This is a genomic window from Luteolibacter arcticus (genome assembly GCF_025950235.1).
Taxonomy (GTDB): Bacteria; Verrucomicrobiota; Verrucomicrobiia; order Verrucomicrobiales; family Akkermansiaceae; genus Haloferula; species Haloferula arctica.
In genome coordinates this window covers 115343-230685 of sequence record NZ_JAPDDT010000008.1, presented here as the reverse complement: position 1 = coordinate 230685, position 115343 = coordinate 115343, and the positions used below count along the sequence as shown (strand labels likewise).

The following is a 115343-nucleotide window of genomic DNA, read 5'->3' as shown; positions in this document are numbered from 1 at the left end:
GCCCGCCTTGCGGAAGGCCGCCACCGGCTCCCGCAGCATGCCCAGCTCTTCCATCGAGCCCCGGGCAATGCTCTCGAGAAGGTCGGCCGCCTCGCGCGAGGCGACCTGCCGGTCCTCCAGCGCAACGATGCGGCGGATGAGCACCGTGCTGTTCCTCGAATTACCATATCCATAGTAGGTCAGTCCGGACGATCGACCACCCCAGCGCGTCGCCGGGCGAGAGGCTGCGGGCTGCCTTTGCCCGAACATCTGGGCCAACTCCTGCGCGTAGGGGCGGTCGGACTCATTGGAAGCCATCACCCGCTTCGCCATGACTTCGAGACGCCGCCGGTCTTCAGGTGAAGGGCCATCCCCCGCTTGCACCCCCGGACGAGTGGACATGAGTTGGGCAAACGCTTCCAACGCCAGCCGCGGGTCCGATTCAACGTCGGCCGCGGCTTGCAGCATTTTCTCAAATCCTTGCGGGTCGGTCTTGCGGTCCTGGTACTGCCACCGCAAGCGGATCAGTTCGCGCCGGACCTCGCGAGGCGAGTCCGCAGGGAGAGCGGCGAGTTCTTTCTCGACCCGATGCCGGACCGTCTCCTTCTCGTCCCGCCCGGCGAGTCCCGCAAGGCATCGCAGGACAGGCGACGGAAGGCGATCTACCAGCGACTCGAATGCGGCCTCGCCCTTGGAGGTCTTCCAGCGCGTGAGCGCCGGCGTGAGATTCATGGACATCTCCTGGCCTCTCCGCATCTCCATCGGTTCCGGAGCAGCGGCAGCAGTCGCATCCAGCGCCTGCTGCACGGCAGCGAGGAATGCTTCCGCATCCCCCGCGAGCAGTGCCTGCCGGGCTCGCAAGAGGTGAAGCTGCCGCGCCATCCGCTCTCCTAGGTCCGCCTTCGCCAGCACCGCCATCAGGCGCTCGAGCTTCGCCCGCGTTTCCGGATTGTCCTCCGCCGCTTGCTCCACTGTCGTGAGCAGCCGCTGGGTGCATGCCAACAATTGCCTTGCCGCGAAGTCATCCCGCCATGCTCCTGGATCCACCTTCTGCAACCACTCCAGCGTCTGCGGCGCAATCTCCCGCTTCACCAGTTGCAACGAAAGCGCAAGCCGCAGCGGCACCGGCGGGGTGCGCTTCAGCAGCTCGGCCACTTGCTCGGGCGTGCAGGCGCTATACTGCTGGCTCTCGAAAAGCAGCTCCGGGCCCAAGGGATTTTCCGGGAAGCGACGGATGAAGTCCCACCACTGGATCTGATGCGCACCGTTCCCTAGGCCGGCGAAGTCCTTCAGCTCACGCCATTGCTCCGGGGTGGTGGATTTCAGCTCCGGCAGCACGGCGGCCGCCCGTTTCCAGGCATCGCCTCCGGCGAGCATCGCCAGTTGCAGGATCCGCGCCGGCAGCATCATCTTTGCCTCCTGCAGGCTGCCGGGCACCGGGATCTGCTGGAATGGTGACGACGAGGAATCGTCACGACTTGAGAGCAGCATCATGAGATTCCGGCCCTCTCGTCCGGATCCATAGCGCCGACCCTCCGCCGGGTCGTCCGGTTCCGTCATCACCTTGAGGTAGTGATCGAGCGCCTTCGCTTCCGAGCCATCGGCCTCTAACAACCTCCCCAGCATGAAGTGGAGCCGGGCATCGACCAGTGCGGGATCCAGCGAGCTGAGCAGTTCGATCCCCTCCTCGACATAACCGCGGGCGGCCATCTCGAATACGCTCTGCTCCAGCGCCCGGATGTCGATCCCTTGATCACCGGCCAGCGCCTGCAAGTCGCGCATGCCCCCGGCGATGTCACCGCAGCGGAGCTTCGCCTGGGCAAGCTGGCGGGCCGATTCCGCTCCCGGCACCAGTCGTGCCAGCTCGGCAAAGCGTTCCAGCGCGCGGTCGCGCCGGCCCATCTGTTCCTCCAGCGCGGCGAGACGGGACACCACGGCCACATCCCGCGGCGCGGAGGTCGCCGCTTTCGTCACGAGCTGGAGTTCTTCATCGGTGTTGCCCTTTGCCTTCGCCAGATCTGCCAGCGCCAGCAGCGGCCCCGGCGAAGCCGGATCGCGGCGGACCCGTTCCTCGAGGCGTTCGCGCAGATCTTCCAAGCGTCCGCCGTCCTTCGAAATGCGCAGGATGTCCCGCAGCCAGCCGGCCTTTCCCGAAGCATCCGCCGCCTCGTCGTGGCACTGCCACGCGAAGGCAAGCGCCGCCGCGGCATCGCGGTTCTTTTCCAGCACCGCAAACAAGGCCCGCGCCACATTCTCGTCCGACTCGAAGCGCGCGGCGGCTCGCCGCAATAGCGCTTCCGCCGCCGCGAGCTCGCCGCCGTCTGCCAAAAGATCCGCCTCCTTCAACCACGGCCCCGGCTGGTCCGGAGTCCGCTCCCGCCATGCCCGCGCCGCGACGAGCGAGCCTGCCGTGTCGCCGGCCAGGAATTTCGCATCGCAGAGTTCACTGAGAAACAGCGGCCCGCTCCCTCCCGATGCTTCTAACATCTCCACCACCTCCGGCCACTTGCCGTGCTCACGCAGCAAGCCTAGCCGCACCCCTCGCTCCAATTCATCTCCCGCGGCCAGCGCCGGCAATGGCTTGCCCGACTCCGCCAGCAGCGCCGCACGCAGGCATCGATCCCCCGTGCCCTCGCCCAGATCCTTCGCCGCCGCTTCCAGTTCGCCTTCCGCCGCACGGAGCCAGCCTTTCACGGCGATCTGCATCTCGTCCGGCCGCTTGGCCCGTGCCGCCAGCTCGCGGAAGATCGCCCGCGCGTCCAGCCGCCGCTCTTGCATGATGGCCAGCTCCGCTCTCGCCTCTTCATAGGCGGCCTCGGCGGAAAACCGTGCGCGCCCCTCTTCTAACAGCTTGCTCGCCGCCTCCTTCTCGCCCGCCGCAGCCAGCGCATGGGCAGCGTCGATCCGGTCTTGGAAAAGATCTCGCCGGCCGATCTCCTTCCACACTTCCAGCGCCTCCTTGTCGCGGCCTTCCGTCCGCAGATACTTCGCGAGATCCCGCAAGGCCTGCCCGCCCGACTCACCACCGGCCAGCGCACGCCATTGCTTCTCCGACTCCGCCGGCAAGCCGTAGCGCGCATAGAGCCCGGCAAGGCCGACTCGCTTGGCGGGATCGGCCGCCGCGATCACCGCGTCGAGCGCCTTCCTCACCTCGTCCTTCTTCTCCAGCCGGAACGCGAGCTCCGCCAGTCGCAGCCCGGCCTCCTCCGACTTCTCTTCCGCCACCAGCGCCGCGCATTCGTCGAAGGCCTGCTGCACCTTCAAGTCCCGCTCTAACAACGCAATCCTCTGCCACCGCGCCTCGCGATCCCCCGGCGTTCGCTTCAACACATCGCCTAACACCTCAAGCGCCTCGCCCGGCTTGCCCGCCGTGGCGAGCGCCTGGGCCTGGGCACGACGAAAGTTCAGCCGCACCGGATTCGCATTCGCCCACGTCGTGATTTGCTTCACCCAGCCGGTTGCGTCGCTGCGCCGCTGATACGTCTGCTCTGCCCGGGCCAGCGCCTCGCGCTCCAGCCAGGAGCCATCGCCGGCCACCTTCAATACCTCGCCAAGTTCAGTCATCGCTTCCTCGACCCTCTGCGAAGCGAGCAGCAGCTCGGAGCGCTTCAAGGTCGCCATCGCCTTGCCGTACGCATCCTCGGTCGCGTCCCGCCACTTCACACAGAAATCCAGCGCCAGATCATGCCGGCCCTCGCGACGGGTCAACTCGGTGAGATCTTCCAGCAGTCCCTTGTCGCCCGGTGCGGTATCGACCGCCTTTTTCCAATGCGCGAGTGCCTCCTCCACCCGCTCACCTCGCAGGAAGGCGAGACCGGCCAGCTTGAGCGCCTCCGGCCGCAGCTTGTCGCCCTCCGGCACCGCTAGCGCGTCCTTCTCCGCCGCCGCAAAGTCCTTCTTTGCCAGGAGCATCTTCGCCCGCGCCAGCCGCAGCCACGCCGCCGCCGGCTCCGCCTCGATCGCCTTGCCGAAAGCCACCAGCGCCTCGTCATCCTTCCCCGCCGCCAGCCGCTCGCGGCCGAGGATCCCCCACGCCCCCGGCTCGCCGGCCTCAGCACGCGACAGCAACTCGGCCTCCAGGTCCGCGGACGGCTTTTCCTCCAACCACGCGTCGCGGAAACGCTGGAACAGCGTCTCGCTCTCCGGCCGCTTGCGCAGCGCCTCATGATAGCCCTCCGCCTTTTCCGGCATCTCACCGGCCATCGCCGGCATCAGTCCGCAAAGCAGGAAAGCCCATGTCCGAGTCATGATCCCTTCATACGTCTGACCCGCGGTGCCCACACGTGAATTTCCTGTAAAGCGAAGAAGAAGATTGGGTCCGTCAAAGCCCGTCTGGCAACGATCCTTGCCTCCAAGCCCAAAGGAGCCGCCATCCCTCTCTTCGCCTCCAACCCCGATGGGACGCCATCCCTCTCCTTGCCTCCAAGCCCCAACGGGGCGCAATCCCTCAGCCCCGCCCAACGGGCGGGGTTCGCCGTGGGCGATGATTGGGAGGGCTGAAGGCCCGATATATTGGGAGAGGATAGAAGCAGCACAAAGGCCCCACCTCATGCCACCGGCTCGCCGAAGTGCCCCGCCCGTTGGGCGAGCTTGAGGAATTGCCCCCTTCGGAGTTCCCAAAGGCTGCCCTACTCCCTCCCGAAAATCTCCACCTCGCCGATCCGCCCCGTGCTATCCGCACCCGCATCGTCGATCGTCACCTTGAAATAGCGCGCCCTCACCGGCGTCAAATCGACATCATTCACGTTATGCCGGTTGCCGGTCACCTTGTGGACTCGTTTCCACGTTTTCCCATCAAGACTCGCCTGCACCGTAAAGCCCGCGGTGTTCTGGCTACGATCCGCCCCACCGTCACCCGCATGGCGGATCACATAGCGCCGGACCTCCTTCGGCGCACCGAAGTCAAAACCCAGCCAGCGCTTGCCCTCCGCCGCCGAGGACCACTGCGTCGATGGCGTTCCGTCCATCGCCGCCTCGGCCGCGCCATCGCCCGCCTTCACCGTCGTCGCCGGTGCCATGCACAAGTTGTAAGGCACCCCGCTCGCCTCGTTCTGCAGGTTGAAATAGTGATCCGCCCGCACGAAGCTCACCTTGCCCGGGAAGTCCTTCGCGAGCTGCTCTTGCAGGGCCAGGATCCGGTCCGGCCGCATCTTCCAAGCCTCCACCTGATAGCTCAGGAACAGCGGCGACTTCCCGTCCCAATCGCGGATCTTCTCCGTCATCGACCCATGCAGATGCTCGAACGTGCCGCCATACGGGATGACCAGCTTGTCGAAGCGCAGCCGCCCGTTCGTCACGCCGCCCGCTACCGCCGGCACGTCCTTGAAGTTCTGCACGGTCGCCCCGTAGAGGTTCCGGCAATGCTTTTCATAAGACGCGCGCTGCATCGGTGTCATGTCGTCCCAAATCGTCGCCACCCGCAGCCCGGAGCGCTGGAGATACGTCTCCGTCATCCGCGAATAGCCATCCATCCGCACGGGATCGGTCAGCTTGTCCCCCACCGGCGCTCCCGGCTCGGTAAGCGTGTTGTAAGGCATCAGGTAGCCCATGCCCGATGGCCCCGTCACGAAGCAGTCCTGCGCCGTGGCACTAGAGTAGTAGTAGTTCATCATCCCCGGTGCGATGTCCACCAGCCCCGGCGCGATGGTCCAGTTCAGCGGCACCTTCCCACGCACGTTCGCCGAGCCTTCCCAGGCCTGGCGCATCGCGTGTTGGACGTACTGGATGTTGTCGCCATCGCTGATCATCACCGCGACATAGACCTTGTTTTCCAGCGAGGGCATCTTCGGGACCGGCGGCACTTGGATCTTCGGGCTGGTGCCCGCGAAAACACTGCCACTGACGAAGAAATCCGCCGGCAAGGTGCCGATGCCAAACTCCGAAGCCAGAGGAATGCCCGTGCGCTCCGTGGCATACCAGCCCAGCGCAATCGCGTCCCCCGCCTTCATGTCGCGGAAGAAGGATCTCAGCATCTCCCGCTGCCGGTCATTCCGCGTGTCCAGCCACACCACTGCGGCTCCGGCCGCCGCCGCGATGTCGCGGGTGTGGTGGTAGTCGCCACCACCGCGATCATCGTGCGGCTTGGCACTCACGATCACGCGCTTGTCGCACTTCGGCCAATAGCGCTCCCGCAGGTGCCCGTAAATTTCCAGCGGATCCGTGAAGGCGAGCCCGGTCAAATCTTCCACCACCTTCAGCTCGATCCCCTGGGCCTTCATGTCGGCCATCACCTGCGGCGTCACCGGCAGCGCACGCTGAATTCCCGCCGCGGTCCCCGCGACGTTCCGGTAGTGCGGGCTCTTCACTGTATCGTAGAGAACCACGCCCGATACCTCGCCCGCATACTTCTTCAGCAGCTCCCACTTCGTCTCGCGGGTGAACGGCTCGGCGACACCGAGCTTCAAAGTCCGCGCCCAAGTATCCCGCCCCTCGCCCGCCCGCGCATCCACGAGCAATATCCGCGGCTGCTTGCGGTTCACCTGCCCCTGCAATGCCGAAAACGTCAGCTGCTCGTCCTTCGACAAATCCTGCACCGCGATGGAATCCAGCATCGCCGCCGGAGCCGCAAAAATCGGCAGCGCCTGCCCCTTCGGCCACGAAATCCCCTCCGCAGGCTGCTCCGCGGCTGGATACGCCACATAGCGATCCACCTGCGCGCTCCCCCCTCCCGGCAGCAGCGCCAGGCTTCCCATCAGTAGTCGTCCGATTGTTCGCATGTCGAGAGGCAAGGCGGCACCGGAGCACCCGGATGCTGCGGGGTGGGCGGGCCACCATGGCCCACCAACTACCGCCTGCCTTGCCAAATTGTTTCACTGGCGGCCCCCGTTTGTAAAATTACCCTGCTGCGGCGTGGCTGCGGGCCGCTCCGGGAATCTCCGGCCCGACACAAAGAAAATCCGGCCGGCGAGCCAAGCTCACCGGCCGGGACGAATGACCGTTTCTTTCGGGCTCCTTATTCCACTTCCACCACGCGGTAGAACATTCGCGGTTCGGTTATCGGAAGACGCACCCCGATCTGGCCGGCCACCGGGTCGTGGAAGCTCTGGGTCGTCCATGATTCCGGAGTGAGGTCCGGCGAGGACTCAAGCTCGTAATTCACCTCGCCGTCGGCATTCCACACAATGTCGAGGACCGGCACGCCGGCCGGACCTGCGGAGTAGTCACGGCGGTAATTCACCTTCACCAATCCGAAGGGTGGCAGGGCCGAGAAGTCGCCGTACGCCATCTTCCAGTCGGTGATGTCATTGTTTTGGACATAGCCACCGGTGCGGGCCGAAAAGCCCACGAAGGCATCGCCGTTCGCATCCACCGCACCGATCTCCGCCAGGTCCACGTCAAGGTTCTGCACGATCGCGATCCCATTGAAGTAAATGTCCAGGTGTCCCGGGGTACCGGCTATATAGACAATGCGAATCTGATACGGAGCCTTGCCCGCTGGGCTGCCCAGCGTGTAGGGGTACGGATCGCCCTCCACTCCCGCAGGCAAGCCATGAAGCATGGTCCCGGGGGTCAGGTCGATCGAGCGGGTCTGCAGGATCGTGGTTCCCGCGAGTACCTGAAGCTGCGACGCTTCAAAGGGATCAAACCCGAAGCTCTTGAACTTGATGTTCAGCGCATTCGTGGCCACGCCATTTTCCCCGTTGCTACTCGAGTCGCTGCCGGCCGGAGAGTTCTGGATGACGAAGGCAAGTCCATCCGCACTCACGTTTCCATCCGGCGCATCCTGGTTCATGCTCATGCCGAAGGTGGCCTCGAAGCCATCCGCCACCGGCTGGCGCAGGCGGAACCAGGCCTCGCCCATCTGACCGCCCTCGTCGGGGGTAAGCCGCAGGACATCGCCAGAGATGCTGGTGCTGCCGCGCAAGCTGAGCTCGTCGCCTGCGCTAATAAAGTCATCGTAGGCGATGGTGGTGGTCGCCGGCATGGGGATCACATTGACCGTGAAAGTCTCAGTGACGGTGCCGCCCAGGGAAGAGGCGGTGAGGGTATAGGTTGTGTCCCCGAGCGCGGGGGCAGGTGTCACCACGATCGAACCCTCCCCAGGGCTCACCGGACCCACGCCCTGGTCAATCTCGATGGTCGCTGCCGCATCGACCGACCACGAGAGCACCAGCGGCTCGCCCTGAAGCAAGGTCTGGCTGCTGCCTGTAAAGGAATTCAGCCGTGCGACCAGCGAGGGACCCGGCAGGGGAATGTCCCTCGTGCTGACATTCCGCGGAGGCGTGGGGTAGTCGAAGTTGACATCCTCGATCCGGGTCCAGTTCGTTTCGTCATTGCTGCCCTCGAGGGTCCATTGGATCGGATCGCGATCCGGCAGGTCATTGGCCGTGTAGAAGGAGTAACCGTCGAAGGTCTTCGCTTCGCCGAAATCAAAGATCACCGGGGCATTCTCGAAATCGAGCCACTTGTTTGCAACGCCGTCACCGTCGATGAGGTTCTCCACTCCTTCACCGTCATTCGAGTCTCCCCCGGGATTCGACACCGAGGAAACCGACACCGGCGACCCATCGTTTACGAAGCTGAATTCGGCAAGCTGGACAAAGCCGTCCGGGGTGCCGTTACCGAGTTTCGTCGCCGTGAAGCGCACGAACTGGTAGGTCGCCTCACCGCCGACTACGGTCCGCACATTCACGGTGGAGTTGGCCGTTTCCGTCACACCGGTGCGACCCGCGGTCAGCGTATACTCCACGGTGGAGTTTGCGGGCGGGTTGACCGTCACACCAAGGCTGGACGTATCGACATTACCGGGTGCCGGAGAGATTGAAACCTCATCCGAGGAAACAGTCTCCCATTCCAGACCGACCGGGCTCCCGTTGAGGACGATTCCCGCGCTGGTGTCGGTGTCGATACGAAAGTGGAGAATCGCCGGATCAAACTCATCCCGGACGTTGAATCCAGCCTGGTAGGTCAGATCGGCGTTCTGGATCGGGTAATCGAAGCGAACATCGAGCACATCCCAAGTGAGCCCGTCGCTGCTGCCTTCGAACCGCCAGGAAACCGGGCTGCGCGAATAGTCAACGCTGTCGTTCCCGGAGCCCCAGTTGTATGAATCGATGGTCACCGGCGACTCAAACTCGAAGGTCAGGGCCTCCGCTTCCCCGAAAGGCAAATATTTCAGCCACTTCGTCTCGAGATCCCCGTCACTCACCTCCGCAGGGCCCTCGAATCCCTCGGGGTCCTGTTCTCCCGAGGTGATGGTTACGGGCACGACATTGACGTTGTTTGCGTTGCGGTCGTTCGTGTTCAACACGGTCCCGTTCAAGGAGAAGGTAAACTCCCCCAGTTGAATCGTGTCGTTGTCATTCTTCATCCCGATGGTCACAAAACGGTAGAAGCGGTAGGTCTTCTCCAGCGCCTCGGCGGAGGTGGCCGCAAGGCAGAGGGTGATGGTGGCGATCGCGGTCAAACGACCGAATCCATAACGAGGTATAGGGAATTTCTTTCGGTTCATGAGGTCTGGTCCTGGTTGGAGCCTTCAGGCATGAGAGGCCCGCTTCAAAAGCCCGCGGGTACGACCCGTGATCAACTTAAGCCACGTTCGGCAGGAGGTGCTGCGTTTAGTCGGCGTGGAAAGTTCGCCCGACTTTTATGCGTTGCCTTGGGAATCACTCGAACCGGGCAAAATCCAACAGCGTGTGCCCGCGAAGGCGAAAGTTCAGAAGCCCTACATCGGAGAGGCTTGCCCCGAGCAGGAACGGCCCGTGCCCGGTCGCCCATGCGGGCTCTGCATGCTCAGGCTTCGCAGAGGCTATTTCCCGCCCTGCCGGATTTCTGTCACGCTCCGTCCCGTTATCCCAAAATCAAGACCGTCATGACCAAGCTCCTCGTCCTCTACTACTCCACCTACGGCCACATCGAAACCATGGCGAATGCCGTCGCCGAAGGCGCGCGCTCCGTCGATGGCCTGGAAGTCACGCTCAAGCGCGTGCCGGAAACCATGCCGCCCGAAGTCGCCGCCGCCTACGGCGCAAAGCTCGACCAAGCCGCCCCGGTCGCCGATCACAAGGAACTCGCCAACTACGACGCGATCATCTTCGGCACGCCCACCCGCTTCGGCAACATGGCCGCGCAGATGCGCAACTTCCTCGACCAGACCGGCAAGCTCTGGATGGAAGGCGCGCTCATCGGCAAGGTCAGCAGCGTCTTCACCAGCACCGGCACCGGCGGCGGCAATGAATCCACCATCCTCACCTTCATCCCTACCCTGCTGCACCACGGCATGATCTACGTCGGCCTGCCCTACTCGGCCCCGGAACTCACCGACATCAGCGAAGTCCGCGGCGGCAGCCCCTACGGCGCGGCCACCATCGCAGGAGCCGACGGCTCGCGGCAGCCGAGCGAGAAGGAACTCTCGCTCGCCCGCTTCCAAGGCAAGCACGTCGCCGGCATCGCCGCGAAAATGAAATCCTAAGGGGTGTCGACGTTCCGTCGACACGGGTAGACGGAACGTCCAACCTCATTAACAGGCATGCAACTCCTCCCCGTCATCCTCTTCGCCCTCGCCGTGGCCGCCTGTGCCCCGGCGAGGTTGGAGCGCATTTCGGAGAGACCACGCCGTGCCGCCGCTTCCACCAGCAACGATCTGCATCGGGCCTTCGATGGGGCCAGCGATCCCGCCGCCACGCGCGCGCTCGGCCGCTGGCTGGAAAGCGCGCCCGGATCGGAAAGCGCGATCGACGGCTACCTCATCCGCTTCCATCCCGGCGGTGTGGGCATCTTCCCACGGAACTATTTCGACAAGCTTGAACCCGCCTCGCGCTACGAGGTCACGGGACTGAATCACCACCGCGTCGAGGGCATCGGCGTCCCGCTCATCGGCCACCGGGAAAACCGTCACCTGCAACCGGTCGAGAAATGGTATCCGCCCGAAGGCATCACCCGGACGGTCACTGCCGTGGCCGTGCCGGGGCCAGTGAAAAACGGCCAGCGCAGCGTCGAAATCCGGCTCTACGACCGGCTGAAAACCCAAACCGCGACGATCGCCGGCAAGCCTCATGCGCTCGCCGGCGACTTCACCGTGCCGTGGGCCGCACTGCTGGAGAATGCCCGGCCGCTCGCCCGATCCGGAATCACGGCGGTGCTTCGCAAGCAGTCGTCACGCGAGCCCGGCTTCGCGCTGGTGGAGGAGTACGATCCGCGTCGTACTCCGCTCATCTGCATCCACGGGCTCTTTTCCACCCCGCTCGCCTGGGCCGAACTCACCAACGAACTGTGGGCCGATCCCGCCGTCCGCAAGCGCTACCAGATCTGGCACTATCTCTACCCGACCAATGCCCCGGCCCTCTACTCGGCCCGCGTGATGCGCGGCCAACTCGATGAGCTGAGGAAATTCCTCGATCCCGGGGGCGACGATCCCGCGATGCAGCGCAGCGTGGTGATCGCCCATAGCAATGGCGGCCTGCTCGCCAAATCGCTGGCCGTCGACCCGCGCGAAGCCTTCTGGGATGCCGTCTTCACCCGGCCGCTGTCGTCACTCGACGTCACCCGCCAGGAACGCCGGACGCTGGACGAGGCCTTCTACTGGAAACCTCGTACTCACGTGGACCGCATCATTTTCTGCTCCGTCCCTTTCCGCGGCAGCAATTGGGCGAACTCGTGGCTCGGCCGCTTCGGCCAGCGGCTGGCCGCGCAGGACGACCGCTTCCAGGACTTCTTCCGCGGGATCGAGAAGAAGAACCCCGGCATGCTCCAGCCCGACTACCAACAGCTCACCCGCGGCAAGATCACCAGCATCGGCGCGCTTTCCCCGAAGCAGCGTTCGATGGAGATCTTCGATGCGCTCCCTCTCGTTCGCGGCACCGCCGGCCACGTCATCAGCGGATCGCGCGACCTGTTCGTGGCCCCATCCAGCTCCAGCCTGCCCGGTGCCGAATCCTCCCTCGAAGTCCCGGCCGGCCACGGTTCCTTCCATCACCCGCAGGCCATCGCAGAGATCAAGCGCATCCTCGCGCTGCCGCCAGCGAAGTGAGCGGCTTTTTTCCCCCACGTAGCTGAACGGATGCGCCGTTCAGGCTGGGCGAGCGTCTCCGGAAATGGCCGCGTCGCAGCCCATGCGGTCCGCCCCCCGCCGGAACGACGAAGTCGTTCCGCTACTCCGCAAAACTCACCCCACCATTTACACGAGCCACAAAGCGTGCTCGTATGTTAGTGGTGAAAAGCGATCTCCCGCCAACCCCGATGCGCCGCTCCGGCGCGTTGGTCATTTTGGCGGGGATCTTCGTGCTGCTCGGCACCTCGTGGCTGGTGATGGGGAAGGGAGACCTGAATACCCGGATCGCGGCGAGTGCCGTGGTGCTGCTGGCCACCGGCCTGCTGATCGGCCGCCTGCGCACCATCCCGGAAGCGACCAGCGCCTCCGACCGGCTCGCCGGGATCAACCTCCGGCTTGAGGAAGAACTCGACCGGACCCGCGAACAGCACCGCCAGCTCGACCACTACTTCGAGATGCTGATGGCGAATGTGCCGGCCAATATCTACTTCAAGGACCGCGAGTCCCGCTTCCTGCGCGTGAACCAAAGCATGGCGGCCTACGTAAAGAAGGGCCACCCGCGCGACCTCATCGGCAAGACCGACCACGACCTCTTCGGCCGCGAGCACGCCGATCCGGCCCGCGCTGACGAAGTCCGGATCATCGACACCGGAATCGCCATCACCGGCCTCCTGGAACGCGAGGTATTTCCCGACGGCAAGACCGGCTGGGTCCTCACCAACAAGATGCCTTTCCGCGACAACGAGGGAAACATCATCGGCACCTTCGGCATGTCCAGCGACGTCAGCGAACTCGTCAATGCCAAGCAAGAACTGGAACGCGAGCGCTACCTGCTGCGATCCCTCATCGACGCCTTCCCCGACAAGATCTTCGCCCGCGATTTGGAGCGCCGCTATCTGGTCGTGAACCGCTCGATGGCGGAGTGGGTCGGCGTGGACTCCCCCGAGGAAATGATCGGCAAGACTCCGGCCGACTATTTCCCGGAAGTGGTCGTGAAGGCGGGGAAAGCGGAAGACCTCCGCATCATCGAAAACCGCGCGGGTGTGATCAACCGCGAGTGGGACCTCGAATGGAAGCCCGGCGACCTCCATCACTTCATCACCACCAAGGTCCCGCTCTTCGACGCGGACGGCAAGATGTGGGGCATCGTCGGCATGGACCGTGACGTGACCGAGCAGCGCCGTGCCCAGGATCTGGTGCTGCAAGCCGAGCAGCGGATGCAGGCGATGATCGACAACAGCCCGGCCGTCATCTCGATGAAGGACGTCAGTGGCCGCTACCTCATGGTCAACCGCGGCTTCGAGGATCTCTTCGGCCTGCCGCGCAAGGACGTGCTCGGCTTCACCGACCACCAGCTCATCGCCGACAAGGCCGCTGCCGACAAATTCCGCAAGCATGACCTGCTCGTGGCCGAGCAAGGCGACGCGCTCCAAATGGATGAAGAGCTCTACGTCGATAACGAGCCGCGCACCTACGTTTCGGTGAAATTCCCGCTGCGCGACCTCAATGGCAAGATCCAGTCGATCGGCACGATTTCCACCGACATCACCGACCGCAAGGCCGCGGAGCAATCGATGCATATCCTCAACCAAGACCTGCTCCAGGCCAACGAAGACCTCAAGCGCGCCCAGGAACAGCTCATCCAGGCGGAAAAGATGGAATCGATCGGACGCCTCGCCGCGGGCGTCGCGCACGAGGTGAAGAACCCGCTCGCCATGATCGGCATGGGCATCGAATTGCTCGCCCGCCGCGTGCCAACCGAAGACGCCCAAGGCCAGGAAACCATCGAGCGGATGAAACGCGGCATCGACCGCGCGAAGAAGATCGTGAAGGGCTTGGTCGATTACTCCTCGGCACGCCAGCTCTCGATGGAGCCGAAGGACATCTCCGAAGTCATTGGCGACTCGCTGGCCTTGGTCGAATATCCGCTGCGCCAAGCCCGGGTGAAACTCTTCAAGGAAGTCGAGGCCGATCTCCCCCACGTGAGCGTGGATTCCACCAAGATGGAGCAGGTGCTGGTCAACCTCATGATCAATGCCATGCACGCCATGCCGGGAGGCGGCTCCCTCACGGTGCGGGCCTTTGCCCGCGTGCTCAGCGGCGTGCGGCGGGACGAAGGCGTGCGCACCGCCAGCCACCTGCGCGAAGGCGATCATGTCCTCCGCATCGAGGTCGATGACACTGGCACCGGCATCGACGAAGCGATCATGTCGAAGATCTTCGATCCGTTTTTCACCACCAAGGCCACCGGCCAAGGCACCGGCCTGGGTCTCGCGGTGTGCCGCAAGATTGTCGAGCTGCACAATGGAATCCTCGAACTCGAAAACCGCCCCGAGGGCGGCGTCCGCGCCTCGGTAACCCTTAAGGTCGGATGAATTGGCACCGGGATTGCGTCAGCATCTCGCCAGTTCTTGATCCTCTCTGAACTTTACGATACCACTGCAATCATGGAGACCACCAAAATTTTGATCATCGACGACGAGCCTGATTTCACCGCGCTGCTGCGCGCAAATCTGGAGGAAGTTGGGAATTTCGAGGTCCAAGACATCAATGACTCCTCGCGCGCGCTAAGGACCGCGAAGGAGTTCATGCCCGACCTGTGCATCATCGACGTGGTCATGCCCGGGCTCGATGGCGGCGACGTGGTCGCGCAATTCCGCGCCGATCCCGAATTGCGGAGTATCCCCGTGCTGATGCTAACTGCACTGGTTGAGGAGAATCCCGACACGCCCGATGGCGAGACCCAGACCGGCGGCCTGCCCTTTGTCAGCAAGACCTCCGAGTTCGGCACCATCCTCAGTTGCATCGAAAAGCATCTGGAGGAAGCCCGCGCCGGCACCCCCGCCGAGGAGCCCCCCCTGGCCGAACCTTGGGAACTCGGCTGAGCCGGGAATTCCTTTGCGAAGGGGGCGGGTCTGCTAGAACCGGCGTCCATGACCCCCGACGTCGAGCAGTTTCTGGATCTGGCGACGCGACCGCTCGAAGCCACTCCCGGCGAGCGGGAGGAGGCGAAGGGCGAACTGATGTCGCGCATCGCCCACGCTGGCGTGCCGTATGAAATGCTCGATCTGGCGGAGCCGCTGGAGCGCTTGCAGAAGGCAAAGCCGGCCAAGCACGGGCTGCGGCGCGCGGCATTGATCGCGGGCGCGCTTTTGATCACCGGGGGAGCGGCAGTCGCTTCGAGGACGCTGGCGCACGAGCTACTCATGATGAGCCAGGCGGGCATGATGTCGGTCCAAATACGCTTTGGGGGATTCGGCAGTGAAGCGGTTCCTCCCGAGCCTCTCTTGCATCACGTCCGCTCGCGTGCGCCGGGTCTGCCGCTCGGGCTCCATCCGCAGGCAGGCGCGGCAGAGGAAACCGCGTCGGCGCTTCAGAAAAATCCGGACGACCTGCCGATGTGGCAGGAGCATGTGACACGCCAGGTTCGCGAGTCGTCATGGAGCGGACTGGCCCAGGAGGAAAGCGATGCAATTGCCCGGCTCGATGCCGACAATGCACTGTGGCCGCTAATCCAAGTGACACCCCACATGGAGAAGGTGAAGCAGACGAGCACCTTCTCTCTGCCAGGCGGGGTCGCAATCATGGAACCGGAGTTTCAGAGCGCCCTGCAACGCTTCTCCGAAGCCGCTGCCAAGTCGGTGTATCGCGATCACTCGCGTGCCTTGAAACGACGCCAACTCGATGCCTTTCCGCCCGACCAGTCGCTTTCCGACAGTGTCGTTTCGACCGGGTTCGCTGATTTGGCATCATCACCAACCGGAACGATTTCCGACGGCTTCGAATCACTTGCAAAAACCCACTGCGAACGCCTGGTAGCGGCGGGAGACAAGGCGGGACTGTTGAAATTCTTCGAGGAGTGGAAACTGGTGCTTCATCTGATCCTGCGTTCCGAGGCTCCCGGCGCACTCGACTACTCGGGCGTCCTTTCCCAAGTGACCAGGATGGAGACCACGATTTCCGGCGCTTTCGTTGAACTGGGCATGACGGCCGAAGCAGGCGAAGCGGAGCACCTCGTCAAGGGCATCTCAAATGTGATTTATTCGGGAGGATCCGGCGCCATCCCCCCGGAGCTTGAAGGCGTGGCGGGAGCCCGGATCGATGCCGAGTCCTTGATCCCGCTCGGACTTACAGCCGAGGAACTGCGGCCATCCCGCTCGGCAGAACTTTGCTATTTCGATCGCATCCTCGGTACGATACTCGTCGTACTTTCCCTGGTGTTTACCGGCTTGGTCGCACTCGAAACTTGCCGGCGGTCGAAGGTCGTGAAGGCGATGGCACGCGGCCTGACGCCCCTCCTCCACCCGCGGGACCAGTGGTGGATCGGCGGACTCGGCCTGGCTCTGCCTTGGCTGTGGTGGTGGGCGATCGTCAGGATGAGCCCGCTGGGCATGCGCGACGCCAAGTTCGAGGAATGGACGGCTCTGGTATGGCTATTGCAACCCGTGGCGGGAGTCGCCTTCGGCATGGTAATGCTGCTGCAAGCGACGCGCTGGCGCTGGGGCGTGCGTGGAGGCTTCATCGGTCTCGGCGTCTCACTCCCCTGGACCGGCTGGGGAGCGGCCGCCCTGACAGGTTCGGCGATACCCTCCGCCGGAGCGATCCGCTACCTTCCTCTCAATGACGACGAAACCGCCGCCTGGTTGCTTGGAGTGGCAGGCATGGCGGCGTGCGGTGTGTTGTGGTTTCTCTGGCAGGGCATTATGAATCTCTTCACCCCGCGCTCCGGCGCTCTGAGGCCGAACTTGACGATGCGCGCGGCGTTGCCGTGGGCGATCGCTGGTGTGGCCACCTTGCTGGCGAGCGTGGCGGTCGTGACCGCCATGGAGCGCTACTGGTTTGCGAAGGACCCGCTCTTCCCCTCGTGGACCAGCAAAACCCACATAAACGCGATCGAGGAACGCGCGGACCGGGAAATTCAAGAGGCGTTGCGTGGCTTGTAAACGACTCACCGCACCGGCACGTCCAACATCTGCCTCAGGGCTGAGAGAAGCGCCGCCGTCGTGTAAGGCTTCGGCAGGAATCGCACCGCCTCGTTTTCCTCATCCAAGGGCGGAGTCGCTGATACCCCGCTGACACCGATGACCGGCACGGCGGGATCGATCCGGTGCAGCTCGCGGATCAACGCGTGACCATCCAGACGTGGCATCGCCATATCCGTCAGCACCACATCGATCTCGAAGCGCCGGGCGATGAACAGGGCGATTCCCTCCGCCCCATCAGCGGCATCCAGGACCTCATACCCATAGGCCTCCAGGGTCTGGCGGGTGATATGGCGAATCGACGCCTCGTCATCGACGACCAGCACCGTCTCGCCGCGGCCGCGCGGCAGTCCGGGACTTACCTTGGCGACCGGCCGTGCACCGGCATGTCCCAGTGCCGGGAGGTGCATCGTGAAGACGGTCCCTTTTCCAAGCTCGCTGGCGACTTCCAGCGCCCCCCCGTGGCCACGGACGATCGCAAGCGCAGTGGAGAGGCCAAGGCCGGTGCCCTTGCCCGGTTCCTTGCTCGTGAAAAACGGGTCGAAGATCTTTCCTAACAAACCCGCGGGAATCCCCGTGCCGGTGTCTTCCACCTCGATGCGGACGCGCGGCTCGCCATGGTTGGAATTGGAGGAGCGCAGACAGAGCAGACCGCCCTCCGGCATCGCGTCGCGGGCATTCACGCAGAGGTTGAGAAGCACCTGGTGTAGTTGGGTCGGGTCGGCATGCACCGGGTGCAGACCAGCCTCCATCTCCAGCTCGACGCGGATCGACTTGGGAAACGTATCGCCGATGATGCGCACGATCTCCTGGAGGATGCGGCAGACCTCCACCTCCACCCGGCGGCCTTCCATGCCGCGGGCAAACGAGAGGATCTGTTGCACCATGTCGGCACCCCGGCGGGCGCTCGCGCCGACGATCTCGAGGATCTCGCGATCGGAGGGATCCGCCAGGCGGTGCTTCAGCAAGTCCACGGCCATGATGACCGGGGCGAGGACATTGTTCAGGTCGTGGGCGATGCCTCCGGCCAATGTCCCGATGCTCTCCATCCGCTGGGCCCGCAGGAACTGTTGTTCGAGCTGCTTGCGACCGGTGATGTCGGTGTTGATCGAAAGAATCGACCGCGGCTTGCCATCGGGGTCGAGCAACAAGGTCCAGCGGCCGTCCACGGTCACGGCCTGGCCGGTCCGGGTGAACTGGCCGATCTCGCCGGCCCATTCGCCTTGCTCAAGCACCGTCTGGGTGGCGGAGAGAAAGGCCGCGTCGTCCTGATAGAGAAGCTCGCGCACCGAGCGCCCGGAGACCTCAGCGCCGGTCCAGCCAAAGAGCAGTTCCGCCCCATGGTTCCAGTAGAGCACCTGGTGATCCAAGCCGAGAACGATGATCGCATCGCGAGCCTTCTCAAGCAGGGCCGCCTGCTCGGCGAGCTGCCCTTCGGCGAGCTTCGCCGCGGTGATGTCACGCATGGTCCCCACGATCCGCTCCACCCCTCCCGCACCATCGAGGATGGGCACCGCTTGCTCGCTGAGCCAGCGGACCTCGCCATCCGGCCTCCGGATGCGGAAGTCCACCTGCGTCTTCTCGCCGGCGAGCTGGCGACGGAATGCCTCTTCCGCAGCGGGCAGATCTTCCGGCATGACGTCCTTCAGGTAGGAAGTCGGCTCGGCATAGACACCATCACGGCGGCGACCCCAGATGCCTTCATACGCCGGGCTCGCATAGAGGAGGCGATCCTGAATGGGATCGTAGCTGAAGAAGATCTCGCCGATGTTCTCCGCCATCTCCCGGAAGCGGGTCTCGCTTTCGCGCAGTGCCTGCTCGGCGGCTTGGCGGGCGGTGACATCCCGGCAGGTGCCTAACAGGCGCAACGGCTTGCCCGCATCATCCCGGAAAATCTTCCAGCGCATTTCCACGTGCTTCACCCGGCCATCCGTCAGCAGGATCGGGTGATCGATGGCATCGGGCGCATGGCCCGCCAGCGATTCCGCGAAGATCCGCTCCACCCGGCCACGCTCGTCATCTGGCAGCCGCTGGAGGACCCTCTCGAAACTTGGGACGAAGCTCGCCGGATCGGTCTCGAAGATCCGGTGCATCTCATCCGACCACACCAGTTCCTCGGTGCCCAGGTCGGCCTCCCACCAGCCGATCGCCGCAACCCGTTGCGCTTCTACCAGACGGGACCGCTCCACGTCCAGTTGGCCGGCCGATGCGCGTTGCTCGCTTTCACTCGCACTCAGCGATTGGTACCCGGCTGCAATCTTCGCGTAGGACCGATGCACCAGGAACCACAGCAGCAGCGAGGTCAGCGCCACAAAGGTCAGTCCCTTCGCCACGCTCCATTGCAGGATCAACTCCGGCCGGGGCAGCAGCGGCGTCAACGCGCGATCCGAAAGCAAGATCCACAGGGTCGCGAAGGTCCAATAGACCGCGACGGTTCTCCAAGCGCGATGGCGCGCCATGTCCTTTGGAAGGCTGGGGAGTGGTGGATTCATCACCCTGACTCGGGAACCGGCGGCGATGGCGCTCGAATCATCTCGATGAGATGAAACAGGTATTCGGAACCATGAATCACGGATTCAAGCAAGCAACCATTGGTGACGGGGCACGAGTTATTTCAGCGGAGTATTTCAGCAATCGCCCTTCCGCGATGGCGTGATACCATGCTGCCAGCCTTCCCTCAGACTGTCGGCAAATGGCTATCACTCAGCTCGCAAAGGAAACCGCCCGAATCCTCCTGGTGGACGATGAGCCCGCAGTTTTGCAAGTCCTCCGGCAAGCCTTGCTGGCGGAAGGCTTCGAGGTGGAAATCGCGGCAAATGGCCGCGAGGCGGTGGAGCGCGTGAAGGAGCGGCTCTTCGATCTGGTGCTCACCGATCTGATCATGCCGGAGATGGATGGCATCCAGACCATCCTGGCACTCCGCGCCGTCGATCCCTTCCTCCGGGTCATCGCAATGTCCGGCGGGATCATGTCGGGCGAGGGCGACTTTCTCCCGCTTGCCCGGCAACTCGGAGCTCAGGCGGTACTCAGCAAACCCTTCGAATACGGGACTTTCATGGAGTCCGTGCGAGGTGCCCTCTGCGTGGCGGCGTGAGCCGTGTTCCGTTCGTGACACCCGCCGCGATCCGTCGATGCTCGCGGGGTGCCGTTTTTCACGATTTCTGCCTTGAAGGAACAAGCCGGCGAGCAGCCCCTCGCTGCGGCGGTGGACTGCGAGTTGCAGTCGCGCAGCCAGCGTCAGACCAAGGGCGGCAAGCCCTACCTCGTTCTCGTTTTCGCCGACGCCACCGGCAGCTTCAATCTCAACGCCTGGTCGGACGCGCCGCTCTTCGAAGCCGCGCAAGGCATGCCGGATGGCACCGTGGTGCGCCTCGACGCCGAGTGGACGCAGAACCAGTATGGCCTCAACGCCTCCAGCATTGCCTGGGAGCGCCTCACCGGTGACGCGCTCGAGGCCTTCTACGCCGGCGACGCCGCCACCGCGGAGAAGCAACGCCGCGACTGGGACACCATCACGACCTTCGCAGCTTCGCTGAAGGACCCGCGCCTGCACGCCTTGGCCAAGCGCTTCATCGATGACTTGGGCGCGAAATTCCGTCGCGCCGCCGCCGCGCGCAAAAACCACCACGCCCGCCGCGGCGGCCTCGTCGAGCACGTCGCCCAGATGATGCGCACCGCCGATCTGGTCTGCTCCGCCTACCCGCAACTCAATCGCGATCTGCTACTTACCGGCGTGATATTTCACGACTGCGGGAAGTTGTGGGAAAACCAATACGCCGAGAAAGGCTTCGCCCAGGGCTACTCGCTGCACGGGGAAATGTTAGGCCACATCCCGCTGGGCATCGAACTGGTCAACAAGCTGTGGCGCGACGTGGCAGAAAGCCCGGCCGCCAAGGGCTGGCTTGCCTTGGAACCGGCGACCGAGAGCGTGCGCCTGCACCTGCTCCACCTGATCGCCAGCCATCACGGCGAATATCAATTCGGCTCGCCCACCCTGCCACGGACCCCGGAGGCGATCGCGCTCCATCACGTCGACAACCTCGATGCCAAGCTCGAGATGATGAAAGACGCCTATGCACAGGCAAGCGAACTGGCCGACGGCATTTACGAGAAGCAGTTCCCACTGCCCGCCAACCTGGTCGCGCCGCTACCGGCCTTCGATGTGCCGCCATTGATCGCCGGCCAAGGGCAGAAAGCAGATCTCTTCTAAGAATCCCCACCCCTACCCTGCCCATGGAGCAAGAAATGATCCTCTGTATTCCCGGGCCCTGGGCTAGCCGCTCGGAGTTCTTGGGAGCCATCATCACGACCGAACCTTCCGGCGAGTTCATCTTCGCAGGCGGCATCCTCACCCACGCCCGGGAGAAAGATTTCGTCCTTCTCACCTATGAGGATTCCGATCCGAGGATGTCCGAGGCGTTTCGCGTGGCAGGGCAGGGCAAGATTTCTGAAGCCACGCTCCAAGAAATCGATTCACACGCCGGCGTCGCGTATCTTCATTTTCCAATCGATCTTCCCGGGCAACGGGAACGAGTCATCAAGTTCACGGACGTGGTGCGGCGTGCCGGCGGGATCGCGATCAAGGTCGAGTCCTCAGGCGTCGCCCACCAGTGGGATCGCTGGTCCTACCTGCTCACGGGTGAGGAGTTTGATCTCTACTGCAGCGTGTGCCTCCTGGTCGGGGATGAAACGCATTTCTATTCCTGCGGGATGCACCACTTCGGCGCTCCCGAGTGCAGCGTACCGAGTCAAATGGATGTCCACAGCGCTGCCGATCTGATCAATCAATTCAACCTTTTCCAGATCGTCGATCGGCCACGGTTGGCAACAGGTCACACCTTCAGCACTGACAGCGATTCGCCCAGCTTCCGTCTGGCGCTGGAAGAGGATCAACGACATGAGCCGGACGACCTTTTCCACAACCCGCACGGGCTCTGGGTTTTGACCCCACGCGAATGAATTTCCTAACGATCACGACCTCCCGATTCCGCCGCGAATGCGGTTCCCGTGAAACGAATGCCGGATTCCGGGGTTAAGTGATAGCGACCATGGAGCACTGCCACGGCACCCTGATCCGGCTGACCAAGCTCACCGACACGAGCTGGATCGTCCATTGGTTCACGGCCGGCCACGGGCTGATCAAGACCGTGGCCAAGGGTGCCCGCAGCCCGAAAAGCCCCTTTGCCGGCAAGCTCGACCTCTTCTTCGACGCCGAAATCAGTTGGGCCAGAGCGCGTTCCGGCGAATTGCACGGATTGAGGGAAGTTTCGGTAACCTGCACCCGCGAGCCGATCCGATGTGATTACAATGCAATGCTTTTGTCAGGCTACTGGTGCCGCCTGCTGGAACTCCTGATCGAGCGCGACCACCCGGAGCCGGAATTGGCGGCTCTGCTAGGGCGGGGTCTCGACCACGTCGCCGAGCGCGGGGCGTCGGTGCGGGCGATGCAGCATTTCGAGCAGGAACTTGCGCGAAATCTGGGCATTATGCGCGAGCGAAAACAGGCCGCCGGAGCGCTCCGGGATGCCCTCGGCAGCCTCCCCCCCCAACGGGCCCAATTGTTGGAACGACTTTCGCCCGGACGGGATTTCCCCGTTGCGGAAACCGAAACCGGTGATTTAAAGTAAATACAAGCCATGGACTCACCAACAGCTACCCTCATTCAAATCCTCCGCGGTCGTGTCGACGAGCTCGTCGCCGTGGGCGACCTCGACGAAGCCGTCCACGCCGCCACCGCTGCCGTCCTCAAGGCGCAGCAGATGCTCAGCAGCGACCCCGAGAGCGTCGACGAATTCGCCAGTTCGCTGGAAGTCCGCGGCGATGTCTATCGCCAGCTCGGCCGGCTTGAGGAAGCACGCGACGATTACAAGCAGGCGATCGACCAGCTCGACAACCGGCCCGACCGTGCGGATCAGCTCGGCCGCCTCTACGCAGGCTACGGCGCGGTGCACGACCAGCTCGGCAACAGCGACCGCGCCTCCGAACTGTGGCAGCAGGCCATTCACCACTTCGAGAACGCCGAACCACCGGCGCTCCTGGACATCGCCTCGATGGCCAACAACATCGCCTACCTCAAGAAGGCTGGCGGCGACGTCGAAGGAGCGGAGGCGCACTTCCTCCGTGCCTTGGAAATCCTTCACCGGGAGCTCGGCCCCGATCACGAGGAAACGGCTTCCGTCTCCAACAACATCGGCGCGCTCTATCAGTCCGCCGGTTATTTCGAGCAGGCCCGCGAGATGCACCTGATGGCGCTCGACGCCCGACGCAAGCTCTTCGGCGAGACCCATCACGATACTGCCCAGTCGCACAACAACCTGGCGCTGGCGCTGCTCGCGACCGGTGACAAGGCGTGGGCGCAGCGGCACTTCGAGAAATCCATCGCCGGCTTCAAGGATCTGGGCATCGAGTATGTCGACGATCTCGCCGCCGTGGCCGAGAACTACTGTGCCTTCCTGCGTGAAGAAGGACTCTTCACCCGTGCCGACGAAATCGCTGCCGAACTCAACGGCTCGGTCGCTGGCGTGGCCTGAAGAGTAAGGAGCAGCGACCTTAATGTCGCTTTGGACAGACCGGCCTCTTCGTCTCATCCTGTCCGAACCAGACGACACGGCGGCAGCAAGCCCGACAGAGAGCCAAAAAATCAGTTTATCTGGCAATGCAAAGGGCGCCGGTGAGTCATCACCGGCGCTTTGCCGATGCCGTCGCGGTGGGGCTTTCCTTCACCGCGATTTTTTCTGCCCGCAGCCAGCGTAGTAATACGGCGCGGTCACCCGTGAGCAGGCCATGCACGCGGTAGTTCGAGCGGCGTAGTACTTCCGCGTCCTCGCGTCCTTCATCGACCACGCACCACGGCTTGGAGCCGGAGGAATGGATGAAGCGGAATCCGTCCGGCTTAGTCACCAGAAAGGCGACGTGGCTGTCCAATCCGATGATCCGCACGCCGGGTTCGGCACCGGCGACCTCACCGGCGAAGTTCTCGTAGGGGACTCCCACACGCAGGTTCAACGACTCCGCCGGCAGGAAGCTGCGGATGATGTTCTGCGATGGCTGGCGCGCCAGCTTGTAGCGGTCCACCCGGAAACCGGCGTCGCGCAACACCGTGGAGACGAAGTAGCCGCAGGCGATCTTGCCCTTGCCCGGCGTCTCGGCCGTGCCGTGGAAATCCCATGAGGTGCCGAGCCAACAGCGCATCATTTCCGGCAGCAGCGTCTCGAGGAAGCTCCGGGTTTCGGCGAGCACCTTGTCCTTCTCCTCCTTGGTACGGGCCTTGGCGTACTTGGCGGACAGATCCTTGCGCCAGCGTTCCGCCTCATCCTTCAGCCCCGCGTAGCGCTCCGCATCGGGGGCAGGTTTCGTCACCAGCGGCTCGGCCACCGAGCGCCACACGGGCGACAGACGGTCGCGGAAATGCCAGCAGACAGCGCAAACAATTCCTGCCGTGGCTAAGATTGTTAGGAGGATCCTCTTCAACTTGGTGCCGTGAATTCAATCGGTTACGCGGCCACTTGCGAAGGAATTTCCGGGAGAGTTGCAGTCGCTCCGGGAAATCCCACGCTTTCGCCCGTGAGCCCCAAGCAGTCCGAGCTGTCCGCGCTGTCCGAAGACCAATCGCAGGTGATGACCCTGTCGCTGGTCGTGGCCGTGGTACTGCTGGTCGCGAAGGTCGTGGCAGCCGCCATCACCGGATCGTCGGCCATTTACTCCGACGCCGCGGAATCGGTGACCCACGTGCTGGCCGTCGCCTTCGCCGCCTGGGCCCTGCGGCTGGCCTACAAGCCGTCCGATGAAACCCACCACTTCGGCCACGACAAGGTGGCGTTCATCTCGTCCGGCTTCGAGGGCGCGATGATCAGCGCAGCCGCCCTGCTTATCGTCTATGATGCGGGTCGTCAGGCGCTGGCCAGCACCGCCATCGAAAGCATGGGCATCGGCATGATCCTGACCGGTGCCGCCGCCGCCGTGAATCTGGTGCTCGGCACCTCACTCCTGCGAGTGGGCAAGAAGCGCAACTCCCCCGTCCTGCGCGCGAACGGCCAGCACGTCCTCGCCGATGTCTGGACCAGCATCGCCGTGCTGGTCGCCCTGGCGCTGGTGCATTTCACCGGCTGGCGAGGCTGGGATCCGGTCTGCGCGGTGCTGGCCGGTGGCAAGCTGCTGTGGACCGGCTGGCGACTCATGCGAGAGAGCTTCGGCGGCCTGATGGACGAGGCCGACCTCACGGTGGAAAAGGAGCTGCGCGACCTTCTCGACGCCGGCTGCGCCCCCCACGGCCTCTCCTACCACAATCTCCGCCACCGCCACTCCGGCCGGACGCATTGGGTCGAATTCCACCTCGTCTTTCCCGACGAAACCGACCTCGGCGAAGCCCACGAAATCGCCACCGCCCTGGAAGGCCGCGTCGCCAACCTGCTCGGCAACGACGTGCGGGTCATCTCCCACCTCGAACCCCGCTCCGCCGAACACCGCGAGGAGCCATGGGAGCTCCGGTAGTCTCAATGTAGCGCGGTGGTGACACCGCGGAAGCGATCGGAAACGCCGGCCTCTGAGAGCGCGGGCGTTTTCGCCCCTACCAAGGAAAAAGCGGCCGCTCTCCTATAAGCCGGATTCTGTCCCTCCCACCTGCGTGGGGCTGGACGGTCATTTCTCTGTCCGCCGGAGCGGGCTCCCGCTTGCGCGGGATGCGACTAATACCCGGGGATACGACGGGCGGGCAACCCTTCCCCTGTTCTGTCTTGCACCACGCGGGGTTTACCGTGCCGCGCCGGTTGCCCGGACACGCGGTGGGCTCTTACCCCACCCTTTCACCCTTACCTGATCCCTTGCGGGCCATCGGCGGTTTACTCTCTGCTGCACTGTCCGTCCAAGCGCCTTGAAGCGCCCGTCCCCCTCTTTCGAGAGGCGCGTTGCCCTGCGGTGTCCGGACTTTCCTCGACCCTGCAAGCAGGACCGCGACCGTCCGGAGAGCGGCGGGGGACCCTAGGCGTGGCCAAACGGCGAAGAAAGCGCTAAATTCCAGCTTGGAGACCGCCGACATAAAGCGTTCACTGCGCGGCATCTTCCCCCCCGGAGTTCTTGTTTGTTCCTACCATGACAGCGCCTTGCCATGACCATGGCAAACGGCCCGCGCTTTGGTCATTGCGGATGCCCGCGGCTTGCCTCGGCGCCATCCTCGGCGGCTTGCTGACCGGTCGTTCGGCGGCCGATGGCCCCGGTCTCGGGAATGTCGCCTTCGCACCGCAGGAACATTTGTCCACGCTAGCCCGCTTCGAGAGCACCACCGGCGCTCCGCACGGCCACGGCTTCGTGGCGATGCACAAGGGCTATCTGGTGGTCCCCTTCTCCCTCGATGGCGGCGGCGGCCTCGACGAAAGCGGCTTCGCGTTCTACAACGTGTCCGATCCGCGGGCGGTGCAGCTCACCTTCACCACGGAGGGAAATCCCGCCTACGCCCTCGGCAGCCCGAACAATCCCGGCGATCTGGGCGAACCGCATGGCTACTCCTTCACGCGCTTCGGCGGCAGGGACTACGTCTGTTTCACCCAGAATATCCGTCAGCCGAATCGATCTGGCCTCCAGGTCTGGGATTTCACGGAGATGGATGTGCCCGCGCCGGCGAAGGTCAGCCAGATCGGCCTGCCCGGCCTGAATGGCGGCGACTACGCGCCGCGGGCGTGGTGGGTCTTCTGGCAAGGCGGCCGCTACGCCTACGTGGCGGGCACCAGCTCCGGCCTGTTCGTCGTGGACCTGACCGATCCCGCGAATCCGACCTTGGTGAGCCAACGCACGACCACCCAGCTCGGCTTTGGGAATCATGCGACCAACGTGGTATTCGCCGTGGGCAACTTGCTCGTCCTCACCGGCTCCCAGCCGCTGAACTCGGAAACCAAGACCGGCCTCGCCACCTACGACATCAGCGATCCCGCCAACCCGGTGCTGCTCGACCACGTGACTGAACTGGCCGGTTACAGCAGCATGGTGAATGGAAACCGGATCTACGGCGCGCGCGCCAAGGCCTACGTCTGGGACATTTCCAATCCCGCCGATATCGTGCTTGAAGACACCGGCCCCGCCAATCCCTCCAAGGGCGGCTACGGCACCGTGCAGGACGACTTCTTCCTCTACGGCTCGTCCACCCGCTACATGAAGCTGGATGTGGGCACCCTTCCCTTCACCTCGGTCCACACCCACGCGCCCACCGGCTTCATCCAAGCCGATTGGGACTTCGCGGTGGCGCTCGGAAACCTTGCGTTCCTCGGCAACGACCACTCCGGCAGCGCCATGGTCGTCCATCAAACGGAGCCCGACACCACGGGGCCCGTGGTAAACATGGTCAATCCCGCGCCGGACTCGCTGAACCTCGCACTGACCAGCCGCGTCGGCCTGACCTTCACCGATGCCATCGACCTGCGCAGCGTGGATGCCAGCACCGTGACCATCCGCCCGGTCGGTGGCGCGCCCTTGGCCGGACGCTACAGCCACCAGACGGGCATCGTGAATTTCTGGCCGGACCAACCGCTGCAGCCGGACACCAGCTATCAAATCCACCTGCCCGCGGGCGGGGTGAAAGACTACGCCGGGAACGGCCTCGCCACCGCCCACACCAGCCTCTTTTCCACCGGGAGCTCCCTGGAAACCTTGCTCGTCGCAGCGGAAGCGTCCGGCCCAGTGACGACCGGCCAACCGGCGAGCTTCAGCGCCACCGCCGTGGGAGTCGGCACGATTGAGTATTCCTGGAACTTCGGCGACGGCTCGCCGCCCACGCCTTTCTCCACCGAGTCGTCCATCAGCCACAGCTACAGCGCGCCGGGCCACTACGCGGTCACGGTGCAGATCACGAATGGCTCGCTGAACAAAGCCGCCTCGCTGGTGCAGACCGTCCACCGCCCGCTGGCCACCACGGCACCGGTCGCTTCATCGACCATCCTCCATGCCGCCGACACCCAGCGAGTATGGTGCGTGAATCCGGACGCCGACTCGGTCACGGCCATCGATGCCGTCACCTTGACGAAGCTTTTCGAAACGCCCGTCGGCCGTCACCCGCGCACTCTCGCGCGCGCTCCGGACGGCGGGATCTGGGTGGTGAATCAGGAAGACGCCACGGTTTCCGTGGTGGATCCGTCCGGTGCAGTGAGCCGGGAAATCCCCCTGCCACGCGCATGCCGTCCCTACGGAATCGCCTTCAGCCCCGATGGCTCCGCCGTCTGGGTGACCACCGAAGGCACCGGCCAACTCCTCAAGCTCGACCCCACCAGCGGCGCGATGCTCGGCGCGGCAACTCCCGGCGGCCCCCTGCGCGGCATCGCCATCGGCGGCGATCCGGCGCGACTGTTCGTCACCCGCTTTCTTTCCGCGGATGCGGGTGGCGAGGTGCATGAAATCGACCCCGCGACCTTGACGCTGGTGCGCACCGTCCCACTCGCACCAGATGCCGGACCCGACACCGAAGCCAGCGGACGCGGCATCCCGAATTACCTCAGCGCCGCCACCATCTCGCCGGACGGCCATTCGCTGTGGCTGCCCTCGAAGAAGGACAACATCGCCCGCGGTCTCGCGCGCGATGGCTTGCCGCTGACCTTCGAGAACACCGTCCGCACCATCGTCTCGCGCATCGATCTCGCGACCAACACCGAAGCCCCCTCCGCACGGATCGATTTCAACGACCGCGACATGGCCAACGCCATCGCCTTCAGCCCGCGCGGCGACTACGCCTTCGTCGCACTGCAAGGGTCGAACTCGGTCGACGTCATCGACGCCTACTCGGGCGACCTGATCTCCGCCATCGAGAATGTCGGCCGCGCTCCGCAGGGCGTGGTGATCGATCCGGCCGGAGGAAAGCTCTTCGTCCAGAACTTCATGGACCGCACCGTCGCCGTGCATGATGTGTCCGCTCTAACAACCTCGGTTTCCAATGCCGCGCCGCTGCTTGCGATCATCCCCACCGTGACCGCCGAGCCACTGTCGCCCCAGGTCTTGCTAGGGAAGCGAATCTTCTACGATGCCACCGACCGCCGGATGAATCACGACGGCTACATCAGTTGCGCAGGCTGTCACTTGGACGGCGGCCACGACGGTCGCACCTGGGACTTCACCGACCGCGGCGAGGGCTTGCGAAATACCACCACTCTGCATGGCCGCGCCGGCACCGCTCACGGGCGGGTGCACTGGACCGCGAATTTCGACGAGATCCAGGACTTCGAGCACGACATCCGCAATGCCTTCGGCGGCTCGGGATTCCTGACCGCCGCCCAGTTTCAAGCCGGCACCGTGTCGCAGCCACTCGGCGATCCGAAGGCAGGCTTGAGCCCGGATCTGGACGCTCTCGCGGCATACGTCACCTCCCTCGATACGATTCACCCAAGCCCCCATCGCTCGACGGATGGAGCCCTGACGAATGCGGCGGTCGCCGGCAAAAAGCACTTCGACGAAATCGGCTGCTACGCCTGCCACACCGGCGGACTCTTCACCGACAGCCCCGCCGGACTGCTCCACAAGACAGCCACCGCCAGCAGCCGCGACACCCCCACGCTAAAGGGCATCTGGGAAACGCCGCCCTACCTCCACGACGGCTCGGCGCACTCACTCACCGATGTCTTCTCCGGCAGCGGCATCCACGGCGCGGTCCAACAGCTCTCCGCACAGCAGCGCCAGGAACTCATGGCCTACCTGCTACAGCTCGATGACTCGGACAGCAGCCATGACTTCGGCCCGCTAACAGCAATGACCGAGCCGGTGTCCGGCGCGCTCTACACGGTCGGCGGATCCATCCCGCTGGCGGTGCACACGGCGGACTTCCTCGGACCAGTCGATCGGGTCGAGTTCTTCCGCGGTGCCGAAAAGATCGGCGAGGATGAGGCCGCCCCGTTCGCCTGGACCCGCGATGGGACCGAGGCCGGCGAGCATGAATTCCACGCCATCGTCCACTTCACCACGGGGCTGAAAACGACGACCGCGCCGGTGCGGGTGAAGGCCACCGCCCTGACTCCGCTGCCGAGCATCCACGTGAATTTCCAGCCGGCGGATTCAGCGGTTCCGGAGGGCTATCTGGTCGATTCGGGCGAGGTCTTCGGCGATCGCGGCAATGGCCGGTCCTATGGTTGGAACGCACTCACGCCGACCGCTCGCGAACGCAACGTCGCGCCGGACCAACGCTACGACACCCTCAACCACTTGCAAAACAGCGCCAACCCGGACGCGATCTGGGAGATGGCCCTGCCCAACGGCACCTATCAGGTCCACATCGTCTCCGGCGATGCCATCAACACCTCCGGCAACTTCTTCACCAAGGCCGAGAGCGTGCTGGTGGTAAACGGCGTTGCCACCTCAGCCCAACGCTGGGTCGAGGGCACCCAAACCGTGACCGTGGCAGACGGCCGCCTGACCGTGCGCAGCGCACCCGGTGCCTCGAACAACAAGATCTGCTTCATCGACATCGAGCCGGCCGACCCATCGTCGTCGATCATTTCTTCCGTCGCGCTCGAAGCCCTCGTTCCCGCCACCGCCGAAGGCTCGGAAAGCCCGGGAGTGATCCGGCTCTCCCGCGAGGGAAGCCTCACCGAGGGTCTAACGGTCCACCTCGCCACGAGCGGCACCGCGCACGCCGGCACCGACTTCCCCGCCGTGCCAACCGAGGCCACCATCCCGGTCGGCTCCGCCTATCTCGATCTAACAGTCACCGCCTCGGCCGATTCCATCGCGGAGGGAGAGGAAAGCGTCACCCTCTCGTTGCTCGGTGGCTCCGGCTACATCGCGGGCGAAAGCTCGACCGCCACCGTCACCATCACCGACCCGCCCTTCGACGCCTGGCGCTTCTCGCAATTCCGGGCCTTGGACCGGGCCGACGACTTCGTCAGTGGCTTCGAGTCCGTCCCCTTCCCCGGCGGCATCCCGAATGGCATGGCCTACGCCCTCGGCCTCGATCCGGAAGCTCCCTTTGCCGGAATGCCACACGGAACCGAGAGTGACGGCCGCTTCGCGCTCACCTTCACCCGCCCCAGCGGCCTCGGCGGTGTCGCCTATCAGATCGAGTCGAGCACCACCCTCTCCCCCCCGTGGGGCATCATTCCACAGGAGGATTGGATCATTCAACCGAACGACGACGGCACCGAAACGATCATCGCCCGCGACCCGCTGCCACCGGGGGAAAACCCCAGTCTGTTCCTACGCCTGAAAGTCACACCCGAATAGCGACTGGAGGGAAACAGGGAACGCGGAATTCATTCCGCCCGAGTCGTCCACTCTGCGACTCCGCATCCAACTCCACCAGTTCCGGAAAAGATCTTCCCTGCCTTTGGATTTCGCGTTTTTTCGCGTTTTTTCGCGGTTCACTTCAAACCTCGATCACTCCTTCGCAAACGGCTTCCCGAGAATCGCCGAACCCCGATCCCTCACCCCGATCTTCCGGTAAAGATTCCCCACATGCGTCTCCACCGTCCGCGGCGCACAACCGAGAATCACCGCGATCTCCGGCGTCGTCTTGCCGCGGCGGATCCACTCCCACACTTCCGACTCACGCTTCGTCAGAGGAACGGCCAGCGTCCCCATCGAAGTAGCAGCTTCTCTATCAGACCACAGGCAGACGGACTCCCCGCTCAAATCCACACGAGTGCCCGGCACCCGGCCTAACAGCTCAACCAAGGCGGGCCACTGATCCGGCACCTCGCCCAAGCGTTCCAGGAATCCCTTCGCGTGCTCACCAAGCCACAAGGAGCCATCGCCTCGTGCGATGGCGACGTACCATCCGGCCGCATCCAGCAGGCCGGCCCATGCCATCACCCGTTGCTGCCGGCGGTGATTGCCGGCCGCCAGCTTCCGATCGAGCAGGCGCTGGAATTCCTCCATTCCCTCCGCTCCAGCCCCGCCTCCATGCGTCGGGCCCCGGCTCATCGATCCATCCCGCGGGATCGCTTGAGTTCAGCCAGGGCGCTCAGCAGTTGACGATGATTCTCCAGCCCCAGTCGTTCGCGGATCACCCCGAGCTGCTTGTCTACGGAGTCCCGCCGGATGCCGCTCTCGCGGGCGATCACTCCCACCGTGCGACCTTTCATGAGTTTCGCCAGCAGGCCGGCATCGCGCGCTCCAAGCGACCGCACCGTATTCGTGTGCAGGCGCGAATCCACGAGCCCGCACAGCACCTGCCAGGCCCGGTCGAGCCGCTGCCGCTCCTCGACGCGGCGACTGACCATGCCCAGCCGCAGTCCCATGAAGTGGAAGATCTGGCGGTCGCGCTCGGAGAAATCCAAGGCCCGCCGGTTCCAAGTCAGCAGGATCTTCCGGTCGCTGAGAGAACTGGCCGTGAAACAGACTTGGAAGTGGGAATCCAAATGCCGGTATATGTCACGATACAATGGGTTGTCTCGGAAGCTTGCCGCGCTTTGGAAATCCGACATCCGCAGGACCTCTTCGGCGCTCCGCTGAAAGTGCCCCGCCGCGATCACCGGATGGTGGCCCACGACTTGGCCGAAGAGCTCCAGGCGTCCGGTGAGCCAGTCGGCATAGCCGTCGTTGGTTCGGAACGAGATCACCCCGCTCCAGTCTGGCCGCCAGTTGTTCCAGCACAGGCAGTCCGCCGGCAAAAGCTTGCCTGCCTCCGCGAGGAACCGTCCTTCCAACTCCTCGATCGACTCGCACTCCGCCAGCCCGAGCATCACCCGGTCAATCCGGTTCGCCGTCCCCTCGCTGATGTCCCCATAGCCTTGCATGAGTCATTGCAAGCAATCGGCTCCTTCCGCCGCAGGATCGCGGCCACATCCTTCATGGGGGGAAACCATCAGTGTGTCTCTAACAAAGGCGACCGCCTTCTGTTGGTCAAGCTTCCCACCTAACAGCCCATCGAGCAATTTGCCCTGTCTGCCGCAGTCCTCTGCGTAGTTTCGGGGCTACCATGAAAACCACGGATTCGTGAAGTATCCCTGCGAAACCGCCGGTTTCCGAGGGTGTCCGAGCCCCCACTCCTTTTAATCCTTAACGACTCCACGGCAGCGTGGATGCAGCCGTCGCGGCATCCTTTTCCTCCCCCGTCCCCCGCAGCGGAATCGGGCTCACCCCTCGCCACCCACGCCGGGTGGCTGCCATGACCCGAGGGGACAGCCCGTTTCGCCTGCGGGCGGTCGCGGCAGGGAAATGACTCTCCGTTCGCATCGACACCTTCCGCCCTTTTCCCCACCCCACCCCACCCAAAGTTGAAATCCGCCCCCATTTCCTCGCGCTCGGTGCGGCATGACCCTCCGGTCGATGCCACGACCGCGCAGGTGGAGGTCACAGTCCCGATCACCGCAGCAAGGGCTTCGTCCGCTGAAGGCGCGCGGCTGATTCCAGACCCACTCTCTCCTCCCATCCCACTCTCCCATCCCAAGCCATGATCCCGCCCTCCCAGCTCTCCCGCTCTCAAAAAACGCACCGTGTCTCAATCCTCAGGCACCATACGAAGCCATCCCTCCGTCCCGGCCCGCTTCTCCAACTGTTGTTGATGACGATGATCGCGTGCGGCTTCCCGGCCGCGAACGCGCAGAGCGACTACACCACACCCTACGCCATCACCACCTTCGCGGGATCCGGAACCCAAGCACAGGGTAGCGCGGATGGCACCGGCGGAACCGCCACTTTCAACCGGCCGAAAGGAATCGCCTTGGACTCCAGCGGCAACCTTTTTGTTGCGGACCGTTACAACCACAAGATCCGCAAGATCACCCCCGCGGGAGTGGTCACCACCTTCGCCGGGTCCGGCAGCATCGGAAGCGCGAATGGCACGGGCGCCGCCGCGAGCTTCAGGGAGCCACACGCGATCGCCGTGGACCCCAACGACAACCTTTTCGTCGCGGACACGTGGAATAGCAAGATCCGCAAGATCACCCCGGCGGGCGTAGTCACGACCTTCGCCGGATCGGGCAGCCAGGGAACCACGAATGGAACAGGCACGGCGGCGACCTTTGGAAACCCCGAAGGCATCGCCGTGGATGGTAGCGGGAATGTCTTCGTGGCTGACACCCAGCATCATCTCATCCGGAAGATCACCCCCGCAGGAGTGGTCACCACCTTCGCCGGCAGTTCAGGAGCCACGGGCAGCGGGGACGGCACCGGCACGGCGGCGCGCTTCTCCTACCCCAGGGGCCTTGCGGTGGACTCCGCTGGCAACCTCATCGTCGCGGACTCTAACAACTATAAGATCCGCAAGATCACCCCGGCGGGCGTCGTCACGACCGTGGCAGGATCTGCTTTCCCCTACGGTGGCGGGCCTGATGGACCCGCCGATGCGGCAGGCTTCCAAGGTCCTACAGCCCTCGCCGTGGATACTGCAGGAAATGTATTTGTCACCGACTACTCCTTCGCCAGGCACCACGCGATCCGGAAGATCACCCCGGAAGGTATGGTGAGTACGGTCGCCGGGTCGGATGACTGGGGCTCGACAAATGGCAATGGCTCGGCGGCATCCTTCTGGGCGCCGGACGGCTTGGCGGTGGACGCGACCGGCAATCTCCTCGTCGCGGACACAGCGAACAACATGATCCGCAAGGGTGTGCCCAGCGGCCTCTGGCACCAGCGGATCGACTTCGCCCCCCTTCTGGCCAGATCCTCGTCCGACGCTCCCTTTGCGATCCATGCCAGCGCGAGCAGCGGCTTGCCCGTGATCTTCGATATCCTGAGCGGACCTGCCACCGTCAGCGGGGAAACCGTCACCCTGACCGGGCAGGGCACCGTGGTCAGCCGCGCGACCCAGCCCGGCAACCCGTCGTTCGATGCGGCCGCTCCGGTTTACCAGAGCTTCGATGTCTCGGCCGGCACCCGACCGTCCTATCACCTCCACGACTTCACCACCCTGGTGGACCCGCTCGGAAGCCCCATGATCACGCTGGATGCCAGCGGCAATCTGTACGTCGGCGGATCCAACACGGTCCCGATCCAGAAAATCACTCCCGCCGGAGCGACCAGCACCTTCGCAAGCACGACGGGAATCAACTCCCGCCGCAATCTGGCAGTGGACTCCGCCGGCAATGTCTATCTTGCCGCGATGGTCAGGATCTACAAGATCACACCAGCGGGAGTGGCGTCGGTGCTCGCAGGGTCCGGCTCTCAAGGAACATCCAACGGCACCGGCACTGCGGCAAGTTTCTGGGATGCCACGGATGTCGCCGTGGACTCCGCCGGCAACGTCTTCGTGGTGGATCGATACAACTGCAACATCCGAAAGATCACCCCGGAAGGCGTGGTCTCCACTTTCGCCGGCTCCGGCAATCAGGGAAGCGCGGACGGCACCGGCCTCGCTGCGAGTTTCAGGAATCCTCTGGGACTGGCGATCGACAGTGCAAACACCCTTTACGTCGGGGACAACGGCAACCACAAGATCCGCAAGATCTCCCCGGCGGGGGTCGTCACCACGCTCGCAGGCTCCCGGACCCAAGGCAGCGCGGATGGGACCGGAGCCGCCGCCACCTTCTACGGGCCTAGCGGTCTGGCGGTGGATTCAAACGGCAACGTATTCGTCGCGGATTCGGGTAACCACATGATCCGCAAGATCACCCCCTGGGGTGAGGTCTCAACCGTGGCCGGCCTGCTCACTGCCGGAAGCACCAACGGAATGGGTCGGGTCGTGAGCTTCCATAACCCCACCGGGGTGGAAGTGGACGCAAATGGCATCCTCTACGTTGCCGAGTCAGGCAACACCGGCAAGATCCGGAAAGGAGTTCCTGTCACTGGCGACATCCTTGCCCAGACAATCACCTTCAATCCCCTGCAGGACAAGACCACGGATGATGTCTTCATTGCCCTCAATGCCAGTGTTCCCAGCGGCCTGCCGGTGGAATTTTCCGTGGTAAGTGGTCCCGTCACCGTCTCGGGCAATGTGATCACCACCAACGGCCCGGGCAGTGTGACGATCCGCGCCAACCAAGCGGGCAATGAATTCTACTCCGCCGCTCCACCGGTCGAACGCAGCTTCAACATCTCCGAGGGAACGACCCAGCCAGCGCCGTCGATCTACACGGTTTCCTCGATGGCAGGTTCAGGGGTCGAGCTTGCCGGCTACGCGGAGGGCATCGGCGATGCAGCCCGCTTCAGTTCTCCCTACGGCGTCGCTGTGGACGCGAGCGGCAATCTCTTCGTCGCAGACCGGGACAACCATAGGATCCGCAAGATCACCCCGCAAGGCGTGGTCACCACCTTGGCGGGTTCCGGGACTCAGGGCACTGCGGATGGCACCGGCAGCGCGGCGGGTTTCCGCTATCCCATCGCCCTGGCTCTGGACCCGGGTGGCAATCTGTTCGTCTCGGATTGGGGCAACCATACGATCCGCAAGATCACGCCCGCCGGTGTGGTCACCACCTTTGCCGGTTCCGGATTGATTGGCAATTTGGACGGTGCCGGAACGGCAGCCAGGTTCAATGCACCGACCGGTTTGGCAGTGGACGCAAGTGGCAATGTTTACGTGGCCGATAGCACCAACAACAAGATCCGGAAGATCACCCCGGCGGGCGTGGTTTCATCGTTCGCGGGCTCCGGGTCCACAGGCACCACTGATGGAGGACCCACGGCAGCCCGGTTCAATTACCCCACTGGCGTGGCATTGGACGCGAGCGGCAACCTGTTCGTCGCGGATCAATACAATAACAAGATCCGCAAGGTCACCTCCGCGGGGGTCGTCACGACTCTCGCCGGCTCTGGTGGCCAAGGCAGTGCGGACGGCACCGGAACCGCGGCCACCTTCAATTATCCTCACGGCCTAACGGTGGATTCCGCTGGCAACCTGATTGTTGCGGATCGCTACAACCACAGGATCCGCAGAGTTACCCAGACCGGCGTGGTCACCACTTTCGCCGGCTCCACGGCCAGCTATTGGGATGGATCCGGAACGGGAGCGGGCTTCTACGAGCCAACCGGCGTGTCCGTGGATGCGGGTGGCAATGTCTACGTCGCGGATAGTTTCAACCACAAGATCCGCAAGATCACCTCGGCCGGCGTGGTCACGACGGTCGCCGGAACGAACATGGCAAAGGATGGCAGCGGGACGTCCGCGAGCTTCAACAAACCCGAAGGCGTCGCAATCGACGCGGACGGCAATGTCTTCGTCGCGGATGCCTCCAACAACAAAATCCGCAAGATCACCGGCGCGGGCGTGGTCACGACTTTCGCCGGCTCCGGAAACCCAGGCAGCGCGGATGGCGTAGGCACCGCCGCGAGCTTCAATCAGCCCAAGGGCGTGGCAGTGGACGCGAGCGGCAATGTCTATGTTGCCGACAGCGCCAACCACAAGATCCGCAAGATCACCGCGGCGGGTGTGGTCACGACCCTGGCCGGCTCGGCGTCCCCCAGCAACATGGATGGGACCGGCACGGCGGCCGGCTTTGGTTTCCCGAGCGGCGTGGCCGTGGATGCGAGCGGCAATGTTTTCGTCGCGGACTACAACAACCGCAAGATCCGCAAGATCACCCCGGCAGGTGTGGTCACGACTTTCGCGGGATCCGGGAACCAGGGCAGCACGAATGGCACCGGCCTCGCCGCGAGTTTCAGAAATCCTGCCGGTATCGCGGTGGATCTGAGCGGCAATGTCTTCGTCGCGGACCGGGAGGACCACAAGATCCGCAAGATCACCGCCGCGGGCGTGGTCACGACCCTTGCGGGCTCCGGCAACCTTGGCAGCGCGGACGGCACCGGTGCGGCCGCGACCTTCAGGTATCCTGGTGGCGTGGCGGTGGATACGAAAGGGGTGGTATTCGTCGCAGACACCCAGAACCACAAGATCCGGAGGATCACGCGGGCCGGCGAGGTCACCACGGTCGCAGGCTCGGCATCTTACGGCAGCGCCGACGGCATCGGCGCTGCGGCAGGTTTCTTCTTCCCCTCGGGCGTCGCAGTGGACGCCAGCGGGAATCCTGTCGTCGCGGATAGCTGGAACCACAGGATCCGCAGGGCACAGTCCGGCTTCGAACAAACGATCACCTTCGGGCCTCTGCCGGACCAGGAAGTGGGCGACCCACCCCTCGAACTCAGCGCGACTGCCAGCAGTGGCCTGCCGGTGGCGTTCTCGATCCTCAGCGGTCCGGCCACCCTCTCAGGCAGCACGCTGACGCTCACCGGCCCCGGCACCGTCGTGGTGCGCGCCACCCAACCGGGCAATGTCTCCTACGCGGCCGCACCACCGGTCACCCAGAGCTTCATCGTCACCGGCAGCAATCCTCCAGATATCGCCCTCAACAACTGGGCCACCACCGCCGGCCTCAGCGGGGAAGATGCCGAACCCGACGCAACCCCCTTCGACGACGGCGTGCCGAACCTCCTCAAGTTCGCCTTCAACATGAACGCAGCGGGTCCCGACAGCAGCGTACTGGGCGCGGGCGGCAACTCGGGCCTGCCCCAGATCACCATCGATCAGTCCGATCCCGAAGCCCCCCCGGTCCTGAAAGTCGAATTCCTCCGCAGAAAAGGCAGCGGCTTGATCTACACCCCCCAGCGTTCCGACACCCTGGACGGCTTCGTTTCGATGACCGGCACCCAGGTGATCACCCGAATCGACGACCAATGGGAACGCGTCAGCGTCGAGGAAACCACTCCCCCCACCACCACGACCGCCACCAGCGGCTTCGCCCGAGTGCAGGTCACCTTGCCACAGTGACCTCCCTCACCCACGTTCTCTGACGGCTTCAGCCAAAATGAGATCTGGAAAACAAATTTGTTGCGCAACGATTTTGATGCGCTACAAATCTGTTGTCCAAGATCTCCGCCATGAAACTCAAGATCGGCTCGCCCGTCTCCGGCGACAACTTCTTCCCCAGACCTGACGTCACGGCCCGCCTTCGCCGGGCCTTGGAACGCGACCACATCTCCTTTCTCGCTCCCCGCCGCACGGGAAAGACGAGCGTGCTGATCCATCTTGAGGACACCGCACCGGAAGATCACCCCCATTTCCGGATCAACCTCGAAACCTGCACCTCACCCTCCGAGATGATGGCGGCCTTGATGTCCGCGCTTTCCGAGGAAAAGCCGCGTTGGCGTCAGGCGCTCGGCAAGGTGAAGGACTCGGCCCTCTCAGCCATCCGCGGCATCGAGACCGTTTCCATCGCCGGCAACGAAATCCGGCTGGCAAAAGGAAGCGACTGGAAGAAGCCCGCCGAGGCATTCCTGAAACAGCTTACCCAGCATGACGGCCGGATCACCTTCCTGCTCGACGAGTTTCCCATTCTGGTCGATGCCGCCGCCAAGCAGGATCGCGACGATTGCGAGGCCATGCTCCGCTGGTTCCGCGAATGGCGGCAGCGCACCGCCGACAGCGGCATCCGCTTCCTGGTCACAGGCTCCATCGGCCTCGCGAATGTCGTCCGCAGGCACAACTTCGCCGACACCGTCAATGACTTCGACTCCCTCGACCTCCCTCCACTCACGGAGACCGACGCCTTGAAACTCATCGCCGCCTCGCGGAGGGAGAGAAGATTCCCCTGAATCAGGAGCACGGCAAACGCATCATCTCCCTGACGGGAAATGCCTACCCGTATTTCCTCCAGATCTTCGTCGCAGAAGTCGGCGACTATCTGGCCTCTAAGCCCGGCACCGAACTGACCGCCGCATCCTTGGATGCCATCTATCGCGACCGGATCGTCGCCGGGCCGAAGAACCAGTACCTTCCGCACATGTGGGACCGTCTCGATACGGTCCTCAAGCCCGAGGAAGCGAGAATCGGCAAGGGCATCCTGCGCGCGGTGGCCAAGCAAAAGAGCGGCCTCTCCAGCGATCAGCTTTCCGAAGCGGCGAGGGCCTCCCTGCCAGACTCCGGGACCCTCGAATCCTCCACGCTCTCCTACGTTATCGAGGTGCTGAAGCACGATGGCTATCTCTTGCAGAACCCCGCCCCACCGCACCGCACCCGCTTTTTCTCAAACCTCCTTCGCGACTACTGGACCCGCCGTCATGCCTGACCACTCGGAAATCGATGCCTCGCTCGGCATCTACAATCCCGCCTCACTCCCGCCCGATGTCTTGCTCGATGAATTCATCGCGCGCCGGTCACTCCTCGAGCGCGCCCTCGGCATCGTCCGCGACAACCATCGCGGCCAACCCCAGCAGCACCTGCTGCTGCTCGGGCCGCGCGGCATGGGCAAGACCACCTTCCTGCTGGCCCTGGCCTACTCCATCCAGCGGGATGCGAAACTGGCCCGCGAGTGGCTACCCGTCATCTTCCCGGAGGAAACCTACGGCATCGGCGACCTTGCCGACTTCTGGCTCCAAGCCACCGAGCAACTTCTGCACGCCGCCGGAAACGAAGGTGCCCGCACGGAAGTGGAGACCCTTCGCGAAGCCAATCCCGACGACATTGAGGAGCGCGCCAAAGACCTCTTTCTCCGTCACGGCGCCGCCACCGGAAAACGCATCCTACTCGGCGTCGAGAACCTCAACGACTTCTTCGATGCCGTCTCCGATGAGGCCCAGCAGCACCGCCTCCGCGCCTTCCTGATGGAGGACGACCGGGTGATGCTCGCCGCCAGCTCCACCTCCTACTTCGATGCCACCGGCTCGATCGATCTGCCGTTCTATGACTTCTTCCGCACTATCCGGCTGGAGCGACTCACCGTAGAGGAGAGCGTCGAAGTCCTGACCCGCCTCGCCGAACTCCGCGGTGATTCCGAGGTGCTCACCGTCGTCCGCAAACAACCCGAGCGCATCCACAGCCTGCACGTCCTCACCGGTGGGAATCCGCGGCTGATCAAGATGATCTATCGCCTGCTCAAAGAGGGCATCGATGGCGACGCGCGTCGTGACCTCAATCGCCTGCTGGAAGACTGCACGCCCTACTTCAAGAGCCGCATCGAGGAAATCAGCACCGAGGAGCGTCGGGTCTTCGATCACGTCGCCCGCCACTGGGATCCCATCGCGGTCGGCGACATCCAAGCCGCACTCCGGCGTCCCTCGAACAAGATCAGCACCTACCTCCGCCGCCTCGTCGAAGGCGGTTTCCTCGAAGAAGCACCCGGCTCGACCCAGAAGCGCAAGGTCTATCAAGTAGCGGAACGCTTCTACAACATCTACTACCTCATGCGCTTCACCCGCTCCTCGCGCCGTCGGCTCGAGTGGCTCGTCCAAGCGATGCGAGTCATCTACTCGCCCGACGATTTCAAAAGCTGGACAGAGAAAACCCTCGCAGCCTGGAAAAAGGACGGAGGCAAGTCCGCAACCGGAGAACGGGAGGCGTTCCTCCACGCGCTCACGGTCGCGTCGGACACTCCAGAACTCCGCAAGGAATTGATCGGAAAGACTCTTGAAGCCGCTTGGAGCCACGACCAACTCGAATGCCTCGACCGTCTGCTGGATCGCGAACTTGCGAAGCAAACCCTTGGTGAAGATTTTGACTTGATCGACTTGTTCGCAAATTTGCCAGCGAAAGAAAAAAATCGGCTAGGATACGACCCCAGGAACAACGCATGGTGGTATAACTTAACCGATTCCCTCGAAGAATCTGGCCGCTACATTGAAGCCGAACAGGCTTATCGGAAGGCCATTGAAATCGCTCCGGACTACGCACCTCCGTGGAACGGGCTCGGAATACTATTGGCGAGCAAGCTCCGTCGCAACGATGAAGCCGAAGCGGCCTTTCGCGAGGCTATCAAAATCGATCCGGCTTACGCGCCTCCTTGGCATGGCCTCGGCAATATACTGCACGATCTCGGCTGCTCCAAGGAGGCTGAGCAGGCCTTTCGCAGGGCCATCGAGATCAGTCCGAATTCCGCCCAACCATGGTCCGGACTTGGCAGGGTATTGCGCAATATCGGGCGTCTTGGGGAGGCCGAACAGGCCTATCGCAAGTCTATCGAAGCCGATCCGAACTACGCATACCCATGGAATGGGCTTGGTAACCTATTTCTTAATTTGTTGAATTTCAAGGAAGCCGAACAGGCCTATCGAAAAGCTAGCGAAATCGACCCAAACTTCGCCAATGCATGGAATGGTCTTGGCAATACACTTGCCGATCTCGGCCGGTTCGATGAAGCCGAACAGGCATATCTCAAAGCGATCGAAATCGATCCTAAACATGCGTATTCTCATGCCGGGCTTTCCGATCTTCTTGATCGACTTTCCCAAGTCGAAAGATCCCGCCAGCACGCCTTTCAAGCCGGACTTCTCAATCCATTGGTCCCTTGGGCGCGAAGCCAGTTTCTCAAAATCTGCGGCAAAGACAGGGATTCTTGGCTTCAAGTGCTCCCCAAGCTCCTCGATGTGCTCAATTCCCCGCCCATCGACCCGGAAGTCACCGAAATGACGCTTCGAGGCCTCCAATTCGTCCTCTCCAACCAAGCCCTCAGCCCCCGCGACGCGATCGCCATGATCGAAGCCGCCGGCAACCCGGAACCGCTGGCCGACATCGTCCTCGCCCTGCGCTCCATCGAGGAACCCGGCCTGCTCGACAAGGTCAGCCCCGAGGTCCGCACCGTGGCCAAGGACTTCATCAAGCGAATCCAAGCCGCGCCCTGATCCACGTTCGGCAGTCACCGCTTCACCCCACCCAAAAGCAGTCGATGAAGAACCAGGCGATCATCACGATCCCGATCGCCAGCTTCATCCCCATCCCCGCCACGGTGCCGACTACCGAGCCGACGCCGGAGACGGCGGCGGGCTTGAGTTCCTGCTTCGCCCCCCATTTTTCCATAGCAAAGGCTCCGATCAGCGGTCCGAGAATCAGGCCGAGGGGAAAGAAGAACATCCCGACGATGCCGCCGGCCAGCGCACCCCACGCACCCCATTTGGTGCCGCCGAACCATTTGGTGCCAGCCGCCCCCGCCGCGAACTCAAGCGCCTGCGAAATCGTCATCAACACGGTGAGGATCAGAAAGGTCCACCATTCCATGCCGGAGCCCTCGCGGCCCAGCATCAGGCGGTGGGCGATGGCGGCCATCAGTAGGATCAGGTGACCCGGGAGGATCGGAATGATGCAGCCGACCAGCCCCGCGAGCAGCAGACACGAGGTGACGACCCACGCCAATCCGGTTCCGGCCGTGCCCCAGCCGCCCCACTGAATGATTGCGTCCCACATCGCGGCGGGACCATAGTGCTGAAAGCCGGACGGTCGAGGATTTCCCCCGAATCGCGCTGGCGCACCGAATTCTTGTCAAACACGTTTGAAAACCGACGTATGGGGTGCTGGCACGGCAACCCGGGGCGGCTTGAGCAAACTTTGATGGCTTTCCGTGCCATGCCCGTAAACCCCGCCCGCACCCACGACGTAATTTCACACTCATGCGCCCGTTCCACATCGCACCGATCGTCCTCGCCGCAGCCGCCGCCCTGCCCGCCCATGCCGCCAATTGGTGGGAGGAAATGCAAATCGGCCCCGCCTGGGCCAATTCCTTCGCCGGCACCTTCGACGGTCAGGAGCAAGTCGCTGCCGTCAAGGGCGTGCTCGTGGACCTGGGCGACGGCACCCGCGCCCTCTTCGACACTGAGACGCTGCGCGTCGTGACCGTTTACAAGGGCGGCGTCCACTGGGGCGGCACGCCATGGACCGGTTCCCACGGGCAATTGGTCAAGACCGCCAACGAAAAGGACTTCATTTTCAACACCATCCCCGGCCCCGGCTGGGCGAATGAAAGCGGCAGCTTCGAGGACAAGCGGACGAGCATGTCGTTCACGCTCTACACTGCAAAGCGCGACGCGAGCCAGGTAACCGCCGCCTGCGGCAATATCCCGGACGCCCAGTACAAGGGCTTCTACCGCCACGGCAGCCGCATCGTCTTCGAATACACCATCAACGGCACCCGCGTGCTGGAGCACCTCCAGTCCGGCCCAGACGGCTTGGTCCGCCACTTCGAGGTGGCCCCCCACTCCAAGCCGCTGGCGCTGCTCGCCGCGGATGACAGCTCCGCCTTCACCGCGGACAAGGGCGCTGCCAAGTCCGGCTCCGGCCTCTCCGTCGCCACCGGCGGCAAGGGCGCCGTGCTGGCTCCGGCCGCGGACAAGGCGACCCGCCTCGTCGCCACCCTCGCTCCTTCCGAAGAACCCACCACCTTCACCATCTCCTACGCTCGCGGCGGCACGGCCAAGTCCGTGGCTCCCTTCAATGTGACCGGCGCCACCAAGGGCGGCGAAGGCCTCTGGAAGGACGTCATCACCACCAAGGGCCAAGTTTCAAACGACAAGAAGGCCGCCTGGGTCACCGACACCGTCACCCTCCCCAGCGAGAATCCCTGGAAGTCGAACATCCGCTTCGCCGGCTTCGACTTTATCGATGAGGACAGCGCCGCGATTTCCTCGTGGAACGGCGACGTCTGGATCGTGAAAGGCCTCAAGAGCGACTGGAGCAAGCTCTCTTGGAAGCGCTTCGCCGCCGGTCTCTTCGAGCCGCTCGGCGTGAAGGTGGTGGACGGTGCGATCTACGTCCACGGCCGCGACCAAATCTCCAAGCTCCAAGACCTCAACAAGGACGGCGAAGCCGACCGCTTCGAGTGCTTCTTCAATGGCGTGGCGGTCTCGCCGAACTTCCACGAGTTCGCCTTCGACCTGCAGACCGACTCGAATGGCGACTTCTACTTCTCGAAGGCCGCTCCGGTCCGCCCCGGCGGCCGCGGCTTCGACACCATCTTCCCACACCACGGCACCGTGATGCGCCTGTCAAAGGACGCCTCAAGCTTCGAGGTGGTCGCCACCGGCCTGCGCGCACCCGGCGGTGTCGGCGTCGGTCCGAATGGTGAAATCACCACCGGCGAAAACGAGGGCACCTGGCAGCCCTGCTGCAAGATCAACTACATGACGAAGGACCAGCGCCCGCTGTTCTTCGGCACCGAGTCCAGCCGCCAAGGCCTGAAGGACGCGTCCTACACCGAGCCACTCTGCTACCTGCCAATGGATGTGGACAATTCCGGCGGCTCCCAGACCTGGGTGCCGAAGGGTGCGAAATTCGGCCTCCATGAAGGCGAGCTGATCCACCTTTCCTACGGCACCTCCTCGATCTACCGCGTGCTGCTCGCCAGTGTCGGCGATACGCTGCAAGGCGGCGTGGTCAAGCTCCCGGTCAAGCTCGGCTCCTCCGCAATGCGCGCCCGTTTCCACAAGGACGGCTCCATGTATGTCGCCGGTTTCCGCGGCTGGCAGACGAATGCCGCCAGCGAGAGCGCCTTCCAGCGCGTCCGCTACACCGGTGCCACCGTCACCATCCCGGACAAGCTTGAGATCACCGAAAAGGGCGTGCGCCTGCACTTCGAAACCGCGCTCGATGAAGAGCTCGCGGCCGATCCGGAAAGCTACACCGCCCAGCGTTGGGACTACGTCCGCGGCCCGCAATACGGCTCCGGCGAGTTCTCGGTGGACAATGTCGATACCCAGGCCCGCGAGATCGCCCTCCAAAAGGAATCCAAGGAGCATCACAAGCGCGACACCGTGAAGGTCAGCGCTGCCCGCCTGCTGAAGGATGGCAAGACCGTCGAAATCGACCTGGAAGGCCACAAGCCCTCGATGTCGCTCAAGGTCGAGTGGGACCTCGAGGATGCCGAAGGCGAGGTCGTCAAAGGCGACATCCATTGCACCGTCCGCAAGATGGGCAAGTAAGCCGGGACAATTGAAATTGGAGACTTGAGTCGGCTCGGGCTATGGTCCGAACCTCTCCCCTTTGCTGCCATGAGATCGGTCCCATTCGTCGTATCCGTCCTATCCGCCACCACCTTGGCGGCCGACATCGCCCGCGCCGAACTCGCCGCCGCCTTCGAGTCCGGCAGTGAAAAGGACACCCGCGCCGACCGCCTGCCGGCCTTGCTCGTCAAGGCCGGCGAGTCCCCCACCCCGTTCCTGCCCGCAGGCGAGTTCAAGGTGACGTGGACCGGCAAGCTGGTGCTCGCCGAGCGCCAGCGGCTGGCCTTCTCCTTCGAGGGCGAGGGCAAGGCGACGCTGACGATTGATGGCGAGGAGGTTCACACCGAGGACGGCACCCTCGGCTCCACCGCCTCGAAAAGCACCCGCTTCAACAAGGGCGAGCACGACGTCTCCATCACCTACCAATCGAAGCCCGATGGCTCCGGCCGTTTCCGGCTGTTCTGGGAAGAGCGCACGTTCCCGAAGCAGAGCGTGCCGCCGACGGCCTTCACGGCCGAGGTCGCCGCGGATCCCGCCCGCCAGGGCCGCCTGCTCTTCGCGGAGAATCATTGCTCCAAGTGCCACATGGGCGCCGCCGGCATGACCGAGCTGAGCGAGTTCGGCCCGCTGCTCCTCGCCACCGGCTCGCGCCTCAATGAGGCATGGATCGCCCAGTGGCTCGCCAATCCCTCCGCCTTCCGTCCGGACACCCGGATGCCCGATCTGATCGACGAATCGACGGCCGACGGGAAGCAACAGGCCGCCGACCTCGCCGCTTGGCTGATGACTCAGAAGGTGGGCGAAACTCCCGCCGCACCCGACAAGGCGCTCGCTCAAAAAGGCGGCGAGCATTTCCACCGCCTCGGCTGCGTCGCCTGTCACACCCAGGCCGGCGGCGATGCCGACCCGACGCGCGTTCCGCTGGAGAATGTCGCGTTCAAGTTCCAACCCGGAGCACTCGCCGGCTTCCTGAAAAAGCCGGATGCCTGGTATGCCCACATCGGCATGCCGGACTTCGCGCTCAGCGATGCCGAAGCCAACGAAATCGCCGCCTTCCTTCTCGATGCGTCCGGCAAGGCCGAGCGCAAGCCTTCCGACTTCCCCAAGGGCGATGCCGCCAAGGGCATGGAGATCGCCAGCGCCCTGAATTGCGGCAACTGCCACGCCGGCACCGGTGCCATGAACGTCACCCTGGCCACCACCGACGCGATTTTCGCCAAGGACTGGGCCGCCACCGGCTGCGTCTCCGGAAAGCCGGGCGCCAAGACCCCGAAGCTGGCACTGGCCGATGACGAGCGCGCCGCTCTCGTTGCCTTCTCGAAGAAAGGCACCGCCCCGCTGACCCGCAACGTCCTCGCGGAAGCTGCCGCCGCGAAGCTGAAGTCGCTTCACTGCACGAGTTGCCACGGCATGGACGGCCAGGCCTCACGGCTCGATACCACCCACGTCGAGTCGAAGTCGTTGGTCGCCCACGTCCAGGGCGAGAATGAGAAACTCGAGCAATCCCGCCCGCACCTGACCTACATCGGCGAGATGCTGCACGCCTCCTTCATGGAGGGCATCATCAATGGCGCACCTCCGGGGGGTCGCCCGCGCCCGTGGCTCGATATGCGGATGCCGGCCTTCCACGCCCATGCGAATGGCCTCGCCGTCGGCCTCGCCCGTCTCCACGGCGTCGAGCCCGGCAAGCCGGAGGCCCCGCAGGTGGATGCCGCCCTTGCCGAGATCGGCAAGAAGATCATCGGTGCGGACGGCTTCGGCTGCACTACCTGCCACGGCGTCGGCCCGGTGAAACCCACCGCCGCCTTCGAGGTGGAGGGTATTAATTTCGCTCTCGCCCACGAGCGGCTGCGCAAGGAATGGTTCATGCGCTGGATGGACAATCCTGCCGCCGTCACGCCCGGCACCAAGATGCCGCGCTACAGCGAGGAAGGGAAATCCCAGCGGCCGGAGCTGGATGGCGACGCCGCGAAGCAGTTCGACGCGATCTGGAACTACCTCCAGAAACCCTGATCATCCTGAAATCGCAATCGAGGCGCGCAAATTCACCAGTCGCGACCCGGTAAACGGTATGATTTGGAACACCGGCTGCTATTTCCCCGCGAAATGGCAGTCCACTTGATCAAACCGGCCCTCGTCGCCCTCGGTGCCGGCACCCTGTTCGCGACCAGTTATTACCTCTCTACCCAGGTGGGTCTTCAGTCCGAAGGTTGGCACGAAGTCACCGTCGAGATGCCTCGCAATCCCGGCTACGCCGCCGTGGGGCAGAGTTACTTCACCCCTGACGGCAGCAAGGTGCTGGTCACCGCGGCCACCCGTCAGGACGGCAAGCACCAGCTCCATGCCAAGGTCCAAGGCACCCACCGCTACGCCGTCGCGCTGTTTCCCGTCCGCTTGGAGCATTCCTTCGCGATGGATACTCCTTCGCTGGAGTGGACGCTGCGCCAAGCCAGCGGCCAGACTCCCGCCCAATGGATTGCGCCGGCCGGCCGACAGTGGCACGTGTTGAATTGAACGCCGGGGATCCGGCGGTAAATTCTCCCCGCCATGATGGGAGGCATTGGAGCCACGGTCATCAGCATCATCGCGATCATTGCGCTGCTGGCCCTCGCGCGTCTATTGACGAATTGGATCGCCGATTGGTGGGAGTAGTGAGGAACGGCGACGGTGAAACGGCAACCTGCGGGCTTTTCCTGCCCGTCACTTGCGTCTTGAATCGTCCCGTCTTTGCTTTCGTCATTCCTTCCATGCTCGAACTCCCCCGCTCCAGCACCGACCTCCGGATCGCCGTCCCTTGCCACTCCTGCAACATGCTGGGCAAGATCGCGGGCAGCTCCTGCGACTACTGCGGCGGCACCGGCTGGAACCTCAAAAATCCCGACCGCCTCTCCCCCACCGAACTCGACCGCCTCCGCAAGAAATTCCCGGCCCCACCGGCTGAGCCTTAAGCAAGCCAGCCGACTTCCCCGCAGTTCGCACACGTAGAGGCGCGTCTCTCCTTATGTAGCGGCGCGTCTATGACCGTCGCTGACTAGCGGCCACAAGCCGCATCGTGAGACCCTGTCTCCGGCATCACAAATCAGGGTTCTCCCACCAGCCCCAACGGGGCGAAATCCCTCAGCCCAGGGCAAGCGCAGCGTCGCCCTTGGGTTTCCCCACGCCAGACACGGCGGCCTGAAGGGCCGCGAGACGGGTACGGTGCGCATTACCATCGCGCGTACCTCCACCGCAAGGAGACGTTCCAACAGGAATACCTCATCTTCGTCCCATCGGCACGGGCCCCTCTTCGTCCCAACGGGACGGCTCATAAGAGCCTGGCACGAAGTGCCAGGTGGGAGTTGCCAGCGCATCGTGTCCCAACGGGACACCTCATGCGTCTGGCGGCCATCTGTTAGACGGGGCGGGAAGCCTTGGCTTGAGGGCCTTCCGCCGCGACCTCGCACGGCGTGGGCACTTGCCCTGTCTTGCACTCTTGCGCCGTGACGTGGCCTACCCACCTTGCCGATACCCCGACTTCACCCCGCATGACGCATCACGTTGTGACGCCATCCGTTTGTCACGCCCACCCGGCACTTCGTGCCGGGCTATGATGAATCGTCCCGTTGGGACGGGAGACCCAATAGCCCCATCAAATTTCGCCATTTTCGCTCGTTTCGTTGTTCCCCCCTTCTCCCGAACTCCGAGCGCCCGCCCCTAAAACTCCCCAAACAAATCCAACTGCGGCGCATTCGCCGCCGGCATCCCATCCTGATCCTGACCTTGCTTCATGTTCTTCGCCTTCGGTCCCTGCTTCTTCGCATCGGGCTTCGCCGAGTTCAGCTCAAGATGCGACAAAATCGACTTCGCCCGCTCGATGATCGGCTTCGGCAAGCCGGCCAAACGCGCCACCTGAATCCCGTAGCTCTTGTCCGCCGCGCCCGGCAGGATCTTGCGCAGGAAGATGATCTCATCGTTCCACTCGCGCACCGCCACATTGAAATTCGCCACCGCAGCGCGCGTGTTCGCGAGATCGGTCAGCTCATGGTAGTGCGTCGCGAATAGCGTTCGGCAGCCGATCACATCGTGCAAATGCTCGGCCACCGCCCAAGCGATCGACAGCCCGTCGAAGGTCGCCGTGCCACGCCCGATCTCATCAAGGATCACCAGCGAGCGATCGGTCGCGTGGTTCAAAATCAGCGCGGTCTCGTTCATCTCCACCATGAAGGTCGATTGCCCGCGCGAGAGATCATCCGAAGCACCCACGCGGCAGAAAATCCGGTCCACCATCCCCACCACCGCATTCTCCGCGGGCACGAAAGCCCCCGTCTGGGCCATCAGCGTGATCAATGCGACCTGACGGATGTAGGTCGATTTACCCGCCATGTTAGGTCCTGTTAGAATCTGCAACAGCGAGTCGGCAGGATCGAAGGTCGTGTCATTGGGAACGAACTTCTCCTCCACCAGGGTCTGCTCCAGCACCGGATGCCGGCCATTGGTGATCACGAGATGCCGCGAGTCTTCCAAGACCGGACGGACATGGCCGTGGGTCTGCGCGGTCTCCGCGAGCCCGCAGAGCACATCGATCTCCGCAATCGCCGCAGCCGTGTGCTGGAGCGCTTCCAGCTCCTTGCAGACTTCCAGGCGGAGCTGGAGGAATAGCTCATACTCAAGCTGCTTGGCACGTTCCTCGGCGCCCAGCACCTTGTTCTCCATCTCCTTGAGCGCCGGGGTGATGTAGCGCTCGCAGTTCGCCATCGTCTGCTTGCGCGTGTAGTCGTCCGGCACCTTGGCGAGCTTCGATGAGGTGATCTCGATGAAGTAGCCGAAGACGTTGTTGAACTTCACCTTCAGCGAGTCGATGCCCGTGCGCTTGCGCTCATCCTCCTGCAACTTGGCGATCCACGACTTGCCATCGCGCGACAGCGAGCGGAGTTCATCGAGTTCCGGCGAATGGCCATCGCGGATCATCCCGCCGTCCTTGAGATTGGCCGGCGGCTCTTCGGCCAGCGAGACCTGCAAATGATCGACCAGATCGGGAAAGGCCCGCAGCCCCTTTGCATGCGGAACGCCGAGGCAGCCGAGATCTTCCTGCAGCGCCGGGATATGACCCAGCGAAATGGCCAGCGCCTGAAGGTCGCGCGCATTCCCCGCTCCCTGCGAAAGGCGCCCGACGGTGCGCTCGATGTCGCGAATGCCCTGCAGCGATTCCCGGCACTTCGAAAGGATGAACGGCTGTTCTAACAACGCCGCAATGAAATCATGGCGCTTGTCCAGAGGCTCGCGATCCCGCAGCGGGTGGAGGATCCAGTCACGCAGCAAGCGCGCACCCATCGGCGTCTTGGTACGGTCGAGCACGCCGAGCAGCGTGTGCTTCTTCCCCGAGCGCGAGTCGATCAAGTCCAGGTTGCGCTGCGACGCCGCATCGATCAGCACGTGCCGGCCATTCTCCCGCATCTTCAGCGAGCGCAAATGATCGCACGGGCGGCGGAGCTGATGGACCAGATAATGAAGGATCGCCCCCGCAGCCGCCACCGCCGAGGGCGCATCGGCGCAGCCGAAGCCATCCAGCGAGTGCACGCTGAAGTGGTCGCATAGCATTTGCCGCGCGGGATCCGGCAGGAAGGCGTAGCCATCATAGGGCTGCGCCGCGGGCAGATGGCCGAAGCCTGAAAGCTGCTCATCCGAAATCAACAGCTCGGACGGCGTCAGACGCGCGAGTTCGTCATCGAGCTGGGCTTGGTCGGCGAACTCCGCGACCGTGAACTCGCCGGTCGAGTGATCGACGCACGCCAGACCCCGCGACTTCCCGAGAAGAAACACCGCCGCGAGATAGTTCGGCCGCTGGTCATCCAGCAGGTGGCTCTCGATGATCGAGCCGGCCGAAATGATCCGCGCGATCTCCCGCTGGACGATCTTCCCCGGGGACGGCTCGCTGGTCTGCTCGGCGATGGCCACCCGCTTGCCGGCCCTCACCAACTTGGCGATGTAGGCATCGGCCGCGTGATACGGCACGCCGCACATCGGCACCGCGTTGCGCTTGGTGAGGGCCACGTTGAGGATCGGCGCGGCGGTCTTCGCGTCGTCGAAGAACATCTCGTAGAAATCGCCCAGCCGGTAGAGCAGCAGCACGTCATCCGGCAGCGAGCGGCGCATGGCTTGGTACTGCGCCATCATCGGGGTGAGCGTCGGTGCGGACATCTGCGGCGATTTGAGCCGCCGGATCGCAGCGGGTGAAGCGGAAAGCTCCCCCTTTCGGCCCCTTGACAGGTTGCGGCGGGATGGGCTGTATGCCGTCGCGTATGAAGAAACTGATTTTTCCCGCCCTGCTACTGGCTTCCGCCCTGATGCTGCCGACCCCGCTGCGTGCCGATGAGGACACCCCGCTTGCCAAGGAAATGGAAAAGGTGGACGAAGCCTTCAAGGGCTTCCGCCGCGAGACCGACCCCGTGAAGGGAGCCAAGGCTGCCCGCGAGGCGCAGGACGCCGTGCTCAAGACCGTCGCGCTCGTCCCCGCGATGATCGAAAAGATGCCGGCCGGTGAGGCCAAGGACAAGGCCATCGCCGCCTACCGCACCCAGATGGGCCAGCTCTTCGTCATCTTCTGCGAAGTCGAGTCCGCCTTCATCGCCAAGGACCTCCCCGCCGTGACCAAGCTGGTCGAGTCCGTGAAGGGCTCCAAGAAGAAGGGCCACGACGAGTTCATGGAAGAAGAGGAGGAGTAATCCCGCGAATTTCACGAAACGAAAAAGCCCCGTTCGCTCACGCGGATGGGGCTTTTTTAGGTTCTCCGTCTGGTCCCAACGGGACAAGGACCACCTTTCCCGCTCCGCCTCAGCAGTCGGAGACCCGGACTGCGTGCAGCCCTGCTGCCGCCCGATGCCAGCAGCCCTGCTGCGGGGAAGCACCCGGGCGCCCTCCCCTCAGGCCTACAAAAGTCCGCGTCGTGTGTTCGGGCAGCGAGGGACCATTCAGGCCGGTCTGAAGACCGGCGCTCCCGGGCAAAGCCACCGTTCAATCCTCCACCACCGACACCGGGGATCCGACCCTCACCTTGCCGTAAACGATCGGCATCACGGCACTCGGCCCGCGGATACAGGCATGCGAAGCCGCCCGCCGCGAGCGAGGAAGCGGCCCGATATGATGGCCCACACCGTCCCACGTCAGCCGCATCCAGTAATTCATCGGCGCCCCCACGAACTTGCCGCCTTCCGGCACATCCTTCGGGGTTTCGCCGTCCACCTGGTTGCCTTCGGCGTCGAAAACCTTGCCGTAGGCGTTGGAAGACTTGTCCACGATCTTCTCGAGGATCTTGTAATCTCCCGGAGGCGTCGGCCGCGATGGAACGCCGCTGGAAATCGGATAATCGATCACCACCTCTTCCCCATTCATGAGAAATCCGCGTTGCAGCGGCAGCGAGATCACGACCCGCGAGTTGCTGTCGTTTGTCTTGGAAAGGAGCGGCTCGTTCTTCCAGACCTTCATCGTCTTCGGGTAGTCGGGCTCCGCCTTGAAGTGGTCGTAGGTGCCGGGCGGGAAGGGATTGGTCGGCTTGCCTTGCGAGTCGATCGGCTTGCCATCGGGACCGAGGGTCACGGACTTGTTGGCACAACTGGCCAAAATCAGCGCCAAAACGCTGGCGAGCACGCTCAAAAGGGACGTCGAATAGTTCATGAGGCTGGCTGGGGCGCGGGTCTATACCTTAGCCGCCCCGATCCCGCAACCCCTTAACCCTAACGAGGATCGAGCCCGTCCGCCCGCTGCAACAGAGCCTTGGCCGCCTCCTCGTTGCGCTTTTCCCCCTGCCAGATCCCGGCCAGCCGGCGCAAGGCCACGGCGGTTTCCTTCTTCCGCTCCGGCGGGTAGCCGCGAATGGCAGTGCGCAGGCGATCCTCCGCAGCCTTGGTCTGGCCGCTCTCCAACAGGCATTCGGCGAACTCGGTGAGGAAGACCGGGTCGGTCGTCGGCCCCTTTTCGCCCGAAAGGCTCTCCGCCTCGCGGAACAGCCGCGAAGCCCGCTCGCGCGACTCCGGATCCCGGCGCGTCGCCACCGCCAGCTTCACTGCCACGTCGGCGTCCTGAGGGTGATAAAACATCGCCTTCTCCAAGAGCAGCCGCGCGTCGCGAGGCAGGTCCGCGTCGAGAAACTCGTCCGCCAATTCGACAAACTCGGAAACCCCGCCACCCTTGACCTTGAGCGCCTGCGCGGCATGCAGCCGGGCCTCGGCGGCGCGCTCCTGCTTGCGGTAAAGTTTGGCCAGTGACTGGTGCGCCAGGCCTTGGTTCGCGTCGATCGCGATGACTGCCAGCAGCGTCCCCTCGCCTTCTTCCAACCGCTCGGCGGCGAGCTGCAGGATGCCGAGCCGCGTCCGCAGCGCCAGCGACGACGGCACCGCCTCGACGTGCTTGGCCAGGATTTCGACCGCTTCCGGCAGTCGGCCGGTGGTGCGGAAATGCTCGCTCGCCGCCCGGGCCAGCACCGGGTCCTGCGGCACGCGCAGACAAGCCCCTTTAAGCAATTCATCGACCCGGGCACGAGCCTTCAGGTCATCCTTTGGGAACAAGGTGCGCGCCATGTTTGCCGCTTCGAATACCTCGGCCGGGCCGGGCTCAGACGAGGCGATGGCCTCGAACATCGCCAGCGAGCGGTCGCGTTGCTCCAGCGCTTCATAGACGCGGAACAGCCGCCGCTGGATGGACAGGTCACCGGGGAAACGATCGAGCGACTTCTCCAAGGTATCCCGCGCGAGCTTCGCGGCGAAGTCATCATCGGGCGAGGCCTCGCGCAGGAAGTCAGCGTAGGCGAGCTGGGCCTCGATCCGCTCCGGCTGCCCCGCCGCAAACTCGCGGTAAAGCGTCGACGCGCCCTCCAGATCGCCATCCGCGCGACGCTGTTCCGCCACGCGGCTCACCAGCGGATACGCCGCCGGGTCGGCCACACGAGCTTTCTCAATCGCCTCTGCCGCCGCTTTCCGCTCCCCCCGCTGCTCGGCCAGGATGCCGAAAGCGAAGTCGAGCTGCGGCGACGCCGCCAAAGGCGACGACATCACAGCAAGCCATAGCAGCGCGGCGGGTTTCATGGGATGCACGTAGCCAAGCCGAATCCCCACCGCAGGTCAAACCACTGGGAACCCAAAGCCACTGGGAACGCGGAATTCATTCCGCCCGAATGGTCCAACAACGCTTTCGCACTCAGAAGCTCCAGTCGTGCGTCCCGAATGCGCACACGCACGACCGCGGCAGCCCCTTGGACTGCGGTGACTCGTCACCGCACTCCAACGAAGCCCCTATCAGAAGCTCCAATCCCCCTTGTCCAGCTCACACACGCAGGCAACCAGCAAATCGATCGACGCCTGAAGGTCCTTCCGATGCACCGTCTCGATCGTCTGGTGAATGTGGCGCGTCGGCACGGAAACGGCACCTGCGATCGAGCCGCCGGGAACCATCCGCTGCAACCCCGCGGTATCCGTCCCACCGGCCGCCAGGATCTCCGGCTGCCACTTGATCTTGTGCTTGTCGGCGGTCTTCTTCATGTAGGCCACCATCCGGTAATCGCAGATCACCGAGCTATCCATGATCTTGATCCCCGCGCCTTCACCCAGCGAGGTGCAGCGCTCGTGCGGCGTCGAGCCGGGCACGTCGTAGGCGATGGTGGTGTCGAGGCCGAAGCCGAAGTCCGGCTTGATCTCCAGCGCGGAAACATTCGCGCCGCGCAGGCCGACTTCCTCCTGCACGGTGAAGACGGCGTAAAAGTCGTAGGCCGGCTTCTTGCGGGACTTCGTGAGCACCCGCAGCGCCTCGATCAGCAGGAAGACGCACACGCGGTTGTCGAGCGACTTCACGTTCACGCACTCGCCCATCTCGAGCAACGGGCTCCAGCGCGTGACCGGGTTGCCGACTTCGACATATTTCGCGACCTCCTTTTTCGGCAGGCCGGTATCGATGAAGTAGTCGGTGATCTTCGCCGGCTTGTTGCGATCCTCCGGCTGCATGATGTGCGTCGGCTTCGCGCCCATCACGCCGATGATGTCCTTCTTGCCGTGCACGATCACCCGCTGCGAGGTCAGCGCCTTCGCGTCGAAACCGCCGAGCGGATTGAAGCGGATGAAGCCCTTGTCATCCACATGGGTGACGATGAAGCCGATCTCGTCCATGTGCGCCGCGGCCATCGAGCGCTTGGCGGAAGAGCGGCCCTTCTTCAAGGCGACCACGTTGCCCATGTTATCCACGCGGATCTCGTCGGCCAGGCCTTGGATTTCCTTGAGCACCAGCTCGCGGATCAACTTCTCAAATCCCGGTGCACCGGGGGCTTCACAAATACGGGAAAGCAGCGCGACATCAATGGCCATGGCGCGCACGCTAGAGAGCCGATCCCGGCGGTGAAAACCAGAAAACCACCGGATTAGCGCGATTTGTTGCTATTTCCCGCCGCCGCGAGTTCGGGAAAGTCCTTTGTCAAATCGAGCAGGTCGCCGCTTTCCCGCTGGATCTCCAGCAGCCGCTGGAAAAGCAGCACGGCCAGCGCCTTACCTTCCGGGGTGTCGATGAGATCCCTCATCTCATCCGGGTCCGCCTTGAGGTCGAAGACCCGGGCCACCTTGGCTTTCGGATAGAGGATCAGCTTTTTGCCATCCCGCTCGATCATCCGCTGGAGATTCATATACGCGCCGATTGCCGCATCGCGAGGGGTGCCGGTGCCTTCCCAATGCGGGCGTAGATCCTGGAAATCGATCTCCGCTTCCACCGGCGCACCGGCCAGCTTGAGCACCGTCGGCATCGCATCCTGAAGATACACGGGAGCGTCGATCTTCTTGCCAGCCGGCACGCCCGGCCCGGTGACGAGGAAGGGCACCCGCACGCTGGCGTCGTAGAGGTTCTGCTTTCCCATCAGGCCATGCTCGCCGCAGGAAAGCCCGTGGTCGGCAGTGAAGAAGACGTAGGTATTCGCCGCCGCCGGACTTTTCTCCAGCGTGTCGAGAATCCGGCCGATCTGAGCATCGAGGTGCGTGATCGCGGCGTAGTATTCGCGCCGGTGGGTTTGTACGGCGAATGTCGTACGAGGGAAGGGCGCGAGGTTTTCATCGCGCAGCCCCTTCGCCGCGCCCATCGCCTCACGGTGCGGATACAGCGGCAGGAAATTCGCCGGCACTTTCACCCGCGACAGCGGATAGCGGTCGAGCACCTCGGCCGGCGCCTGACGCGGATCATGCGGGGCATTGAACGCGAGATACATGAACCACGGCCGCTCGTCCTTCTCCCCGACGAAGCCCGCGAAGTCATCCGCCACCACCTCGCTCCAGTGCTTGCCACCGGTCCAGAAGCCTCCCTCCTTCGGGTCGCTCGGGCTCCAGGTGTCCGGCTGTCCCTCGATCGGCCGGAAATACGCGTTCTTTCCGTCCGCAGCCATCCCTCCGGCGCGAAAGTGGCGAATCTCGCCGAAGACCTTCTTGTGGTTCGCCTGAACGTGCCACTTGCCGGAGAAGCAGGTGCGATACCCCTGCGCCGCCAGCCGTTGCGGCCACAGCTTGCCCGCCGCCACGTAGTCCTGATTCAGCCGCGGCTCCGCATCGCGCGCCTTCCAGAGCTGCTTGCCGGTCATCAGCATGGTGCGGCTCGCCACACAGATCGCGCCGTGCCAACCGCCGGGATTGTAGGCATGGGTGAAGGTGGTCCCCCGCGCCGCGAGCCGGTCCAGGTTCGGCGTGTCGATGTCCTCCGTTCCAAGCGCATGCACCCCCTTCCACGTCAGGTCATCGGCGAAGAGAAACAGCACATTGGGCTTCTCCGCCGCCCCCAGACTGCCCAGGAACACCACCATCAAGGCAAAACGCATCAAAACGGACATGCCTGAAATACCCTCATCCCGGTCCCGCGCTGTCAGCCTCCGAAGGACAAAATCCCCATTCAATTGCCCACGGATGGATATTCCTCGCCGGATTCATCCCGAAAAGCGCTTTGAATCCTCAGTTCTCCCGGCGCTTCCCTTCAATTCATGTCGTTCTATTGTTAAAACGCGGTTGAAACTTGGTCGGATTCCAGTTCGCCTCTACACAATCTCCATGCCCGCCTCTCACCAGCCCTTTCGCCTTGATGGCCGCGTCGCTTGGGTCACCGGATCCAGCCGCGGCCTTGGCCGGGTGATCGCCGAGACGCTCGCCGCCGCCGGGGCCAAGACCGTCGTCAATTGCTTCGCCAATCGTGGCCAAGGCGAAGCGGTGGTGGCTGGCATCCGCGCCAAGGGCAGCGAGGCCATGCTCGTCGCCGGCAATGCGATGGATGAAGGCGAGATCGACCGCATGGCCGGCGAGATCGAAGCCCACTTCGGACCGGTGGACATCGTCATCGCCAATGCCACCCCCTCCCAGCCCATGAAGCACTTGGAGGACTACACCTGGGAAGAACACCAGTCGATGGTGGACGCCTTCATCAAGAGCCCCTTCCTGCTCGCCAAGCGGTTGCTCCCCTCGATGAAGGATCGCCAGAACGGCCGCATCATCAACATCACCAGCGAGGTCTATCACGCCGGCATGCCGAAGTTCAGCGCCTACGTCGCCGCCAAGGGTGGCCAGATCGGCTGGAGCCGATCAATGGCCAACGAGCTCGCCCCGCACGGCATCACCGTCAACACCGTCGCCCCCGGCTGGATCCCGGTCGAGCGGCACGACGATGTGCCGGAATGCGACAAGGCCACCTACCTCGCCACGGTGCCGATGGCGCGCTGGGGCAAGCCTTGCGACATCGCCCACGCGGTTACTTTCTTCGCCTCTGACGAAGCCTCGTTCCTCACCGGCCAGACCCTTCTGGTGAACGGCGGACGGACGCTCTGGTGAGGAAATGAAAAACCCGCCGAACAATGCCGGATTTTCCCTTGCCAAAGGCGGGGACGCTCCCTAGTTGTCCGTCCCCGCCGATACAAATGGGTAGGTGCCCGAGTGGCTAAAGGGGGCAGACTGTAAATCTGCTAGCGTAAGCTTACGTTGGTTCGAATCCATCCCTACCCACCTTCCTCTCTCCGAGAGGGTTATGCATGCGGAAGCAGTTGCTTCCCGACCCTGCCGAAAATCGTCCCCCGGCAGTTTCCCGGCAGAATTCTAACGAACCCCGTCTCGTGCGGGCGGTTCTTGTCGCGCGCCCCGCGCGCAATCGCGGGCGCGTCGATTTCAGCCCATGATTTGGAGTTCTCTCCACCGAAAAGCGACTCTACTAGAGCAGCTGCTTTGGCCGATTGCCTCCCAGCTCAAATAGGAGCGCAATCGCTTCTACGAGATGTCCGAAACATCGAGCTTGAACAAGAGATCGCCGGGATTCTCCACCTCATCGTACCTCGCGCCGACAAAGAGGTAGTCGCCGGTCGGACAGAAGAGCCAAGCCTTCAGAGGAGGCAATTCCACCACCTTCTCGAAATCCCCCGAAGCGAGATCGACCCGGCTTACGGTGCAGATTTTCTTCTCCTCGGGATTCTCCACATGGAGGTACAGCTTCCCTTCCCGGAGCATGGCCCCCGATGCGCAAAAGAACCGGTTCCGGCCCGCGTTGATTACCCACCGCACCGTGCGGGTCCGAGCATTGAGGCAGTAAACAGTACCTTCTCCAACGGCAATTACGACAGACTCCGGATCCTCGGCCCCGCAGATCACGCCGAAAGACCTGACGTCTTCCAATGCCTCCAATTCCAATCCGTCGCTCCCCCACCATGCCAAGGCAACCTCCTCGTCACCGTTGACGAAGACCGCCTTTGAATCACTCAGATTCGTCACGGAAGTCATGTACTTGGCCCTCACCCTCCGGCGCTTCCCATCACTCGGATACAAGGTGATATCCAAATCCCCGGACAGGGCGAAACACGACAGGGAGGGCAAAAACTCCAGCACGTGTCCTTCCGCCTCCGTCGAAAACACCTTTTCCAAAGTCCGGGACGACCAGGCCGAGAACTCTTCCCGCGTCGCGGCGGTGACAAATCCGTATTCGATCCTCTGCACGTCGGCACCACACAAGTCGAGCGTGCGCTGAGCGAGCAACTCGCCGGTCTTCAGATCGACGTCTGCCAAACAAACCATACGAGCCTCCATGTCGACTGACGACAATACCACCACTCCCGGGCCGGCATGATCGATGTAGCGGTAGTTCATAGGCTGATGGCGAAGAATCCGGACGGACGCGCCCTGTGCGCCAGGGGGGATTTGCCCCCCTGCGGGCGCCCGTTACCGCCCGGACTGCCTAGCACCCCGCCATTGCATCAGCAAGGGGCAAGTCACACTCCCGGACCTGCTCCTTCAAGAGGGCCTCAGGGATGAAGATTCATCGCGATGGCCAGGTGCGACCCATGGCGTCAACACTCATTTCTCCCCTCCCCCTCCGGATGTGAAGGGGCTATTTTTCCAGAGGTGTTCATATTTCTCCAATGGTTGCTTTTCGGGCACGCCACGAGGCATAGCATCCCACTCCCTCTTCGAGGCAATCCTGTGCATCATGTCGGCGACCTGCTCCGCATGGGCGATATCGCGCTGAGCCTGCTGTTCTTCCAAGGTGGGAAAGAGATCGTCGCCACTCAACACCTCCGCTCCCAGCTTGCTCCACCCCACGATCGGCGCAGCGTCAAGGAGCGTGTTGCCAATCCCTCCGACGACTCCTCTCGCCTCAACTTCACCAGGAAGGAATAGCAATGGAACAAAAGGTATGAGGCGTTTCGCACCCTTGCTGCCCAACTTCTTCCCCACAGCTTTTCCCGCCGCCTTGATTGCCGCAATGGCCACCTTTGACTTCTTGGCGGCAAAGGATGCACCGATCATGAGGCCCTTTTCCGCTTTTGTCAGATGCTGGTGATACTGCCTATAGTTCAGACGACCGAGAACCGGGGCTGCATGACTGAGATGTTTGGCAAAACGCTCACTGCCTTCCAGCTTGGCAAGATGCGCCAGCGCCGATTCCCTTGTTTGACCGGCTGTATTGAAGAAATTGCGCCAGCTCGTATTGTAGTCACCTCCCTTGCCAAGGCCTGCATGAATCGCGTCGTGATGCTTGGTGCCGATGAAGGTTCCCCACTGGGCGTCATGAACCTTGATTCCCAATTGGAAGAACTGCCTCTCAAACTCTTGGGGAAGACGGTGGTGCCACACCGATGCCAAACCATCCGGATCGAACTTGCTCCAAGGATTCTGATTTACATAGGTGTAGACATTCGGCCCATCCACGAATCCGGCGGGATCCCTGGTGATGAAGACACCTGTGGCGAGATCGCGGTAGCGGCTTCCTTCGTTTAGCAGTCCAGTCGGATCCTCCTCCTTGGTGTTCGCACGTTGGCGGTCGGGATTCGCAGCGGGATTGCTCTGGACCTTGTGAGTTCCAAAGGCCTCATAGGCAGCCTGCCAATTGACCACGCCGCCGCCAGTCGTCTGGCTGACCACATCGCCACGGCTGTTGTAGGCCTTCGCCGCAAAGGAGGTACCGCGGACCGTGTAGAGCACGCCGCCGACACCGCCACCCCAGTCGCTGCCGCGAATGAGTTGGGCCCCGATCGTGCCTCCCACCCATTCCTGCACCGAGGTCGCGCCACTGAACGAGAGCACCGTGGCGTCTCCACCGGGAGACTCGTTCCGGATCACCCGCCTTGTCCGGTGATCGTAGGAGTAGAGGTAGGACTTGGGGGTCCCTTCATAAGTGACCGTCTGCACCAGCCTGTTGTCGCCGTCGAAGGTCAGGGACTGGAGCAAGGTAGCCCCCACGGTCCCGGTATAGACCCCGGTCCTGTTGCCATTGGCGTCGTAGGCGTAGGAGACATCGGGTTCCGAGCCATCCGGCATCGAGCCCGTGGAAATCAACTGGTTGGAATTGTAGCCGTTCGAGCCGTTGCCGTAGTGGTAGTAGTTCGGCACGCTCTCCGAGCCACCTTGCGATTCGCTCCCGTCTGAGTACACCGTCCTCGTTGAGAACGACTTCGCCATCATCGTGCGGTTGTTCCCCGCATCGTACTGGTATAAGGTCCAGTTCGAGTTCGTGGTGACGTCCTGGGAAGAGTTCACCGTGACCACGATCCTGGCCTCGCCGGTGAGGCGGGAGCAGCGGTCGTAGCTGTTCTGGACAGTACGATCGGGGACCTCCGGCATGGAGTAGTCCTCCACAATCTGAAGAACATTGCCCATGCCGTCATAAGAGCTGGGCCACGGGGCGACCGGCTGGGAGTAATCGAATCTAGACAGAATGGCGCCGCCCTTTTTCTCGGTGATGGTCAGCGCTCTCCCCTGGAAGTCATACGTCGTGTCGGTCCAGACCTGGTTCGGCAGTTCCTTCCGCGTGACCTTGCCCCCGCGGTCGTAGCGGTAGCGGGTCAGCATTGTGCCGTCGGCAAGTGTGTCCAGGCGGCTCAGCGCGTCATAGGTCGAGACGAGCGTCCGGCCCGTTCCTCCATAGATCGTTCGCGTCCGGTTGCCTGCCTTGTCGTACTCATACGCGTGAGTAACCGTGGCGGACTTCTCGCGGATCAGGCGATCCAGATTATCGTACTGCTGCCGCACATAGCGCAAGGCGCCGTTGGTCGGATCGTCCGGATAGCTCACGGTCAGTAGCTTCCCAAGCCGGTCGTAGCCGAGTTCACGATTGTCCGGATGAGTGCTGCCGTCGCTCCCCGAGGCGACGAAGTAATCAACGGTCCTCAGCAGGTGATGGCCGTCGTATCCGAAGACCGTTTTCCGGCCGGATGTGCCGAGCGGTCCATTGCCGATCGCATCATAGCGGATCCTCAGCCCGAGGGCATCGTAAACCCATGCCTCGTACTTGACCGCCAGCGTGCCTGGATCCCAGATGGTCATCCGCTTGCGCCCCTTCCCGTCGTAGCGGAACTGGGTGACCGCTCCCCGGCCATCCTTCACCTGGACCAGATTGCCGGAGTCGTCATAGCGGTTGGAAACCAGCATGATGGTGGACCCAGGCTGCTGATAGCTCGCGGGATTGAAGGTGCCCGAGCCGGGGTCCGGCGGATCCACATTCAAGGGATCGGTGATGGTATGGATAAGACGACCGAGGGCGTCGTAGGCATTGCGGGTGATGTTGCCGTTGCCATCCTTGGCACTCGTGACGAGGCCGCCAGCATCGTACGTCATGTCCGTCGTGATGTCGTGCTGGTTTGGCAGGGCGTAGACCATCGATGGAATTCCCGTGACCGGATTCACCCGGGTCCGGATGGCTCGATTCGCGCGGTCAAAGTACGTCCAGGCACCCTTCTTGCGTTCATCGCGGGTGAAGGTGACATTGCCAACCCCATCATAGCGCGTGCACTTGTAGGGATTCGAGTCCGGCACGGGGTCGTTGGGATCGCGGGCATCGATGACCGCGGGGAGGATCTCGCAGGTCTTGCGGTTCCGCGGATCATACTGGTATTCCCAGCGTTGCTCCAGGGCATTGGTCGTCGCCACCACGTTGCCGTTCTTGTCATACTCCGTGGTCGTCTTGGGAGACATCCCGCCGAGCCGGTCGATGGCTGGGTCCTCCACATCCGGCTCCGGCACGCCATTCTTCGGATCGCCCGAGATCGACAGCCAGACCTTCACGGGCCGGCCGGCGCTGTCGTAGTCCGTCTCGACCGGGCGCTCCAGCGCGTCCACCACCAGGTATTTCAAGCCGGTGCTGGTAAAGTAGGTCTCGGTGATCCTGCCTTGCTCGCCAGCCGTGGTCTTCCATGGGCTATCCGTCACCCGGACCAGCCGCTGCAGGCCGTCCATCTCGGCCGTGGTAATGCGGCCCTTGGAATCGGAAGTGGTGGTCACCCGCGCCTCTTTCTCGCTGCTGACCGAGCTGTAGCTCTGCTTCTTGAGGGAGAAGTCGTCAGGATTCGAACTGATGTCCGGCCCTTGGAACTGCTCGAGGACGAAGAGCAGACGGTGCGCGGCGTCGTAGTGAGCATACGACACCAGGTCGATGGTGGTACCGTCGCTGCCAAGAACGACATCACGGCTGATCGTCTTGAGCGGCCGGAAACCATCGGAATCAAACACGCTGCTTCCGCCGTAGGTGAAGCTGCCCGGTGCCACGTTCACAGCCGGTGCCGAGAGCAGCGGGGTGGGAACCAGCAGATCCCCGAGCGTGACCTTTCCGTTCGCCCCTGGCGTGGCATAGTACATGTCGGTGTGCGTTACCGAATCCGATGCCTGGGCGTCACCCGTCAAGGTGCCGACCGACGGGACCAAAGGAGCAACTCCGTTCGTTCCGCTCCTGGCCATGCCAGGAACTCCCGAAAACGTCGCGGTGGGACGCTGAAGTCCATCCACCGCGGTGACCGTCGCAATCCCACGGGGATCCACCGCCATCACCTGGCTACCGACGCCGTTGTAAACCATCGTGCTGACAAGATCGGCGGCGGCCCCGCTTCCCGTGATGTGGCTGGAGGCATACGAGGGCGCGATCGTCACGGGACTGCCCAAGGCGGACGTGGGTATCCCCTGCCCATCCATGTCCCGGATCTCGTGGATGACCCGCTGGAGCTGGTCACGCACCCAGATGGTGGCGTTTCCATTCTCGTCGATGGACACTGCCTTGTTGCCATTCTTGTCGTACCGCAGAATCGTCGAGCAAGACCTGAGGCCATCAACGGTCAAGGTCGCCGGGTAGTTCGCCTTCACCACATTTCCCATCACGTCATATTGGAACGACGTGACATTGCCCATCGGATCCTTCGTCGAGGTCTTGCGGTTTGAAATGTCGTAGGTGTAGGTCGTCGTGATCGCGAGTCCCTTGGGATCCAGCGTTTCCTTCCATACCCGGCCGAGGGCATCGGGCTGATAAACCGTCACGATGTCGTCCACCCAATCCCGCTCCTTCTGGAAGGCCCGGACCACCCGCTTGGTCATGAAGGCCTTGAACTGGGGATGCTCGTAGTGGAACGATTCACTGCTGAGCAACGCGCCGGTGTCATTCTGGCTGACCGTCACTCCGGTCCGTCGGCCCAGTCCATCGACCATGGTCTCGGTCCGGACGTTGTGGACGTCATCCGAGATCGTCAGGGTCCGGTAGTCCCCTTCGTAGACGTAGCTCTCGCGACGTCCCAGCGCATCCAGCTTCGAAGTCGGATCCGACCACGCGGTCATCAGGTTCGGCATGCCCTTCGGTTGGACCGGCAGGAAACTGACCGGCTGGGGGGCCTCATAGAACCATTCCGTGGTGGCGCCGTAGACATCGGTGGCGGTCTTCAGCGACAGTCCCGATCCGAGATCAAAGGTGAAGGACTCCTTGCCAAGGTAGCCCGTTTGCCCCGGTGCGGCCGCCCCGAAGGCGATCTCCATCCCGGTATAATACACCATCCACTCGATCCCGATGCTTCCCGAGTCGGCGGTGCCGCTGACGTCCCAATCGACAATCTCGGCCGCGACACCGGGGAAGGTGTAGTAGGTCTTGCCCAATGCGCCATCAGTCACCTGGGTCGCGATACTGGCCGTGACCACGGGCTTGCCGGCACCATCAAGGGTGATCTGGAAACTCCGGCCGACGCCGGTGAAGACCGTAGGGGTGGAGACGCCCGGCCGCTGGACTTGGGACAGCAGCCGTGGAAGTCCATAGACCCGTTGATTGGGGTTGAACGGACCGCCGCCGGCTTCGACTCCCTCGTTGAGTGAGTCGAGGTATGCGTTCACATAGTCCTTGGCATCTTCCGGGAGGCCGTCGATGTCAGTGCCAGGGATATAGAAGCCGCTCGCCTTGTCGGAATTGCGATAGAAGGTCGTGTAGATATTCGGCTCGTAGGTGAAGCCATGGGTTGCCCCCTGCTTGTCCGTCATGCTTGTCACGTTGGTATGGAAATGCCTGGTGAACGTCCGTTCGGCCGGCTTGGTCCGGTCTGGGATCTCCTCCTCCATCTCCGCGAACACCTGGTATCCGAAGGACTGGGTGGTGCCGTCGGGATAGGTGATCGACGTGAGCTTTTTCGACTGGTTATTGATCGTTCCCGCCGTTTCACCCGGGGCGCTTGCTCCCTTCGCGAGGGAAGCGCCGAGTTCCCGATACTCGATGTCCGCGTAGTGGAAGTCGACGGCGCGGTTCTCCCCGTCGCGGAGGAGTTCGACCCGGCGGCCGTCGGTGCTCCGGGTGATCTCGATCAGCTGGCCGGGACGGTCGGGGCTGGAGATCTTCAGCGGGATCAGTGAAACCTTGTTCACCAAGGTGATCGGAAGACCGTAATCGTAAAGAAGCCGGCTACCGTACCGGTCGACCACCTGCTCCAGGCGATAGTAGGTATGCTTCCTGCCGCTGTCGCCAGGATCGAGGCGATTCCCGGGATACATGTGCCAGGCCACGCACTTGCGGAAGGTCAGGGTGTTTCCGTACTTCTTCCGGAATACGAAAGTATTCGAATTGAGCGTGAGCGTGTTCTCGAAGCTCTTCTTGTCGCTCCTCGAGGATGGCCAGGGGAAGAAGCTTCCCTTTCCATCCGTGGTGAATCGCTGGGGAGACCCCTGTTCATCGATCACATTGATCGAAACCGGGTCGGTTCCGCTTCCGTTGACCTCCTCGACCACCTCGATGTAGCTGCACAGATTGGATCTCCAGCAAACGCCAAACGGATTCGTCAGCGACTCGTAGGGACGGATGCCCGATCTTTCATCCCAGGTGGTTTCAGTCAGCGAGGCATTTGCCTCGATCACGAGATCGGTGGCCGCCAGTGGCAGCGAGACAAACGACGTGTCGTGCCGCAGCGACAGGTCAAAGGCATCGACAAAGGTCTCTTCAGCCTTCGTGTCCGTTTCCTCGCTCGTTTCGGGCTTTTCATCGGCCAGAGGGCGTCCGCTGAGGTCGATCTTCCGGTAGCGCGGACCGGCGGCATCACTGCCCGACAGGGATACCGAGAGACTTGATGACGAGCTCTTCTCGATCGGGATAAGATAGGCTCTCTTCCGCCAGAACTCGGTATCCGCATTCTCGCCAGCGTTCGAGTGGGTTTCCAGGGATGGCGTTCCCCCCAATGGCGGAGGATGATTGAGCAATTGATCTGACGGAGCGCCGCCCCCCATCGGAGGATCATAGAGGACCCAGGACTCCGGACTGACGTCGACGCGCGCGGCATAGTCGAAGTCCGGGATGTTGTAGGTTGAATTCGGATCCGATCCGGGCACCGGCAGGGACCCTCGGTGAGAGAGGCTGATCATGTGCCACTGCTCCCGGGAAGGCAGCACCTCCATGTTCGGGAGTTGGTCCCAATTGAGGATGCTCTCGGGACCTCCCAGCGAGTGGTGGACAGGGTTCGAGTCGTTCACGATGCCAACGTCGCCGCCGAAGTCCAGGAGCCAGCGTTCGCTGCGGGAGCCTGATGGATCTCCCAGCCAGAGCTTGACCGTGGATGGCGTTTCCGGTGGCGGAGGCGAGCTTGAGAATGAGCCGAGCTGGCCAAGTCCGGCGATGCCGGCCATGGGCTCTCCTGCGAATCCTTGGAACCATGTGTTGGGATTGGCATGAACTCCCTGTCCCAGCAGGAGTCCGCTCGGCAGGGGATCCTTGGGCCGGTCGGCCGGGTCGCGGGGATTGGTGCCGTACAAGTGCTCCAGGTAGTTCGAGACGTCATCGTCATCGAGGTCGCCGAGTTGCGACGGTTCGGCCTCGTCCAAGGGGTTGAAGAGATTCTCTACTTCCCACCGGTCACCAAAGCCGTCGCTATCCGTGTCGAACCTGCTGGGAGATGGCTTCCGCAGTTGGCCGCCGATGAGATATCCGGCCAATTCGTCGACGGTCTTCAGGCCATCGAAATCCGGATCGTCGGAATAGTGGAATCGGGCCGTGTTACCCTCCTCCCGGTCATAAGCCCCATCGCCATCCGTATCCGGATTGATAAATCCGCTGCGATCCGCTGCCGTCAGAGAAGCACGGTTCCCGATGAAAATCCGGTCCAGATTGACCGACACGCCGGGATCGATCACCCATCCCGAACCAAGGTAATATTGATCGATCGATGGCGCGATGTTCACGCTTGAGAACGTGGAACCGAAGAATATATGCCGGTACTGACCAGCCGTGTCACTATTCGTAATCTGCGTCCCTGTCGCGACATCGGCATTGTCGGTCTTGTCGGCAAGTTTCCCATCAATCCAGCAAGAAGCTGCAGCATCGTTGTTGCCCGACAAGTCGACGACAACATCATGCCAATCTCCGACAGACTCAGGATACTTCCATTCCCGGACGACTACTGCCGATGTGGGATTGGAACCGTAACGCACCTGTAAGACCGGCACTCGCAACGCCGGATCCGGACTGGTCCGGCGGTACACCTGGATATCCAAAACTCCCATCCCGTTCCCACCGCTGCCCCAGATCCTGTTCGAAGCGATATAGGCCTTCGTCCCCGTGCTCAGGCTTCCCGTGACCTTGACACTGGCCGATAGGAACAACGCATTGAATGGAACGTAAAGGTCATGCTTCAGGTTCTCGGCGCCGGCCCCGGTGAGGAGGCCGTTACCCTTGGTGACACTCAGGAGCCCCTTGCTTCCCGCTGTCAGTCCCTGATAGTATTGATTGAGGGAATTTGCCGCCAAGCTCCCAGTCCCTTTGACCAGGCGGGTCGAAATCTGACCGACGCTGGCCACCGTAGGTGAGCTGGAAGCATTGATCACGTGCTGGACGGCACTCCTCGAGTTCGGCCTCTCGTGGTAAAACGTTCCGTTACCGTTCGATAGCAAGTAGTCATCGAGCACTGAGGCGTGCTTTTCCCCGCTCGCCACGGTCTCGTAGGTCGAGAAGTCGAAATAGCCTCCCTGTGGTTTGCCACCGGCAATACCCTGCCCGGCTCGGGCAGCGGTCGGAGCGTACCTGTCTCGGACTCCTTGCGGCAGGGCGTAGTAGTCGGCCCGATCCCTGAAGTGATTGACCAATGGCACCGGGTCCACCAGATCATTCAGACCGTCGCCGTCGGTATCCGCGTTCTTGAAGTTGCTCCGGTCCCCGGTGTTGTAAGTCCCGCTGTTGTCCAAGTCCTCCGCGGTGTTGGAGACCCCGTCGCGATCGAAGTCCTCCACCACCAACATCGCCGCGTTGGCAGAGGGAGGCTGGCCAGGGCTTCCGCCCGGCTGGTTCGGATCGGTAACCGTCGCCTCGACCTTGTGGGATTCGTCCGGGAGCGCGCAGACCAGCGCTCCGCAACATGATGCCGCAACAGCGATCGCAAGATGAATTTTCCGCTTCATGTGAAATTCCTGTTAGATTCTAGCGAGGGGCGATGAAATAGACCGTGACCCGTCCATCCGAGCCGGTGGTGAGGATCTTGCGGCTCGTCGAATCGGCTCCCTCCGGATCCTCGGACAGCCTGCCTGGCTTGACGTTTGCCGTGACCGCGAGTGCCTTGAGCGAGACGGGCGCACCCGCGACCCGGTCCCGTGCCGGATAAGGGTGGGTTTTCGAAGGCACCGTCACTTCGAAGACGATCTTCCGCGACACATCGCCACGGACGACTTCTTGGGGAGCGCCCTCGATCACGGTCACGGTCGGGATCTGCCCGTTGTAGAAATCGCCCGGCGGACTCCCCGCCATGAACTCGGCGAAATTGTTTACCCCGTCGAGGTCACTGTCATCCGAGCCAGTCTGGGAAAGATTCCCGAACCACTTGTTTTCCCAAAGATCGGGAAGACCGTCGCGGTCGCTGTCATTCGGGGCGAACAGGTCATTGAGGTAGGCGCTCTCGATGGCGCGCCGATAGATTCGAACTTCATCCATCGCCCCGAGCCAGCCCGATCCGGCAATGAAGCTCCCCGCGCCGTCATGGGCCCGTCCGAGGCAGAGGCTTGTGACATCAAGGGCGCCGAGAGCCGTCGTCACCGAGGCGTCGTCCAACGAGATCCCATCGAGGCGCGCCCGGTAGCCACCCGCATGGCGCACGACGACGACATGGTGCCAGTCGCCGGAAGCAGCATCGACCGGCCAGGCAAGCGGCCACTCGCCCGACCCGCCGGGCGCAGTGCTTTTCAGCAGGAGTTGCCCGCCCACCAATCTTTCCAAGGTGATCGTCCAGGTGGGCAGATTGCCCGCGCCGGTGGCGCTCAAAAGTGCCCGCGAGTAACCGGCGGAAATCGGCGCGGTGCTGGTGAACCAGAGACTGACCGTCGCGTCGGTCGTGCCATCCAGGACGGGCGTCAATGATCCATCGGGAATGCTCAGGTGGGCGTCGTCGGATGCAACAAAGGAAAGTGCCCCGGAGCGCATGCCCACCTCTGTCGACAAGTCAGGAGCACCACCGTTACCCGGCGCGGGCACGAGCAATGCATTCCGATAGAGGCCGGATGAGTCGATTGCGTTGACACCACTTCCATCATCAAGCTTCCAGTATCCGGCGAGGCCCAGTGCGATCGAGTCCGAGTAGCCGTCGCCATCCGAATCCCGCATCCTCGGGCTGAAGCCCTGTGCCCGTAGGTTCCATTCTTGGATATTCGTGAGTCCGTCGCCGTCCGGGTCGCCACCGGCACCGTTGATGGTGGTCAAGCCGTCGGGCGGGCCGTAGGCGAAGCCATGGTCGATCTCCCACCAGGTCTCCATCCCGTCCCCGTCCCAGTCGTCATCCCACGTCACGTCATCGTGCAGCGAAAAGTACTCCATCCTCCAGTACCCTGTCCTGGTGTAATAGAGATCATCCATCTTGATCTCGATCCAAGCGTTTGCTCCTACACGGAACGGTTCAAACCCTTTCCATGGCCCGAAGAGGAATGGAGCCCATTGGAGCTGATAGTAGGTGCCTTTCACACCAAACCAACGTGCCTGGGCCGTGGTGATCGAGAATTGCTCGTTGTAGTTGTTAGGCAAGGTGCCCGCATCGCACTCATCCAGGTTGTTCATCGAGTCCCCGTCCAGATTTCCGGCCGGTCCATACTGCGGAAGCTGCGTGCCAGGATCCATGATGGCTTGAGGCGTGAAGTAGGCCTCTTCGAAGCCGTCCTCCATGCCGTCGTCATCGGAGTCGTCGTCGTTGGGATCTGAGTTCAATTGCAGCTCCCGTGCATTGGTCAGGCCATCGCCGTCCTCATCCATGCTCGGGTCCCCGGTCAAGTCACCGATGGTGAATCTCACCGAGGGCGACATGGCGGTATTGCCCTCGTTGTCCGTGGCGATGCCATAGACCTGATGACTGCCGTAACCCAGTGAGTCGACGGAAACCGTCCACGGAGGCCCGCTGAGCGTGCCCGCGACGGCACCGTCCAGATAGGCGACGACATGATCGATATTGCCCACTCCGCCGGGGGCCGAATGGGCGGGAGCGAAATCCACCACCGCCTTGCCCGGAGAATTCGGAGCCGTGACTTCAACTTCCATCGCAAGCGAAGGCGCGCCCTCGCTGACGTTGTTATGAGTGTGGGCCATGGGGAGCGTCGTAGCGTTGGCCGTCTGCCCGTTGCCCAATTGCCCGTCGTCATTCCGACCCCACACGTAGATGGTGCCGTCCGCTGCCAGCGCCATGCTCCGTCCGGAGGTGCTCTCGCCACCCGCGGAGACCATGACAATGTTCTCAAGAACTCCGGTTCCAGCCGTGTTTTTCACCATCAGTGCATAGCCGCTGTGAGTGATGGTCCCGTCGCCCAACTGCCCGTACTGATTGTTGCCCCAAGCCCAAACGTGACCCTGCCGGTCCACCGCAAGGGTATGGGAAGGCCCCGCCGAAACCTGCACCACGCCGGTGAGGTCGGTGTTGCCGACTTTCTTGGCCTTCACCGGATAGAGGACATCACCGCTGGAAGTCGATCCATTGCCCAGGCGCCCGAACTCCCGTGAGCCACACGACCAGACCGTGCCTTCGAGATTCGAATCCCCGTCCTTCCAGCGCACCACGGAGGTGTGCGCCCCTCCGCCCGAGGCATCGATCGCGTCGGTCAAAACAGTGTTGGCCGCCAAAAGCATGGGATAGGCACGGGAGATCTGATTTGTGTCACCACGGCCCAACTGCCCGACATGATTCCGGCCCCACACCCACACCCGTCCGAGACCGCCCGCCGCTTCAACGGCATTCGGCTCGCGCGCCATGGCGTGTCCGTAGCCGGCATCAACCTGACGAATGCCGCTCAATGCGGGGTAGCCGGCAACATCCCCGTTCATGACGACCGCCGCATACTTGCGTGCATTCGAGCTGGTGACGCCGTTGCCCAGCCTTCCTGACGCCTGCGAGCCCCAAGCCACGGGAATGCCCGAAGATAGAAGGGCCACCGAGAAAATCTGTCCTACGTCAATTCCGACACAGCCCTCAAGATAATCTCCGGCGGTCGTGCTTTCCAGCACGCGGACCGGCAAGCCACTGTCCGCCGTGGCGTTGTTCCCCAACTGGCCGTCGCCATTTTCTCCGAATGCCCAGACGTTTCCCTGTTGATCCAACGCAACCGAATGGTCATATCCTGCAGCAATCCGGGACCCCATGTCGAAATAGACCGGAGTCTGGTTCAGAAGCACTTGCGCCGGCGAAACGACATCGGCACTCGCGGTGTTCGCGTTGCCCAACCTGCCGCTCCCCTGCTCGCCCCACGACCAAAGCCGTCCCGCGACGCTCATGGCCAGCCCATGCTGATAGCCGCACGAAATCGAGCCGGTAATCCGGAATGTCGACTCGGACACGTTGCTCGGATCCACCCCGACCCAGGCTTTCGCTTTCAGATTCGATGTCCTGCTGATCCGAATCGCACTGCCCGAAACGATGACCGGATCGAAACGCGTCGGCTCCGCGCCATTCAACGTGTAATGGACCTCCGACCCCGGAGTCGGCGCAGTGATCGCCACGTCGAGCCCCACCGAGAAGTCACCGGGCGAAGGACTGAAGACCGGGGCCTCGATCTCTCCCCACGAAACTGAAGAAACGCATTGTGCCGCAACGATCAATGCAATGCTTCCGGGCAATGTGAATGGGCGTCTCTTCATGGAACGGAGGTTTTTGGAGGCTCAGGCGCATCAATCCACTAACATGGACATGCGCAGAACGAGCGTGACTTGCTACCGAAGGAGTTCGCCTTGCCAAGAACTTTCCATCGCATCATCGGTTCAATTTCGTCGCATGACGAAATTGACGCACCGGCACCAGGGGGAATCTACCTAATACATGTTAGGCAATTGTCCGATGATCGTTCAATCGGGCCGCGCAGCCTTATCCCGAAACACCGACCAGCCTTCCTCTTCGCCGCCACGTGGCTCTCAAGGATGCGAAGCACGACAAGCGAAGAGTGCGTGCGGCATCGACATGGTTGATTGCCTCGCTTCCGTTGAATCGCTCGGGAAGATCCCACAGAGCATCTACCCCTGCGTCCGGGATTTCGGCTTCGATTTCGACGCTAGATTCCGGTAGCACGGATCGGGATGATTCGCCCAATCGGAGGGCTTCTCCTTGGTGATACCCACGAGCATGATCCCGGGCTTCAAGACCCCGGAGGGTGATCCGTTTGTTTCCGGTGACGGCGTCTCTCTCATACCGGACTTCTGATCACCGACGGTCTTGGGATCGATCCAAAAAAGGAGGCAGCAGAAATCACAATGCTTTACCTGCGCTCTGCCTGCTATCTTCCAAAGCTGAACCTCGGCTTCCCTCCGTGTCCCTTCCCGGTCGGCGGCCGGCGACCACGGAACGGATGCCGGAGCCAAAGTAGTTGGGTCCGCTTCTCGGCACCCATCGTTCGCGCTTCTCGAACGAGGGCATCGAAATCGGCATCGCTCCCGCGCCACAATAGGACCGCTTGGCGAGTGACGCCGGCTGCGGCCGCGGCCTCGGGGTAAGTCGCACCTTCTTCCGCGAGTTTCCGTAGAACGACGCGCCGGCGCCAGGGAAGGGCGGAAATGGCAGCGTCGAAGTCCATGGCCGGAGTATGCCGGGCCTCCGGAAAGAAATCTAGCAGAGGATGGCGATGAGCCGCTCGGCATGTCCGGTATCCATGCCGCGGGCCGGATCCGTGAAAACGCATCTCGTTGCGGAGAGGATAGGCTCGATGGCCAGTCGATCGTCGTCGATCACGGCCCATCGGCTGACACCAGGATGAGCAGCCAACCAAGCTTCGATCTCTCGGCCGCGTCGATGGATCCGGGGCACCGATGGATCTTCCCTGGTGTCGGGCGTGCCGTCGCGAGTAATGGCAATCGGAAGCCGATGCGCCAGCCATTCCGAATGAAGCCGGTTCACGTGCTCACCCAAGCGCCAGGTGGTGCTGAAGACGATCTGCAGGCGGGGCACTGCGGCGATCACGACCTTCAGCGCCTCGACGCACTGCGGCGTGAACTGAGGAGCGGTCGGCTCTCCTTCGGGAAAGGCGATGAGCACGCCATCGATATCGAGGAAGAGAACGGGTGGATGCATGGTCGGCCAGACGATTACATTGCCGCTATTCGAGCTGCAGTCTCCGCGCTCAGCAAGCCTTGCCCTGCCCATTCCCGCGCCAGAGCCTTCTGCCGCTGCCCGATGCCATCGCTTTTCCGCATGTTCAGCTTCGAGGGCATGAATTCGAGGTTGTAGAGCCTCTCGTCGAGTTCCGGGGCAACCGATCGGGGGATGATGTGATCCACGCTGGCGATATCCCCGGCATAGGGACCGCGGGTGATGGTCGGGGCGCGCCCAGTGCGGAGCTGGGCCATGCCGTCGTCTGTGAGGCATCCCAGCCGCTCCAAGATGGTCAGGTTGCGAAGCAATGCCTCCTTGTCCTCGCGGGCTCTGGCGGTGCCGGCGTATCCCATGCAAAATTGTGCCGCGTCGATCACCTAGCCTGCCTCCTTGCCATCCCTCCGCGCGATCTCAAGCCAGTAGGCAACCTTCCGCAATCTCGTGTTGGCCGCCCGATCGCCCTTCAGGGTGTCGAGCTTCGCCGGGTCGATCAGGTTGCCGACGATGATCGCAGCGCAGCAGCCAAAGCTTTCGTCGCAGTTGCCGGCGTCTCGTCAGCATCGGGGCGTCCGCCACAGACCACGCCCACTGCGCCATGACCCAGAAAAAAGGTAGCCCTGATTCCCAGAAGCGACCCACAAAACGTCTAGGCGGGGTGGCAAGCCTCCTTCGGCTCTACCGCAGATTCCGGGATGGCACCGTGACGCTGACTACGACCTGACGCCATGGTGGGAATCTGAAAGCCACGGCGGAGGGCAAAGGAAAGAGAGCCCGCTCTATCAAGATCTCGATCCTCAAACATCGCTCAACGACGAGATCATTCTCACCTACGGTCACGAGGTTCCTGATGCTCTGGAGATGCTGGCCTACCCTCCCTTGAGGAGGTCTACTGAGTATCGTCCGGGCAGTTCATCGAAGACAGCGCCCGGAAACGGATCAGGGGTGGATGAAACGGAACTTCCCCCAGAGATTGGGCGTTAGCATTGCTTCGGAGGGAACATCGCTGGTGATCGCGGTGGATTTGTTGCTCCAGTAGATGCGCTGGGTGGTTTGGAAGCCGTTGCCGCGGAGGATACCGAGGTCGCCGGCGAGGGTGGTGCCGGCTTTCAAGTGTTTCAGGCCCAGGATTTCCCTGGGGATGCTGAACTCGTAGCCGCCTTGTCCATCGGCGGAAAATTCGAGCTGAGCGGAGACGTCGTCTACGCGGTCGATGGAAATGCTGCGCCATGGCGAAGAGAACTTCTCCGGCTCCTTGGTTCCGGAGACAACAGGGCGGTATAGCAAGGCGAGAGGTTTGCCATCGGGTCTGAGCGTGACAAGGAGGCGGAGGTCACCTTTCACGGGATCCTTGCGGCTGGGATTGGCCTCAGGAGAGGAGGCTAACATGAGGTCCAGACAGCCGCCGTTTTTGAATGGCGCGCCCGGCGTCTCAGTGGAGTTTTTCAGCAGTTCCTTGTCGCCGGTGCGGAAGGCGGCGTGAAGTCGCTCCGGTCCAAGGAAGAGGGCGGCGGTGACATCGTAGGGCTTGGAGTCGCTGTTGAAATTGGCTTTGACCCCGCGCTTGTCGATGGAGGCCCAAGCGACGTTCTGCCAATCGGGTTTCCCTTCGGATATTTGAACGTCGAGGGTTTCACTGCCTTGTTCGGCGCGCCGGGCCGCCTCACGGGCGAGGAGCCAGGAGCTTGATTTTTCCAGATCCGGCGCGGTCACTTTCAGATCGAAAGGTGCGATCCGGCGGATGGTATCAAGGCCGTCGACACGGACGAGCGAAGTGCGTCCGCCATCGACGAGATAGATTTCCCCGTCGGAAGTGGTGGTGATGGAGGGCCAGAAATTCTCATCATGGAGCGATAGGTCGTTGAGCTTCGCGCCGCGTTCGGCGCTGGGCATGGACCAGGATTTCCCCGTGCGGACATCGTGGAAAAGCTCCGTGACGTAGAGGCCGTCGGCGGTGAAGACATACACGTTCCCCATGTTGCCATTCACCGCGAATAGCGGGCCGGCCTCACCGGACGCGGGACTGAAGAAGTGGCCTAACAAACGGGTAGTGCCGAGAATCATGCCCAGCTCGGAAGCCACGGGGCATTCGTGGGAGGCGTGGAGGCCGGGCCAGAGATTCGGGTAAGACCAGGTGACTTTGCCGTCCTTTCCACCGCCGATGGATTCCGGGGCGAAAGGCTCGGGGGAAACAGTCGAGACCGAGAGTCCGTCCGGCGTGGTGATGAGCTGGTCGCCGCCGGAGGAGCGGGGCGACTGGGCTCCGGTAAAGATTCTCTCCGCGGAATCCAGAGCGTAAGCAGGTGTCTTGGATGCGGTGATCCTTGTCGCCGAGAAACGGACCGCGGTATCATCGAGGCGCGAAAAGGTGATGCTCAGGTCCGGCTGGAAGATGACTCCGCCGACGTTCCCTTTCTGCAGGGCGACTTCATTAGGAGAGGGTTCTCCATCCCCGTTGAGGTCGTTCCAGATGAAGGCGGCGTGGGTTCGCTCATCATCGGCCTTGGTGCCTTCCGGCCAGAGCTTGGCGAATTCAGGAGTCAGCAGTGCAGCCCACTCGCGGGCCCGGCCGGCGGCGTTGCAAGGGCGGGCGATGCCGTTCTCCTCGATCCAGAGAGTGGCAACCGGGGCTCCATTGGTCGGGCTGGAGTTGTAGGAATTGGTAAAGAATCGCTGGCCGTCCTCGCCATGGAGTGGCTGCTCGGGGAATCCGTTGGTGTGGGATTCACCGCTGGTGGCATCTGGTCGGTAGAGCACGCGGGTCAGGCGGTCGGTGCCTTTTTCCCAATCGAGTGCGAACTCCATGCCGCGGTAGTAGAAGCGGTTCCTATCGACAGGATCGAGCGTGCCGCCGCCGCCGTATTCGGTGGGGCCGTAGAAGGCCTTCAGGAGGTTGCCGCCCTGGTTCCAGACGCTCACGCGCTTCGGTTGGTAATCGTTTTCCGTCACCCAGAGGTTGCCAATATTGTCGATGGCGAGGCCGGCGGGGTTGTTGAGATGGAGATCGTCGTAGAGACCGGCCGAGGGCGGGCCGGGCTTGCCGATGGCGGCGGCGAGTTTCCCTTCCGGGGAGAAGACTTTCACCTGATGGGACCGGCCGCGATCCGAGACGTAGAGATTTCCGTCCAAATCGAGGGCGAGGCCGTGGGGATCCTCGAGGTGGGAGACAAGGGTTTCGGTTTGGGAGAGAGCGGGGTGTTTCGGGAGGCTATCGACGGTGTAGCGAATCAGGGAATTTCCCGAGATTACGAGGAGTCTGTTAGAGGAATCGAAGGCGACGCCGCGCGGGTTTTCGCAAGGTACGCGTGAGAGGATCTTCCCTTCCCTGGCATCGACGAAGACGATCTCGTTTTGACGGACGAGGGAGGCGGCGATGATGCCATCGTGCGCGGCGATGCCCGCGAGGACGAAGCGGCGCTCACCGCCATCGAATCCTTTGAGAACAGGGACGCCTTCATGGCGGCTCTGGCCGTGTACGAACTTGTCCTCACCGAGCAGTTCCTTGATGACGGTGCGGTCTTTCTCTGGAGTTTTTGCGGTGATGCGCAACTCGCCTTCCCAGATGCTGGCGGCGTAGCAGATGTCGGTCGCGATGCCGTTTTTCCCGTAGTCGGTGGCCAGGGTTTGAGCGCCGGTCCAGTTGCCGCCGATCCAGCCCTGACCGCCGATTTTGGTGCCGTCAGGCGTGACCCATTGGAGACCATGACCGCCCTCGGCGACGTGTGCTCCCAGGTAGAGGCGCGGCTTACCATCCGGCGACTTTTCCGCAGGGACGAAGGTGGCGCTGGTAGGCGGGGTGTGGTTGGTCATCCAGCCCCCGGTGGTGTCGGCGGTGGTCCAGGGTGGCTTGCCGGCATTATAGACAGAGAATTCGTAGGTGAGATCGATGTCCTTTTTCCAGAGGCCACGGACACGGTAGTCGCCGGGTGCGACGAATTGCTGGGGGATGTGGTAGATCCCGTGGCGGGCGGTTTCGAGGTCGCGCCCGAGGTCGTCAGTGCCATCCCACCAGGCGGTGTTTTCCCCGGCGGGAAAAGGGGTGTCCGCAATGAGGTTGCGAACGCGTTGGCCGGAGGCATCCTCGATGACCAAGGTGACGCGGCCCGCCTCCGGCAGGGTGAACTTGACTGCGATGGGCGGGTGCAATGTCTTTTCCACCGCGGGAAGGGCGTCGGAAAGAGGCGCGCTTCCAAGGGCCTGGAGGGCGAGAATTTCTCCGACCCAGACGCCACGTCCACCTTTGATGGGATTGCGGAGATGATCGTGGTTTTCCTTGAGCGGTGCCGTGATGCGGAGGCGGATGGCACGGGTCTTTGTCCCGGTATGAGGGAACCACTCCGGGGCCAGCTCCCGGGGGTAACCGCTGCGGAGGTCGTTGCGGGTAGTAAGGGTCTTCCAATCGGAGTCCGCGGCTTCTCGCGGATGCCGGTTTTCCGGACCGGCGTAGATCTGGAGATCTGCCGCAGCGAAGCCCGTCCAGCAGGTGCCGATGGCGGCAAGCGGGATCTTCTCCGGCCAGGTGAGCTGGAGCCATTCGGGTTGCTCTTGGGAGATCACTTGGGCAGCCCCGTCCTCGCCGTTGCGCCAGGTCTCCCACATCTTGTCGTTGAGGCTGTTGTTAATGAGTGTCGCCTTTTCATCCATGGCGCTGGCTGAAGCGATGGCTTGTGGAGCAACGTTAGCAAAGCGTTCCGCAAGGACGAGCGCGCCGCCGAGCCGGCCCTCGTATTTGGGATCGCTCGAAGCGGCATTATGAGTGAAGCGGAGTGCTCGGGCGGTGGTGCCGGGGGGGAGAATCCAAGCGGCATATTCTTCGTAGCCAACCTCCGAGGCTGTGATCTCGTTTCCGGAAATGCGCTGGGCGGACAGCCATTGGGAATCGTCCGCCAGATTGCCGGGATAGGTCGCGTCCGGCTTCAGGACGCCAAGCGTGCCGCCGCCACGGACAAGGACGGTACCCGTCGGGACGGCAGTTTTCCACGCAAGCCGCAGGTGGCGGACGCCGGGAACCTTATTCTCCCCGAAGGAGATCCCGCCCCAATCGGCTGCGGTGGAAGCGGTCCAGAGAATCTTTTGCTGTCCGCCGGTTGAATCAATCGGGGCTTCCTTGCCATTGCTCCATTCGGCGAAGGCGGCGGCGTCGAGGTCTTCTTTAGCGATCGGGCTCGTGAGAATTTCGGCTCCGCTCATTCTCGCGGCGACTAGAAGCAAAAGCGAAACGGCCGGAAATCTCATCACCGAGGGATACTTCAGCAGGAGCAGAATTATTCAGGATTTCAAAAGCCAATACTCGCTGCCAGCTTCTCGACCTCCACCCTCATCGCATGATGGCGGTGGGGTGTCGTCATTGAGGACGCCCTGCCTTGGGTGAATTCGGACGCCATCGCTCCCACTTCGCGGAGGGATGGAGTTCCCCCAGATTGCCTCTCAGTAGATCCGCGGCAGGCCGGACGCCGCTATCCCGATGGATCACAGCGCCAAGGCCGTCTCGGAGAGAGAACGCGGGCTTGAGCAGCTCTTGCCATCGGTTCTCCTTGACCGGGCGATTTGCCAAAATCGCGGAGGCGGTAATCCGCCTCCGCGATCAAATGCAACAGGGCCGGTAACAGCCCTCAATGAGTCACCTGCTGGCCCGCAAGCGAAGTGCACCAGCGGCTACTCGCCAGCGGGGCTGAAAAGCAAAAGCGGGACGCTACTCTTCTCCACCGCGCGCGGTGTTGTGGAGATCGATCCGAAGCGCTTCGACCGCGCGGAATCCGCCCCCCGGTGCGGATTGAAGAGATGCTGGTGGATGGCAAGTCCACACAGGGCGCAACTGTGCCGCCCGGACCGCGCGAATTGGAGATCCGCTACACGGCTTTCAACTACGCAAAGCCGAGACAACTGCGCTTCCGCCACAGGCTGGTGGAGCTGGACACGATGTGGACCGAAGCCGGGCAGCAGCGATCAGCGCGCTTTTCCCTGCTGCCACCCGGCCGCTACCGCTTCGAAGTGAGCGCAGCGAATCCGGACGGGCGATCGTCCGAGCCGGTAGCCGGTCTTCACTTCACGGTGGAGCCCTTCCTTTGGCAAACGTTGTGGTTCCAGATCGGCATGATGCTGCTGCTGGTAACCGGCGGTGGCGCTGCGGTCGCAGGCTGGGCCCGTCTTCGCGTCCGGCGTGCCCAGGAGCGTGAGCACTTGGCGCGGGCCGCGGCAGATGCCCAACAGCATCACCGCCGCCCTGACGATCAGCCGAAGCAACAATTCCACCGGCGCGGTCAGCGTGCATTGGTCCACTGCTCCCGGCACCGCCACATCTCCCGAGGACTTTCGCCACCAGCAGCGGTGATGTGACCTGGGCGGATGGCGATGGTGCCGACAAGATCATCAGCATCCCGCTGGTGGCCGACGGCTCTCCGGAAGGCTCGCAGAATTTCACCGTCACGCTTAGCGCTCCGACGGGCGGCAGCGTGATCGTGGACGCCCCTGAGGCAACCGTGAATATCGTCGATCCCGGCGCCATCGATTCGACATTCGTGGCGGATTTCATCAACGGTGATTTCACCAGAACGCTGGTGCAGCCGGATGGGAAGATCCTGATCGCGGGCGGATTCTTTGAGCTCCTCGGCGGGCGAACTCACGTGGGCATCGCCCGCATCAACAGCGCAGGAACCGTGGACACCACGTTCGGCGCTGACGGTGGCGCGGGAACCGACACCACCGTGTTTGACCTGGCCCGGCAGCCGGATGGCAAGATTCTCGTCGTCGGCAATTTCACCACGATGAACGGCACCGCCCGCAATCGGGTCGCACGGCTCAATGGGGACGGCAGCCTGGACACCGGTTTCACGGGTCCTGACTTCGCGCAAGCCAGCGGTTGGCACGTCGATTCACTGGCCCTGCAGGCGGACGGAAAGCTTCTCGCCGGCGGCAGCTACTAATTCGACGGTGGCGGCGCGAGCATCTGCCGAGTAACAACAACTGGCGAACTTGACGCGTCCTTCAACGGCCCGGTGGAAGGGGCCTCCGATGCAGTAAGCTTCAGCACCTTGTCGTCGATCGATCGCATCGCGGTGCAGCCTGACGGCAAGATCCTGATTGCGGGTGGCTTCGGAGCTTACAACGCCACTGCACGCGGTGGCTTCGCCCGGCTCACCGATACCGGCGCGCTCGACACGGACTTCCCCGCGACTTCCGACGGGGAATGCCGGACCGTGCTGATCCAGCCGGACGGCAAGATCGTGGTCGGAGGAACCTTCACGACCTTCAATGGAGCAAGTCGGCCGCGCCTTGTCCGGCTCACCCCTACCGGTGTCGTGGACAGCGGTTTCGCCGCCGCCGGTGCTCCAAGCATGGACGTGAATGCGCTAGCCATGCAAGCGGATGGCAATCTTACTCGGCACGGGCTACGGCAGCTTCCAAGGCCAGGTTGACAAACCCTTGTTCCGCATGATCAGCGGTCTTCCCGGCCTGCCCCGCACCCTGCAGCTCAGCCGCCCGACGGTGAGCACCACCGAAGGCGGGAGCCTCTCGATCAGCGTGACCCGCAGCGGCGGTTCCAGCGGTGCCCTCAGCGTGAACTACGCGACCGTCGCCGGCACCGCCGGGGTGGACGACTTCACTCCCGCCAGCGGCACCTTGTCATGGGCGGATGGCGACAGCGTGGTGAAGAACATCACCATCCCGATCACCACCGATGCGCTGGTTGAAGGCACCGAGAACTTCACTGTGAATCTCGGCCAACCGCTGCTCGGCGGCGCGATCCTCGGTAGCACGCAGGCCACCACGGTGAGCATTAGCGATCCGGGAGCCATCACCGCTTACCAGACCTAGCGTGAGCTGAAGTTCACCGCCTTGGAGCTCGAGCAAATCGGCGTCTCAGGCGACAACGCGGATCCCGACAATGACGGCATCGTCATTCTGTTGGAGTTCGCCTTCAATCTGGCACCTAAGACGGCCAGCCAAGTTGGAATGCCCGTGGGAGCCGTTCAAAACATTGGCGGGAGCAACTACCTCACGCTCACCTTCCGCCGCCAATTGGCCGCGCCTGAGCTGACCTACACCCCGCAGACCAATGGCATGCTGCCCGGATCCTGGATGGGTGACGCAGTGCTCGTCGGAACTCCAGTGAGCAACGGTGACGGCACCGAGACAGTCACCTATCGCGACAGCGTCGCGTCGATTGCCGCCACGCATCGCTTCATGCACGTGCTGGTGAGCCTCGCTCCGTAACCTCCATCGACCCAGGCGGGCGGGACCGGTCGATCTCAGACCGGTTCCCGCCCGCTTTTTGGTATCTAGGCCACTTGCGATTCTCGAGAAGGCGAGCAACTCGCCGAGGGGAAAGGGGCTCCTTTGGGCCGACTTTCGCGAAACACGACCGGCTATCTGGCAACTGAAGCGATGATGCTCGGATTCGAGCAGCTCAAGTCTCCATTCGCGCAGGCCGAGGATCGTAATTGCACTCGACGGCACTCGTAACATTCCTACGATTTCTCACCAACAGAATCCACGGCAGGACCAACCGCAGGTAAGATCTTCCGGGTCGCGGAGGGGTAGAGTATTAAGTCGTCATCTAACTGCAGCGGGCTAACCTTTGAAAGCTGTCCTCATGCCGTCCTTCAACCCAATACTCCTGCGGCGATGAGTTGGGTCACGGTTCTCTGGTCCATGATCGCGGCCTCGTGCCTCACGCTCGCGGTAGTGCATGGGCTGGTTTGGTGGTGGCGTCGGGATGCTTGGGCCAATCTGCTTTTCGCGCTGACTGCGGTGGCGACGACGTTTTTTGCGGCGGGAGAGATGTGGATGATGCATGCGATGACCCCCGAGCAGTTCGCCACGGCGGTTCGGTGGACTCATGTGCCGGTATGGGTGCTCGTCGTTTCGCTGGTCGGCTTCGTGAAGCTTTACATGAATGCCGGGCGGACATGGCTCGCTTGGACTGTCTGCTCCGGCCGGACGTTGGCGCTCATCCTCAATTTTCTGACGGGGGTGAATATGAACTATCGGGAGATCACCGCGCTGCGTCAGATCCCGTTCCTCGGCGAACCGGTTTCCGGTGCCGTGGGCATTCCCAATCCTTGGATGCTTGTAGGGCAGGTGACTTCGCTGGCTCTTGTCGTCTTTGTCGCGGATGCTGGCCTGACGGTTTGGAGGCGGGGAGAACGCCGCAAGGCACTGTTGGTTGGCGGGAGCATCGTGTGCTTTGTGTTGGCAGGCCAGATCCACTCGATGCTCGTGTTCTGGGGGATCATACAAGGGCCGATATTGGTGTGCGTGTTTTACATGGGAATTGTCGCCGCGATGGCGTTTGAACTGAGCCGGGATGTCTTGCGGGCAGCCCGGATTTCGGATGAGTTGCGCGAGAGCGAACAGCGCATGAGCTTGGCGGTTGAGGCGGCGAATCTCGGACTTTGGGTATGGGAGCTGGCCCGCGACCAGATTTGGGCTACGCCGCGCTGCCGCGCGATTCTTGGATTTACTCCTGAGGAGCGCATCACCTTCCCGGAACTCCTGGCGCGCGTAACCGCGGATGAACGGGTGGCCACCGAACGCGGCGTGCGGATGGCGATGGAGCGATGCGAGCCCTACGAAGGTGAATTCCGTCTCGCCGACCGTGCGGAGGGCGAGCGCTGGATTACCGCTGTGGGAAGAGTGGAATGCGGGAGTGCTGGGGCAGCGATCCGCATGCACGGCGTGATCCGGGAGATCACGGAACGCCGGCGCTCGCAGCAGGAAGCCGCGCGGCTGCGCCAGGAAATCGCGCACGCGGGTCGCGTGTCGATGATGGGCCAACTCGCGTCAGCATTGGCACATGAGATCAACCAACCGCTGGGAGCGATCCTGCGAAATGCAGAAGCCGCCGAACTCTTTTTGAAGAATCCTTCGCCCGACCTCGAGGAGATCCGCGCCATTCTAGCCGATATCCGGATGGACGATCAGCGCGCCGGGGCGGTGATCGACCGCATGCGTGGTCTCCTCAAGCGCCATGCACTCAAAACACAGGCCTTGGAGCTGTCGGAGCTTGTAGGTGAGGTTGTGCGACTCACCCGGGTGGACGCTGCGGCAAGGCATGTGAAACTTGAAGTCGAAATGCCGGAGGGTCTGCCTGCCGTTCGTGGGGACCGGGTACATGTACAACAGGTTCTACTGAATTTGATTCTCAACGGGATGGACGCTCTTAACGGAGCCCTCCCGCCCGGACGGTGTTTGACGGTACGCGCCCAGGCTCGTGAAAAACGGATGGTCGAAATCGCGGTGAGCGACTGCGGACACGGGATTCCCGTGGACCAGCTTCCGCATGTCTTCGACCCGTTCTTCACTACCAAGGAGAAAGGAATGGGCGTGGGACTGCCCATCTCGCGCACCATCATCGAAGGTCACGGCGGTGAACTGTGGGCAGAGAATAATGATGGCGGCGGAGCCACATTCCGGTTCACGCTGCCGATGGCGGTGAACCCTGCTGAATCATGACTTCGACGGAATCGACAGTCCACGTCGTCGATGACGACGCGTCCTTTCTCAGGGCCACAGCCCGGCTGCTGAGAGCGAGCGGGTTTACCGTGAAAACGTTCGCGGCGGCGGCGGATTTCCTGGCGGCTCATGGTGAAGAGTCGGCCGGCTGCGTGGTGGCGGATCTGCACATGCCCGAGATGAACGGCCTCGGTCTTCAAGCCGAACTGGCACGGAGGGGCAACCCGCTGCCGGTCTTGTTCCTTTCCGGGGCGGGCGATATTCCTTCAACGGTGCGCGCGATGCGCGAGGGCGCGGAAGATTTCCTGGAGAAGCGCGCGGAGAAGGAAGAGTTGGTGGAAGCGGTGAAGCGTGCCCTTTCCCGAGATGCCCTGGAACGCAACCACCGCTGCCGGAAGCGAGCGCTGCGAGCGCGCTTCGCCACGCTCAGCGGAAGGGAAATGGAAGTGCTCGGCCATGTGGTGAGAGGACAGCTCAACAAGCAAATCGCCGATCGACTCGGCATTCACGAACGGACGGTGAAATTGCATCGCACGGCGATCACGACCAAGCTCGGCGTGCCGTCAGTCGCGGAATTGACCCTGTTGGCACAGGAGGCGGAGGCGTTTCCCGTTTCGCCCCAAACCTTCCCCTAAGGGCAGTAGCGGGGATATTTTCGGGTCGCTAGGGTCGCTGCTGCCCTGATGACCCGTAACCCCATTATCTATGTTGCCGTCGTGGATGATGACGAGAACCTCTGCCGATCCTTTGCGAGGCTTCTTCGGGCAACCGGCATCCAGCCGATCACGTACTTATCGGCGGAAGATTTTCTCGGGGATACCAAGCATCCGCAATTCGACTGCCTGATACTGGACGTCCAACTCGGCGGCATGTCCGGTATCGAGTTGCAGCGACAGCTAGTGGAGTCGGGAGAGACCACCCCGGTGATCTTCATCACCGCGTACGACTGTCCGCTCACGCGTGCCGAGGCCGAAGCAGCCGGTTGCCGGGCTTACTTCCAGAAGAGCGACTCTGGAGAGAAGGTGCTTGAGGCCATACGCGGGTTGATCGGGAGGCCCTCGGCCCCATGACCCGGGCTTTCGGAAAGAGATCGATGTTATTCAGTTAGAAACCGCTAGCCCACCGGATGCGTGGGGAACTTATAAACCAGACAAACGACAGATGAAACTTACACTCCGCCTCCTTCTCACCGCCGCCGGCCTCAGCTTCGCCTGTCTCGGACTGACCCAATGCGCCACCGGCCCGACCACCGCGAATGCCAGTGCCTCCACCATCTCCTCGGAGTCTCGCGCGGCCCTGCGAGATCTTTACCGCCAAAACCCGAAGGCCCGAAGCCTCGGTGCGCGTGCCAAGGGCGTTCTGGTTTTCCCGAACGTCACCAAGGGCGGCTTCATGCTCGGCGGCATGGGCGGCAATGGCGCACTCGTCCGCAGCGATGGAAGCATCAGCGATTACTATCAGACCGGCGGCATTTCCTATGGCCTCCAGGCCGGGGTGCAGAAGTACAGCTACGCGCTCTTTCTCATGGACCGCGAAGCCTTCGATAACATCAACCGCGCGGACGGGTGGGAAGTCGGCAGCAGCCCGACCCTCGTCATCGTGGACGAAGGCAAGTCCGCCTCGCTGTCCACCACCACCATCGACTCCGGCACCTACGCCTTCTTCTTCCACCAGCGCGGCCTGATGGGCGGCCTCGGACTCCAAGGCTCCAAGATCACCCGCATCCAGCCCGGCCGCTGATCCTGCAATGCCGGTTCCCGGCACACCTGAAACATCATGAAACGAATCCATGCGATCGCGGCCGCCGCGACGCTCAGCCTTTCCGCCCCTTGGGCGACCGCCGCCGGGGACGATGTCCTCGACTCGGATGCTTGGCCCCGCACTTACAAGATTGGCGGGGCCGAAGTCGCCATCTACATGCCGCAAATCCTTGAATGGGCGGAGTATCGTCACCTCAAGGCCAACGCGGCCATCGCGGTGAAGCTCGAGGGAACTGCCGACGCTACCTTTGGTGCGGCCACGATCGACGCCGAAACCGTCACCGATTTCGAATTGCGCAGTGTCCGCCTCGGCACGCGCACGGTGAGCGGCTTCCGCTTTCCCGAACTCGATGCCGCCGCTGCGGCCAAGGCCGAGGAACTCGTCCGCTCCGTACTCAAGCCCGACAGTCCGCTGGAGCTGCCGCTGGATTCGGTGACTGCCGCCGTTGACCGGGCCGATGCCGCCACCGGCGAAACCGGGGTGAGCTTCGAGCCGCCGCCGATCTTCCACAGTGAGTCGCCCGCAGTGCTCGTCGTCTTCATCGGCGAGCCGAAATTGCAGCCGGTCAAAGCGGATGATCCTTCGTTGATGTTCGCCGTGAACACGAACTGGGACATCCTTTTCGACGGAAGCAGCTACTACCTGCTGGATGGCAACCAGTGGCTCACCACCAAGGACCTGCTCAAGGGCCCATGGACCGCCGCCACCGCGGTGCCGGCTTCCTTCAAAAACCTTCCCGACGACGGCAACTGGTCCGAGGTGAAGGCCAAGCTTTTCATCCTCCCCGGAGCGGGCGCCGCGACTACGGTATTCGTCTCCAACCGGCCGGCCGAGATCATCCTGACCGAGGGACCACCCCAGCTCGCCCCGATTTCCGGCACCTCGCTGATGTATGTCGCCAACACCGCCAGCGACGTGTTCCTGGAGCCTTCGGCGAAGACCTACTACTTCCTCACCGCGGGCCGCTGGTTCGCCGCTCCGTCCTTGCAAGGACCGTGGACCGCGGCTAGCGATGCACTGCCGGAGGAGTTCCAAAAGATCCCCTCGGACCATCCCAAGGCCAGTGTCCTGGCGTCGGTGAAAGGCAGCCCCGAGGCCGACGAAGCCGTCATCCTGGCCTCCATCCCGCAGACCGCCACGGTGGACCGGGCCACCACTACCATCAAGGTGTCCTACGAGGGCGAGCCGCAGTTCAAACCCGTCCCCGGCACCGAAGGCGTCGAGTTCGCGATCAACACCAGCTACGACGTCTTCCTCGTCGCCAAGAAATACTACTGCTGCTATCAGGGCGTCTGGTTCGAGGCTCCTGGCGCCACCGGCGCCTGGGTCGTTTGCGACAAGGTGCCCGGTCCGATCTATACGATCCCGCCGGAAAGCCCAAAGCACAACGTCACCTACGTCAGCGTCTACGAATCCACTCCGACGACCGTTCAGGTCGGCACCACGGCCGGCTACTCCGGCTCCTATGTGGCGAACGGGCTCGTCGTCTTCGGCCTCGGCATGTGGCTTGGTCATGAGATGGCGGAGAACAACTACTGGCACGGCCACTATTACCCGAATCCTTGCTGGTATGGCTATGGTTGTGGTGCCGCCTATCACCCCGGCACCGGCTACTACCGTAAAGGCGCGTATTGCTACGGCCCCTACGGCGGAGCCGGCTACGGCGCGTCCTACAATCCTGCCACCGGAGTTTACAAGCGTGGTGCCTATGCCTATGGCCCGAACGGTGCCGTAGGAGCCAAGGCCGCTTACAACCCGTGGACGAATACCGCTGCGGGCCGTGTCGGCGCGACCACGCCCTATGGTTCCTGGGGCCGCTCGGCCGTCGTCCGCGATGACGAATGGGCCCGCGCCGGCCATCGCTCGAATGCCTACGGCACCGTCGCCGGCGTCCAGACCTCGAAGGGCGGTGCGGCGGTCGGAGTCGATCGCAAATACGGCTCGGACGCCATGGTCGGGAAGACCGCCAGCGGCGACGTCTATGTCGGCAAGGACGGCAACATGTACAAGAAGGATTCCAGCGGCGGCGGCTGGCAAAAGCGCGAAAACGGCGGTTGGCAGAACGCACCGAACACACCCGTGGCCACGCCCTACGGATCGAAATCCGGAGCCCAATCCCGGCCCGCCCAGCCCACGACAAGGCCCGCTCAGCCGACCACCCGCCCGAACCAACCGACCACCAAGCCCGCCCAACCGACGACGCGGCCGACCCCGTCAGGTGCAACCCGCGGCGGCTACTCGAACCGCCAATCCACTCCCTCTCAGCTCAACCGCGACTCTTACTCCCGCGAGCGTTCCGGTGGTGGAGGCGGCGCATCCCGCGAACGTTCGGGTCGACGCTGATGAACGACCGGACCCGCAACACACCAACCTCAGAATTCTCCCTCACCATGAAATCGCCATACACTGTTAGAACCCTCTCGCTTGCTCTCGGGCTCGCGCTCGCCGGGTCTGCCGCGCAAGCGCAGCAGAAGAAGCCCAACATCATCATGATCATGGGCGACGACGTCGGCACTTGGAACATCAGTGCCTTTCACCGCGGCATGATGGGTGGCAGCACGCCAAACATCGATCGCATTGCCAGAGAAGGCATGCTCTTCACGGACTCCTACGCCCAGCAGTTCTGCACCGCAGGGCGCGCGGCGTTCAAGAGACGACGGTCCCGATCCTGACCAATCTCCGGCAGGATCCGTGGGAACGCTACCAGAAGGAGTCGATGCTCTACGGCAGATGGTGGGGTGAGAAGACTTGGACGCTGACGCCATCGATCGCGGTGGTCGGCCAGTTCCTGCAGTCGTTCAAGGAGTTCCCGGCCAGCCAGAAGAGCGCCTCGTTCAGTGTCGAGCAGGCCCTACAATCGCTGCAATCGGTGAAGCAATAAGTCGAACCTGATTCGATCGTGAAACGCGCGGGCTGTCTCGGAAGGGGCGGCCCGCGAATTCACCAGCGAACCAGAAATTCCGATCAAATTACGAAGACCATGAAGTCCATCCGTACACAATTCCTCCTCGCCGTCGCGTTGGTCGGCACGCTGGCTTTCACCACGCCCATCACGCACGCCGAGGACGGGCTCCCGTCGTGGAATGATGGCAAGGCCAAACAGTCGATCGTCGCCTTTGTCGAGAAGGTGACCAAGGAAGGCTCGCCCGATTTCGTGACACCTGCCGAGCGTATCGCCACCTTCGACAACGACGGCACGCTGTGGGCCGAGCAGCCGATGTATTTCCAGATCCTCTTCGCGCTCGACCGCGTGAAGGTGCTCGCACCGCAGCACCCGGAGTGGAAAGACAAGGAACCCTTCGCGTCGTTGCTAAAGGGTGACCTCAAGGGGGCATTGGCCGGCGGCGAGAAGGCGTTGATGGAGATCGTGGGCGTCACCCATTCGGGCCTCACGACCGAGGAGTTCGAGAAGATCGTGAAGGATTGGATCGCCACCGCGAAGAATCCCGCCACCAAGCGACCGCTCACGGAGATGGTCTATCAGCCAATGCTGGAACTGCTCGCCTACCTCCGCGCGAACGACTTCAAGACCTTCATCGTTTCCGGCGGTGGAGTCGAGTTCATGCGCGTCTTCGCCGAGCAGGTCTATGGCATCCCGCCCGAGCAGGTCATCGGCAGCAGCGGCAAGCTGAAGTTCGAATTGCGCGACGGAAAGCCGGTGCTCATCAAGCTGCCGGCGATCGACTTCATCGACGACAAGGACGGCAAGCCCGTCGGCATCCAGCAGCACATCGGGCGTCGGCCGATCGCCGCCTTCGGCAACTCGGATGGCGACCTGCAAATGCTCCAGTGGACCGCCGCCGGCCCGGGCGCGCGATTCTGCCTCTACGTCCATCACACCGACGCCGAACGGGAGTTCGCCTACGATCGCAAGTCGCACATCGGGACGCTCGACAAGGGCCTCGACGAAGCCGCCGCCAAAGGTTGGACCGTGGCCAGCATGAAGGACGACTGGAAGACCATCTTCCCGCCTGCGGGCAAATGAATTTTGCGAGGACGCCTGTGAAACCGCTTTCAAATCATTCCCTAACGCCACCCGGCCGGCGCAAACCGATCACGGCCGGGACAATACGATCCAAAGGAAATGAACCCACCGGACAACAGACCATGGATTGTCGCCCTGTGGCGGGGGATGTTGCTGGCGCTCGAAATTTCCGGTGCCGGCATCATCCTGTTGTGGGGGGTTCCGTTCTACCGGGAATTGCTCGCGGGCAATTTCAACCAGATCGAGCCTCGCGTCCGATGGTGGGCGACGATCGCCATCGTTCTGATCCAGACCGGTTACTGGCTTCGCTATCGGCACCAGGCGTCGCCTGTTCTTCGACGGCGCGTCATCGCCGGCCATCTCTCGATGTTCCTGGCACGCCTCAACTTCATTTTCACGGGCGGTGTCTTCTCCGCCATCTTCTTCGTCCGTTACGATCAAGTGATCTTCTCTGCAGGCGGAGCAGGTCTCCTCTTCGGCATCCTGTTTTCGATGTTCTGCGTGACGCTGGACTTCGAACGCAGCGGCGCAGCGCTTCTGAAAGGGAAAGAGCCATAAAACCTGATCCCGGGACTCCAACTTTCCAATGAGCACCCTGGCCCAGAAACTGAAACACGAGCTGCATGAGTTGATCCCGGTCACCTTGTTCTTCTTCGTCGCCTTCCAATTGCTCGCCCTCACCGACGCGCTCATCCTGAAGCAGTACGGCATTCCCGTTGCCGTCTTCATGAGCGCGACCATCGGTGCGCTGGTTGCTGCCAAGGTGGTGGTGATCACCGACCACTTCGCGCTGCTGAACCAGTTCCCGACGAAACCCCTGATCTACAATGTCGTCTGGAAGACCCTCATCTACTTCGCCGGCTGGCTGCTGATCCGCTATGCCGAGCACCTCATCCATTTCTGGCGTGAGACCGGCAGTTTCGCGGGAGCGAACCGGCGGCTGTTGGACGAAATCATCTGGCCACACTTCTGGGGCGTGCAGCTTTGGATGCTTGTCCTGTTGCTGGTCTTCTGCGCCTTCCGCGAGCTGGTCCGGGCCGTCGGCCGGGAACGGGTCGTGGCCATGTTCTTCCGCCCACCTCACCAGCCCGGGCCGCGCGACTGAGCGGCCTCCATCTTCCTTTCCACTAGATCCACCGTACCATGAAACACGGAACCGCACTCCACCTCCTCGGCAGCTCGCCGAACTGCGCAACCGCGTCGTCCAGCGCCTGGGGCCTGGTGACGCTGAAGCCTTGGTGACCAAATTCCGGATTCCCTAATGTCTGCGCCCCTCTCAGCACTGCCACCCCTCGCCACGAGCGTAGTCCACGGCTGGCCGTCTCTTGTCGTGCTGCTCGCGGTGTTCGCGACGATGCTGCTGGCGGGTGAGCTGGGTTTTCTCGCGGGACGAAAGCAGGCGCCGAGCGATGGCGGGCGCGGGCATTTCGTCGCCGTGCAGGCGTCGTTGCTGGGCCTGCTGGCGCTCCTGCTCGGTTTCTCGCTGAACATGGCCGACCAGCGCTTCGAGGCGCGGCGCGCTTCGATGATGGATGACAACATCACGCTCGCCGCGCTGAACCTGCGCTCGGATTTCCTGCCGGATCCGGCACGCCGGGAATTCAAGGCCCTGCTGCGGGACTACATCGACGTCCACCTCGATGCGACCTCACCGAAGGCCGCGTCTTCGGATGCCGAGTTTTCCGCCCGCGCCGAGCGATCGGAGGAACTCCACTCGCGGATGCGCCGGCTGGTGAGGCAGGGCGTGCAAAGCGACCCTCAGGTGAAGGGAGCGGCGGAAATGATCGGCCCCCTGAGTGACACGCTTGCGATTCATCGGCGCTGGGTCACTGCGATGGAGACCAACGTGCCGCAGCCGATCCTGGTGCTGCTTTTCGCCACCGCGGTGGCGGCCGCGGGAGTGGTCGGCTACTCCGGCGGACTGTCCCAGCACCGGGGAAAAGCCCAGAGCGTGCTGCTCGCCGTCTTTGTCAGCGGCATCATCTTCGTCATCCACGAACTTGATACTCCGCTGGCTGGCGTCTCGCAGTCGGGCCAGCGTCCGCTGATTCATCTCAAGGCATTGATCGAGGCCGAGGAGACGGCCACTCCACGATAGCGAATCGACCCACTACCCCATGGACGAAGCACCCCTAGAAACCCCGAAGTGGCCATGGTTCGAGCCTTCGTGTGCCATCCTGATGGCCGTCGCCTCGGTCGCCACGGCCTGGTGCTCGTATCAAAGCTCGTGCTGGAGCGGGGAAAGCGGCGGCCTCGAAGCGCACGCCGACAAATTGCAACGCCAGGCCATCGCCCAGCATCACGAAGCACGACAGATCGAAGCGATCCAAATGCGCCTCGTCATGGAAGTGATCGACGCGCGGATGGAGGGCAACGAGAAGCTCGCGAGCTACTATGCGGACCGTTTCACGGATGAACTCAAGCCTGCCTACGAGAAGTGGATCGCGCTCAACCCGCTCGAAGACCGGACGGCACCGCCGCATCCCTTCGTGCCGGGCTTTTACACGCCGCGTTTCGAGCAGGAGATCCGCGACGCGCAGGCCGGAGCCGTGAAAGCCGAGGCGGAGGCCGGTGTCGCGGGGCATGTCGCCAGCAGTTACCTCGGTAATACCGTCAGCCTCGCCACCGTCATTCTGTTCGCCGCCACGGCGGAAAAATTCAACCAGCCCCGGGTGCGGGGTTGGTCGCTCGCTTTCGCCATCTGCCTTTTTCTTTTCGCCGCCGTTCGCACGGCCCTTCTGCCCATCATCTAACCGGGAAGTATGAAACTTTACCTCGCCCTCATCGCCACGATGGCCCTCGCCGGCTGCGCGGAATACGTCACCATCAAGGAAATCGAGCCCCGGCGCGCGGGCTTCGACACCAAGCCCGCGCAGCCGCAGGCTGCGCTCGACCGCTACCTCGGCGCGGCGGAGAACGCGTGGCGGAAGCTCGATCAGAATCCCGCCGACACCGAGGCCCGCCGCGACTACAACTTCGCCGTCGCCCGCGTCTGCGGCACCTTGCGCGATGAGAAGTTGACGCCATGGACCGCCCCGGTCCGCGCTGGCTCCCGCACCCTTTCCTGCAAGCGGGACACCCGCGAGGACTGGAATCCGGCCCGCTACGAAATCATTCCCGCCGACGAACTTGAGCTTCGCGGCAAGTACATCGACGAGCGCGAGATTAAGGACGGCATCGGCGCGCCGCTTGTCGCGAAAGGTTCCGCCGAACAGGCCCGCGACTACGCGCCGACGCCCCACTTCTTCCACAGCGCCACGGCGATCATCCGCTTCGAAGGATCGCGCGCCGTGATCGCCTTCGAGGATCCCTTGGAACAGGAAACGGTCCACGTCGGACGACACACCTACCCGCTCGCCGCGGACTTCACCGCGCCGCTCGCGATGATGCTGGAAGAAATGCACCCGAAGGATCTCGAGCTGCCGCGCCTGCTGCATCCCGACAAGTTCGCCGCCACGACGCGCGTCGCCCGGCTGGAGACTTTCGACCCTAACAAGACGGTCATTCTTTTCGTCCACGGCCTGATGGACTCGCCCGGCACCTGGTTCCCGCTGATGAATCACCTGCGCGCCGACCCGGAGGTGCGGAAGAACTACCAGTTCTGGTTTTTCAGCTATCCGAGCGGCTACCCCTATCCCTACTCCGCCGCCATCCTGCGCCGCGAGCTGGACCACGCGGAACAGCGCTACCCGATGAACCAGAAGATGGTCGTCATCGGCCACAGCATGGGCGGCTGCATCAGCCGCCTGCTCGTCACCGACAGCAAGATGAAAATCTGGGACGCGATGTTCACGGTGCGCCCGGAAAAAATGGACATCACGCCGGAGCACAAACACATCCTGACCGACTCCACCATCTTCGAACACCGCCCGGAGATCGGCCGCGCCATCTTCATCTCCGCGCCGCACCACGGGGCCGACCTTGCGATCAGTTGGGTCGGCCGGCTCGGCACCAAGCTGGTGAAGCTTCCCGCCGAGCTGCTCAGCACGGGACTTGAGGAAAAGAAATACGAGAAGCACGCCGCCGGAGGCCTGCACCTCGACCGCTTTCCCGACAGCGTCGATACCCTCGCGCCGAACAACGACTTCGTCCTCGCGCTGAAGCCGATCCCGATCTATCCGGGCATCCCGTTTCACACCATCCTGGGTGACCGCGGCAAAGGGGATTCTCCGACTTCGAGCGACGGCTTCGTGCCTTACTGGAGCAGCAGCCTAAAAGGCGCCCGCTCGCAGAAAATCGTCCCCTCCAACCACAGCGCGCACCAGAACGACGAGGCCATCGTCGAAGTGAAGCGAATCCTCCGGGAGCATCAGAAAGAAGCGCGATGAAGCTCCTTTTCGGCCGAAATCGTTCCCAGAGCATGGCCATGCCGTAACCTCCGTTTCCGGCTTCCCCATGCCATTACCCCTCATTTGCTGAAAATCCGAAAACAAGCCTACCCCATGACCTCACGAATCGTCCTCACATACGCCATCGTCGCCTTCGCAACCAACAGCCTGTCGCACGCAGGCGAGCCTGTCGCCCCGTATGCGGCAATCACGCCCTCTCCCAAGTCGTCGGGCTGGGAATTCTCGGGTGCCATCTACGCCCCGTTGATGGGGCTTGAGGGCGACATCGGCGTCGCCGGGCTTACCACGGAAGTTGATCTTTCCTTCGGCGACATTCTCAAGGAACTCGACGGTGGAGCGACGGCAGCCTTCGAGGCAAGGTATGATCGCTGGTCGATCACCGGCGACTTCATTTGGCTCAAACTGTCCGGATCAGCCCAAGCGGTTGCCTCCTCTTACATCGGCCTCAAGCAGGAGCAGATCCTCGCCTCCCTCACCCTGGGCTATGAGATCTACGGCAGTGAGAGCACCACCATCGACCTCCTTGCTGGAGGCGCACTTAACAGCATGGACGTGGATCTCCAGCTATTCACCCCGAACCTCCCGGTCACCATCCGCGGAGCCTCCGGTTCCGAGGAGTGGATTGATCCCTTCGTCGGCCTGCGAATCCGCCACCAGCTATCGGATCGCTGGAGCCTCTGGGTGCGCGGCGACTACGGCGGCTTCGAGGTCTCCTCCGACGAATACTGGCAGGTGATCGCCGGCATCTCCTATCGCCTGAGTGAGCACACCTCCCTCGCGATGGCGTACCGCATCATGTCCGTGGACTACCATCAGGCCGGATTCGACTACGACACCAAGATGGAGGGCCCGAATCTCGGCCTGATCTTTCAGTTTTGACTTTTCCCTCGAAAAGCATCGCCTGGCATATGACTGCATCTACCGGGCGGTCTACCTTTGGAAAGCGCAACGCAATCGCTTCAACCGCCTGCGAGGTCCTGCAGCTTAAATTCAAGGACGAGGTTCGCCGCCTGATCCGAGCACCGAGCCGGATGACGTCCCGCCCTCATCGCCTTGCGGCGCGCTTTTCCTTCCCCAATTTTTGGCCTCGATCGCACTTCCTATTCGGAAAGCGTCGCCAATTTGTTGGGCACGCAACCTTTGTCGAACCACCGATCTTTCTATCAGCTTGGCCGACGGCTTGAATAATAGGCATCATAGGGTCAAAGGTCAGCTGCGCAAACCGGCATCGCTCGAGCGGGAGACCGCTATTGTGCCGCCTCGGATTGCGGCCGGGAAAAAGCACGGATCCAAGGAGCTGCGTACCAAAACTACGCGGCAGATTGCCTCGGTTTTCCCTGACCCCCCTCGCGGGGATTTGTTCTAGATGAACTCTCATAAAAACCCATACCGATGACCATTGATGCGATGCGGGCGAGGCGCATCGAGGCTATCAACGAGAACAAACTGCCTCAGGCCCAGCCCTACACCGACCCGCTCGGAGGTCGCGGAGAGGATCCAAGGCCGGACCTCGGCAGATTGCCGCGCATAAATGATGCGCAGTTGGCGGCAATCGGTGCGGCTTTGCATGCAGGCTCCCCCGCCCCGCAAAGTGCCGCCATTACCGCCACCGCAGACTCGCGATCCAACCCGGACCGGGAGGCTTCCTGAAGAATCCGCCCATGGTTCGAGTCTTCGCAATAGGGGCCGAGGAAACAAAAACAGTCGGGCGAGACGTCCGTCCAATCGACCGGACCAAGATGGTCCAGCTACATCTTCGGACAGACTCTGATCCCGTCCGGACCGCGCGGCGCTCAGGGGCTGGTGATTTTCACACGGGAGAAACATTTCCCCGGATCCTCCAGCCCGATGGGAATGAAACTATGGTACTCGTAGCCAGCCGGCGGATTCGGCAGACCCGTCGTTATGGGCTCCATCTCCTCCATGGGCTCTTCCCACCCGGTGAGATCGGCGGAACATTCCACCTGATAGGTGATGCCTCCGATCTCCGCGGTCATCGAGTGATCCGGCATTTCGGTGAAAACCGCGCCTGCCAGCGCAGAGAGAGTGAAGATAAACGGCGGTCCGCCATTTGCTCCGAACGGCACGAGCTGAAAAACGCCCCGGTCGCCCGTTGAAAGAGGATCGCCCCCAAAGGCGAACTCCAAGAGATTTTCCTGACCATCGCTATCGGGATCTGCGTCCATGGCATCGTTCAGAGCCGATAAGCCCATTTCTCCCGCCCACACCGAGTATCCAGTCTGAGGGGCAAAGACCTGCACCTCGGCCAGACACAGTTGGGCGTCATTGGGGTCGGACACATTCGTGGCAGCGGTGTGCTCCAAGCGGACAATCTGACCCGTCACTGCTGTCGTTAAATCGATCACCACCGGCCGGGCCGGGACGGCGTTTCCGGAAACCGCGATGCGGCGCAGTTCCTGACGGTTTGCATCATAGATCACGAGATCCACGTTGCGGTCGCGGGTCGACGCCGGATCGCGCCACCAGACCTTGACCTGGCCAATCGACTTCGGGGCCAGCATGTCCACCTCCCACCATCCGAGTGACCCGTTGGCGGTGCAGGAAACGGAATTGTGGTTCCAGTCGCCATCGGTATTGCCATCGATCGCACGACTCGCGACCTGCGGCGGACCGGACACGGAGTAGGTGGTGGATTGGATGGCTGTTCCGCCGATAGCAAGATTCGTGGGCGGATTGATCACGGCGATGGCTCCGCCCACATCGAACATGGAGAACTCGCGGATTGCCGGGGTGTTGGACGCCGCTGTGACGAGCAGTCGGATCTGGGTGACTTCCACTTCGGCGAAGTCAATTTCACGGCTGGCACCGATGACGGTGCCACTGTGGAGATCGGTCCAGGTGCCGCCGTTCAGATACTGGATTTTGAAACCCGTGACGCGATTGCCATTCTCCGCGAGCGTCACCCGGTTGACCTTTGAGCTCCGTGAGAAGGTGGCTTGGAGCCATACGCCCGCGGTTCCCGAGGATGGCCGCCAATAGGTGTCCGGCGAGCCGTCCATCGCGCGGGATGCCTGAATGTCCCTCCCCCATTGCAGGGCACCTTCCACGTAGTTGTCGCCCCAGCTACCCGGGTTGGAATTTGACGACGCCGACGCCGCGGCTGTCATGGCGAGATTGGCATCCGCATGAACGGTGAAGGAGCGAATCGAGACCGCTGCCGTGGCGGTGTCGATCAGCAGACGCACCCGGGTGCTGCGGACATTCGGGAACACCTTGCGCAAGGACGATCCGATCGTGGTGCCGGACGCAACGTCATTCCACGTGCCGCTCACGTCGATCTGCAGGCGGAAGGAGGTGATGGCATTCTCCGCCTCCTTGAGGTCGACCCGGTTGAGCTCCAACTCGCGGCCAAGATCCACCATCAGCCAGGAACCGCTGTCGCCGGACGAGGTCCACGCGGTGGAATCATCGCCATCGACGGCGTTCGCGGCCGTGTTTGAGCCTTGGACCGAAGAAGCCGTGGCAACCATGCCGCGGGCCCTGTCGATGGGGCCGGCGAGCGGTACTGCGCCGGACGCCGGAAGCAGCAGGTAGGGAACCTTGCCGGGAGTGGAAAGGGTCACCGTGCCATTGAGCACCGGCAGGCGGTCAATGAACGTGCGGCCGGATTCGGTGAGTTCATAGCGGTCCACACGGGTGACAGCGCTCCAGGCGAGAGGCAGCGTCCAAGCGCGACCATAGGAACCGCCGACGCTGTAAACGTGGATCTTCATCGCGCCGTCCGGCGCGGGCAGGAAGCGGTCGGCGCCGTCGGCCATGGTCACGTTGCCCTGCACGAGGGTGAAGTTGCCGGTCGCCTTGTTCACCGTCGCGAACATGTCGCTGCCCCAGCGCACCTGGTACTTCGCGCTGTCGCTGGTGTACTCCATGGCCGGATAGCGGCGCATGTGGGCGTTCATCATCGTGAGGAGGTAGGTATCCTCCATCATCACGTTCCCCATCCAGTTGTTCCCGCCAAAGATGTTTCCGCTGCGGAACTCCTGCGAGATCTTGCCGCCGAACATCATGTAATAGGGATCGCTGAACTCGCTGGTGGATCCGCTGGTGAACTGCCACATCAGCTTGCCCGCGGTGACGAAGTCGTCGATGTGGCTGATGCTGTTGTTGCGATACTTGCACTGGAGCATGCCATTCCGGAAAAGACTCGGCTGGTAACCCTCGGTGGTGGTGGAGGTGCCACGGTCACGGAAGGTCTTCACGATCATCGCCTTCGCATACTGTTCCTCCAGGCCGTTGCCATTGTGGAGGGCGCTCGGGTGATCCCACATCTGATCCAGGTAAACCACCAGAGGCGACGGTGCGAAGCGATCCAGGAAATCATTGATGCGCGAGGTCTGCGAGCCCCGCTGGAGATCCAGGAAGTGCGAGATGTCGAAGAAGGTCTGCCCAGTGTAGTTGTATTGCCCGAGTTTGTTGCCGCTGGCGTCCTTGGCCATGATGCTTTCATCGTAATGCTGGCATTCCAGTGCTGATAGATCCTGGTTGAGGTGGAACGACAGGTCGCCATTGTAGCGGGCGGACTCGGCGCGTGCCTTGTCATAGCCGGCGCGTCCGCCACCGCCCGGATTGACCACCTGGTCCCAGTCCGACCACATCCAGTCGTGTCCGCGGTAGGTCCATCCGGCGCATGCGATGGCCTGCGGCACGCCCTCCGTCTGGTAGTAGGTCTTCCGCATCTGCGAAGCGTAAAGCGGATAGGAGGTATCGACCGTGCTGTAGGTCGTATTGCTGAGATAGCCGACGGAACTCTGCTGCCAAGCGCCGCCACGCGCGTAGTGGTCGGCAAGCGCAGGCAGCATCGGCGGCAGCTGTTCCCTCACCCACACCGCACCGTCCTGCCAATCGACGGTGCCATTGCCATTCGAGTCGCCGGAGATGCAGGTCTTGCTCTCGAACCAGATGCCGGGCTTGATGTCCTTGATCCGATAGTTGTAGTCGCGATCGTAAATAGCGGCGCACTTAGCCCCGGCGATGGTGCCCACCTGGACCGTGAACGGATAGTCGAAAAGGTTGTTGGAACCCGTGCCCACGACCTCGGAAGTGCCGACGAAACACCAGGTGGAATCCCACGAGCCTGTGGCCAGATTGCTCACCGCACCGAAGGTATCACCCGCCATGTCCCCGCTGTAGTTCGCGTAGAGATCGGGATTCACGTTTCTAACAAATGCCGCATTGGCACCCGCCTGGTTGATATCCGCGCGCAGCACTGGCGTCCCCAGGTTGATCGTTTGGACAGCGGGTTCGCCGGTACCGGTGATCGCGGTGATGCTGCGGGTGACCACCGTGCCGTCCACCACGAATCGGTAGGAAATGTCGATGTCGAAGCCCGGCACGCGGAGGGTATACAGCGCCTCGTTGCCGGATTGGGAGAATGCCGTGACTGAGGCGGCGTGGGTGGTGCCGTTGATCCGCACCACGTGGGCTGCGGTGGCGTCGCCGGCCTCGAGGACAGCCCCGTTCGACTTCAGGCGGTAGCGGATGACCTGGGGAAAGGTCGGATCGAGCGACACGGCCAGCTCGCCGGTTTCCAGCGACGGCAGAGGCACCTCGGCTACCACCACATCAATGAAGCCGGGATTTTGCACCAGTTGGAAGGTGTAGCCTGCCACGGCGGTGGTGATGAGGCGAAATGCGGAAAACCCAGTGCCGCCAATGGGACTCGGGCAGGCAATCAAATGATAAGTTCCCGCCCCGTTGAGACCGCCCGAAACCTCGACGCCGATCGACCCCGCACTTCCGTTTGCGGTGATGGAGGAGCATTGCAAAGGCACGTAGGCGGCGCTGCCGACGGCAATCTTCAGCGTGGCGGTATCGGCGGCCGAAGCACCCACATTCAGACTGCCGGTGGTGACCGCGGCATTGGCGCCTATTTCCAGCCCTCCGTTGTCACCCAGAGTTACGACGCCGGCGGATTGACCGGCAGAAGCGAAGGCGAAGCTGCCGTCGGTGACCGTCAGGGGAAAGCCGGCAGGCAGTGATCCGCTGAGCGAAAGGGTGCCGCCGTTCACCTGGATGGGCCCGGTGAAGGTGCAGGCCCCCGCAAGGGACAGAGTGCCTTCTCCGGATTTCGCGAGACCGCCGTCGATCGCTGCAGTGCCGCCGTGCAGCAGCGGTTGGGCAAGGGTGATAATGAATCCGTTGCTATCGATCTTCGCGCCGCCCTCCTTGATATTGGCGCTGCCGAGCCCGCTCATGAAAGTGGCGTTGCTCTGGCGGGCCTGGAGTTTGCCGCCATCGAAGTTGACTTCGGACTTCTGCACCGTCACCTCGCGATAGAGCCGGTTTGTCTTCCACGTGCCGCCATTCAGACTGAGGGTGCCGCCATCGGTCGCAGTGAGGTCCGCTCCCCAACCGAAACGAGTCTGGTGGGAATCCACAAACGCGCTGCCGCTGACATTGACCGTGGTTTGGGAGCGCCCTCCGATGGAGAAGGTGACCGAACCATTGCCGGGAGAAAGGGTGAAGCTGCCCCCGCTGAAGCCTAGCGTGGTGGTCACGCCGCTTCCCGTGCCCATGCCGGTATAAATGTGGTTGCCCGTGCTCACGGTCACGCTGCCGCCGCTCTGGTTCCAGGTAGCGGTCGATCCATTGGCGTTTCCAATGTTCAGCTCCCCGCCAGAGATAGCCAGCGAGCCGGTGGCGATGTTCAAGGTGCCCGTCTCGGTGTTGGCGTTACCAACAGTAATCCCGCCACCGGTCGACGTGTAAATTCCACCTGCCAGGTTGAAGGCCGCATTGTTCGCGGTGGGGCCGCTGATGATTGTCCCACGGCTGAGGGTTCCACCCGTAGCCAGCTCCAGTGTTCCTTGGGTCACAGCGAGGGGGCCGGTGATCGTGTTCGCACTCTTGAGCGTTAGCTTTCCCGCCCCGTTCTTGGTGACCGCCGTGTTGCCGGCAAGGACCGAGGAAATGGTAACATCGGCATCGGCGGTGAGCGCCGGAGCAGCACCGCCCAGCGTCAGGATATTTCCTGTGATCGTGTATCCGCCGGCTGCAAACGTCAGCCGGTTCGCCGTGATCCCGGTTGTCAGGCTGACCGTCCCGACACCGGCGGCTCCGAACACTGCTTGATCCGGTGTGGCGTTGTTCCAAATGGTCCCACCACTCCAATTGGCGGTAGCGGTGTCCCAGTCCGAGTTGACCGCCGCATTCCATGACAGGGAAGCGGCGTGGACGGATGATTCGGAAATCAAAGCCAGCGCGAGCAGAATGGGGCGGATGGAATGAGCACGAAGCGTCTGATGCATGGTATCGGATATCGGAATTAAAAAAGATTGGGCGGATGGCGCAGACCTCTCATGCGCCATCCGCCGGTGACGGCACCGCCAGTGGCAGTACCGTCGCGGATTGCCCCCCTCGACTGGGGCAATCAAGGCTTGGTCGCGTGGAAACGGCCGAAGAGTTTGCCGTTCACCGCGTTGGAAACCGGAATTGAAATGGTCATGTCATCCGGGGCATCAGCGTTTTCGTTCACCAATACCGGAGCGATGTCCGTCCAGTCGATCAGGTTGGCGCTCCATTGGCCGGTCTGGGTGGTATCGGTCTCCGAGTCGTCGCTACGCTTGTAGCTGAGCACCAGATTCGATCCGACGGTCGCGTGGGTCGGCAGGAACGACGTGCTGGAAACCCGCGGGTCACCACCGATGATGTATTCGATCAGATTGGAAATGCCGTCATGGTCGGGATCGCCCCCGGCGGTGGTGTCGCTCAAGCCCGCGAAGCTGTCGGCCCATGAGGTGTAGCCGGAGGCCGGCCCGACCGTGAGGATACCCGTGGACTCAGTGAAGGTCCACTTCTTGCCGGCGCTGTTCATGGTCCAGACATCGGAGGCCTGGGTGAAGCCGTTCACCGCGAAGCTGGCGCTGAAGGTCTCCGTGAGGGTCCCTACATTGACCAAGGTCCACGAATTTCCATCCGTGGTATTCGCGCCGGTGAGATCGAGGGCGAAACTTCCGTCCAAGGTCGCAGCGCCAGAGCCCGAGAGTTGGTTGGTGACTCCGTTCGCTCCGATTTTAAAGGCGAGCGTGCCAGTGCTGGCCAAAACCAAGGTACCATCGCTCACGGTGGTGTTGCCCGTGTAGGTGTTGGCTCCACTGAGCGTTTGCGCGCCAGTGCCCGCTTTGGTCAGGCCGCCGGTGCCGGAAATCACCCCGGCGAAATCAGCGGAGTTGGCACTCGAGATGGTCAGCAGTTTGCCCTCCGTGCTGATGGTGTTGGTCGCAGCTCCGGTCAGGTCACCCATGACAAGCGGGTTGCCGAGTCCACCCGAGCGCAAATTCGCGGTCCCCGACATGACGACGGAATTCGCGATCCCTCCGAACGCGTTGACGTGGGCGGTTGCGATCGTGCCTTGGGTGAGGGCCACCGTGCCGGTGAAGGTATTGTTCCCCCCGAAATACAATTGGCCTGTTCCAAGTGCGCGGAGCGTAAGCGTCCCCACATTGCCGGACACGACCGAGGTGAAGTCGTACTTTCCGAAGTATGCGCCGCCAATGCCATTGTAGTTGGCTTGGACGGTAGTCGGCTTGTTCAGTTGGAGCGAGCTCCCAGAGAATGAGGAATTTTGAATGGCTAGCTCCAAGGTGGTGGTTCCGGTGCCCTGGTTGGAGACGATGATATCGTTCTGGACGGGTGTGCCGGTTTTATTGGCAGTCGTTGAGAGCGTCGTGTCGCTGGTTCCCGTGCTGGCATCATTTAGGGTAATGCTGCCGGCGGAAAGGGCGCTATCCGAAGTCGTTCGCAGGATTCCGGTGCTGAGCACGGTGCCCCCGCCATAGGTGTTAGTGCCTGAAAGGGTCAATTCGCCCGAGCCGCTCTTCACCATTCCCTGCGTGCCGGCGAGCGGTGCTGAAATCGTGGCGGTGTTGTTGGCTACCATGACGGTAGGCGTCCCACCCGCCAACGTCAGAACGCCGCCATCTGAAGCATTCAGTGTCCAACTGATAGGCTGCGTATTGCCGAAGGTGATGCCTCCCACGGTTCGATTGCCATCGAGGATGACCGTTGCATCGGCACTCTGCGGAAAAGCGCTGAAGTCGACGGGAACACCACTGCCATCCGGAATCACGTTGTTCAGCCACTTCACTGCTTCCGACCAATTCCCATCCGCATCCACGTTCCAGGTCGGAGTTGTGACCGTCTGGTAGACCGTCGTGACCACCGGGCTGTTCGCCTGTCCGGCCTTGGTGGCATAAGCCTTGAGCGTTATGGTCGAATTGTTGGGCACCGAAATGCCGGAAAGCGGACTGGCACCGGTGAGGACAGTCCCCGAAGTGGTGGGATCCGTGCCGTCATTCGTATAGCGGATGGTCGATCCGCTGTCCGAGGTGATGGTCACCGATTGTGCTCCGACATATCCACCACCGGGTGGATTGAAAGTCGGCGGGCTCACAAAATTCACCACCTTGATCGTGCCGTCGACCAACAGATTCGAAGTATCCCAGGACAACCCGGAAGACAATGCTGGCAGACTGAAGCCGGTGAAGGCGGAATTATAGGCCCCTGCGACAAACAGCGGGAAGGTGTCGCCAATTCCCAGCGCATCTCCCGATGCAGTTACCGTGAGCATCCCGCCGTAGTTGACGGTAGTCAGCCCCTCGACCTTGTCGTTGGTGAGCACCGCGCCCGCCTTGTTGATTTCGAAGTTGGCATTGCCAGCCAGAGTGAGGATGGCACCGCCGGTGAGGGTTCCGATCCCGGAGTTGCCCGGAGAGAGGGTGGCACCGGAGACCGTGGAAATCGAACCGTTGATGGTGCCGGTGCCGTCAAGCGTGCCACCCGACGCGACCGCGACCGCGGAACCGGCGGCGAGGCTCCCGTTGACCCGCAGCGTGCCGCCATTGACGGTCGTCGTACCAGTGTAGGTGTTGGCCCCGGAAAGGTTCTGGGTGCCGCTGCCCGATTTGGTGAGGCCGCCGCTGCCGGAAATCACGCCGGCGAACTCTGCCGAGTTCGCACTGGAGATGGTCAGGAGCTGGCTGCCTTTGTCGATGGTATTGGTGGCCGCGCCGGTCAGGTCGCCGATGACCAGCGGGTTGCCAAAGGCTCCCGAACGCAAATTCGCGGAACCCGACATGACGACGGAATTCGCGCTGCCGCCGAACGCGTTGGCACCTCCTACCGCCACAGTGCCCTGGGTAAGGGCCACCGTGCCGGTGAAGGTGTTGTTGCCGCCGAAATACAACTGCCCGGTTCCCACGGCCCGGAGCGTGAGTGTTCCCACATTGCCGGACACGACCGTGGAGAAGTCGTATTTTCCGAAGTAAGCGCCACCGCCGCCATTGAAGTTGGCTTGGACGGTGACCGCCCTGTTCAACTGGTGGCCTGCTCCCCCGAACTGTGCGTTCTGGGCGGTTAGCTCCAAGGTCGTCGTGCCGGTCCCTTGGTTGGCGACGATGATGTTGTTTGGAGCCGGAACGGCACCCGTATTGGCACTCGTAGTGAGGGTCGTGTTGCTCGATCCGGTGTTGGCATCGTTCAACGTGATGCTGCCGGATGCCAGCGCGTTGTTCGCGGCGACTTTGATCGTCCCGGCGCTGAGCGTGGTCCCGCCGGTGAAGGTGTTGGCACCACTTAGCGTCACTTGGCCGCTGCCGCTCTTCACCAGACCGGCCGAGCCTGCGAGGACTGAGGAAATCGTGGCGTCCACATTGGCTTGGATCGTGGGCGTAGCACCCGCCAGGGTCAGCGTGTTTCCGGCCACCGTGTAGCCGGCGTTGTCAAAGGTCAGCTTGTTCGCCGTGATCGCTGTGGTGAGCGTCACGGTTCCGATACCGGTGGCAGCGAAGGTGGCCTGGTCCGGCGCGGCATTGCTCCAGGTCGATCCGGTCCAGTTCGCGGTGCTGGTGTCCCAGTTTGAATTGACGCCGGCAGACCAAGTCAGGGCTGCAGCGTGGAGAGTGAGTGGCGGACTGGCGAGAATCAGTCCGGCAATGGCGACGTTTCGTGATTTCATCGAGGTCTTTGGGAGTCGGTTTTTTTCTCGGGGTGACAAACGGGACCGTTGATGGATGAGACAAGGCCGATGCCAGCTCCCTCTAACGAGTCCGCCCTTTCCCAGATTGAGAAGCAACTTGGTCCAATGAGACGCCGGATGCACGACAAGCCCATTTCGATTCTGGGGGATTCAATTTAGATTTTGACACCCCCCTGATGCCTCCCGCGGCTCAAGAGCATCGCCCCCCGATCGAGCCTCCCAACGCCACCTCTCCACGCAAAAGGAGGCCGCCGATCTCGCGATCGACGGCCTCCGGACCTCGGACCCGGGAAATCGGATTGGACTACGGCTGCGTGACGTGGAGTCGGCCGAACAGCTTGCCGTTCGCCGCATTGGAAACCGGAATCGAGATGGTCATGTCGTCCGGGGCACCACCGTTCTCGTTCACCAATACCGGGGTGATGTCCGCCCAGTTGTTCAGGTTGGTGCTCCATTGGCCGATCTGGGTGGTATCGGTTTCCGAGTCGTCGCTACGCTTGTAGCTGAGCACCAGATTCGATCCGACGGTCGCATAGGTCGGCAGGAACGACGTGCTGGAAACCCGTGGATCACCGCCGATGACATATTCCAGCAGGTTGGAGATCCCGTCTTTGTCCGGATCCCCTTGCGGGGTTTTGTCAGTGAGACCGTCGAAGCTGTCGGCCCAAGTGGCAAAGCCTCCGGTTTTGACGATCCTGATCTCGCCCGGAGTGGCCGTGTTCAATGCGTATCCGCTCGGAATCCCGGTGACCGCCGGTAGCGTGCCTGCCAGTGAGCCGTAAGTGGCAATGACGTAGCTGGCAGCCGTTGGAGTGCCGAGGGTGCTGACCGTGATCGCCGCGCCCGGGCTGACTGTTAGAGCGCCGGTCACAATGACCTTGTCTCCCTCAGTGGTATCGAGCTGGCAGAGGTAGGTGCCAGCGAGTGTCGCGGATCCGACGGTTAGCGTGCCGGCACCTGCCGTGCCCGGCGCCACCACCGCCCCGCTGTCAATGGTGGTGCTGCCGCCAATGCTGCCGCTGCCGCCCACGGTGGCACCGGACGCAACAATCACCACCGAGCCGGAGGCGAGGCTGCCGGTAACGAGCAGGGTCCCTTGGTTCACCGCGGTAGCGCCGGTGTAGTTATTGACCGCACCCAGCGTCGCGATTCCAGCACCGGTCTTGGTGAGGCCGCCAACGGTATTGCTCACGGCAATGGTGACGTCTAGATCGCTAACCGGATCGGCGCCGCGAGTCACGTCCAGCACCACCGATCTGCCATTCATGTTCATTCCGTTAGAAGCACCGCCGGAAACCGCGTTCTTGTTGCCGCCGTTGGTTTTGAATGTCCAATCGCCTTGGGCCACCCAATTGGTGCTCCCGCCCGTGATGTTGACGGTGCCCCCACCCGTGGCTCCGAAGTTGTAAGTCACGGCTCCGAAGTCGTAGCGGTAGGGTGCCCCGATCTCGAAGATCTTCACGGTGGAACCATTGTTGATATCGATCTGTCCGCCGCTGTAGGTGAGGAATCCGGGCGTGGCGAACTCCAAGGTGCCTCCATTGACGGTGGTGCCCCCGGTGTAGGTGTTGGCTCTCGACAGCCTTAGTGTTCCCGCACCGGCTTTGGTCAATCCGTTAGAGCCTGCCACCGTTGCCTCGATGGTGGTGGATTGGTTGTTCACGGTGATGACCGGTGCATTCGCACCATTGTCCAGCGTGAGCGGACCGCCGCTTCCAGAAGCCAGAGTCCAGCCAGAGCTATCCGTTGTATCACCGAATACCAGCGAGCCGATCGTGCGGGATCCATCCAAGTTCACCGTCATGTTACCCGAAAGTGCCAGGGTGCTGAAGTCCGCGGGGACACCGCTGCCGGTGGCCACCACCTCGCTTAGCCAATTCAGCGGTTCAGTCCATGATCCCGAGTTCTCGTAGGTCCACGTCGGGGTGGTCACGGTTCTGTAGATCGCCTCCACCACCGGACTATCCGTCTTGCCCGCCTTGGTGGCATAGGCAGTGAGAGTCGTGGTGGCATCGGCCGGAATCGTGACCGTGACCGGGCTTGCAGCCGGCGCTTGGTTCACCCCATTGATCGCCAAGCGGATGGTAGCACCGCTCTCCGAAGTAATCGTCACCGGCTGCTCACCGATATATCCTCCCGGCAGCAGGCTGAAATACGGTGTGGCGGCAAAGCTCACGGTCGAAACCCTGATCGTGCCATCAACCGAGAGCTGGGTGGTGTCCCAGAAACGTCCGGCAGGCAGGCTGGGCAAGTCAAACGAGGCGAAAGATCCGCCGAAGCTGCCGCTCGGAATGAAAAGTTGGAACGTGTCATTGACCGCCAGGGCTGCTCCCGTGGCGGTAACCTTGAGGGTGCCTCCGTAGGTGATACTTTGGAATCCACTCAAGGTGTCTTGCGTGAGCGTTGATCCCGACTTGTGGATTTCGAAGTTCGAGGTTCCGGCAAGGATCAAGTTACCGAAGGATTCGAGGGTTCCGATCCCGCCGATGCCCGGGGACAAAGTGGCATTCGCGCCAACGGTCAAGGTTCCCAGCAAGACTCCATCACCTTGGAGGGTCTGGCCACTTGCCAGGGTGAATCCGGTGGCGGCATCCAACGTCCCCTCGCTCGCAACCGTGATGGTAGGTGATGCCGAAATCGAACCACCCGTACCCAGCGTGAGCGTTCCTTCGGTGATCCGGGTGGGGCCGGTGAAGGTGCTGGACCCTGTCAGGGTGAGATTTCCGCTGCCTTTCTTGACCAGGCCGCCGTCGGTGCCCGCCGCTCCGCCATGGAGCAGTGGCTGGGCGATCGTGATCCCATTGTCCTGCGTATCGATGATCCCGCCGGCCTCAAGCAGGCTGGCACTGGTTAGCCCCTGCATGAAGGTGGTGCTGCTTGCGGTGGCGCGAAGGGTGCCGCCGTTGATACGGAGGGTGGCATCACCGGCGCCGGACGGGCGAGCGACCGAGGCCGTCGCGAGGACGCCACTCGTGCCGCCATCGTTGATGCTGGTGCCGCCACTGAAGGTGCTGCCATCTCCCAGGTTCAGAACCCGGGAGGCGGGCGTCGCAATGTTGGTGGAGTGGCCGAAGCGGAAGTACGAATTGAGAGTCACTACGGCTGAGTCGCTGATGGTGGCCGTGGAGTTGCTCCGCATGCCTAGCTGGATGCCCGCGGCAGTAAATGTTCCACCCGTGAAGCTCAGGTTCCCCGTCTGGTTGCCAAAGTTCGACGTGTAGAGGAAATTGGCAGCTCCCGTGAGGTTCACATCGCCACCCGTCTGGGAATAGCTGGTTGCTGAGCCCGTCACGTCCTGCGAACCGATGGCCGGGTTGGTGGTACAATTCGCGTTCCAAGCCCCACCGGCCACCGAAACCGAACCTCCTAAATCGGCCGTGAATGTTCCGGATGCGACCGTGCCACCTGCGACATGGAAAGAGCCGCCGCTGGCGGCGAGGGTGGCCATTGAGTTGGTGCCGTCGGACTTGAAAGTCCCGGCGCTGATATTGGTGGTGCCCGTGTAGGTGTTGGTACCTTTTAGGGTCAGCGTGCCAGAGCCGGTCTTGCTGATACCGGCGGTCGTGGTCAAGCTGGTGCCATCAAGTGTGGCATCCACCTTTGCGTTGATGGTGGGCTGCGCGCCTGAGCTGGCGAGAGTCAGCACCTCACCGAGTCCGGGGTTGCCGGTGATGATCCACGCATGTTTGGTGGAGTTCAGATCGTCGAAGGTCAGGTTGCGCAGCGTCTTCGATCCGTCGAGGGTGACGGCGGCATCTGCGGATAGACCGAGGGTTCCGAAGTCCGCGGCGAGGTCGGTGCCGTTAGGGATAAAGTTCCCAAACCAATTAGTGGCGGTGGCCCACGAGCCACCCGCAACATTGGTCCAGGTCCCGGTGCCTTGAACGGTGGTGAAGGCTTTGGTGACCACGGCGCTGTTTGCCTTGCCGCCGATGGCGGTCATGGCCTTGAGAGTGACCGTGGACGGCACGGCGACATTCACGATCAGCGGGCTGGCCCCGGAGGACGAGGACGTGGTCGGATCATTGCCATCCATGGTGTAGTAAATGGTCGCGCCGCTCTCGGAGGTGAGCGTGACCGGCAGGGTCGCACCGTAGGCGACATAGGTTCCCGCATCCGGACTGAAGGCAGCCGCCTGGGTGACTCCGGGGATTCCCAGGTCGCGCACTTGGAGCGCGTTCATCTGGGGAATCGAGCCGCCCGTGGCGGTCACCGTGAACGCCTGGGTCGCTGCATCCGCCGTGAAGGTGCCAATGGTGTATTGGCCCGCGCCACCGGCACTGGTTGGTGTGGTGAACGCCAGCGAGACGCTGTTGCCCCCGACGCTGGAGAGGGTTTCGCTACGGGTCGAGCCCCGCGCGTCTCCCACCCAGAACTGCACCGCGTATTGGTGACCCGCGATCAGATTGTTGAGGGTAACGGTGTTGGTGCCGACATTACCGCTGACGCTGTTATTGAAGGCCGAGCCGACCAGCATGCCCTTGTAGCTGGAGGACAAGCTATTGAATGGATTGCTTCCCGAATTGAACGCGCCGGTGTTCACATTCCCCCACTGGGTGAGGGTCAGATTGGTGCCCACCGTGGTGTTCGAGCTGATGCCGGTAAAGGTCACGCCGTTCACCGTCCTAGTGGAGTTGGCCCAATTGTAGGCATACAGGAACGTACCTGTGGTAGACACGTCCGCATCCCCCGCAACGGTAACTGGAGTGGCGAAGTTGATGCTTGCCGCCCAAGCGGCGGGTGCCTGCGCCAGCAACGGCAGCAGGGCAATGAAGCGATTGGACGACCTGAATTTCATGGCTTTTAATTTCGGGGATTTGAGAACAGGAGGGATGCGGATTGCTGGATGCTGTAGGTCAGCAACGCCAGTGGCTCCCACGTTGAGGAATGGGGCTAACCCCGTGAGGTCCTTGATGCACGACAAGCCTGTTTCGATTCCGGGGGTTTCACTTTCGTTTTTGGCACCCCCTGCGGTTGACCCCTTGCGCTGAGCTGGCTAGGGAATACCGGGACAGTCACCGGTGAAGGCGAAGCGAGTACTGCTGATGTTGGGCTATTACGTGAGGGAGGTGCACCACGGCGTGGTGGCTTATGCCCATGAAGCCGGATGGGTATTGGATGGGAGCATGGCCCACTTCGGAAGAGTGCCGGCGGATTGGCATGGGGACGGCATCATCGCCTTCAGCGCCAACCGCGCGGATATTCTCGACAAGATCCAGAACGAGAACGTCCCCACAGTGGACATGTTCAATGGCCCCGGGATGCCCGGCTTACCACGGGTCTGGATTGACAATGAAGCGATCGGGCGGATGGCTGGCGACTATCTGGTATCGCGTGGCTTCCAGGAGATCGGCTATTTTTACTACGATCCGGAAGTCGCCAATCCGCTCAACGAGACGGAGCGCTCCGCCGGACTGCGACAGGGGGTCCAAGCGGCCGGGCGGCGATTCCATTCGGTCACCTTCGATCAATGCGTGGCCCAAATCCGCAAGCTGCCCCGCCCCCTGGCCCTGATGGCCCAGAATGATGTGGTGGGTGATTGGCTCATCCACAAATTACGCGAGGAAGGTCTGCGGGTGCCACAGGATGTCGCGGTGATCGGCGTGGACACCGACGAACTCTACCGCGCCTTTTCGCCGGTTCCGCAAACGAGTGTGGATAGCAACATGGAATATCAGGGCTACGCGGCAGCCAAGCTCTTGGACCACCTCCTCCAGGGCAACTCGCCGCCCGCCTCCCCGGTCATGATCCAACCCGTCCGGGTGGTGGAACGCAAATCGACCAGTCTCTTGTCGAGCGGACATGGTGCTACCAACAAGGCGCTCGCCTTCATGCAGGAGCGATACGCCGAACCGATCACCGTCAACACGATCGCCAGGCACGCGGGACTGAGCCGCTATCACCTCAACGAGCACTTCCAGCAGCATGTCGGTGAGCCCATCAGCCGCCATCTCCTCAGAATCCGCTTGGATCATGCGCGTGAAGGTCTGGCAGATGCCGATGAAAAAATAGAGAACCTGGCATTCGCGCTCGGCTTCAAATCCGCGGCTTACTTCTGCACGGTCTTCCGTCAGGAGACGGGCCTGACGCCGGCCGAGTTCCGCCATCGAGCACGGATCCGCGAGCGGCGACCCGGCCGCAAAAACGGGTCGTCCCGGCACTAAAACGGCGGGTAAAGGGCGGCTCTTTTTGAATCCGGTCTTTGATCCATGGCCAGAGGGGGTGCCAAAAGCGAAAGAGAAACCCCGGAAACCGAAACAGTATTATCGTTCTTCGGCTCCCGCATGGCTGTATTCCCCTTCCCTCCTCCATGAACCAGGAAATCCCTGTGGCAGACCTGCCCAAGCAGAACGGCTATTTGATCTTTCTCATCCTGATTTCGGGAATGGGCGGCCTGCTCGCGGGGATCGACTACGGCATCATCGCGGGGGCCCTGCTCTACGTGGACAAAACCATCCCCATGTCCGAAGTCCAGCAGGGCATCATGGTTTCCATCTACGTCGGCGGGGGCGTGATTGCCTCGCTGTTTGCCGGTGCCCTGGCGGATTGGCTCGGCCGCAAGAAAATGATGGTCGCCGGCGGAGTCATTTTCATCACCAGCATCCTGCTGATTTATGTGGCTTCCGGCTTTGCCGCATTGCTGGTCGGTCGGATCCTCATGGGGCTCTCGGGTGGGGTGATCTGCGTGGTGGTTCCCCTTTATATGGCGGAGTGCCTGCCGTCCCAAGTGCGCGGCCGGGGCACCTCGGCCTTCCAGTTCATGATGACACTCGGGTTCGTCCTGGCCGCGTGGATTGCCGGTCACTTTGCCGGAGTGCATGATGCGGCCGTCGCGGCCGCGAAGTCGGATCCTGAGTTGATCTTCGCCGCCGACAATGACGCGTGGCGCAACATGTTTCTCGTCGCCTCCATCCCGGGCGTGCTTTTCAGCGCCGGTGCGCTTTTCCTCACGGAGTCCCCGCGCTGGTTGTTCCTGCGCAAGCGCGAGGACCAGGCCCTCGCGGTGCTGCGGATGTCCCGCACCGAAGGCCAAGCGGCACTCGAGCTGCAGGAAATGAAGGACCACGGGACCAAGAAAAATGCCGACGGCACCCATGCGGCCACGGATTCCCTTCTCCAACGGAAGTACGTCGTCCCCTTCACTCTCGCATGCATCATCCTGGCCTGCACCCAGGCCACCGGCATCGGCTCCATCCTTTCTTACGCCGGAAAAATCCTCCAGGGTGCCGGACTCAGCGAGGCCCAAGCCACCACCAAGCTCCAGATCATCACCGGCATCAACTGCGTCGTCACCCTGCTGGGAGCCTTCCTCGTGGACAAGCTAGGCCGCAAGATCCTCCTTTCTGTCGCCACCGGAGGAATTGTCCTCTCTCTTCTCGCCGCCGGCTTGCTCTACCACCGTTTCGAATCGCAGCGAGTCGATGTGTCCCGCCAGGTCGAAGCCTGCATCTCCGCAGATGGGCGCACGCTTTCGGCCGATTTGAATGATGCCGCCTTCAGCGCACTCGGGGGCGGCATTCCCGCTCAACTCAGTGTCCTCTATGCCTACGACGACGGCCATGGCTACCGGCGTCAGGGGATCTCCACCGCTTTCTCAAACGCCAAGGAGGAAAACGATCGCCGCATCATCATCGAGCCGCTGACGGAAAAGAAATGGGCCACGGTGGACGGCAAGAAGACCGAAGAAGTCAAAACCAAGGATCTCGGCAAGATCTCCATTCTGAGAGCTAAGTTCGGCCCCATCCCCGAGGGATCCACCGGCCTGTGGATTACCATCGCCCTTTGCTCCTTCATCGCCTTCTTCGCCGTCGGCCCCGGGGTTTGCGTTTGGCTCGCCCTCACGGAACTCATGCCGACACGCATCCGATCGCTGGGGATGGGCGTCGCGATGCTCCTGAACACCGGCGTGCAGTTTCTCAGCGCATTCTTTTTTCCCACCGTGGTCGGCAACCATGGCTTCTCCGCCATGTTCTTCATCTGGTGCGGCTGCACGGTGATCTACTTCATCACCGCGGCTTTCTTCCTGCCGGAAACCAAAGGAAAAACCCTGGAGGAAATCGAGGATCACTTCGCAGGAGCAAAGCCGGCGGCGAAATAGCCATTGATGCCATTCCGGCGAGGCGAGGCTCGGGAGGGGGTGCCAAAAACGAAAGGTAAACCCCGGAAATCGAAACCTGTTTGTGGTGCGGCGGGGACCTTCGGGATGTAACTCTCGCTGAACTTATGAATACGGAATCACCTGCGACCGCCTTGGCACAGCAGATAGCCGCTGGCACGCAGGATGCGATGGATGGGCTTCACCCCGAAGCCCGGCACCACGTGAATGGGAATCCATCCTCGAAGGGGGAAACGAACTCGTTGCGGGTCGAACCCTATCTCTGGTTGGCGGCGTCTCTGGGCGGCGAAAACCCGCAAGCCATCTTCTGTGACCGGGATGCCGACATGCCCGTCACCGCGCGCGAATCGCTATCGCCCGAGTTGGCGGCCACGATTGGCAAAGACTGCGGCCGCCGCGTGCTACCGTACCGGATGCAAGACCGCTACGGACGCGAGCGAACGATCCGGGACTTCCGTTCGATCGTGCTCGAAAACGAGCACCTCAAGGCCACGTTTCTGCCGGAGCTGGGCGGTCGCCTGATTTCGCTTTTCCATAAACCGACCCAGCGCGAACTGCTGTTCAAGAACCCGGTCTTCCAGCCCGCCAATCTCGCGCTGCGCGACGCCTGGTTCGCCGGGGGGATCGAGTGGAACATCGGGCAGTTCGGCCATGCGTTCCACACTTGTGTGCCGGTCTTTGCCGCCGCGATTCCGGGCCTCGACGGTGAGCGGGGATTGCGCCTCTACGACTACGAGCGCCGCAAGGGATTGCTGTGGCAGATCGATTTCTATCTGCCGCCCGGCGCGCAATTCCTCTATGCTTGCACCCGGGTGATCAATCCGCGCCATGAGGAAACGCCGATGTATTGGTGGACCAATGTCGCGGTTCCCGAAAGCCCCGACGTGCGGGTGCTCGCGCCGGCGAGCGACTCGGTTTATGTCCAGTACGGCCGGGATGGTGCCAACATCGCTTACGGCCAGTGTGACCTGCCCGCGCTCCCGACGGTCGGCGACAAGGATGCCAGCTATTCCACGAACCATGGCTTCAGCAACGAGTTCTTCTATCAATGCCAGAATGCGGAAATGCCGTGGCAGGCCGCGTTGGATGGTCGCGGAACCGGCTTCGCCGAAGCCTCGACCCAACCGCTGAACATCAGGAAATTGTTCTGCTGGGGCATGCACCAGGGTGGCAACCGCTGGAAGGAGTTCCTCTCTGTTCCCCATCAGGGCTATCTCGAAATCCAGGCCGGACTCGCTCCTACTCAACAGCACACGGTGCCGATGCCGCCCCACAGCGAGTGGAATTGGACCCAGGCGTTCGGTTACCTCGAGGCCGATCCCGTCAAAATTCATGGTGCGGACTGGTCGGCCGCATGGCAGGCGGCGGACGCGGCACTCAAAAAGAAGCTCCACCCTGAAGCCCTCGACCAGATGGGGGCCATCTGCGCCGCAAGGGTCGATTCCCCGCCTTTGGAAATTCTGAGCGACGGCTCGGGGTGGGCCGCACTGGAGCTAACGCGCCGGCTTGCCCGAGGCGAGCCTGGCTTTCCCGCAGCATTCTCATTTCCGGAATCCACGCTGGGAATGGATCAGCAGCGCTGGCTGGACTTGCTTGAGACCGGAATGCTTCCTGTCCAGGAGCCGGCCACGCCGCCCGGCGAATGGATGATACAGCCGGAATGGCTAGCCATGCTGGAGAGCAGCTTGGAAACGCCCGCCAACCGCCATTGGTTTGCCCTGTTGCAACTGGGCATCATGAAAATCGAGGGCGGCGACGAGGCGGGGGCGACAGCGGCTTGGGAGGAGTCCATCCGATTGCAACCCTCGGCCTGGGCCTGGCGAAACCTCGGCGCGCTGGCCGTCCGGCGCGGGGTCCCCGCGGAATCGCTATCATCCTACCGGAATGCCTGGGACCTCGCAACGGCCGCCGGCACCCCCGACATCTCGTTC

General features: G+C 62.7%; 65 protein-coding genes, 1 tRNA gene, 1 other RNA gene and 1 pseudogene (2 of these 68 running past the window's edge). 45 read left to right on the top strand and 23 right to left on the bottom strand.

Translation table 11 applies throughout. The annotated features are described in order from the left end of the window. From OKA05_RS18285 to OKA05_RS18275, 3 genes are all read right to left on the bottom strand, one after another. A protein-coding gene (locus tag OKA05_RS18285; protein ID WP_264488624.1) for a tetratricopeptide repeat protein crosses the window boundary here: on the bottom strand, positions 1-4227 show its 5' portion. 3948 nt of this gene lie to the left of the window's left edge; 4227 of the gene's 8175 nt are visible here — the first part of the coding sequence; its start codon is at positions 4225-4227; its stop codon lies beyond the left edge, outside the window. Between the two features lie 380 nt (positions 4228-4607). After that, positions 4608-6695: a discoidin domain-containing protein gene (locus OKA05_RS18280; RefSeq protein WP_264488623.1), complete on the bottom strand. Its 2088-nt coding sequence runs from the start codon at positions 6693-6695 to the stop codon at positions 4608-4610. Positions 6696-6931: 236 nt separating this feature from the next. Beyond that, a complete protein-coding gene (locus OKA05_RS18275; RefSeq protein WP_264488622.1) occupies positions 6932-9430 on the bottom strand; it encodes a lectin-like domain-containing protein in 2499 nt (832 codons plus the stop codon). Positions 9431-9790: 360 nt separating this feature from the next. Here OKA05_RS18275 and wrbA point away from each other — a divergent pair, with 360 nt between their 5' ends. From wrbA to OKA05_RS18250, 5 genes are all read left to right on the top strand, one after another. Next, the gene (wrbA, locus tag OKA05_RS18270) at positions 9791-10390 is read left to right on the top strand and encodes an NAD(P)H:quinone oxidoreductase (RefSeq protein WP_264488621.1); all 600 of its coding nucleotides are present in this window, start codon (positions 9791-9793) and stop codon (positions 10388-10390) included. 57 nt (positions 10391-10447) lie between these two features. Further along, on the top strand, positions 10448-11947 hold the full coding sequence (locus OKA05_RS18265; RefSeq protein ID WP_264488620.1) for a lipase family alpha/beta hydrolase: 1500 nt from the start codon (positions 10448-10450) through the stop codon (positions 11945-11947). A gap of 182 nt (positions 11948-12129) precedes the next feature. Beyond that, positions 12130-14343, top strand: a complete 2214-nt coding sequence (locus tag OKA05_RS18260; RefSeq protein ID WP_264488619.1) for a PAS domain-containing sensor histidine kinase — start codon at positions 12130-12132, stop codon at positions 14341-14343. Positions 14344-14415: 72 nt separating this feature from the next. Next, positions 14416-14853, top strand: coding sequence for a response regulator (locus OKA05_RS18255; protein ID WP_264488618.1), 438 nt, complete (start codon positions 14416-14418; stop codon positions 14851-14853). A 48-nt stretch (positions 14854-14901) separates the two neighbouring features. Continuing rightward, entirely contained in the window at positions 14902-16911 is a 2010-nt protein-coding gene (locus OKA05_RS18250) for a hypothetical protein (protein ID WP_264488617.1), read from the top strand. A 5-nt stretch (positions 16912-16916) separates the two neighbouring features. On the opposite strand, the gene OKA05_RS18245 is transcribed toward OKA05_RS18250, so the two are convergent. After that, positions 16917-19442 carry a PAS domain-containing hybrid sensor histidine kinase/response regulator gene (locus OKA05_RS18245; RefSeq protein WP_264488616.1) on the bottom strand — a complete coding sequence of 842 codons (2526 nt, stop codon included), beginning with the start codon at positions 19440-19442 and terminating at the stop codon, positions 16917-16919. 200 nt (positions 19443-19642) lie between these two features. Here OKA05_RS18245 and OKA05_RS18240 point away from each other — a divergent pair, with 200 nt between their 5' ends. The 5 genes from OKA05_RS18240 (at position 19643) to OKA05_RS18220 (ending at position 23480) form a co-directional block, all read left to right on the top strand. Continuing rightward, on the top strand, positions 19643-20044 hold the full coding sequence (locus OKA05_RS18240; RefSeq protein WP_264488615.1) for a response regulator: 402 nt from the start codon (positions 19643-19645) through the stop codon (positions 20042-20044). A 72-nt stretch (positions 20045-20116) separates the two neighbouring features. Beyond that, positions 20117-21160 carry an HD domain-containing protein gene (locus OKA05_RS18235; RefSeq protein WP_264488614.1) on the top strand — a complete coding sequence of 348 codons (1044 nt, stop codon included), beginning with the start codon at positions 20117-20119 and terminating at the stop codon, positions 21158-21160. A 23-nt stretch (positions 21161-21183) separates the two neighbouring features. Next, on the top strand, positions 21184-21909 hold the full coding sequence (locus tag OKA05_RS18230; RefSeq protein ID WP_264488613.1) for a hypothetical protein: 726 nt from the start codon (positions 21184-21186) through the stop codon (positions 21907-21909). A 77-nt stretch (positions 21910-21986) separates the two neighbouring features. Next, on the top strand, positions 21987-22577 hold the full coding sequence (gene recO, locus OKA05_RS18225; RefSeq protein WP_264488612.1) for a DNA repair protein RecO: 591 nt from the start codon (positions 21987-21989) through the stop codon (positions 22575-22577). Positions 22578-22586: 9 nt separating this feature from the next. Beyond that, positions 22587-23480 (top strand): tetratricopeptide repeat protein, encoded by an 894-nt coding sequence (locus tag OKA05_RS18220; RefSeq protein WP_264488611.1) that lies wholly within the window; start codon positions 22587-22589, stop codon positions 23478-23480. A 148-nt stretch (positions 23481-23628) separates the two neighbouring features. Here the strand turns inward: OKA05_RS18220 and OKA05_RS18215 are convergent, their stop codons facing one another. Continuing rightward, positions 23629-24336 (bottom strand): hypothetical protein, encoded by a 708-nt coding sequence (locus OKA05_RS18215; protein WP_264488610.1) that lies wholly within the window; start codon positions 24334-24336, stop codon positions 23629-23631. Positions 24337-24513: 177 nt separating this feature from the next. Here OKA05_RS18215 and OKA05_RS18210 point away from each other — a divergent pair, with 177 nt between their 5' ends. Then, positions 24514-25440 carry a cation diffusion facilitator family transporter gene (locus tag OKA05_RS18210; protein WP_264488609.1) on the top strand — a complete coding sequence of 309 codons (927 nt, stop codon included), beginning with the start codon at positions 24514-24516 and terminating at the stop codon, positions 25438-25440. Between the two features lie 89 nt (positions 25441-25529). On the opposite strand, the gene rnpB is transcribed toward OKA05_RS18210, so the two are convergent. Beyond that, positions 25530-25918: RNase P RNA component class A (gene rnpB / locus OKA05_RS18205), an RNA gene on the bottom strand. 119 nt (positions 25919-26037) lie between these two features. Here rnpB and OKA05_RS18200 point away from each other — a divergent pair. Then, positions 26038-31134, top strand: coding sequence for an Ig-like domain-containing protein (locus OKA05_RS18200; RefSeq protein ID WP_264488608.1), 5097 nt, complete (start codon positions 26038-26040; stop codon positions 31132-31134). 153 nt (positions 31135-31287) lie between these two features. On the opposite strand, the gene OKA05_RS18195 is transcribed toward OKA05_RS18200, so the two are convergent. Further along, positions 31288-31788, bottom strand: coding sequence for a helix-turn-helix transcriptional regulator (locus OKA05_RS18195; protein ID WP_264488607.1), 501 nt, complete (start codon positions 31786-31788; stop codon positions 31288-31290). 41 nt (positions 31789-31829) lie between these two features. Next, complete coding sequence (locus OKA05_RS18190) at positions 31830-32648, bottom strand: helix-turn-helix transcriptional regulator (RefSeq protein ID WP_264488606.1); 819 nt, start codon at positions 32646-32648, stop codon at positions 31830-31832. A 767-nt stretch (positions 32649-33415) separates the two neighbouring features. Here OKA05_RS18190 and OKA05_RS18185 point away from each other — a divergent pair. The 4 genes from OKA05_RS18185 (at position 33416) to OKA05_RS18170 (ending at position 42396) form a co-directional block, all read left to right on the top strand. After that, positions 33416-38551 (top strand): NHL domain-containing protein, encoded by a 5136-nt coding sequence (locus tag OKA05_RS18185; protein WP_264488605.1) that lies wholly within the window; start codon positions 33416-33418, stop codon positions 38549-38551. 110 nt (positions 38552-38661) lie between these two features. After that, the gene (locus OKA05_RS18180; protein ID WP_264488604.1) at positions 38662-39375 is read left to right on the top strand and encodes an ATP-binding protein; all 714 of its coding nucleotides are present in this window, start codon (positions 38662-38664) and stop codon (positions 39373-39375) included. A 128-nt stretch (positions 39376-39503) separates the two neighbouring features. Further along, positions 39504-39848 (top strand): hypothetical protein, encoded by a 345-nt coding sequence (locus tag OKA05_RS18175; protein ID WP_264488603.1) that lies wholly within the window; start codon positions 39504-39506, stop codon positions 39846-39848. Further along, positions 39841-42396, top strand: a complete 2556-nt coding sequence (locus OKA05_RS18170; protein WP_264488602.1) for a tetratricopeptide repeat protein — start codon at positions 39841-39843, stop codon at positions 42394-42396. Before OKA05_RS18175 ends, OKA05_RS18170 begins: the two co-directional genes overlap by 8 nt. A 22-nt stretch (positions 42397-42418) precedes the next feature. Here OKA05_RS18170 and OKA05_RS18165 read toward each other — a convergent pair whose 3' ends face one another. Beyond that, positions 42419-42955, bottom strand: a complete 537-nt coding sequence (locus tag OKA05_RS18165) for a DUF456 domain-containing protein (protein ID WP_264488601.1) — start codon at positions 42953-42955, stop codon at positions 42419-42421. Between the two features lie 203 nt (positions 42956-43158). Between OKA05_RS18165 and OKA05_RS18160 the strand changes: the two genes are divergently transcribed. The 4 genes from OKA05_RS18160 to OKA05_RS18145 all read left to right on the top strand — a co-directional run bounded on the left by OKA05_RS18160 (position 43159) and on the right by OKA05_RS18145 (position 48431). Then, positions 43159-45462 carry a DUF6797 domain-containing protein gene (locus OKA05_RS18160; RefSeq protein ID WP_264488600.1) on the top strand — a complete coding sequence of 768 codons (2304 nt, stop codon included), beginning with the start codon at positions 43159-43161 and terminating at the stop codon, positions 45460-45462. Positions 45463-45531: 69 nt separating this feature from the next. Beyond that, positions 45532-47496, top strand: coding sequence for a cytochrome c family protein (locus OKA05_RS18155; RefSeq protein ID WP_264488599.1), 1965 nt, complete (start codon positions 45532-45534; stop codon positions 47494-47496). A gap of 93 nt (positions 47497-47589) precedes the next feature. Beyond that, complete coding sequence (locus tag OKA05_RS18150) at positions 47590-47997, top strand: hypothetical protein (protein ID WP_264488598.1); 408 nt, start codon at positions 47590-47592, stop codon at positions 47995-47997. Positions 47998-48230: 233 nt separating this feature from the next. After that, a complete protein-coding gene (locus OKA05_RS18145) occupies positions 48231-48431 on the top strand; it encodes a hypothetical protein (protein WP_264488597.1) in 201 nt (66 codons plus the stop codon). A 745-nt stretch (positions 48432-49176) separates the two neighbouring features. Here the strand turns inward: OKA05_RS18145 and mutS are convergent. Continuing rightward, on the bottom strand, positions 49177-51660 hold the full coding sequence (gene mutS / locus OKA05_RS18140) for a DNA mismatch repair protein MutS (RefSeq protein WP_264488596.1): 2484 nt from the start codon (positions 51658-51660) through the stop codon (positions 49177-49179). Between the two features lie 101 nt (positions 51661-51761). Here mutS and OKA05_RS18135 point away from each other — a divergent pair, with 101 nt between their 5' ends. Next, positions 51762-52184 carry a cytochrome b562 gene (locus OKA05_RS18135; protein ID WP_264488595.1) on the top strand — a complete coding sequence of 141 codons (423 nt, stop codon included), beginning with the start codon at positions 51762-51764 and terminating at the stop codon, positions 52182-52184. Between the two features lie 289 nt (positions 52185-52473). Here the strand turns inward: OKA05_RS18135 and OKA05_RS18130 are convergent, their stop codons facing one another. From OKA05_RS18130 to OKA05_RS18115, 4 genes are all read right to left on the bottom strand, one after another. Then, a complete protein-coding gene (locus tag OKA05_RS18130; RefSeq protein WP_264488594.1) occupies positions 52474-53133 on the bottom strand; it encodes a L,D-transpeptidase in 660 nt (219 codons plus the stop codon). Positions 53134-53192: 59 nt separating this feature from the next. Further along, positions 53193-54539, bottom strand: a complete 1347-nt coding sequence (locus OKA05_RS18125; protein ID WP_264488593.1) for a tetratricopeptide repeat protein — start codon at positions 54537-54539, stop codon at positions 53193-53195. 210 nt (positions 54540-54749) lie between these two features. Then, complete coding sequence (locus OKA05_RS18120; RefSeq protein ID WP_264488592.1) at positions 54750-55808, bottom strand: M42 family metallopeptidase; 1059 nt, start codon at positions 55806-55808, stop codon at positions 54750-54752. Between the two features lie 53 nt (positions 55809-55861). Then, complete coding sequence (locus OKA05_RS18115; protein WP_264488591.1) at positions 55862-57304, bottom strand: sulfatase family protein; 1443 nt, start codon at positions 57302-57304, stop codon at positions 55862-55864. 214 nt (positions 57305-57518) lie between these two features. On the opposite strand from OKA05_RS18115, the gene OKA05_RS18110 reads away from it, so the two are divergent. Beyond that, positions 57519-58289 carry an SDR family NAD(P)-dependent oxidoreductase gene (locus OKA05_RS18110; RefSeq protein ID WP_264488590.1) on the top strand — a complete coding sequence of 257 codons (771 nt, stop codon included), beginning with the start codon at positions 57519-57521 and terminating at the stop codon, positions 58287-58289. Positions 58290-58377: 88 nt separating this feature from the next. Beyond that, positions 58378-58460: transfer RNA gene (locus tag OKA05_RS18105), tRNA-Tyr, on the top strand. 258 nt (positions 58461-58718) lie between these two features. On the opposite strand, the gene OKA05_RS18100 is transcribed toward OKA05_RS18105, so the two are convergent. The 6 genes from OKA05_RS18100 to OKA05_RS18075 all read right to left on the bottom strand — a co-directional run bounded on the left by OKA05_RS18100 (position 58719) and on the right by OKA05_RS18075 (position 78940). Further along, positions 58719-59588, bottom strand: coding sequence for a hypothetical protein (locus OKA05_RS18100; RefSeq protein WP_264488589.1), 870 nt, complete (start codon positions 59586-59588; stop codon positions 58719-58721). A gap of 207 nt (positions 59589-59795) precedes the next feature. After that, complete coding sequence (locus OKA05_RS18095) at positions 59796-68612, bottom strand: RHS repeat-associated core domain-containing protein (protein ID WP_264488588.1); 8817 nt, start codon at positions 68610-68612, stop codon at positions 59796-59798. Positions 68613-68631: 19 nt separating this feature from the next. Next, positions 68632-72312 carry a LamG-like jellyroll fold domain-containing protein gene (locus tag OKA05_RS18090; RefSeq protein ID WP_264488587.1) on the bottom strand — a complete coding sequence of 1227 codons (3681 nt, stop codon included), beginning with the start codon at positions 72310-72312 and terminating at the stop codon, positions 68632-68634. 958 nt (positions 72313-73270) lie between these two features. Then, positions 73271-73732 carry an HAD domain-containing protein gene (locus OKA05_RS18085; protein WP_264488586.1) on the bottom strand — a complete coding sequence of 154 codons (462 nt, stop codon included), beginning with the start codon at positions 73730-73732 and terminating at the stop codon, positions 73271-73273. A 14-nt stretch (positions 73733-73746) separates the two neighbouring features. Beyond that, positions 73747-74106, bottom strand: coding sequence for a hypothetical protein (locus OKA05_RS18080; protein ID WP_264488585.1), 360 nt, complete (start codon positions 74104-74106; stop codon positions 73747-73749). Between the two features lie 583 nt (positions 74107-74689). Continuing rightward, positions 74690-78940 carry a hypothetical protein gene (locus OKA05_RS18075; protein WP_264488584.1) on the bottom strand — a complete coding sequence of 1417 codons (4251 nt, stop codon included), beginning with the start codon at positions 78938-78940 and terminating at the stop codon, positions 74690-74692. Between the two features lie 576 nt (positions 78941-79516). Here OKA05_RS18075 and OKA05_RS18070 point away from each other — a divergent pair. The 19 genes and pseudogenes from OKA05_RS18070 (at position 79517) to OKA05_RS17980 (ending at position 95179) form a co-directional block, all read left to right on the top strand. After that, positions 79517-80086 carry a triple tyrosine motif-containing protein gene (locus OKA05_RS18070; RefSeq protein ID WP_264488583.1) on the top strand — a complete coding sequence of 190 codons (570 nt, stop codon included), beginning with the start codon at positions 79517-79519 and terminating at the stop codon, positions 80084-80086. Further along, the gene (locus OKA05_RS18065; protein ID WP_264488582.1) at positions 80083-80673 is read left to right on the top strand and encodes a delta-60 repeat domain-containing protein; all 591 of its coding nucleotides are present in this window, start codon (positions 80083-80085) and stop codon (positions 80671-80673) included. The genes OKA05_RS18070 and OKA05_RS18065 overlap by 4 nt, the downstream gene beginning before the upstream one ends. Before the next feature lie 108 nt (positions 80674-80781). Next, complete coding sequence (locus OKA05_RS18060; protein ID WP_264488581.1) at positions 80782-81165, top strand: delta-60 repeat domain-containing protein; 384 nt, start codon at positions 80782-80784, stop codon at positions 81163-81165. Continuing rightward, positions 81116-81565: a Calx-beta domain-containing protein gene (locus OKA05_RS18055; RefSeq protein ID WP_264488580.1), complete on the top strand. Its 450-nt coding sequence runs from the start codon at positions 81116-81118 to the stop codon at positions 81563-81565. Before OKA05_RS18060 ends, OKA05_RS18055 begins: the two co-directional genes overlap by 50 nt. Positions 81566-81586: 21 nt before the next feature. Beyond that, a complete protein-coding gene (locus OKA05_RS18050; RefSeq protein WP_264488579.1) occupies positions 81587-81964 on the top strand; it encodes a hypothetical protein in 378 nt (125 codons plus the stop codon). 411 nt (positions 81965-82375) lie between these two features. Then, a complete protein-coding gene (locus OKA05_RS18045) occupies positions 82376-84205 on the top strand; it encodes a sensor histidine kinase (RefSeq protein ID WP_264488578.1) in 1830 nt (609 codons plus the stop codon). Further along, the gene (locus OKA05_RS18040) at positions 84202-84840 is read left to right on the top strand and encodes a response regulator transcription factor (protein WP_264488577.1); all 639 of its coding nucleotides are present in this window, start codon (positions 84202-84204) and stop codon (positions 84838-84840) included. The genes OKA05_RS18045 and OKA05_RS18040 overlap by 4 nt, the downstream gene beginning before the upstream one ends. A gap of 48 nt (positions 84841-84888) precedes the next feature. Further along, positions 84889-85275: a response regulator transcription factor gene (locus OKA05_RS18035; RefSeq protein ID WP_264488576.1), complete on the top strand. Its 387-nt coding sequence runs from the start codon at positions 84889-84891 to the stop codon at positions 85273-85275. Between the two features lie 91 nt (positions 85276-85366). Then, positions 85367-85945, top strand: a complete 579-nt coding sequence (locus OKA05_RS18030; protein ID WP_264488575.1) for a lipid-binding SYLF domain-containing protein — start codon at positions 85367-85369, stop codon at positions 85943-85945. A 36-nt stretch (positions 85946-85981) separates the two neighbouring features. After that, on the top strand, positions 85982-88309 hold the full coding sequence (locus OKA05_RS18025) for a hypothetical protein (protein WP_264488574.1): 2328 nt from the start codon (positions 85982-85984) through the stop codon (positions 88307-88309). A gap of 47 nt (positions 88310-88356) precedes the next feature. Beyond that, positions 88357-88614, top strand: a pseudogene (locus OKA05_RS18020) (sulfatase-like hydrolase/transferase); the annotation flags it as partial. A gap of 68 nt (positions 88615-88682) precedes the next feature. Then, positions 88683-88847 (top strand): hypothetical protein, encoded by a 165-nt coding sequence (locus OKA05_RS18015; protein WP_264488572.1) that lies wholly within the window; start codon positions 88683-88685, stop codon positions 88845-88847. A gap of 99 nt (positions 88848-88946) precedes the next feature. Continuing rightward, positions 88947-89951, top strand: coding sequence for an HAD family hydrolase (locus tag OKA05_RS18010; protein WP_264488571.1), 1005 nt, complete (start codon positions 88947-88949; stop codon positions 89949-89951). 99 nt (positions 89952-90050) lie between these two features. Continuing rightward, the gene (locus OKA05_RS18005; RefSeq protein WP_264488570.1) at positions 90051-90509 is read left to right on the top strand and encodes a hypothetical protein; all 459 of its coding nucleotides are present in this window, start codon (positions 90051-90053) and stop codon (positions 90507-90509) included. A gap of 28 nt (positions 90510-90537) precedes the next feature. After that, the gene (locus OKA05_RS18000) at positions 90538-91056 is read left to right on the top strand and encodes a hypothetical protein (RefSeq protein WP_264488569.1); all 519 of its coding nucleotides are present in this window, start codon (positions 90538-90540) and stop codon (positions 91054-91056) included. Positions 91057-91212: 156 nt separating this feature from the next. Further along, entirely contained in the window at positions 91213-92049 is an 837-nt protein-coding gene (locus tag OKA05_RS17995) for a bestrophin-like domain (RefSeq protein ID WP_264488568.1), read from the top strand. Between the two features lie 19 nt (positions 92050-92068). Then, complete coding sequence (locus OKA05_RS17990; protein ID WP_264488567.1) at positions 92069-92704, top strand: hypothetical protein; 636 nt, start codon at positions 92069-92071, stop codon at positions 92702-92704. A gap of 9 nt (positions 92705-92713) precedes the next feature. After that, the gene (locus OKA05_RS17985; protein WP_264488566.1) at positions 92714-94279 is read left to right on the top strand and encodes an esterase/lipase family protein; all 1566 of its coding nucleotides are present in this window, start codon (positions 92714-92716) and stop codon (positions 94277-94279) included. 114 nt (positions 94280-94393) lie between these two features. Further along, positions 94394-95179, top strand: coding sequence for a hypothetical protein (locus OKA05_RS17980; RefSeq protein WP_264488565.1), 786 nt, complete (start codon positions 94394-94396; stop codon positions 95177-95179). A gap of 914 nt (positions 95180-96093) precedes the next feature. On the opposite strand, the gene OKA05_RS17975 is transcribed toward OKA05_RS17980, so the two are convergent. The 3 genes from OKA05_RS17975 to OKA05_RS17965 form a co-directional block, all read right to left on the bottom strand. After that, positions 96094-101568: a discoidin domain-containing protein gene (locus tag OKA05_RS17975; RefSeq protein ID WP_264488564.1), complete on the bottom strand. Its 5475-nt coding sequence runs from the start codon at positions 101566-101568 to the stop codon at positions 96094-96096. A gap of 122 nt (positions 101569-101690) precedes the next feature. Further along, positions 101691-105275 (bottom strand): beta strand repeat-containing protein, encoded by a 3585-nt coding sequence (locus OKA05_RS17970; protein ID WP_264488563.1) that lies wholly within the window; start codon positions 105273-105275, stop codon positions 101691-101693. Positions 105276-105600: 325 nt separating this feature from the next. Then, the gene (locus tag OKA05_RS17965) at positions 105601-110094 is read right to left on the bottom strand and encodes a beta strand repeat-containing protein (protein WP_264488562.1); all 4494 of its coding nucleotides are present in this window, start codon (positions 110092-110094) and stop codon (positions 105601-105603) included. 247 nt (positions 110095-110341) lie between these two features. Between OKA05_RS17965 and OKA05_RS17960 the strand changes: the two genes are divergently transcribed. The 3 genes from OKA05_RS17960 to OKA05_RS17950 all read left to right on the top strand — a co-directional run. Next, complete coding sequence (locus OKA05_RS17960) at positions 110342-111460, top strand: substrate-binding domain-containing protein (RefSeq protein WP_264488561.1); 1119 nt, start codon at positions 110342-110344, stop codon at positions 111458-111460. A 146-nt stretch (positions 111461-111606) separates the two neighbouring features. Next, the gene (locus OKA05_RS17955) at positions 111607-113394 is read left to right on the top strand and encodes an MFS transporter (RefSeq protein WP_264488560.1); all 1788 of its coding nucleotides are present in this window, start codon (positions 111607-111609) and stop codon (positions 113392-113394) included. Positions 113395-113519: 125 nt separating this feature from the next. Beyond that, a protein-coding gene (locus tag OKA05_RS17950) for a DUF5107 domain-containing protein (RefSeq protein WP_264488559.1) crosses the window boundary here: on the top strand, positions 113520-115343 show its 5' portion. 342 nt of this gene lie beyond the right edge of the window; the window shows 1824 of its 2166 coding nt (coding positions 1-1824); its start codon is at positions 113520-113522; its stop codon lies beyond the right edge, outside the window.

Bases quoted from the DNA above. Each gene is read 5' to 3' on its own strand.
- OKA05_RS18085 (WP_264488586.1), bottom strand. From the start codon at position 73,732: ATGCATCCACCCGTTCTCTTCCTCGATATCGATGGCGTGCTCATCGCC.
- OKA05_RS18200 (WP_264488608.1), top strand. From the start codon at position 26,038: ATGACAGCGCCTTGCCATGACCATGGCAAACGGCCCGCGCTTTGGTCA.
- OKA05_RS18130 (WP_264488594.1), bottom strand. From the start codon at position 53,133: ATGAACTATTCGACGTCCCTTTTGAGCGTGCTCGCCAGCGTTTTGGCG.
- OKA05_RS18075 (WP_264488584.1), bottom strand. From the start codon at position 78,940: ATGAGCGGAGCCGAAATTCTCACGAGCCCGATCGCTAAAGAAGACCTC.
- OKA05_RS18125 (WP_264488593.1), bottom strand. From the start codon at position 54,539: ATGAAACCCGCCGCGCTGCTATGGCTTGCTGTGATGTCGTCGCCTTTG.
- OKA05_RS17970 (WP_264488563.1), bottom strand. From the start codon at position 105,275: ATGAAATCACGAAACGTCGCCATTGCCGGACTGATTCTCGCCAGTCCG.
- OKA05_RS18265 (WP_264488620.1), top strand. From the start codon at position 10,448: ATGCAACTCCTCCCCGTCATCCTCTTCGCCCTCGCCGTGGCCGCCTGT.
- OKA05_RS18250 (WP_264488617.1), top strand. From the start codon at position 14,902: ATGACCCCCGACGTCGAGCAGTTTCTGGATCTGGCGACGCGACCGCTC.
- OKA05_RS18145 (WP_264488597.1), top strand. From the start codon at position 48,231: ATGCTCGAACTCCCCCGCTCCAGCACCGACCTCCGGATCGCCGTCCCT.
- OKA05_RS17960 (WP_264488561.1), top strand. From the start codon at position 110,342: ATGTTGGGCTATTACGTGAGGGAGGTGCACCACGGCGTGGTGGCTTAT.
- OKA05_RS18185 (WP_264488605.1), top strand. From the start codon at position 33,416: ATGACGATGATCGCGTGCGGCTTCCCGGCCGCGAACGCGCAGAGCGAC.
- OKA05_RS18045 (WP_264488578.1), top strand. From the start codon at position 82,376: ATGAGTTGGGTCACGGTTCTCTGGTCCATGATCGCGGCCTCGTGCCTC.
- OKA05_RS18110 (WP_264488590.1), top strand. From the start codon at position 57,519: ATGCCCGCCTCTCACCAGCCCTTTCGCCTTGATGGCCGCGTCGCTTGG.
- OKA05_RS18055 (WP_264488580.1), top strand. From the start codon at position 81,116: ATGGCAATCTTACTCGGCACGGGCTACGGCAGCTTCCAAGGCCAGGTT.
- OKA05_RS17980 (WP_264488565.1), top strand. From the start codon at position 94,394: ATGACCTCACGAATCGTCCTCACATACGCCATCGTCGCCTTCGCAACC.
- OKA05_RS18245 (WP_264488616.1), bottom strand. From the start codon at position 19,442: ATGAATCCACCACTCCCCAGCCTTCCAAAGGACATGGCGCGCCATCGC.
- OKA05_RS18230 (WP_264488613.1), top strand. From the start codon at position 21,184: ATGGAGCAAGAAATGATCCTCTGTATTCCCGGGCCCTGGGCTAGCCGC.
- OKA05_RS18120 (WP_264488592.1), bottom strand. From the start codon at position 55,808: ATGGCCATTGATGTCGCGCTGCTTTCCCGTATTTGTGAAGCCCCCGGT.
- wrbA (WP_264488621.1), top strand. From the start codon at position 9,791: ATGACCAAGCTCCTCGTCCTCTACTACTCCACCTACGGCCACATCGAA.
- OKA05_RS18005 (WP_264488570.1), top strand. From the start codon at position 90,051: ATGAACCCACCGGACAACAGACCATGGATTGTCGCCCTGTGGCGGGGG.
- OKA05_RS18190 (WP_264488606.1), bottom strand. From the start codon at position 32,648: ATGCAAGGCTATGGGGACATCAGCGAGGGGACGGCGAACCGGATTGAC.
- OKA05_RS18080 (WP_264488585.1), bottom strand. From the start codon at position 74,106: ATGGGATACGCCGGCACCGCCAGAGCCCGCGAGGACAAGGAGGCATTG.
- OKA05_RS17975 (WP_264488564.1), bottom strand. From the start codon at position 101,568: ATGCATCAGACGCTTCGTGCTCATTCCATCCGCCCCATTCTGCTCGCG.
- OKA05_RS18040 (WP_264488577.1), top strand. From the start codon at position 84,202: ATGACTTCGACGGAATCGACAGTCCACGTCGTCGATGACGACGCGTCC.
- OKA05_RS18035 (WP_264488576.1), top strand. From the start codon at position 84,889: ATGACCCGTAACCCCATTATCTATGTTGCCGTCGTGGATGATGACGAG.
- OKA05_RS17995 (WP_264488568.1), top strand. From the start codon at position 91,213: ATGTCTGCGCCCCTCTCAGCACTGCCACCCCTCGCCACGAGCGTAGTC.
- OKA05_RS17965 (WP_264488562.1), bottom strand. From the start codon at position 110,094: ATGAAATTCAGGTCGTCCAATCGCTTCATTGCCCTGCTGCCGTTGCTG.
- OKA05_RS17990 (WP_264488567.1), top strand. From the start codon at position 92,069: ATGGACGAAGCACCCCTAGAAACCCCGAAGTGGCCATGGTTCGAGCCT.
- OKA05_RS18100 (WP_264488589.1), bottom strand. From the start codon at position 59,588: ATGAACTACCGCTACATCGATCATGCCGGCCCGGGAGTGGTGGTATTG.
- OKA05_RS18170 (WP_264488602.1), top strand. From the start codon at position 39,841: ATGCCTGACCACTCGGAAATCGATGCCTCGCTCGGCATCTACAATCCC.
- OKA05_RS17985 (WP_264488566.1), top strand. From the start codon at position 92,714: ATGAAACTTTACCTCGCCCTCATCGCCACGATGGCCCTCGCCGGCTGC.
- OKA05_RS18180 (WP_264488604.1), top strand. From the start codon at position 38,662: ATGAAACTCAAGATCGGCTCGCCCGTCTCCGGCGACAACTTCTTCCCC.
- OKA05_RS18220 (WP_264488611.1), top strand. From the start codon at position 22,587: ATGGACTCACCAACAGCTACCCTCATTCAAATCCTCCGCGGTCGTGTC.
- OKA05_RS18280 (WP_264488623.1), bottom strand. From the start codon at position 6,695: ATGCGAACAATCGGACGACTACTGATGGGAAGCCTGGCGCTGCTGCCG.
- OKA05_RS18275 (WP_264488622.1), bottom strand. From the start codon at position 9,430: ATGAACCGAAAGAAATTCCCTATACCTCGTTATGGATTCGGTCGTTTG.
- OKA05_RS18025 (WP_264488574.1), top strand. From the start codon at position 85,982: ATGAAACGAATCCATGCGATCGCGGCCGCCGCGACGCTCAGCCTTTCC.
- OKA05_RS18030 (WP_264488575.1), top strand. From the start codon at position 85,367: ATGAAACTTACACTCCGCCTCCTTCTCACCGCCGCCGGCCTCAGCTTC.
- OKA05_RS18000 (WP_264488569.1), top strand. From the start codon at position 90,538: ATGAGCACCCTGGCCCAGAAACTGAAACACGAGCTGCATGAGTTGATC.
- OKA05_RS18165 (WP_264488601.1), bottom strand. From the start codon at position 42,955: ATGTGGGACGCAATCATTCAGTGGGGCGGCTGGGGCACGGCCGGAACC.
- OKA05_RS18195 (WP_264488607.1), bottom strand. From the start codon at position 31,788: ATGGAGGAATTCCAGCGCCTGCTCGATCGGAAGCTGGCGGCCGGCAAT.
- mutS (WP_264488596.1), bottom strand. From the start codon at position 51,660: ATGTCCGCACCGACGCTCACCCCGATGATGGCGCAGTACCAAGCCATG.
- OKA05_RS18115 (WP_264488591.1), bottom strand. From the start codon at position 57,304: ATGTCCGTTTTGATGCGTTTTGCCTTGATGGTGGTGTTCCTGGGCAGT.
- OKA05_RS18150 (WP_264488598.1), top strand. From the start codon at position 47,590: ATGGCAGTCCACTTGATCAAACCGGCCCTCGTCGCCCTCGGTGCCGGC.
- OKA05_RS18240 (WP_264488615.1), top strand. From the start codon at position 19,643: ATGGCTATCACTCAGCTCGCAAAGGAAACCGCCCGAATCCTCCTGGTG.
- OKA05_RS18135 (WP_264488595.1), top strand. From the start codon at position 51,762: ATGAAGAAACTGATTTTTCCCGCCCTGCTACTGGCTTCCGCCCTGATG.
- OKA05_RS18255 (WP_264488618.1), top strand. From the start codon at position 14,416: ATGGAGACCACCAAAATTTTGATCATCGACGACGAGCCTGATTTCACC.
- OKA05_RS17955 (WP_264488560.1), top strand. From the start codon at position 111,607: ATGAACCAGGAAATCCCTGTGGCAGACCTGCCCAAGCAGAACGGCTAT.
- OKA05_RS18015 (WP_264488572.1), top strand. From the start codon at position 88,683: ATGCTCTACGGCAGATGGTGGGGTGAGAAGACTTGGACGCTGACGCCA.
- OKA05_RS18095 (WP_264488588.1), bottom strand. From the start codon at position 68,612: ATGAAGCGGAAAATTCATCTTGCGATCGCTGTTGCGGCATCATGTTGC.
- OKA05_RS18010 (WP_264488571.1), top strand. From the start codon at position 88,947: ATGAAGTCCATCCGTACACAATTCCTCCTCGCCGTCGCGTTGGTCGGC.
- OKA05_RS18090 (WP_264488587.1), bottom strand. From the start codon at position 72,312: ATGAAGAGACGCCCATTCACATTGCCCGGAAGCATTGCATTGATCGTT.
- OKA05_RS18160 (WP_264488600.1), top strand. From the start codon at position 43,159: ATGCGCCCGTTCCACATCGCACCGATCGTCCTCGCCGCAGCCGCCGCC.
- OKA05_RS18155 (WP_264488599.1), top strand. From the start codon at position 45,532: ATGAGATCGGTCCCATTCGTCGTATCCGTCCTATCCGCCACCACCTTG.